We start from the raw sequence: 115343 nt of genomic DNA on the forward strand, positions 1-115343 counted from the left end.
GTTGACCGGCAAGTGCCCTTCCACTTCCAGCCGAGTGCCTTGGGGCACGATTTCCAGCAGGGTTTCGCCCTGGCGCACCACCGCACCTTCGGTGTGAACCCCTAGGTTGACCGCGATGCCGTCAGCGGTGGCGATGATCTCGCGGTGTTGCAAGTCAAACCCGGCGGACGTCAGTTGCTCCTTGAGCGTTACGCTTTTGAGCTGCGCGTCGGCCAGTTGGGTGCGGACTTCTTTCTGGTACTCCTCGATGTGCTGCTGCAGCTTGAGTTTCGCTTCGAGGATGCCCTGCTCCACTCGCCCGCTTTCACCGGTGTTCTCGGCCAGTTGTTGCTGTACTTGCGACAGCTGACGCTGATATTCCATCAACCGGTTGCGCGGAATGTAGCCGTTGTCCGCCAAGGGCTGAAGGTTGCTCAGTTGCTGTTGCAAGGAGTTGGCCTGAGCCGTCAGGTCGGTGCGCGCACGGCGCATGCCGGCCAGTTGCGCACTGGCGCCTTCGATGTTGGCGCGCAGTCCGCCCTGCTCCCGGAAATAGGCTTCGCGGCGGCTGCTGAACAATTGGCGCTGGCCTTCCAGTACCAGCATCAAGCGTGGGTCAGCATCCTTGCTCAGCTCGACAGGGAAATTCACCTGTTTGAGATTGTCCCGCTCGCTCTCCCAACGCGCCACGCTGGCCCAGGCCATGCGGTATTGCGCCTGAAGCGAATCGACGTCGGCAGCGACTTGCGTCTGGTCGAGCTGGAACAGCGGCTGACCGAGTTTCACCACCTGGCCTTCGCGCACCAGAATCCGGCTGACGACGCCGGGACTCATCGATTGCACGGCCTTGCGCTTGCCGGACACCACCACGGTGCCTTGCACCGGGATGCCTTGATCCAGTGGCGCGAGGCTCGCCCAGGTGAAGAAACTGCCAGCACCGACGATCGCCAGCACCCAGCCCATACGGGCGAAGAATTTGGCGTCACGCTCAGGGCGTTCAGCGATGTAATCGTGTTCCATCGTTGCTTCGTTTTCAGTGTTCATGCGTGCGCTGCTCATACACCCGAATTCCTTGTCGTGGGCTGATACTGCCGGCTCATGCTGAGCCCGCCGGGTGCCTGCACTGGTTTGTCTCTTTGCTGCTCCTGGTTGGCAGACGCGTTCCCGGACAGTGCCTTGAGCACGTCGTGACTTGGGCCGAACGCCTGCAAGCGACCTTCGTTGAGCACCAGCAACTTGTCGGCCTGGGCCAGCGCCGAGGAACGGTGGGTCACCAGAATCACGCTGGTACCCTGGGCCTTCATGTGCGCGATGGCGCCGGCCAGTGCCGCTTCGCCGACGGTGTCGAGGTTGGAGTTGGGTTCATCCAGCACCACCAGGCTCGGTTCACCGTACAGAGCACGGGCCAGGGCCACACGCTGCTTCTGGCCGCCGGACAAACCGCCGCCGTCTTCACCGAGCACGGTGTCGTAGCCTTGAGGCATGCGCAGGATCATTTCGTGGACACCGGCGTGTTGCGCGGCCTCAACAACTTTTTGCGGGTCCGCTTCACGGAACCGGGCAATGTTTTCCGCAATGCTGCCGCTGAACAGTTCGATGTCCTGAGGCAGATAGCCGATGTACGGCCCGAGGTCATCGCGGTTCCAGCGATGAATGTCCGCACCGTCGAGCCGCACCGTACCGCCGAGGGTCGGCCAAACACCGACCAGTACGCGGGCCAAAGTCGACTTACCGGAACCGGAGGCGCCAAGCACACCCAATACTTCCCCTGCACCCAGACTGAAATTGACCATATGCAACGTGGCAGCACGCTTGCCCGGAGGGCCGGCGCTGACTTGTTCAAAGCTGATCTGACCTTTGGGGGCTGGCAGCTCCATGGCTTCGTCACTGGGTGGATAGGCTTGCAGCAACGCATCGAGGCGGCGGTAAGCGAGTTTGGCGCCGCTCCATTGTTTCCATACGGCGATCAGTTGATCGATGGGGCTCAGGACCCGGCCCATGAGGATGGAGCCGGCAATCATCATCCCGGCAGTCATTTCGCCCTTGATCACCAGCAAGGCACCCAGGCCCAGCACCAGCGATTGCAGGCACAGACGCAAGGTCTTGCTCGCGGAGCTGATGACCGCGCCGGTGTCACTGGCCTGATTTTGCAAACCCAGGAAGCGTGAATGCACCTGGAACCAGCGCTTGCGCAAGGCACCGAGCATGCCCATGGCCTGAATGGTTTCGGCGTTATGCAAGTGGCTGGTGGCTAGTTGGCTGGACCGCTGGGAAAAACCCGCGGCTTCGCCCAACGGCTTTTTGGTCATGGCTTCGTTAAGGAATGCCAGGCCGATCAGCAGCACCGCGCCGGCAGTGGCCAGCACGCCCAGCCAGACGTTAAACAGGAAAATCACAAACAGGTACACCGGGAACCATGGCGCATCGAAGAAGGCGAACAACGCCGGGCCGGTGACGAACTGGCGAATGTGGGTCAGATCCCCGAGCGACTGCCCGGCGTTGCCCTCGCCTTTAAACAGGTTGCGCTCGAACGCCGCCTGATAGACCCGCAGGTTGAAGCGGCGCTCCAGTTGGCTGCCGATGCGGATAACGATGAAACTGCGCACGATCTCCAGCACGCCGATGAAGGCAAAAAACCCACCACCATCAATGACAACATGGCCAGGGTTGTTTCGTTTTGCGAAGACAGCACGCGGTCATAGACCTGAAGCATATAAATAGACGGAACCAGCATCAGCACGTTAATCAACGCGGTAAAACAACCGACGCTGATCAGGATGCTTTTATAGTCGCCCAGTGCCTTGAATAACGGTGCGGTGCCTGGGGCGTTCGCCATCTTCATTGAGTTTTCCTGAGATGATATGCCTCGCCATTCATTGACGAGATTTCTATTAACTGTCCGCACACGGGTCGAGACATTCTTCGCAAGTTACTGCTTACACTTTCATAACAACTCTTTTCATAAATCGAGAGTTTCGGTTATTGAAGGGCTGCTTATAACTGCAACAGCAAGCTATATATCGGCGGCTGGCGCCGGGTCAGCTATTTTTCGCTTTGCGCTGCGCGCACGAGCGTAATGATCAGACCTGACTTCAGCGTGCTTTTATAAAGCCCCTCACGCTGTCGGCTGAAGAACACAATTCTTGAACCTTCTTTGCCGGTAATCGAGATACCGTCCGGTTCCGGGAACCAGCCAATCGCCGGTTCGTCCAGCCAGGCACTGAGGCATTCGGCGCCATTACCCAGGGTTTGCTGTTGTTCAAAATCGATGGCGCAGACGTTCGACGGTTTGTCCTGCAACGCTTGGGATTCGGCGGTGTCTTGCGGGGTGTTGAGGGTGGCCTGCCAACGACCTGCCAGTTCCGAGGGGTCCGCTAATTTCAGGCTGCTTGCCATGGCTACATCTCCAAAAACATCATCAGCGTCGCCAATAGCCACGCGGTTGCTCTGTAGGTAAAGGCGTTATGGGTCATAGGACGTTTTACTCCGGCGTGTAGCCTTACTCACAGCAGGCAACGATGCAAGGACAGAGCGCGGCGCATCAAGCGCCGCGCTCCTTTTTGCCTTGAATCAGGCCACGATGTCTGTGGTAACTGCCTGACCAACGGTGCTGACCAGGAAGTCAGCCACGCCGTGCCCGGAGAAGTCCACCGACAACAGGCTGTTGCCACCGGAAGAGGTCAGCACCGCATCGCCTGCCGCACCTGTGAACGAATTCACGAAGTGCAGACCTGCGCCTTTGGTGATACCGGTCAGGTCGATCTTGTCCAGGCCACTGACAAAATCCATGATCTGATCGGCCGCACCTGGCTTGGAGTCAGTGCTGGCGGCAAACACGAAGGTGTCCGAACCCGAACCACCCCACAGTTTGTCCGCACCGCCCGCGCCGTAGAGGATGTCGTTGCCGGCACCGCCCTTCAGCTCGTTGGCCACGCTGTTACCGATCAGCAAGTCATTGCCCGAACCACCAATGGCGTTCTCGATGATCGCGCCCTTGGCGATGGACACGTTGCCCACCAGACCGCCAACGTCGGAGAACGAGGCGTCATTGAGGTTGATCTTCTGGTTTTGGGTAAAACCGGAGAAGTCCAGGGTGTCCTTGCCGCCCGCATCCCAAACCGAGAACACCAGTTTATCGGACGACGAGGTTGCGCTCAGGAAGTCACGACCGGCGTTGGAGTTGAAGCCGTAGGTGGTGTCACCGGTACGGGTCTCCATGTTGGCGCCGTAGAGCTTCTGGATGGCCGCGATATCGTCCATCAGCGGGCCGGACGAATACGCTTCGACGCCGCCCTTGCTGAAGTTCTGGTTGGTATTGCTTTCACTCCAGTAGCTCATGAGGCTGTAGCCACGGGTGTCCTGGCCGTAGGACGCGTCGTTGTAGGTCGGGTTGCCTTCGCCGGCGTTGTAGTCGCCAGGGTGAGCCAAGCCCAGGGTGTGGCCAATTTCGTGCGTCAGGGTTTGACGCCCGTAGTTGCTCAAGCCCGGGGTTTTGTTGACGTTGTAGCCACTGCCAGTCAGGTACCAGGACTGACCGTCATAACCCGGCTCGGTGCCCGGCAGGAACGCAAATGCCGCTGCACCTTCCTGGCCGCCGCTGTAGTTACCGAAAGTCATGTGGCCGTCGCCACCCTTGGACGCTTCGGCAAAAGTAACGTTGGCCACATCGCCCCAGGATTGCATGGCGAGCACGGCCTGGGATTTTTGCAGGGCGCTGAACTGACTGAAACCGGTGACGCCCAGACCGCTGAAGTTCGAGGTCTGGGACGTCAGAAAGGTGTAAGTCAGTTCGATCTTGCCGCTGCCGTTGAGATCGTGCCAGGAAGCACCATCGCGCAGCAGTTGAGTCGCGGCTTGATCCACCGAGAAGGAGGGTTTGCCATTGACCGTGAGGTTGCCGCCACGATCGTACTGATGGCTGAAGCTATCGATCTGGCTGAACGCAGAACTCGGCGCGGCCAGTGCTTGCAGTGGCTGGAAGGCCAGTTCGGCGGAATCAATAGCTTTGGCTTTTACTTTCGACATAAACACACTTCCTTGTTAATCAATGGAACAGTTTTTGTCCGACGGGACAATCTCTGGCGAGATCGTCCAATCACTCGCCCAATGAAGGCGTAAGAAACCTGACACAATTTGAAATCAGACGTCTACTACTTTTTTTGGCCAAATTGGTGCACTCAGGCAAGTGCCCGGAAACAATGGATGCGGGGTAGAAATATAGTTTTCAGAGAGGAGGTTTGAACTGATTGTCAGACAATTGGATATTTAAATATTAAATAGAGATAAGTTGTGTTTTGTCGAAAGCGTCTCACTTTGCTGGACTTATTAATATCAGTGCCAGTGCATTGCCATCAACTAATTAAACATTTAGTGAATACTTGTTGCTGCGTTGGCGCTTGATGGAATAAGTAACCTGTGGCGAGGGGCTTGGCCCCGCTGGACTGCGCAGCAGCGCCCTTCTTTTGGGACAAGCGGGGGCAAGCTCCCTCACCACAGACAAGCTCTACGCCACAGCATTCGAATAGCCTGACCTCAACTCCCCGTCCGAATCTTGTTCCACACCCGCGTCCGAATCCGGTCGATATTCAGTGGCATCGCCTCCAGCGCGAACAATTTCCCCATCATCTCCGGGCTCGGATAGACCTTGGTATCGTTCTTGATCGCCGGGTCGATCAGGCTGTCGGCCTGTTGATTGCCATTGGCGTAGTGCACGTAGTTGCTGATATCGGCCATCACGTCCGGGCGCAGCAGGTAGTTCATGAAGGCGTAGCCGGCCTTGTCGTCCGGGGCGTCGGCGGGCATGGCGACCATGTCGAACCAGATGGCGGCGCCTTCCTTGGGAATGGAGTAACCGATGTCGACGCCGTTCTTGGCTTCTTTTGCGCGGTTTTCCGCTTGCAGGATGTCGCCGGAGAAACCGACCGCCACGCAGATGTCGCCGTTGACCAGGTCGCTGGTGTATTTGGAGGAGTGGAAATAGCTGACATATGGCCGGACTTTCATTAGCAGCGCTTCGGCCTTTTTATAGTCTTCGGGGTTTTTACTGTGGTGCGGCAGACCCAGGTAGTTCAGGGCGGCGGGCAGCAATTCCGGGCCATTGTCGAGAATGGCCACGCCGCACTTTTGCAGCTTTTTCATGTTTTCGGGTTTGAAGATCAGGTCCCAGGAATCCACGGGCGCGTTGTCGCCCAACACCGCTTTGACCTTGGCGATGTTGTAGCCGATGCCGGTGCTGCCCCATAGGTACGGGAAGCCATGTTCGTTGCCCGGATCGTTGGTTTGCAGCGCAGTGAGTAGCACCGGGTTGAGGTTTTTCCAGTTCGGCAATTGGCTCTTGTCGAGTTTCTTCAACGCCCCGCCCTGAATCTGCCGGGCCATGAAGTGATTGGACGGGAACACCACGTCATAGCCGGATTTGCCGGTCATCAGCTTGCCGTCGAGGGTTTCATTGCTGTCGTAGACGTCGTAGCTGAAGCCGATGCCGGTTTCTTTCTGGAAGTTCTTGGTGGTGTCTGGGGCGATGTAGTCCGACCAATTGTAGATCTTGACCGTTTCCGCCGCGTGGCTGAGGGTCGCGACCAGTGCGAGGGGTGCCAGGGTCAGTGTCTTTCGGATCATGAGTCGATTCCTGTATGGGTTGTTGTTATTGGCAGGCAATCAAAAGATCAAAATCAAAAAATCAAAACGTAGGTCTTGCGCACGGTTTCCTGGATATCCCAGATACCGAGACTATTGGCCGGCAACATCAGTGCATCGCCAGCTTCTATGTGCAGGGTTTCCCCGCCGTCGGGGGTGAAGGTGCAGCGGCCCTGGATGAAGTGGCAGAACTCCTGGGCGACGATCTGCCGCCGCCAGCGGCCGGGGGTGCATTCCCAAACGCCGGTTTCAACGCCATCGTCCCGCTCGACGCTGGTGGTCGAGGCCACCGCCGCCGGGATTCCCAGCGGTACGGCGACGGGGTTGGACTCGTCCAGTTTCAAGGTGACGGTGTTTTTGAATTGCGTGATGCTCATGGGAGTACCTGTCGATATAGAGAACGCTTTTTTAGTGCATGAAACCTTCCATGAACCCCGCCACACCGCTGGCGAGCTTGCGCCGCCAGGGGGCAGTGGCCGGGTTGGCAAGGGTCTGGTCTTCGTGGACGAAGCTGCGGATGATCGCGTTGTAGCCGAGCCAACGGCAGGGTTCCGGCTCCCAGGCTCTTAACGCATTGAGGCCGCCTTGGGGGATGACCCAAGGCTGGCGCACCAGATCGGTATCGCGCTCCAGAATCAGATCGGCCAGGGTTCGTCCGCCCAGATTGCTGGCACCGACACCCTCCCCGCCATAACCGCCGGACAAGGCAATGCCATTGGCCCGATCGCAGAGCATGTGCGGTTTGAAGTGACGGGACATGCCCAGGTTGCCGCCCCAGGCGTGGGTGATGCGCACGTTCTTCAACTGCGGGAACAGTTCGCCGAACAGATAACGCCGCAGCTCCACTTCGCTGGTGGTCAGGTCGAAGTCATGGCGCAATTTGCCGGCAAATTGGTAGCCACCCCGCGCACCGAACACCAGACGATTGTCGACAGTGCGCTGACCATAGGTGACCTGACGGCTGGCTTCACTAAAGGCCTGGCCCTGGCTAAGACCGATTTCATCCCAGGTGGCGGCGGACAGCGGTTCGGTGGCTACCAGCAGGCTCTGTACGGGCAACTGATAGCGGCCCAAGGGCGGCATCGTCACCGAATAGCCTTCAACTGCCGGCACGATCCAACGACTGCGAACCTGGGCTTTCGCCGTACGCAGGCTGCCGGACTGCCAGTGGGTGACCGGGCTGCTCTCGTAAATCTTGACGCCCATGCGCTCCACTGTCCGCGCCAGGCCTCGGACCAACTTTGCCGGATTGATGGTCGCTACGTGCGGTGCATAGATACCGCCATAAGGCTTGGCAACCCTGATCTGTTGCGCCAATTGCTCAGGGTTGAGCCAGCGGTAATCGTTTTCGGTCAGACCCTGGCGGTAGAGTTTGTCCAGATAACTGCGCAAGCTGGCTTCCTGCTCGGGATAGCGGGCCGCGCAATACAGCACGCCGCCCTTGCGGTAATCGCAGTCGATGCCTTCGCGTTCGAGGACGATCTCTACTTCATCGGGAATGCCGTGCAACAGATCAAACGAGGCACGACGCTGTTCGGCCGGCAGACCGGCGAGCAAACGGTCCTCGCCCAGCAGGTTGCCCATCAGCCAGCCACCATTGCGGCCCGACGCACCAAACCCGGCGGTTTGCGCTTCGACGATGGCGATCTCAAGTCCTGGGGCCAGGCGCTTGAGGTAATAAGCGGTCCAGAGCCCGGTGTAGCCAGCGCCAATGATGGCCACGTCGACGTCCAGGTCCCGTTCCAGGGCCGGACGTGCCAGCAACGGCTCGTCGAGTTGATCCATCCATAAACTGATCGTGCGCCACGCCGGCATAACAAGACTCCACCACTCAAACTTCGATGGCGTCGATCCTAGAGCGTGACCTCAGCGACTGTCTTGCGCGCGTGCACGCAAAGAAATTTGTTTGACGTAGGCCTTGGGCGACTGGCCGGTGTGCTGGCGAAAACAACTGTAAAACGCCGACAGTGAGTTGAAACCGGCGGCGAATGCCAGTTCATCGACTCGCAACGGTGGTGTGGCCTTATCCAATGCAGCCAAAAGATGCTGCAAACGCGCCTGATTGACGTAGCGATAGAAGCTTTGCCCGAGCACCTGGTTCAGCAGGTAGGAAATCTGATTGCGGCTGTAACCGCACTCCTTTGCCACCCGCTGCAAATCGAGCTCGGGGTCCAGATAAGGTTGCTGGCGCTCGAAGTACTGCTGCAGGTCTTCGGCCATGAAACTCAGCTGTCGCGGCGACAAGCCGAGCCGACTGGCCGCCGGGCGTAGGTTGCTGCTGGTTTTACTGGAAGGTTGTTCGCGCACCAGAGAGGCGTACTCGTTGACGCGCCAGATCAGCCCGTCGCGCACGGTGATGGCTTCGCTGGAACGAAACGACACCAGCCCGTCGCTGCCGCGCAGGGTCATCTGGTACTGAATGAACGCCGTATTCCCGTCCAGCCGAATGCGATCCGAGTGCTCGAGCGCTTCATCGGGATTGCGCGGCATGCTGTCGCGCACGTACTCGCGCAGCTCGTCCAGCCTCATCACGCGGTTCTGGAAAAAGTCGCTGTACTGAATATCCGGGTGATGCAGGGCCATGACGCCATTCAGGTCCCGGTATTTCCAGCACAGGTGGTAGCGCATGACCGTTTCGCCCGTGGCCTGGGTTTGCAGCGGACCATCATCATCGGCGTGCATAAAGCGCTCGGCGAAAAAATCGAGCTTGCCGAACTTCGGCCTCGGCTTCAATGGCCAATCAATGATGGCCTTTTGTCGATGAATGACCGGCGCGTGACCCATATCAAAAAAACGGTACCAATCGCCAAACAGACTGAAAAAATCCACATGGTTTTCACATCTGGATGCTACTTTTAAATGCATTCACCGGTTGAGCCATTGACGGCTCTTCCCCCTAACATGAGCTAAAGGAAGCGCTCGATGACTAAGGCGGGCAACACATGAACAAAGGGTCATTCAGCAAAGTCACCTTTCCCAACGCCTGCCAGCTGATGCGCTGGCATTTTCATCCCATGGGTTTCGAGGCGAGCATGGACGCACCGGGCAGCATGATTGCCCGTCTTTTTGACCGTGCCAGTGGCGAGACCATGATCGCCATTGCCGGCATTCCTTGCGCGACTGTGATGAATGCTGCGGATGTAGAACGAATAATCGAAGCGGTGGAGGACGAGCTTGAGGCTTTTATTCCGCCGATGGCGCTCAGAAGTTATGCCTGAGCATTTAACAGCCGACAAAAAGCCCACATGATGTGGGCTTTTTTGTGGGTGCGTACATTATCCCGACACACTGAAATCCAATGTGGGTTCGGGGTTTAGGCGGACTTGGTGGTTTGTCGGTGATCCGCGAAGAACGCCTTGCCCTTGCCGATCTTGTCCGACGCCCTGGGCATATTGACTGCCTGGCCTTCCTGGCCATCGACATACCAGTAGCAATGACTCACCGCCCGGGTAATGCCGACATAGGCCAGTCGCAGGATTTCGTCTTTCTGGGCACTGTCATACGGTTCGCTGTCCCCAACCTTGCCAAGCCCGGCCATGCGATAAACCTGGTTCTTGTAAGGTGAACTGGTTAGATGCTGGCAGTCACCCAGCAAAAACACCGCGTCTGCCTGTAGCCCTTTGGCGCTGTGATAGGTCAGTTGCTTAAGGCGGCGGGATTCGTACGGCAAGCTAGAATCTACATTAACAACAGACTGAATATGTTCTTCTATCAATGACTTATCGCTGCTTTTTCGATAAAGCATCAAGATTGAATCGCCGCGTTTGTAGTGCTCCATCAACCGCTGCGCCATCGCCCTGATCGTCGCGATCCGCACGTTGACCGGCTGCAAGGCCTTGGGCTCGCCACTGGCCTTGGCCTTCTTGCCAGGGATGGCCGGTGCGGCGCGCACGATGTGTTCGGCGGCATCAATGATGTGCTGATGGCTGCGGTAGTTGTCGCTGAGCATCACCCGAGTCGTGCTCGGCGATGGGAATTCCTTGTTGAACTCCATGAAATACGTCGGCGAACTGCCGCGCCAGCCATAGATGGACTGCCAATCGTCACCCACACAAAGTAGCGACGAACGCTGCGCGCCGCGCCCCACGTGCATGGCTGGGCCGCGGCTGCGGATCTCGGCCAGGCTCGCACGAATCCACGAAACAATCTGCGGCGATACGTCTTGAAATTCGTCGATCATCAAATGCGAGAGCGGCCTGAGCAGCTCATCGCTCAACAACTTGAGGTTTTCCGGTGAGTGCTCGCTGAACAAGGCAAACATCCGGTTGTAGGTCATCACTGGCGGCTTTTGATCAAGCAAATGGTCTTCCAGTGCCCGCCAGAACAGACTCAGGGCCTCGAAGAAAAACCGGTCGGGGTCGTCCTTGCCGAAACTCATCCGGCCCACGGCGTCCGGAACGTCCAGGCCCAGGTTCTCGATAAACCCGGCGGCGGCAACAAAACAGTCCAGTAGCGGCCCGGAAGCCAGTTCACCCTTAACTTTGTAGTCGAAGCCCGGCCCGGCGCTCGCGTCACCGGCAATCGAAGCCAAAACACGTTTTGAAGAGTCATAGCTATCTATCCATATCAATGGCTTACGACAGAAAGCTTGAAACAGGGTGCGCTTGACTGCCCACTCGGCGCGGACCGTCAGCTTGGCATTCGGGCGGCTGATCTGAGGGTTTTCCCGAGGATCAAAACCGAGCACCACCCAGGCGTCCAATGTCGGAATATAGCCATGACAATGGAACGTCGAGCCGTTGATATCGAAGGCCTGACGATTGGGCTCAATGCCCTTGATCGGCCAGGCACCGGAGCGAAACCACAGGTCTTCAATCGCATCACAGAGTTCTTCATCGCGCCTGGACGCCAGTTCGGTCACCGCCATGCGCTTCTGCACATCCGGGTGATCGCGCTCCAGCTCCTTGAGTTGCAAGGCGTGGCGGGACAATGGCTGGATCAGTTCACGGAAACGCTCATTAGAAGTAAACAGGCCGTGATAGCAGGCATTGAGCTGCTGGCGTTGAGCATCGTTGATTCGCAGGTCGAACGGATTGCTGTCGACCTCCTCATCGCCATTTTGCGGGCGATTACTGAGGTTTTCGAAGGCTTGCAGGCGTTCGAACCCCGGCAAACTGCGGACCATCGGCAGAATCCGCGAGTGGAAGGTGCGCACCAGGTCTCGAGCTTCTTTAAGGCTGAGCGCCCGACCCCATAGCGCAAACAGTTCAATCAGCTTATTAATGAAGTCTTTGCGCGATTCACGGGTGAAGGTCACCACGGTCATCGAGCCGAGCTCAAACCCAAGATAGTGAGTCAGCAACAAAATGCGCAATACCAGCGTCGTCGACTTGCCCGCGCCCGCCCCGGCAATCACCGAGGTCGAGGGTGTATCGCTGAAGATCATTTTCCACTGCGCCGCGCTGGGCTGGGCATGCGCCGGCAGCAGTCGCGCGACGTCGGCCTTCATGCGCTTCTTGATCTCGGCGCTCAATGGCAGGCGCCAGTCATCGAACAAGTTGTCATCGACATTCGGCGGCCGGTGTTCGGTGGAGCGCGAATCGCGGATCAGCAACACCTGCCGGCCTTGTTCCAGCCCTTCGAGCTTGCCTTCGTTGAACCCGTAATCGACCCCGGCGCTGTGACCGCTGCGAAAACCATCAGCTTGCCCGTGCAGCCAGGACGCGCGGTGTTGCGCGCGCAATCGAGTCAAGCCATGACCGAAAAACCGGGCAGCCAGGCGCTTGAGCAAGGGCATCTCGGCCAAGGGACGAAGTTCGGGGGGAAGATCAGGGGTGTGTTGCGGCACGCGGACGGACTCCAGGGTGTGAGGCTGTTGAGGGCTATGGTGTCTGCATTTGCCGTTGAGTTCTAGTGAAATGCTTACAGCTCATTGGCTTATACGATGAAGTGAAGGCTGCATGAGAATATTTCGAGGTTGTCAAACATCAACTTATTAGATTGTTTTGAGGCACTTTTTACGCTTTTTATCGATTATCGCTTGATAGATGATGCACGCCATCAACCACCGGTTCTTGTTTCGTGGCCCAGGCGTACCGCCCCATGACGAACCTTTCCAGGAGACGATCATGCTTGAACTCAGACCTTTCAACACCTTGGGCGGCGCCCACCATGGCTGGCTGGATGCCCATCACCACTTTTCGTTCGCCGAGTACCACGACCCGAAACGCATGAACTGGGGCAACCTGCGGGTCTGGAACGATGACGTGATCGCCGCGGGCACAGGCTTTCCACAGCACCCGCACCGCGACATGGAAATCATCACCTATGTGCGTGAAGGTGCGATTACCCACCAGGACAACCTGGGCAACAAGGGCCGTACCGAAGCGGGTGACGTTCAAGTCATGAGCGCCGGTACCGGGATCGCCCATAGCGAGTACAACCTGGAATCCACCGAAACCCGGATCTTCCAGATCTGGATCATCCCCAACGAGGCCGGTTCAGCGCCGTCGTGGGGCGCCAAGCCGTTCCCGAAAGGTCAACGTGAAGGTTTCGTGACCTTGGCCAGCGGCAAGGCTGGCGACGATCAAAGCCTGCGGATTCGTGCCGATGCACGGCTGGTGGCAGCGAATCTGAAGGCCGGGGAATCGGCGGAATATCGCCTGGATAGCGGACGTCGTGCTTATCTGGTTCCAGCGACAGGCGTGATTGAAGTCAATGGCTTGCGTGCACAAGCTCGAGACGGTGTAGCGGTTGCCGATGAGCAGGTATTGCGGGTGACGGCGATTGAGGACAGTGAAATCGTGTTGGTGGATCTGGCTTGATTGGCTAAATACCAGGCAAAAAAATGGGCGACCTGATGGTCGCCCTTTTTCTATGTGTGTGTCCAATTGTGGCAAGGGGGCTTGCCCCCGTTCGGCTGCGCACCAGTCGCAAAAATGCTAAATGCGGTCAGCCTGAAACACCGCAACCACCTGATAGGGGTCGCTTCGCAACCCAACGGGGGCAAGCCCCCTCGCCACAGGGCCCTCAATCACTTCGCCGAAATAGCGCCATCCACCAGAGTCTGAGCCTCAGCCACCAACTGCTTGAGGTGTTCGTCGCTGACAAAGCTTTCCGCGTAGATCTTGTAGATGTCTTCGGTGCCCGACGGACGCGCTGCAAACCAGCCGTTCTCGGTCATGACTTTCAAGCCACCAATGGCCTGATCGTTACCCGGCGCATGGCTGAGGATGCTCTGGATCGCTTCGCCGGCCAGTTGGGTCGAGGTAACTTGATCCGGCGAGAGCTTGCTCAGCAGCGCTTTCTGCTCAGGGTTGGCCTTGGCATCGACCCGTACCGAGAACGGTTCGCCCAGTTCATCGGTCAGGGCGCGATAAGCCTGGCTTGGGTCGCGACCGGTGCGAGCGGTCATTTCTGCCGCCAACAGGGCCGGAATCAGGCCGTCCTTGTCGGTGCTCCAGACACCGCCATCCTTGCGCAGGAACGAAGCACCGGCGCTTTCTTCGCCGCCGAAGCCCAGGGAGCCGTCAAACAGACCATCAGCAAACCATTTGAAACCAACTGGCACTTCGTACAGCCGACGACCCAGACGCTTGGCCACGCGATCAATCAGACCGCTGCTGACCACGGTTTTACCCACGGCAGCATCGGCACGCCATTGCGGACGGTTCTGGAACAGGTAGTCGATGGACACGGCCAAATAGTTATTCGGCGCGAGCAGTCCGCCGGACGGGGTCACGATGCCGTGGCGGTCGTGATCCGGGTCGCAGCCAAATGCCACGTCGAAGCGATCTTTCAGACCGATCAGGCCTTGCATGGCATGAGTAGACGATGGGTCCATGCGGATCTGCCCGTCCCAATCGACGGTCATGAAGCGGAACGTTGGATCGACCTGAGTGTTGACCACTTCCAGGTCCAGACGGTAATGCTCGGCAATCGCCGACCAGTAGCGCACCCCTGCTCCGCCCAATGGATCGACACCCAGATGCAGCTTGGCGTCACGAATGGCGTCGAAATCGATCACGTTGATCAGGTCGGCGACATAGGTGTTGAGGTAGTCATGACGATGGGTGGTGCTGGCCTTCAGCGCTTGCTCGTAGCTGATGCGCTTGACGCCGGCCAGTTTGTTGCCGAGCAGCTCGTTGGCCTTGGCTTCGATCCACTTGGTGATGTGGGTGTCGGCCGGACCACCGTTGGTAGGGTTGTATTTGTAGCCGCCGCTTTGTGGCGGGTTGTGGGACGGCGTAATGACGACGCCGTCTGCCAGGCCCGAGGTACGGCCGCGGTTGTAGCAAAGAATCGCATGGGAAATGGCCGGGGTCGGTGTGTACTCGTCACCTTCGGCGATCATCACGGTGACGCCATTGGCCGCCAGCACTTCAAGCGCGCTGGCACCCGCCGGGGTCGACAGCGCATGGGTGTCGATGCCGACGAACAGCGGACCATCAATACCCTGGGCCTCACGGTACAGGCAGATGGCCTGGCTAATAGCCAGAACGTGCCATTCGTTGAAACTCAAGTCGAACGAGCTGCCTCGGTGGCCGGACGTGCCGAAAGCGACGCGCTGGGTAGAGATGGCGGCATCAGGCTGGCCGGTGTAATAGGCCGTAACCAGTCGCGGGATGTCGACCAACAATTCTGCCGGTGCCGGTTTGCCCGCAAAAGGACTGAGTGTCATGCAAAACCTCTGGAATAGAGTGGTTCAGGAATAGGGACGCAGTTTACTGGCAGTTTGACCGCAACGCGATGGTAACTATCCGAGCTGTCGACGACGTTTTTTAACCTTGCTCAATCGATCGATTCCAGACGCAAGGCATCCCCCAGCAATCCCATGGCGGCAGCCAGGTCATGGTCGCCGCTGAACGTATGGCTCAGGCGCAGGTGTTGCCCGTGCAGACCTTGCAGGCTGAACAGCTCGCCCGGTGCAATCACTACCTGCTGTTTGAGCAAGCGCTGGAACACCCGCCGCACATCGACCCGGCGCAACGACCGCACCCAAATCGTCGCACCGCCCTGCGGCTCGACGGGCAGCAAGGCGTCGCCCAGACGCTCGTGCAATAACTGGATCATCTGCACCTGGCGATCCTTGAGCAAGCGCCGCAGTACCTGAAGATGCTGGTCGATACGTCCATTACTGTACAGACGTGCGATGGCTTTCTGGCGGATCGGCGACAGACGAAAAGAGCGCAGCAAAAAATGCCGCTGCAGTTCCTCACCCAATTGCCGTGAGAGCAGATAACCGTAAGGGGCTTCCGGCCCGATGATTTTCTCGAAGGTGGAAAACACGATCAGTCGATCAGGATCCAGAAGGTCGCGAAACCTGGGGCCGTCGGGTTCGAAACCAAGGTCACCGTAACAGTCGTTTTCCAGCACCCAGCTGTCATGCCGCGCCAACAGTTGCGCGATCGACTGCCTGTTACCGTGCGGCACCTGACTGCCTCGCGGCATGCTCAGTCCTGACGAAAGCAGCACCAGCCGCACCGGCTCAGTCTCCAGCGCGCCCCTGAGTTGCTCCAGATCCAATGCGCCACTGGCTTGCAACGGCCACTCGATCACCCGCACATCCGCCGCCTCGAACAAACGCAGAATGACCCAGTCGCATGGCGACTCGACCAATACCGTGGCGCCCTTGAGGCACAGCACGGCGATTAGCACTTCCAGTACCCCGCGCAGATCGGCACCGATGTAAACCTCATCCGCATGCCAGCAACGCGCCGGCGACGAGGTATAGCGCGCCGCGAGTGCCGTGCGCAGTTCCAGTTCGCCACAGGGTTGCCCAGCCAATGGCGGCTGGCGTGGATACTGGCGCAATAGTTCTCGCTCCAGCATCAACAACGGACTGTCCAACGGCTGCAACAGGGCGGGCTCATCCGCGCTCAACACCAGCATTTCGGGACGCCTTGCGTACGCATAGACAGTTTCAAGCAAATCATTGCCGCTGGTCATCGGCCCCATCGAAGCCACCGGCAATGAGTAATAGCCTGACTTGGCTACCGAGTAGACCCGCCCTTCCTTCTCCAGCAATGAATACGCGTACTGAATGGTCGAGATCGACACGTTCAGACGCACCGCCAACTGCCGTAATGATGGCAGGCGAATTTGCGTGGCACAGTCCGGCCCGTTGATAAGGTGAGTCAGGTAGCGGTAAACCGCCTGGTAAGCAAAGTCTGTTTCTCTGGGCCCTTTCATGGGTGTTGGCCTTGCGCATTGCCAAGCAAGTGGAGAACGCAACTGGCGGTAGAAGACGGCTGCTGTTGCACCGTCAATGCCCCGCTGACCGTTCGCCAATCATTGCGGCACCATCGCTCTGCGGATCATCGACTGACATGCCTGCCTCGCCCGACAGCCTGTCAGCGTCGCCGCCATCCTCGACTGCCACCGGCCTCATGCTGTAAAGCGTGCCAATCAGGCTAACCGGCAGCCCACTGACATCGATCATCCATTGCACGACCTGTTCTGGCGCCTGATACCCCTGCATCGCCTTGTGCAAGTCCGGCATGGCCACGAGCATGCCGGGGTGGCAGTTGCGCAGAAAGCGCTCCAGCCCGGCACCTTGATCGACAAAGGGCGCAAAGAGCAGGCATATCAGCTGGGCTTCGGTCAGCCCGAGGGTTTTCTGTGCCTCGACCGCCGCCAGCATGCGCTGTTCGGCCATGGTTGCCAGATTACCGAACGACTCCAGCGCCAGTTCGCAAATACGTTCAGGTACCAGCTTGCGGCGCATCATCACCAAGGCTCGCTGCAAGTATTCGGCTAATCCGGCTTCGTAGCTGTGACCCGCCACAAAGCTTGCCTGCAATCCATGCAAGTGCGCGGCAATCAGCGGGTTGACGTATTCGTTATCGCTCAGGTGCGCCGCCATTTCGTCGGGCTGCACGCCCAGAAACTCTGTGAGCAAAGGCCAGCGTTCATCCAGTTTGCCGACGACCATGTCGTGAATGTCGAGGCTTGTCGTGCGGCGGCAGGCTTCGAATAGGCCAGCCGGGCGCCAAGTCGCGTGCCTATGGCCAGCGTAGAACTCACGGTAATAGTCGCTGCCCAAGTCATCGAGCACAGTAAACAGAATCTCAAACCCCGTGACGCTGTAGTTCGAGGTGCCGAGACTCGCCTTTTGTGCGGCACGCTTCAATCCGTCGAGAAACTGCTTCTGTTGGCGGGGGCTTTCGCTGTTGATCAACACATCGACTCCGCCGTTCCACCGTGCGATCTGCCCGTAAAACTCGGCCGTTGTCAGATACCCGTCATCCCATAGATCAAGCGGGTCGTTCCAGCTCCGGCGATGGCCGACCATCAATAAATTGAGCCGATTCGACTCTCGCCCGGCCTCGGAGATCGGTGCCAGATGGTCGAATGGCAGAACTTCGCGGTCATCCACCATCAACAGTTCGACCCGCGGATCATCGTAGAGGAACAATGCCGCGTTGCTACGATGGATGTTGTCCAGCGCTGTCGAACCGGTCCCGCTCAAGCGCAAGGTGGCGACGCGCAACTGGAAGGTTGCCGGTGCACGGCTGGCGATACTCAGTTGAGCGGCACGTAGCAGCGCCAGGGTGTAGCAACTGTCCAGCGTTCCGGTCTGAATCGACATCACTTTGAAGTCGCCGACTCGCTCCATACCGCCGGCCGCCACCACCAGACGCTGAATCATAAGCTGCAATGCAGTGCGTTCGGCCCGAGAGAAAAAACTCAGCAGCCGTTGTAGTACTTGCTGATAAACATAGTTCATTGCCTGATCATGGATTGTCGTCATCAGTGTTTTACCTGGTATTCGGAAGTTCAATGCCACGCAAGCGGTGATAGACACTGCGCGACCGATTCTCGGTGATGAAGTGCTGGATCCCGTCATGAAATGCTAGCACTTAAGTTTTGGGTAATTATTTGAAATGTTTGTACTCGGCCTATGCACAGGCGACAGCCACCTCCTCGCAAAGCCAGGCAGGGCAAGGTTCTTTAGGTTTTACGCGACTTCCTAGGAAACTTCCGACAGCGTCCCACAGACATTGAGTACAGAAAATAAAGAAAGAAGACACTGATCTATTTTTGGTAACTAGACGAAGCCTGACTAACCCACGCTCTATTGCGAATAGCTGCCGGAAATTATCAGCCGAAAGCGCACTCATGACTCTTTCCTTGAGATGAAAGCAATCATTCAATTATCAGGGCTTATATGATGATTAGAAGATACAGATCGCAAGCAAAAACCGGTTCAGTTGCTGAAACGTTCAACTGTGCGATCAGGAACGGCGATGCCGCCCGCGCAACGCGCGCGGAGGGCATGGGAGAAAACAGGAGAGAGGGCTAACGCACAAGAGTCCGTGGGTTCACGGACTCTTGTAGAGGGGTTTACACAGGCTCGACCTGAAGGGCGACCCGTTCGCGACATGGGCATTCGTCCATGTAGCGGTGCGCTTCGACAAACTCGGCAAACGGGAAGACCCGAGTCTTGAGTGGCAGCAGCACGCGGTCGGCGGTCAACTGGTTGATGTCGCGCAACGCTCGTTGCAACGCCACCTGATCCTGAATGATGCCCAGCTCCGGCTTGCCGGTGAAGTTACCGATACAGTGCACAAAGAACTGAATGTTTTTCTGGAACGCTGCACAGGCCGGGAATGGCGTTTGATTGCCACCTTGCAGACCATAGAGCACCAGGCTACCGCGAGGCGCCAGCACATCACCGAGCAACGACATCTGCGGCCCGCCGAGACCATCGAACACAACGTCGACGCCACGGTTATCGGTGATTTTGTTGATCTGCATCAGCAGATCCTGCTCTTCGGTGACGATGACTTTCTCGGCGCCGAGGGACAGCAGGTATTCGCGTTCTTCTGCAGTTTTGGTCGCCGCGATCACTCGCACACCCAGGGCTTTGCCCAGCTGTACAAAGGACGGTCCTGCGCAGTGGCTGGCGTCGGTCACCAAGACGAACTGCCCCGGTTTGACCCGCGCCAGATCGACATAGGCAAAATAGGCAATCAGCAGCGGCGTGTAATGCACGCTGGCTTCGATCGGGCTGAGCACGTCCGGGTAACGGGTCAGTGCCGAGCGCGGCAGAACGATCTGTTCGCCGTAGACTGGATAATCGTTAGGGCTCTCGGCCGGGAAGCTGGCGACCTTGTCACCCACAGCCAAATCATCGACACCGTCGCCAACCGCCGTCACTACGCCGGACATTTCATGGCCAAGGCCTGAAGGCAGACGAGCGTGGGATGAGGCCAGGTTTTGGCGCCAGAGAATGTCGTACCAGCTGATGCCGATTGCTTCGACGCGCACCTGCACTTCACCTGGTGCAGGGAGAGCGGCCGCATGCTCTTCGCATTTGAGCACCTCGGCTGGACCAAACTTGTGAAAACGGATCGTGCGGGACATCGCAAACCTCGTCAAAGTAACCTCTAATGCCATGAACTCTATCTGGGCTTTCTACCCAAGACCATCAGTGGCTATTAATAGTCGACATGCCTGTCATTGATTCCGCAGCGACGGCGACATCACCAAATGCCGTAAAAAACCGAAGCAGCCATTTAAGTAAAAAGTGAATTACACGGTGCAGAGTAGCAGCCTTTGCCCGTAAGATTCATGCCGGCCATTGTTCTCATATGGCCGCTCACGTCAAGCTTGCTGACTCTGCCAGGACTCCAGATGAATCGTAATGACCTGCGTCGTGTCGACCTGAACCTGTTGATCGTATTCGAAACATTGATGCATGAACGCAGCGTGACCCGCGCGGCGGAAAAGCTGTTCCTCGGCCAGCCCGCCATCAGTGCGGCGCTCTCGCGCCTGCGCGGGCTGTTCGATGATCCTCTGTTCGTGCGCACCGGCCGCAGCATGGAACCTTCTGCCCGAGCGGTGGAAATCTTCGCCCTGCTCTCCCCGGCGCTGGATTCGATTTCCACAGCGGTCAGTCGTGCGGCGGAATTCGATCCAGCCACCAGCACTGCGGTGTTTCGTATTGGCCTATCGGACGATGTCGAATTCGCTTTGCTGCCCATGTTGCTCAAACGCCTGCGCGCCGAATCACCGGGCATCGTGCTGGTGGTGCGTCGGGCCAACTACATCCTGATGCCGGCCCTGCTGGCCTCAGGCGAAATCTCAATCGGCGTCAGCTACACCGCCGATCTGCCGGCCAACGCCAAGCGCAAAGTACTGCGTCGCAGTATGCCGAAGTTGTTGCGCGCCGATACCGTGCCCGGGCCGCTGAGCCTGGACGACTTCTGCGCGCGACCTCATGCGCTGGTGTCATTCGCCGGTGACCTGAGCGGCTTTATAGATGAAGAACTCGAAAAGCTCGGGCGCAAACGCCATGTGGTACTCGCCGTGCCGCAGTTCAACGGGCTGAGTACACTCATCAGCGGCACTGATATTATCGCCACCGTGCCTGACTACACCGCAGAAGCATTGACCGCAGCCGGCGGTGTGCGGGCTGAAGATCCACCGTTGCCAGTGCGCACGTTTGAACTGCACATGGCGTGGCGCGGGTCGCAGGATAATGATCCGGGCGAGCGCTGGTTGCGGTCGCGGATTCAGATGTTCTTTGGCGACCCGGATAGTCTTTGATCGGTTCTATCTTAATTGTGCAGATTTGAAAGCCTGGCAAGCCAGGCTCGAAATCGCGGCGATTCAAATTCCGATTTCATGGCTTGGCGATGCAAATCTGTCTAGCCACCCATGCACCTTCTCCATTGTTTTCTTTTCCTGCTCCCCTTCCATCACGAAACCTTCCACAACGTGAGCGCCGGGCGCGTGAAGCACCAGCACGTCCAGGCTGTCACCCAGTCCGTAGCCACCATGAGTGATAAAAGGCGCGACCCTTTTTCCGGACAAGTTATGTGCCGACAAGAACGTCCTTATCACTGGAGGAGCGGTCTGCCCCCAGATCGGGAAACCGAGAAACAGTACGTCGTGGCGCTCAACATACGGGATGACTTGGTCTAAGGCCGGTTCGAATCCAGCAGCTGTTTCACGTCTTGCTTGCTCAACTGTTTCAAGATAGTCATCGGGATAGGCGGTCGCGGGGCGGATCTCGAACAGATCGCCGCTCTGCGAACGCTGGATCAGACCGGCAACAACGCTGGTGTTCCCTGACCTGGAAAAATAAGCGACCAAAACTTTAGAACTCGACAGATCCGAGGTATGCCCATTGCGGCTCGCGCCTGAGGCAATAAGCGATAGCTGCGAGCATCTGGCGACGAAGCAGGTCGTTAAAACGTCGTAACCCAATAGATCAAGCCGAAGCCCCAGGCTGAGTGAAGCGATAGATTGCCAGGCAGTAGAACAACAACGCCAACGCCGCCAGCATGCCGCCAACGACCCCGATGTAGGCAAACCCGAACTGCCCGCCCACCCAACTTCCCAGCAGTGCCCCGGCGCCAATGCCCACGTTGTAGATCCCCGAAAACAGCGCCATCGCCACATCGGTAGCGTCCGGAGCCAGCACCAGGACCTTCGACTGCAACGCCAGTCCAAAACCCATGATCGCCATTCCCCAGAACAGACTCAGCGTCCCCAGATACGAGACCTTGCCGCTCAATGGCAACAGCAACGTCAGGCACAATGTGAGCAACACCACGCTCACGATCAGAAAGCGCTGCGGGCTATAGCGGTGCAGCCAACTGAAGAACAGCGACCCGAAAATACCGGAGCCACCGAACAATAAAAGAATGAAGGTCACCACATCGCCACTCAAGCCGGCCACCACCTGAACGAAGGGCTCGATGTAGCTGTAGGCCGTGAACTGTGCGGTCACCACCAACGCCGTCAGCACATAGATTGCCACCAGTGCCGGTCGCTTGAACAACAGGGGCAGGCTTCTGAGAGAGCCCGAGTTCTGACTGGGTAACAACGGCAGGACCCTGGCCAGCCAGAACACCAGCGTTGCCGCCAACACAGCGATCACGATAAAGGTGGTGCGCCAGCCCATGGCCTCGCCCAACAACCGGCCGAGGGGAATCCCCAGCACCATCGCCAGGGAAGTACCGGTTGCCAGCAAGCCCAACGCCTGGACCTGCTTACCCGGTGGCGCAAGGCGCACGGCCAAAGACGCGGTGATGGACCAGAACAGTGCATGCGACAGCGCCACGCCGACCCGGCTCAGCAACAGGACACCGAAGCTTGTAGCCAGACTCGACAGAACGTGACTGGCAATGAACATCCCAAACAGAACGATCAACAGCTTGCGCCGCTCGATGTTACGCGTTAGCAACATGACGGGAAGCGACGTCAGGGACACCACCCACGCATAGATGGTCAACATCAGGCCGACCTGAGCCGTCGACATGTCGAAGCTGCTGCCGATCGAACTCAACAGACCGACCGGCACAAACTCGGTGGTATTGAACACAAACGCAGCCAGCGCCAGCGCAATGACCGGGTGCCAGTTGTCGTTAGTTGTAGCCGTAGAATTGCTCATTTAAAGTTCGTATTACTCTATCGATGATCAAACAGGTCCGTGACTCTATACGCACCGCGCCAAACGCTAACGTACAGCCACGGAATACATCGAGCGGGATCGGATCGCGCGTACTTATCCGCAAGCAATCTGCGCGCCAGAGTATGCCGGGCAAGGTCAACAGCGGAACATTTTATAGGTATATCGGGTTCTGGCTGCATCCCTCCCTCGCCTATAAATGCTTATTGGCCAAGGTGGCCCATTACGCGCATGCAATCATTCGTAAGGGCCAGGTTTCAATGGCACTCATCCGCCCTGGGGGAAATTATTCTAAAGTCAGCCCGGATTCGGCCGATAGCGAGGCGGGCATTCAGCACTAGACGTTAAGGAAAACGATGACAATGGTATTTTGTCGCGCATGCGCCAAGGAACTTCACGAGACAGCCCCGACTTGCCCCCAGTGCGGAGCGAGCCAACACGTTGCACTTGCTGCAACGAATGGCGTCAGTGCGCCGTGGCTGGCCATCACCTCGTTGATATTGGGCATCATCAGCATACTTTCTCTGTTTGATGACTCCGAATGGGACAGAGATACCCTCTTCGGCCTGGGCCTCTTTTCTGTCGCCGGTCTCATTTGCGGCATCATCAGCATCAATCAAAAAAACCAGGAAATAGCCTAGCGATCGCTGGGGTTGTTATGTCAGCTATTGCGACGCTTGTTTTCGTTGGACTGTCGTTAGACTAATTTTAGGGAAAAAATATGAGCATGGTTTTTTGTCGTGGTTGTGCCAAGGAAATCAGCAGCCTGGCTGTCGCCTGCCCGCAATGCGGCGCACCACAGGTGTTCCAGCCAACACGTACAACGTCAAACGCTGTACCAGAAACCGGCAACCCGTACCTTGAGGTGCTCAAGAAATATGCTGTATTCACCGGCCGCGCCAGCCGCCGCGAATACTGGATGTTTATTCTGATCAACCTCGGGGTCGCCATAGTCCTCGGCGTTATTGACGCCGTACTGGGTGCCAAAGGGATCATTTCAAATTTCTACAGCCTGGCGGTGTTCCTGCCTAGTATCGCTGCGGCCATTCGCCGGATGCACGACACTAACCGCAGCGGCTGGTGGATCTTGCTGCCTATCGTGAACATTGTCTTCCTGGCTCAAGACAGCCAGCCTGGCGACAACCGTTTCGGTCCGAACCCTAAAGGGATCAACTGAACTTAGTTTCGCAAGACGCTAATCGAGACGGCCATGATGGCCGTCTCTTTGTTTGAACCATTGACAAGACTTCCATTCAGTCCGACCTTTGCATTCCTCGCAACATAGAATTGTCATCCGCAAGATTGATAGCGCCCTAACGAAAGGTGCATGCTAGAGGGCTTGCCTCGGTCTTATATCATTCCGAATGATAGTTACCTTTGCCTCATTCGATTCGTGCGATACAGCCCCTCCGAGCATCATCCGTCCATTCTCAATACATTGGCGGATGCATCCATGGAACAGTCATTCAAACATTTGCGCTTCCCGTTGGCCTTATTGGCCGTGGTGGTGATGAGCGCTTGCGGCAAGGCTCCTCAGACTGCCGCCAGCATGCCAGCGGCGAAAGTCAGCGTGGCCAAAGTGCTGGAGCAACCCGTCAACGAGTGGGACGAATTCACCGGGCGCCTCGAAGCGCCAGAAACTGTAGAAATTCGTCCACGGGTCTCCGGTCAGATCGATGAAGTAACCTTCACTGAAGGCGCATTGGTCAAGAAAGGCGACTTGCTGTTCCAGATTGACCCGCGTCCGTTCCAGGCAGAGGTCCGCCGCCTAGAAGCACTGGTCGCCCAGTCCCGTGCCAACGCCACCCGTAGCGAAAACGAAGCCCAACGCGGTGAACGCCTGCGGACCAGCAACGCGATCTCCGCCGAACTGGCCGACTCGCGCACCAGCGCTTCCCAGGAAGCCCGCGCGGCCGTCGGTGCCCTCCAGGCACAACTGGATCTGGCCAAACTCAACCTGAGCTTCACCCGCGTGACGTCGCCGATCAGCGGTCGCGTCAGCCGTGCGGAAATCACTGCCGGCAACCTGGTGACCGCCGATACCACAGCGCTCACCAGCGTAGTGTCCACCGACAAGGTTTACGCCTACTTCGACGCCGACGAGCGTGTGTTCTTGAAATACACCCAGCTCGCTCGCCAGGGTAAACGCGGCGCAACGACCCCGGTTTATCTCGGACTGTCCAACGAAGACGGCAACCCGCACCAGGGCGTGATGAACTTCGTCGACAACCAGGTCAACCCGAAGACCGGCACCATTCGCGGTCGCGCTGTGTTCGACAACACCGATGGCACTTACACCCCAGGCCTTTATGCACGTCTGAAACTGGTCGGCAGCGGCACCTACTCTGCCGTGCTGATCAATGACGAAGCAGTCGGTACCGACTTGGGTAAAAAGTTCGTGCTGGTAATGGATGCCGACAACAAAACGGCGTACCGCGCGGTCGAGCTGGGTCCGAAAATCGAAGGCTTGCGCATCGTGCGCAGCGGCCTGAACAAAGATGACACCGTCATCGTCAAGGGCCTGCAACGGGTTCGCCCTGGTTCGCCAGTCACCCCTGAAGTGATCCCGATGGCCACCAAGGAAACCCTCGCCGCTCTGGCTCAACAACGACAAGCGCTGGAAGCCAGCAACCTGCCCCAAGTAGCACCTGCCAAGGTCGCGCCGGGTACGGTTGTGAAACTGGCTGCTGCGACTCCACGCGGTTAAGGGACGACAACTCCGATGAATTTTTCCCAATTCTTCATTTCACGGCCGATCTTTGCAGCGGTGCTTTCGCTGCTGATCCTGATCGCCGGTGCTATTTCGCTGTTCCAGTTGCCGATCAGCGAATACCCGGAAGTGGTTCCGCCGACCGTTGTGGTCCGCGCCAACTTCCCGGGTGCCAACCCTAAAGTCATCGGCGAAACCGTGGCCGCTCCTCTGGAGCAAGCCATCACGGGCGTCGAGAACATGCTGTACATGTCCTCGCAGTCCACCGCTGACGGCAAGATCACCCTGACCATCACCTTCGCGCTGGGCACTGACCTGGACAACGCGCAGGTACAGGTGCAGAACCGCGTAACCCGGACCGAGCCGAAGCTTCCCGAAGAAGTGACGCGCATTGGTATCACCGTGGACAAGGCCTCCCCGGACCTGACCATGGTGGTCCACTTGACCTCGCCGGACAAACGCTACGACATGCTCTACCTGTCCAACTACGCCTTGCTCAACATCAAGGATGAGCTGGCGCGTCTGGGTGGTGTTGGTGATGTGCAGCTGTTCGGCATGGGCGATTACTCCCTGCGGGTATGGCTCGATCCAAACAAAACCGCTTCGCGTAACCTGACCGCCACCGATGTGGTCAACGCCATTCGTGAGCAGAACCGTCAGGTCGCTGCCGGTGCTCTGGGCGCACCTCCTGCGCCAAATGCCACCAGCTTCCAGCTGTCGGTTAACACTCAGGGGCGTCTGGTCTCTGAGGAAGAGTTCGAGAACATCATCATTCGCGCAGGCGATAACGGTGAAATCACTCGCCTCAAAGACATCGCCCGCGTTGAACTTGGTTCCAGCCAATACGCCCTGCGCTCCCTGCTGAACAATCAGCCGGCAGTGGCGATCCCGATCTTCCAGCGTCCAGGCTCCAACGCAATCCAGATCTCCAACGAAGTTCGCGACAAGATGGCCGAACTGAAGAAGAGCTTCCCGGAAGGCATGGACTTCAGCATCGTCTATGACCCGACGATCTTCGTGCGCGGTTCCATCGAGGCGGTGGTTCACACCCTCTTCGAAGCACTGATCCTCGTTGTGTTGGTAGTGATCCTGTTCCTGCAAACCTGGCGCGCCTCGATCATTCCGTTGGTGGCGGTGCCGGTTTCGCTGATCGGTACGTTTGCGGTGATGCACTTGTTCGGCTTCTCGCTGAACGCCCTGTCATTGTTCGGATTGGTGTTGGCCATCGGTATCGTGGTGGACGACGCCATCGTGGTGGTGGAGAACGTCGAGCGAAACATAGAACTGGGACTGACCCCGGTCGAAGCCACAAAGCGCGCCATGCGTGAAGTGACCGGCCCGATCATCGCGACAGCGCTGGTGCTGTGTGCGGTGTTTATCCCGGCGGCATTTATCTCCGGGTTGACTGGGCAGTTCTATAAACAGTTCGCCCTGACCATCGCGATTTCGACCGTGATCTCGGCCTTCAACTCGCTGACCCTGTCGCCAGCACTGGCTGCGGTATTGCTCAAGGGCCACGACGCACCGAAAGACCGCTTCTCCAAGGTGCTCGACAAGATCTTCGGTGGCTGGTTGTTCCGCCCGTTCAACCGCTTCTTTGTGAAGGCTAGCCATGGTTACGTCGGCACTGTAGGCCGGGTTATCCGCAGCAGCGGGATCGCCCTGCTCTTGTACGCTGGCTTGATGGTGCTGACGTTCTTTGGTTTCGCCAACACCCCGACCGGTTTCGTACCTGGTCAGGACAAGCAGTACCTGGTGGCCTTCGCGCAGCTGCCGGATGCCTCGAGCCTGGACCGTACCGAAGACGTAATCAAACGCATGTCCGACCTGGCACTGAAACAGCCTGGCGTGGAAAGTGCGGTGGCCTTCCCGGGCCTGTCGATCAACGGCTTCACCAACAGCCCGAACGCCGGCATCGTGTTCGTGACCCTCAAACCGTTCGACGAGCGTAAAGACCCGAGCATGTCCGCCGGTGCGATTGCCGGTGCATTGAACGGCAAGTTCGCCGGGATCGAAGAAGCCTACATGGCGATCTTCCCGCCCCCGCCGGTACAAGGCCTGGGCACCATCGGTGGTTTCCGTCTGCAGATCGAAGACCGGGGCAACCTGGGCTACGACGAGCTGTACAAAGAAACCATGAACATCATTACCAAAAGCCACAACGTGCCGGAACTGGCCGCCCTGTTCACCAGCTACACCGTGAACGTGCCGCAGGTCGATGCCGCTATCGACCGTGAAAAAGCCAAGACCCACGGTGTTGCCGTCAGCGACATCTTCGACACCCTGCAGATCTACCTGGGTTCGCTGTATGCCAACGACTTCAACCGCTTCGGTCGTACCTACCAGGTCAACGTTCAGGCTGAGCAACAGTTCCGCCTCGAGCCAGACCAGATCGGTCAGCTGAAAGTACGCAACAACAAAGGCGAAATGATCCCGCTGGCGACTTTCATCAAGGTCAGCGACACCTCGGGCCCGGACCGCGTGATGCACTACAACGGCTTCATCACCGCTGAAATCAACGGTGCGGCAGCCCCAGGCTACAGCTCCGGCCAGGCTCAAGCGGCCATCGAGAAACTGCTCAAGGATGAACTTCCGAACGGCATGACCTACGAATGGACCGACCTGACCTACCAGCAGATTCTGTCCGGCAACACCGCGCTGTTCGTGTTCCCGCTCTGCGTACTGCTGGCGTTCCTGGTGCTCGCGGCTCAATACGAAAGCTGGAGCTTGCCACTGGCGGTGATCCTGATCGTACCGATGACCCTGCTGTCTGCCATCACGGGTGTCATTGCTTCGGGCGGCGACAACAACATCTTCACCCAGATCGGCTTGATCGTACTGGTGGGGCTTGCCTGTAAGAACGCGATTCTGATCGTCGAGTTTGCCAAGGATAAACAACAGGAAGGCCTCGGCCCTCTGGCGGCGGTGCTCGAAGCTTGCCGTCTGCGTCTGCGGCCGATCCTGATGACCTCCTTCGCGTTCATCATGGGTGTTGTGCCACTGGTTTTCTCCAGCGGTGCCGGTGCCGAGATGCGTCATGCCATGGGTGTGGCGGTGTTCTCCGGGATGCTTGGGGTGACCTTCTTCGGTCTGTTGCTGACGCCAGTGTTCTACGTGTTGATTCGTAACTTTGTGGAGCGCGGTGAAGCGCGCAAAGCGGCCAAGGCCCTGAAACTGGAGTCGCAACAATGAGCCTGAAAGCCTTCCTGCCGAGCTTGCTGGTACTGGCCCTGAGCGCCTGTGCCGTCGGCCCGGACTATAAAACCCCTGCCACGGAGGCGGCCAACATCACGACCGCCACCGATGGCGCCAGCGGTCAGAAGAACTTCGACCGCTCGCGTTTCGAAGGCATCTGGTGGCAACAGTTTGAAGACCCGACCCTCAACCAGTTGGTGACGCAATCGCTGGACGGCAACCGTGATTTGCGGGTCGCTTTCGCTCGCTGGAAAGCCGCCCGGGCGATTCGAGATGACGTCAGCAATGACGCCATGCCAACCGTCACCAGCCGCGCCAGCAGTGACTTGGCAAAGGGACAAATCCCTGGCCAGACCAACCAGCGGGTCAATAGCGAACGCTATGACCTGGGCCTGGACATGGCGTGGGAGATCGACCTGTTCGGCCGTATCCAGCGCAACCTGGAATCGGCCAACGCCGAGCAGCAAGCGGCGGAAGCCGATCTGTACCAACTGCAAGTCACCATGATTGCCGAACTGGTGGACGCCTACGGTCAACTGCGCGGTGCGCAATTGCGCGAAAAGATCGCCCTGGCCAACCTGAAGAACCAGCAGGAATCGAGCAAGATCACCGTCAGCCTGCGTGATGCCGGCGTTGGCGATCAGCTCGATGTGGTCCGCGCCGATGCGCGCCTGGCTTCCGTCGAAGCCAGCGTACCGCAACTGCAGGCCGAACAGGTTCGGCAGAAAAACCGCATCGCCACCCTGTTGGGTGAACGTCCGGACAAGCTGACCGTCGACCTGAGCCCCAAGGATTTGCCTGCCATCGCCAAGGCCCTGCCGATTGGTGATCCGGGTGAACTGCTGCAACGTCGCCCGGACATCCTCAGTGCCGAACGCAAACTGGCTTCCGCCACCGCCCGTATCGGCGTGGCCAAGGCCGATTTGTTTCCACGGGTCAGCCTCAGCGGCTTCCTCGGCTTTACCGCCGGGCGTGGTTCACAGATCGGTTCCTCGGCGGCCAACGCCTGGGCATTGGGCCCAAGCATCACCTGGGCGGCGTTTGACCTGGGCAGCGTTCGGGCCCGTTTGCGCGGTGCCAACGCCGATGCTGAAGGCGCTTTGGCGACCTACGAGCAACAAGTGCTGCTGGCCCTGGAAGAGTCGGAAAACGCATTCAGTGATTACGGTAAACGTCAGCAACGCCTGATTTCGCTGATTCGTCAGAGCGAATCCAGCCGCGCCGCTGCTGACCTGGCAGAGATTCGCTACCGCGAAGGCACCGTGGACTTCCTCGTCCTGCTCGATGCTCAGCGTGAGCGTCTGGCGGCCGAAGATACCCAGGCCCAGGCCGAAGTAGATCTGTATCGCGGCATCGTCGCGATCTACAAAGCCCTTGGCGGTGGCTGGGCACCGGAGACGGTCGCCAGCAAGTAAGTTTTTAAAGAGCTCCTTTGGTTGGCAGTAACCAACCAATTTCTTCGCCCCGCGTCTCATTCGGTCGCGGGGCTTTTTTTGCCTGCTTCAAATGCAACGCCTATTCCTTGTGGGGGGCAGGCTTGTGTGGCGAGGGGCTTGCCCCCGTTCGGCTGCGAAGCAGTCGTAAAACCCTTTCACTCGGTATGCCTGACACATCAGCGTTACGGGTTTTGGGGCCGCTCCGCGACCCAACGGGGGTAAGCCCCCTCGCCACACAAGCCCGCGCCCACAGGGAGTTAGCGGTGATCTTCAGACTTGTGGGTTTCCATGACGGTGACTGTGGCGGTTGTTCCGGCGCGCAAGCTGTTTTTAGCGGCGTAGTCGGCGTCGATCCGGATTCGGACCGGCACCCGTTGCGCCAGTTTGACCCAGGTGTAGCTGGGGTTAATGCTGGCTAGCAGGCGACTGCCGGGAGCGTTCTCGCGATCGGCAATCGCAAAGGCAATGCTTTGCACCGTGCCACCAAATGTTTCACCGCTCATCAACTCGATCCTGACCCGGTCACCCTCCTCGATACGCGGCAGTTTGGTTTCTTCGAAGTACCCGCTGACATAAAACGAGTCGCTGTCCACCAGCGCCAGCAACGCGCTACCAGCCGAGGCATAGTCGCCCTGACGGGTCAGCAGGTTGGTGACATAGCCGCTAACGGGTGCTTCGACCCGGGTGCGCTGCAAATCCAGTTCGGCCTGACTCAGCGCCGCGATTGCCAATTGCACATTGGCTTGGGCCAACCCAAGGTTGGCTTGGTTGCGCAGCAACTCAGCCTGGGCCACCGCCACTTCAGTGCTGGATTTTTCCCATTCTTCGCCTGAGATCGCGAAACGCTGTTTCAGCGTTCGGCGCCGCTGCTCCTCGCTCTGACGCTGTTTGAGCAGCGCTTCACTGGAGACAATTGATGCCTGAGACTGGCCGAGGGCCGCTTTCGCCACTTCCACCGACCGCTTGGCCCGCTCCACCGCCAGGCTATAACGCGCCGGATCGATTTCCAGCAGCAGTTGCCCTTTCTGCACATGCTGGTTGTCCTGCACGCCCAAGCTGACAATTCGCCCCGTGACATCAGCGGACAGGGTCACCACATCGGCACGCACCCGGGCATCCCGGGTCCAGGGCGCACGGGTGTAATGCTCCCAGGCAAACCAACCAAGGATGAAGGCCAGCAACACCACCGCGACGGTCGCGAGTCGGGCAAGGATCTTCTTCAAGGCATCAGGCTCCCATGACCAAAATCAGCGTGGCGCAAACGCAGGCATACAACGCCCCTTCGAACAGTGCTTCATGCCAGACAAAACGCAGCACGCCCATGCGCCTGAGGATCCAGTCCAGCAGCAGAAAAATCGGTAAGGCCAACAGCAAGGCCTGGGCGATTGGCGGCAGATAGACGCCGCCAATTTCCAAATCAATGGGCAAGGGCCGGCACTCCTTCTGCGCCTGCAGATTGAAAGTAATCCCGGTATCGCTGCACAAACGACACCACGATCAACAACGCAACACGCATGCGGAACACTGACCACAGGTGCTCATGGACGACTACATGCAGGTCATCCATTTCGTCGCCCAGGACACGCAAGTTGGCGAGTAGCCGTTCAAGGTCAACCCCGGGACGCCTGGCGATCAATCTTCCGGTCTCACGGACTGCCGCCAATAAACGGTTTTGTTGCTCGGTCGTCAGTAAGGTGTTGCTCTGTCCTTGTTGCCTGAGCTGGTTCAACGCCACGCCCAGCGCCATGCAGCCGAGGCTGACTTCGAACAAGTCGCCGGTACGCCGATCATTAATCGCCGGTAGCAGCCCGAGCATCATGGTCAGGCGATCGACCATGCGACTTTCAAAGGCGAATTGCTGTTCATCGGTGGCAGCCACCTTAAGCAAGGCATAGACCTGCTCGCAGTTCTCATTGAACAACCGGCGCATCCGAAAAACCGGTCTGAACGGGAAGATCAAGGCGTAGACACTTAATGCCAGCGCGGTGGCGCAGATGTAAGCGCCGGAAAACTCGAACCACTGGATCGCACTGTTCTGACCGACCCCGATGTTTTGCGGCCCCAACAGCAGAAAAGTGGACAGCCCAAGACCAATGGCCGTCCCGGTGGTCGCCGGAGTGGTCAGCCCTACCGCGACGGCATACAGCAACGGCACCAGCAACAAGGCCAGCAGTTCGAAGTTACTGATCATCGGCAACAGCATAAATAGATAGAGCGCCGAAGCCAGCAGCGCCAGGCCCAGGCCCCGCGCATAACTCTGGGCCGCCAGCAGTGGTCGTGGAAACGTCGCCATCAGCGAACAGAGAATGCCCACCAGCACCATCCCGCCGCGTGCGCCGTCCCACCCGGTTTCGATCCAGATCAGGCCGGCCACCAATAAGGCAGTAAATGCGCGAATGGCGTTCATTGCCGCCAATGTGAAGTCCAGATGCAACGGGTTTTCCTGCCCGCGAAAGACGCAGCTCGCTTCGCGCCCGTCCTGTATCGCATCGCTCAGCTCCAGAATCTGCTCCAGTTGTTGCAGCAGCCGCGCTTGCTCCCAACGCAACGCCCAGACCAGCGAGCGCAAGGTGGCAGTCATGGTCTCGGTCATTTGTTCGGCTTTATAAGCCTGGTTATCAAAGCGTTGTTGCAGCGCCACGAAATGCTGGCGTGCTTGAGTCGATAACGATCGCCCCTGTCGGGCCAGTTCATCGAGAAAGGCCAATTCTTCGGCGCGTAAAGCCTGTATGTCTAGCGGCAACGCGCCTTGCCAGCGCTCGCTCAACAACTCTCGTTGGTGACGCAAAGCGGTCAGCCGAGAGGTCAGTAGCACCAGTTGATTGCCCAGCAACTGCACCAGGCCATTGGCACTGCGCAGCCGCGGCGCGTCGAAGTACAAATGTCGGCGCAGCCCTTCCAGCGCACTGATCTCGCCTAGTAGCTGCATCTGCCGACGATGGAAGTCGGCCTCGCTTTCTTCGGTACGAATGACGGCGGCGGCGTGAGTTGCGAGCAGCTTGATCACCTGATCGACCTTGGCGAAATAATTGCGAGCCACTGTCTCCGGTCGCGCAGTCAGCAGGCTGACCACGCACACGCAGGCGACCGCCAGCAGCGTCTCGGTCACCCGCGTGACGGCCAGCAGGAACGTGCCGTCCTGATCCGGCACCGCCAACAACGCGACGACCACCGCCGTGTAACCGCTGAGCACAAAAGCCTGGGAACTGGTGTAACGCAGCAGAGTGCCGCCAGCGGTACACAGCGCCAGCCACAACGCCAGGGTGATGATGAAGGCCAGCGGCGCCTGGGGGAAAATCGCCATGATCAGCACCGCGACCACGGCCCCTGCGGTAGTGCCGATGACCTGGCCAAAACTGCGGGCCAGGGCCATGCCGCCCAGTGGCTGGCTGACGATGACCACCGCCATGATCGACCACTTGGGCTGATCGAGGTCAAACAGGAACGCCAGATACAAGGTCAACAATCCGGCAACGATGGTTCTCAGGGCAAACAGCAGCGCCCCAAAGCCTGGGTTGAGCAGCATCTTGAAATATTGAAGCAACGGTTGCATGGGCGTGCTCATTGAGTCATCTAAAGCAAGCGTAGTCACTGCTTCAGCGGCTCGACAGGTTTCAGAGTCGACGCGTGTTGTAGGCAATTTCAATGATGAGTCAGACGTTTCCGATAGATACGCTCGATGGCTCCGTCAGCCATAGCGATTGGACAGAAACGCGCCCGCCCCCTAGGCTTTAAGCGCTGCGAAAGCGTCTCTTAATAAAGCCTTACCCATGATCGTGCGTCCCAAGCCGAACCTGATCGGCATCCTGTTTTCCCTCAAAGGCTCGATTGCCAAGCGCATTGCCTTGCGCAGCCTTTTGGTGACGCTACTTGCGTCGGTGATTGTGCTGATCGAGACCTGGCATCCGGAATCCTTTTCCAAGGTCAACGCCACGCCGTTTACGCTGCTGGGGTTGTCGCTGTCGATCTTCATGAGTTTTCGCAACAACGCCTGCTATGACCGTTGGTGGGAAGGTCGCAAGCAACTGGGGCAAATGATCATTGAGGTGCGCTCGCTGATACGCCAGACCCAAGGGTTGATGGACGCGGACGAACGCGAGCTGCTATTGCGCGAACTCTGTGGCTTCGCCCATGGCCTGATCGCTCGCCTGCGTCTTGAAAGTGAACCCCACGCCATCGCGCCGTGGGTCCACGACCCTATTGACCAGAAGCACCCGAACATTCCCGACGCGCTGTTGCAACGCATCGGCGCCCGCTGTTCGGAACTCGCCGAGCTCGGGCGAATCAGCGAGTGGCGCTACACCCAACTGGAGACTCGGCTGGTCAGCCTGAGCCAGGTCCAGGCCAGTTGTGAGCGAATCAAAAGCACACCACTGCCCTTCCCTTACACGCTGTTGCTGCACCGCACCATTTACCTGTTTTGCATCCTGTTGCCGTTTGCCATGGCCGAACCGCTGGGCTGGCTGACGCCAGTGTTCACCGCCATTGTCAGTTACACCTTTTTTGGTCTCGACGAAATCGGCGACGATCTGGAAGACCCGTTCGGCTTCGACGAGAACGATTTGCCGTGCAATGCGATTTTGCGCACCCTGGAGCGCGAAGTGCTGGCGGCGTTGGGGCAAACCGATTTGCCGCCGGCCCTCGAACCCATCGAGTACGTTTTGAACTGAGCCAGGGTTTGACTCAAAGCCTTGCCTGACCGAAGCTGACGACTTTGCAAAAGCTCGCCAGCCCCCGGATTCCTGCATGCCTCAGTCCCGCCGCTACCTGCTTATCAGTCTCTGCATCCTGCTTGCCATAGCTCTCGCCTGGTTTTTCATGCGCAGTACCACGCCCGTGGTGCCGGAGGCGATCAAGCATGGCTACAGCGACGCACTGACCAAGACACGCGCCGGGCAACCGGGGGCGGCGCGGGTTCTTTATCAGCAATTGGGTCGCCCTGATTTGTCAGTCAAACAGCGCCTCGGGCTGCTTGCAGAATTGCCGAATTACCCAAGCCCCCAAGCCTTGAAACTGGCCGATGCCGACATGCATAACATCTCGGTGGATGTCCGCGTCGCGGCGATCAAAAGCATTGTCGGCCTGGTCCCCACCGGGCAACGCAGCCTGTTGCTGGGGCCAATGCTCGATGACAGCGATCAAAGCGTACGCTTGGCCGCCGTCAATGCGCTGCTGGGTCTGTCGCCGGATGACCTGGGACTGTATTTCGGGCCGCTGCAGCAGGCCATCGATGTTTGGGAACTGACCCTCAAGAGCGAACCTGAAAGCGCCGACACACATTACCAACTGGCACGCCTGCACCTGCACAACGCCGAATTGAAAGAGGCGCAACAGGCGCTGGAGCGCACCTTGCAACTTGAGCCCGGAAACCTGCCGGCACTGGTCATGCAAATCGAAGTGCTGGACAAACAAGGCCAGAGCGATGGCGCCCGGCAGTTGTTGGCCAAACAACTGCAGACCCAGCCGGATTCCGCTTACCTGCAACATGCCCTCGGGCTCTGGTTGCTGCACCACGGGCAAAGTGAATTCGCCCTGCTCGGCCTTTCCAAAGCGGTTGAACTGGAGCCGGACAACAAGGATTACCGCTACGACCTGGCCACCACACTGCACGGTGAGGAAGAACAGGAAGCGGCGCAGAAACAGTTACAGGAAATCGTCCAGCGCCATCCTGCGGACCGCAAGGCCCGGGTGTTGTTGATCAATTACTGGAAGGAAAGCGGGCAGTTGCAGAACGTGCAGATCCTTCTTGCTCAGCTTGAGCAAATGAATCCGGATGACCCAGTATTGCAACAGGGCCTTTGATTTTACGAAGCCTCGATAAAGTCAAAAGATCGCAGGCTCCTACATCCATCGCGTCTTATCAGGTATAGCGGTCGAATCCTGCCTCCGTAGGAGCTGCCGAAGGCTGCGATCTTTTGATTTTTTACGCAAAAACAACAGTCGAATACAAAAGGTTGAACCGTCGTCTCGGCCAAGGGTCAAGAGAATCAGGCAGTCAATTCAGGCACTTCAGGCCTGCTGCCTCGCTTCCCCTGGTCATGAGAGGGCATTTTTTGTCTACATCTAACGAGTTGTTCAGTGCAAAAGCCGCCACCGGTATAGAAGGCCTGGATGACATCCTCGCCGGTGGATTGTCCCGCGGCCACGTGTTTTTGCTTGAGGGTGAACCCGGAACGGGCAAAACCACCGTCGCGCTGCATTTTCTCCTTGCCGGTGCCCGTGCCGGCGAGCGCTCGTTGTACATCACCCTGTCAGAAACCGAACGTGAACTGCGCCAAGGCGCGCGATCCCATGCCTGGGAACTGGATGAGAACATCCATATCTTTGAGCTGACACCACCGGAAAGCCTACTCAATGCCGAGCACCAGCAGAGCTTGCTGTATTCCTCAGACCTGGAGTTGGGCGAAGCCACCAAACAAATTTTCGAAGTGGTTGAGCGGATCAAGCCGACCCGTGTGGTCCTCGACAGCCTCTCCGAAATTCGCCTACTGGCCCAGAGCTCACTGCGCTATCGCCGGCAGATCCTGGCCATCAAGCACTACTTCGTGCGCTATGACGCCACCGTGTTGCTGCTCGATGACCTGACCACCGAGTCTCTCGATAAAACCGTGCACAGCGTGGCGCACGGGGTGATTCGCCTGGAAGAACTGACGCCCAACTACGGCGCCGAACGCCGTCGTATTCGCGTGGTGAAATACCGTGGTCAGAAGTACCGTGGCGGTTTTCACGACTTCACCATCATGGGCGACGGCGTCCATGTGTTTCCACGCCTTGTGGCAGCCGAACACCGTGGTGGCTATATTCGCCAGCAATTGACCAGCGGCATCAAGGAGATGGACACACTGCTTGGCGGCGGCATCGAAACAGGCTCCAGCACGCTGATCCTCGGCCCCGCCGGCACCGGCAAATCGCTGATCTCGATGATCTTCGCCGCAGCGGCTGTCGCCCGCGGCGAAAAAGCCGCGCTGTTTATCTTCGACGAAGAGCTGGGTCTGCTGTTGGAGCGCATGAAAAACATGGGCATCGACCTCAAGGCCTTGCAAGCCACTGGCAATCTGCTGATCGAGCAAGTGGACGCCGCCGAATTGTCTCCCGGAGAGTTTTCCTATCGGGTGCGTCGTTGCGTCGATGAGCGCGAGATCAAAACCGTGGTGATCGACAGCATTAACGGCTATCAAGCCGCGATGCCAGAAGAAAACGCCCTGGTGCTGCACATGCACGAATTGCTGCTGTACCTCAATCGCCGAGGCGCCGCGACGTTCATGACTGTCGCCCAACACGGCTTGGTTGGAGACATGCAGGCGCCGGTCGATATCACCTATTTGGCCGACACGGTCATTCTGTTGCGCTACTTCGAAGCCCTGGGCAAGGTGCGCCGGGCGATCTCGATCATCAAGAAGCGTACCGGCAGCCACGAATCGACCATTCGCGAGTACCGCATCAGCGGCAACGGCATGACCATCGGCGAACCGTTGGACGCGTTCCAAGGTGTGTTGCGTGGTGTACCGACCTATTTGGGCGCAAGCAAGCCACTGCTTGAGGAAGATAACCAGTGACGGCCCTGGCGGCGACATCCGAGCGCGCGATCATTCTCGCGCCGCTGGGTCGCGACAGCCAGATTGCGCTGATGATGCTCAATGAAGCCGGCTATGCCGGTGTCATCAGCCGTGACCTGGCGCAGTTGTGCAGCGAGCTGGAATACGGCGCTGGCCTGCTGCTGATCTCTTGCGAAGCGTTACTGGGCGCTGATCTGGCCCCCTGCTGCGGTTGATCGAGCAACAACCGGCATGGTCGGATTTGCCGATCGTGTTGTTAACCCACCACGGCGGGCCCAAGCAGAACCCGCTTCGCGACTTGGACCGCAGTTGGGTAACGTGACCTTTCTCGAACGCCCTTTCCACCCAGTGACCCTGATCAGCCTGGTCACCACTGCGCTGCGCGGGCGACGACGACAGTACGAAGCCAGGGACCGGCTGATCGATTTGAGCCAAAGCGAACTGCGGCTGCAAACCACCCTTGAAACCCTCGAGCAACAAGTCGAGGAACGCACCGCACAGTTACGGCACAACGAAGAAGCCCTGCGTCAGTCGCAGAAAATGGAAGCCGTCGGCCAGTTGACCGGCGGCATTGCCCACGACTTCAACAATATGCTGACCGGCATCATCGGCAGCCTGGAGTTGCTGCGCCGACGCTTGGCCCGTGGACGCACCGAAGACCTGGACAGCCTGATCGATCTGGGTGTGACCTCAGCCAATCGCGCGGCCGGCCTGACTCACCGTTTGCTGGCGTTTTCCAGGCGCCAATCCCTGGATTCAAAACCGGTGGTGATGAACACCCTGGTGACGTCAATGGGCGAGCTGCTGCAACGCAGCATCAATGAAAGCATTCACCTGGACATGCAACTGAGCGAACAGCTGTGGGTGGCCGAAGCCGATCCCAACCAACTGGAAAGCGCCCTGCTCAACCTGGTACTCAATGCCCGCGATGCGATGCCCGGCGGCGGCCAATTGGTGGTGAAGACCTTCAATCAACATCTGGATACGGGCTTCACTGAATCCCACGGCAACCTTCAGCCCGGGGATTACGTGGTGCTGAGCGTTACCGACACAGGCTGTGGCATGCCGCAAAGCACCATCAATCGCGCGTTTGATCCGTTTTTCACGACCAAACCCATCGGCCAGGGCACCGGCCTCGGATTGTCGATGATTTATGGCTTCAGCAAACAGTCCCGTGGCCACGTCACTATCCAGAGCGAAGTCGACAACGGCACCACCGTTAACCTTTACCTGCCCCGCTACCTAGGCAACCTGGCGCAGGATCCCCTCGTCGACATCGAGCAAGCGCCTTTCGCTCAGGACGGTGAGACCGTGCTGATTGTCGAAGACGATCCGGCGGTTCGGGTATTGGTCAGCGCGGTGCTGAGCGAGTTGGGTTATGCGTTTGTCGAGGCCGGGGATGCCAACAGTGCGGTGCCGATTCTGGACTCCGCCCAGCGAATCGATCTATTGATCAGCGACGTCGGCCTGCCGGGAATGAACGGCCGACAATTGGCAGAAATCGGCCGTCAGTACCGGCCGGGTCTCAAGGTGCTGTTCATTACCGGGTACGCCGAGCATGCCGCCGTGCGCAGTGGCTTCCTCGACCCGGGCATGCAGATGATTACCAAGCCGTTCACCTTCGATTTATTAACGGCGAAGGTACGGGAAATGATCCGGATCTAAAGCACAACATTCGCGTAGGAGCTGTCGAAGGCTGCGATCTTTTGATCTTGTTTTTGAACAGCAAGATCAAAAGATCGCAGCCTTCGGCAGCTCCTACGAAGATCAAAAGCGCTTAAGAGAGCATTTCCTGCATGAGTTCCTGCAGCACATCCAGATCGAAAGGCTTGCCCAGAATTGGCGCCTTGCGGGTGATCGGGCTGTCGGTCTCACGGATTTCCTGCGGATAACCGCTGATAAAAATCACTTTGAGCTCCGGACGCAACTTCACCGCTGGCTCGGCGATCTGCACGCCGGAAATCCCGCCAGGCAGTCGGAAATCGGTAATCATCATGTCCAGGTGCGGTTTGCTCGAGAGGATTTCGAACGCTTGCTCGCCGTTTTCAGCCTGCAGTACGCGGTAACCCTCACCCGACAGGTAGGCAGACAACACCATCAAAATCGAGGGGTCATCCTCGACAATGAGTACTACATCTTGCGCATCTTCACTCATGGGAAGCCTTTGTTCGGTCAATAGCTGCTGATACGACCGTGGGGTCGTTCAGAGGTTGCGTCTATCTGGCTGTTTTCCTACAGCGGCAGACAAACGCGAAATAAGGCGCCTTCGTTGATTTTGCTCTCGACGACGATGGATCCGCCATGGGCGGCAACGATTTGCTCGGAAATAAATAGCCCAAGCCCAAGCCCTGCTACAACGGTCTTGGCTGAAACCCGTTCGAACTGTTGAAAAATACGCTTCTGGTTCTCTTCACTGATGCCGATACCTCGATCCTGGACCTCGACCCGGGCCTGACCTTCGTGACTGTACACCCGCACGCCAATCGGGCCTTTGCCACCATAACGCAAGGCGTTGGTCAGCAAGTTGGAGATCACCTGCTCGATACGGAACTCATCCCACCGACCTTCCACCGACTCATCAGCTGTAAACGTCACCGCTGACTCGGCGGCATCGAATTGCGGCGCAAAGTTTTGCAGCAGATCGCCCACCAGCTTCTTCAGGTCGAAGCGACTCGGTCGGATCGACAGCTTGCCGGTGCGAATACGTGACACGTCCAGCATGTCTTCAATCAGCCGGATCAGACTTTTGATCTGCCGCTCATCGCGATCAACCATGGCGTGCATCTTGTCCAGGGTAAACGCTGCGGCGTTGTCCCGGGCCAGGTGCATCTTGCGCAACTGGGTTTCGAGGATCAGGCCATTGAGCGGTGTGCGCACTTCGTGGGCGACGATCGACATGAAGTCATCGCGCATGCGCACCGCTTGTTCCAGTTCGTTTTGGGTGTTCTGCAATTTCTTGAGCAGCGCTTCCTGTTCGCGGCGGCTCTGCTCCAGGGCTTCGACCTGTTGCTTCATCGCTTTGCTCTGGCGATACAAGTCGACGAAGACATTGACCTTGCTCTTGACCGCGTGGATATCCAGCGGCTTGTGCAGGAAGTCCACGGCGCCGCTTTCATAGCCTTTGAACGCGTAGTTCAGCTCACGACCGGCGGCACTGACGAACACGATTGGAATGTTTTTGGTCTTTTCCGTGCCGCGCATCAGCTCGGCCAGTTCAAAGCCGTTCATACCCGGCATCTGCACGTCGAGAATGGCCATGGCGAATTCGTGCTGCAGCAACAGCGACAACGCTTCGTCCGCCGACTGCGCCTTGTAGACCGTGCGATCTTCGCGCCTGATCAACGCTTCGAGGGCCAACAGGTTCTCCGGCAGATCATCGACGATCAGCAGTTTGGCTTGAATATTACTCAGCATGCTATTCGTTCCAGCTCGACAAGCAGACGGCCGATGCCGCGGACAGTAAGAATGTGGTCGGGTTGATGCAAATCCAGCGCAGCCTTGGGCATGGTTGCAACTTGGGCTTCGTGCGGATCTTGCACCACCGTCAGGCCACCGCGGTGTTTGACCTGAGCCAGGCCGCTGGCGCCATCGCGGTTGGCACCGGTCAACAACACGGCGGCCAGCGCGGGCCCGTAGGCGTCGGCGGCAGATTCGAACAAGTAATCGATGGCCGGCCGCGAATAGTGCACGCGGTCCTCCAGGCTCAACGAGAAACTGCGGTCCTGCTCCACCGAGAGGTGATAGCCGGGCGCTGCAAAATAGAGCGTTCCGGGGTCGACCAAGGTCTTGTCACCGGCCTCCACCACTGGCATCGAAACTCGCCGGGCAAATACTTCGACCAGCTGACTGCGGCGTCCGTCAGGCAAATGCAGCACCACGACGATCGGCAGCGCAAAACCTTCGCGCAGAGGGCTGAGGATATTCAGCAACGCCTCTACTCCGCCGGCTGAGGCGCCGATCACGATAGCCTCTACGGTAGGCAAACCGGCTGCACTGTTCATGATTTACGGTAAATCCGTTCGTGTTTGACCAATGGCTCGAACTGCTTGCCGAATGCCGAAAAATCCGGAGTTTCCTTGCTGCCCAACACCAGAAAACCACGATGACACAGCGACTCGTGGAACAATCCAAAGGCACGATCCTGAAGCTTTTTATTGAAATAAATCAATACATTGCGACATGAAACTAATTGAGTTTCTGAAAAGACACTGTCCGTCGCCAGGCTGTGATCGGCAAAGGTCACGTTCTCACACAGGCTCTTGTCGAAAATCGCATAGCCGTAAGCAGCCGTGTAGTAATCGGCGAATGAGCGCTGGCCACCGGCCTGCTGGTAATTAGCAGTGTAGGCGCGGACGTTCTCCATGGAGAAAATTCCCTGTTTGGCTTTGTCCAGGGAGCGAGGGTTGATGTCGGTGGCATAGATGATCGTGCGGTCGAGCAAACCTTCTTCGCGCAGCAGGATCGCCATCGAATAAACCTCTTCACCGGTGCTGCACCCGGCAATCCAGATCTTGATCGAGGGATAGGTCTTGAGCAGCGGCACCACTTCCTTGCGGATTGCCAGAAAGTGCGAAGGATCACGGAACATCTCACTGACCGGGATCGTCAGCAATTGCAGCAACTGCATGAACGCGGTCGGATCGTGCAGGACTTTTTCCTGCAGCGCCGAGATGGTGGTGCACTCGAACTGACTCAGCGCATGTGCAACCCGGCGTTTGATCGACGCGCCGGAATAGTCGCGAAAGTCATAGCTGTACTTGAGGTAGATCGCCTCGATCAGCAGCCGCAATTCGATTTCGGTATTCTTTTCCACTAAAAGCTTTCCACTAGAGGCGTTCCTAAATGCGTTCCATCTTCGGTAACCACACGCGAATCAACGAGAACAGGCGATCCAGGTCGATAGGCTTGGCCAGGTAATCGTTGGAACCTGCCGCCAGGCAGCGCTCCTGATCGTCCTTCATGGCCTTGGCCGTCACCGCGATGATCGGCAGCTTGCGCCAGCGCGGGTCCTGGCGGATCAAGGTCGTGGCCTCGAAACCGTCCATTTCCGGCATCATCACATCCATCAGCACCAGGTCGATGTCCTCGACTTCATTCAATCTTTCAATCGCCTCACGACCATTTCGACCGATCACTACGACTGCACCCTTTTGCTCCAGCGCACTGGTCAGGGCGAAGATGTTGCGCACATCGTCGTCCACCAGCAGCACCTTGCGCCCCTCGAAGACCTTGTCGCGACTGCGGGCGGTCTTGAGCATCTTCTGCCGCTCGTGGGACAACCGGGATTCGACTTTGTGCAAAAAGAGCGTCACTTCATCCAGCAGACGCTCTGGCGATCGGGCACCCTTAATGATGATCGAACGCGAATACTTGCGCAGGTCGGCCTCTTCGTCCCGGGTCAGGTTGCGCCCGGTATAGACGATTACCGGCGGGAACGAGCAGATGTCTTCGGTAGACATACGCTTGAGCAGATCGTTGCCGAGCATGTCCGGCAGTTTCAGGTCGATGATCATGCAATCGAAAATCGTCGTGCGCAGCAGGTCCAGCGCTTCCTGGGCGAAGCCGACGGCGGTGATCTCGATGTCTTCGTCGCCGATCAGACGGGCAATGCTGTCACGCTGCAAATCATCATCTTCCACCAACAGCACCCGTTTGACCTTCTGGGTCAGCTTGGCTTCCAGGCGGGCAAACACGTCCTTGAGCTCTTCGCGAGTGGTCGGTTTGACGGCATAACCGATGGCGCCCATGTGCATCGCAGCTTCGACCCGGTCTTCGACCGAGATCACATGAACCGGAATGTGCCGGGTTTCGGCGTGCTCCTTCAGGCGCTGCAACACGGTCAGCCCGGAATGATCCGGCAGGCGCATGTCCAGCAGAATGGCGTCGGGGATGAACGCTTTGGCCAGGTCATAGCCTTCGTCAGCGCCATGGGCAACCAAGCACTGATAGCCCAGTTCGTGGGCCAGGTCATAGAGGATGTGTGCAAAATTCTCCTCATCTTCCACCACCAGAATGCAGCGCGTAGCAAACGGCGCGTTGGCGCGGTCATCATCGAAACGCGGGATGTCAACGTCGGCAATCAGCGGCACCAGCGCGGCAACCGGGGCGCTCGACGAATAAGCAACCGGAGTGACCCGCATCGGTTCGACCGGCTCATCACCCGGCTCGACGTATTGCAGCGGCAACACCAGGGTGAACGCACTGCCCTGCCCCCGCTCACTGCTGACACTGATCGAGCCGCCCAGCAAATTCGCCAGGTCCCGGGAAATCGACAGGCCCAACCCCGTGCCGCCATAACGGCGATTGGTGGTGCCATCAGCCTGGCGGAAGGCTTCGAAAATGCTTTCCTGCTGCTCCGCCGCAATACCGATCCCGGAATCGCGAACGATGAAGGCGATACCTTCGCCAGCCTGACTGGAAACAGTCAGGCTGACGTTGCCTTTTTCGGTGAACTTTACCGCGTTGGACAGCAGGTTCTTGATCACTTGTTCCAGACGCTGGCGGTCGGTGAAGATCATCATCGGCGCACCAGCCTGCAACTCAATCTGGAAATCCAGCTTCTTGTCCGTGGCCATCGGCTCGAACATTGCGCGCAAGCCATCCACCAGACGCGTGACGCTGGTGTTTTCCGGGCGTATTTCCAGCTTGCCGGCTTCAACTTTGGAAATATCGAGAATGTCGTTGATCAGGTTGAGCAGATCATTGCCGGCCGAATAGATCGACTCGGCGAACTTGACCTGTTCGGCACTGAGGTTTTCCTGAGGGTTTTCCGCCAGCAACTTGGCCAGGATCAACGAACTGTTCAACGGCGTGCGCAGTTCGTGGGACATGTTGGCGAGAAATTCGGACTTGTACTTGCTGGAGCGCTGCAATTCTTCGGCTCGATCTTCCAGTTGAGTCTGGGCTTGATTGAGCTCGGTGTTCTTCTCATCCATGGCGTCGCGTTGATCGGCCAGGATCTGCGCCTGCTCGGCGAGCTGTTCGTTGGTCTGCTCCAGTTCCACCTGCTGGGTTTCCAGGTGCGCCTGGGATTCCTTGAGAATCCTCGACTGCTCTTCCAGCTCCTCGTTGGCGGACTTGAGTTCTTCCTGCTGAACCTGGAGCTCTTCGTTGAGCTGCTGGGTTTCGGCGAGTACTTCCTGCAAACGCTGGCGATAGCGCGCGGCTTCGATCGAGGTGCCGATGTTGCCGGCAATCAGCTCGAGCAGTTCGATGTCACGGTCGTTCAACGGGCGCAGGAAGCCGAGTTCGATCGCACCATTGATCTGGTCATCGTCGCTGGTCGGCACCACCAGCACACTGTGCGGCAAACCTTGGCCCAAGCCAGAGCTGATTTTGAAGTAATCGTCAGGCACGCCATCCAGGCGAATCATACGTGCCTGTTGCACCGCTTGACCGACAATGCCTTCGCCGTCGTAGATCGACTGACCCTGCTCTTCCTGCTCGCGGGACAAGCCGTAAGACGCCACGCGTTTAAGGCCGCCATGGTCTTCACGCACGTAAATGGCCGCCACGGCGGTGCCCAGGTACTGCGCGCAGAACTTCAGGATATTGCGACCCAACAGGTTGAGGCTCAGTTGCCCCAACACCTGCTCGGCCAGTTCGGTCTGGCCATTGCGCAGCCAGGCTTGCTGCTCCAGACGCCCGGCACTGGCTTGTTGCGCTGCGAGGTTGGCACCGTAGCTCTCGGAAAGATTGAGCAAGTCACGCCGGCCGACATACGCCAGCAACCCACTGATACCGGCCACGAACAGCAGGTACAGGGTGATGCTCCAGATCGTGGTGCGGCGCACGTCTTCGTTGCGCGTGGTGCGCAACTGCTGCTCCATGTCGATCACGTCTTCAAACTGTTTGCGGATTTCATCGGTCAGGCGCTTGCCGCGCCCGGCCTTCACCGCACCGCGGTAATCGCCACTGGCTCGCTGCAGATCGATCATCGATTGCGCGTAGGTGGCCCAATCGGTTTGCAAGGCCTGGAGCCTGTGCAAACGATCGGTCTGGACCGGGTTATCAGCCGTCAGTTCGAGCAAGGTATTGAGGGCCACCGCGATTCTCGGCTTGGCCGTTTCGTAGGGGTCCAGAAAGTGCTCGTCGCCGCTGAGCAGGAAGCCGCGCATCCCGGTTTCCAGATCAACGGTCAGCTTCACCGCTTCATTGGCGTTATTGATCACCCGGTCAGTGTGCTCGACCCACTGAATGACGGATAACAGATAAGTGATCAACGCCACAAAGAAAACTGCACTGATCACGCCCACACCCAGCGGCAAGCTGACGTTGCGGCTCAAGAGTTTACGGAATCGTTGCTCATCAACCGAAGGCGCAGAGGTCATGGGGAATGCCTTGTCGAACTGTTGAAAACCAAGGAGTTTGCCCCAAAACGGCCGCGCTGATCTAATTTTCTGACAGGTTTGATGGCAAATTCCTGCAATTAACTGCTCTTGATCAATGCCGCGCGTTATCCTCGCCGGTTCTTGTACCGCTATTGTTTTTTGTATCGGGTCGGGAACTTGTCGGGGTCCGACAATTACTCAAGCAAGAGACCGGCGTTTTTGATCGGCCGCCGACCCACCACTCCACCATTGAGAGCCCTACTATGTCCTCCAACGCGTCCATCATTCTTGTCGTCGAAGACGATGCCATCGTTCGCATGCTGATCGTCGATGTGTTGGAGGAACTGGAATTCAAGGTGCTTGAAGCGGATGGCAGCGAAAAGGCCCTGGAGTTTCTCAATGACGAAGACCAGTACATTGACCTGATGATGACGGATGTCGGCTTGCCGGTGATGGATGGTCGCGAGCTGGCCACCCAAGCGCGAATGCTGCGCCCCGAGCTGCCAATCCTGTTTGCCAGCGGTTATGCCGAAAGCATCGATGTGCCAGCGGACATGTTTGTCATTGGCAAACCGTTCTCCATTGACCAGTTACGCGAAAAAGTATCTGGAATACTATCCGCCCGCTGAGTTATTGCGTGCCCCTTTCTCAATGGCTCTTGTTTGCGCACAAACAAGAGCCATCCTTATTTAACAAACCTGCCCTCCTCCCTAAATAAACATCGCTGAAATAACTGGTTCAAATAACCATCTGGCTATCCGCATCCATTCAAACTAAGTTGCGTCTCGGCACGACTCACCGCCCGTTCATTATTTTCAATAACGTGTGCACAGCCGATATAAAGCCAGACAAAACAGGCACCCTCTCTTATTTAAAAGAGCGACACTGACTGCCTGAAATCTACTAAACCTTGAATGGATTCAAGATGAACAACACCAGCAACTGCACCATCGCCGACCGATACCTTTCTCGACCAGCAGGCACTTCCTACAACATTGTCGATCCAACAAGCAGCAATGACAGTGAGCGACAGGAAGTTATCAGCAGATTGAATACCATGCTGGCTGATGACAGCACAGGATTCGCCCCCACCTGGACAATGCCGCTTATTTCCCTGGAGCGCGATTCAAGTCTTGAGCACTTGATGGTGCCCGGCATCGAACTGTTAAAGCGAATGATCAAGAAAGACGCATTTCAACAGGTCTTGAGCAGACACCGGTTATCCGAAGACGCTGTGTTTCAAGTCGAAGAGAACGGTCGCATCACCGCACTGACCGTAAACTTCACCTACGACCTGACCAACCGAACCAAACTTGACCCCGAACTGAACGACGACCTGGAAACCCTCGCAGAAATGGCGGCGGTACTGGGTGGCGCGGTGACACTCGACGACCGGGTCAGCCTGACACAATGGCTCAGGTTCCACGACCATGTCATCCCGAAAACAGCCGAAGACACCCAACATCTCATTACGTTGCTGGAACTGCGCCTGCCGAAAAGTCCGCTACTGGGCAACTACTGGGACATGCTCTCGGTAGCTAACGACAGCCCGGTCAGTCTTAGCGACACCCAGCGTCGCCAAATCAGAGCCTTGACCCACTATTACACTCGGGGTCGAGGGAAGTTACTGGATCTTCTGTCGCAAGTTGCCCTGGGGCGGCAGATCACGACCCTCAACCAATCCGACGCCGATGAACACCTGCAGACACTCGCGTCCCAAGACATCGCCGCCTCTTGGGCCGAAGGCTATATCAAGGAACTGGAGTGGTATGGCGCATCGAGCGATGAGCCGTTATCCGATGTGTATAGACAGCAAGTTATGCTGACAGCGGTGCTCTTGGACATGCACCCGTCCATTGGCGAAGAGGAACCTCGCAATCATGTCGCCGGGTTTAATCTCTATGCCACTGAGCATGTTGAACACTCTTTCGCTGCCGTTCGGACAGCGTTGGAAAGTCATCTGGTTGCCAAGGCTGGCGTTAGCGAACAGACCGCGCCTCTCGCTGCCCATTTACTGTTAGCCGGCGCCGCGCCTGAATTCCTGGTCAAAGACTTGCCCTCGACCCTGCTGCTGGGCACACCGCAATGGGTTGAATTTTGTCGGACCGTGGCGATGGTGGAATTCAACGAGCCGGGCTCTTCGCGCCTGATGACGTATGCACAAATCAGAAAACTGGCAACGATTGACTGGTTGGATGAATCGCTGACGACGCTCAACAGCTTGCTCGCCATGGACACCCTCCTCGACTGGGCCCTGCTCAACGGCATTATCACGCTGGCCGACGTGCAGAATGCCCGCACCACGGCCATCGGCACCGCGACTTCCGCTTATGAAAAGCACCTTGGGCTCTTTGCCGAGGTCCAGGCCAAATTGTCGAAACCATTCCCTACAAGGCGGGATATCGCATTAAATATCCTGAAAATCACAGCCCCTGATTGCGATTTTATTGAAGATGAAATTCTGCGCAAAAAGAGCCCACACGCCCCCCGTCCGGGATTTGTGACATCAGAGCCGATGTCATTGGTAGAGTTGCTGATGGCCAATGAACTCGGCTCCCGCCAATGGAATATCGCGAACAACAGCCTCTATGACATTTATCCGTTTATAAACAATGAAACCTACCGGTTGAAACCCGAGTTCGATTATTTGTTCAGCCGGGCTCATACCCAGTTCTCGGAAGCCATGAGCAGCAGTTTCAAACTGGCTTTTACAACACTGCCACCGCTTGATCGAAGGCGACTGTCACAAGGACAGGTTTCGTTATTTACCGTCCGACCCTCCGTAGCGATCGTCCCCACGCCAGAAAATACATTCACGCTGAACCCGTTTAAGTTACTTATTCACACCGCCACCGAACTTACCCAACTGGGTTACAAGGAAAATCAGGCCGACAAAGATGCCGCTACCGGACGTTATGGCGTGGTGATCTGTGCTTACTTCGAGAATAAGTTGTATTGCTACGAACTGTTCACACTGCACGGCGTCTGCCGTGAAAATCCCGCGCTCGCCGAACTGATCAGCCATAACGGTTTGTTGAATCAGTCCCCACGCACGGATTTCTCTGGAAGTGCAAACCGCTACGGTCCTCCCTCAGCAACCTATCGTTTGCCGACTGATATCGAGTGCTATACCCACGGCGTAAACCCCGGCATCCAACCCACCAGCATTGGTGTGATTGAAAAGCTCGCCGTTCTTCCAGTTGCCGCTACACACTCAACCCGGCAAACCCGCGGTTATTACCATAGCTTTTACAGTGGCGAGTTCAACGAACTTGCAGCGTTCATTCAGAAGCACCGTCCCCTGGCGACCTATGACGAGCTATTAAAAGAGTGCTGGGGACAGACCAAACTGGAGAGGCTGCGGGCCGAGTACGATGGTGTTGTCGACACAGTGCTCAACGTCATTGTCCCGTTCAAATCGTGCATTCAGGACATCCTTTCGGACGACCCGGATCGCCGGGCAGAGGGTTGGGCGTCGTGCACCCTTGAAGCGGCCATGACACTTCTGTTGGTGGTCGGCGCGGTTGCCAAGGTTGTCAGCATTGCCGCCAAAACCGCTTCCGTCGCGGCAAAGGCCGCCAGCATGGCGAGAGTGGGCGTCGGTTTGTTGAACAGCGTGTTCAACCCACTGGACGGCATACCCGCCTTGGTACGCAAGGGCGTGAAAGTGTTGAAGCTCAGGAAACTGGGCACCGATGTACTGGAAAACGCCACGTTTCAACTGCGCAAGCTGACCGGCAGCGCGCAATCCTATGACTTGCTCAAAGCCGCCAACCGTGCAGACACTGGCCTGAGAACCTGGCGTCCATTGGCGTCGTCGACAGACTCGCTCGTCGTCTTGGCCACACGCCACAACGACCAATGGTACGCGTTGAATCGTCAGGGCCAGGCCATTGGACCAAAGTTAAAAAACTTTGACTTCCTGAACGTGCTTCGCCTGCCGGGCTTTCACAAACGCATGCCAGTGGTCTACAGCCGCAAGTTACTTAAGGACGCGTTGCCGGCAGCCCGGAGAAAAGTGGATGAGGCCATTAAAGTAATGACCAACAGCGCATCGGAATATGATTCGGGTTTAGTGCTGAAGCTGCTCATGGGAGACAACTCCCCCGAGGCTCGAAGAAAATTTCTGGACGCCCTTCAGGATGTCAGGAATGACCTGGCGAAGATTACTCCCGACAACTTCATCCTCGATACCAAGACACAAACAGGCGCCCTGGCTTCGCTTAACCCACAGGAGTACCAAAAGTGGAGAACAGCCAGCCAGGCTGATGCCCCTCAAACAAAATTCATGCGGATTTTCCCGGACAATTTCAATCGGCAATTTCGCAAGGAGGGATTCAGTCTGAATGTGCCCGCCGATGACCTGATCCATGAAGTGTTCCACGGCGCCCCCAATACGCTTGACCACGCTTATGCCAATGTGCCGCTGTCAGGCCGCATCGGCAACCAGCAGCGCCTGGATGTTACGCCACTGATGAACCTCGCTTCGGGTCATCTTCGCGACGACAATCTTAAGTTACTCAGTAAAACGATGGCTTTTGATAATGCGGATTCATTTGCCATGACCACCGCCCTGCTGAGCCAGTCTTCACGCAACAATCTTGTATTCCTGGAAAACATTAAAACCTTGCAGAAAGCCACTGACAGAAGCCGTGGAGGCTATATCGACTGGGAGGTCTTGCTTAGTTTCAACCCGGTTTGATCGATAGCCTGGTTGCCGGGCATCTGTGCGCAGGGCTGTGGTTTAATTGCGCTCTTTTTTCCATCGCCCTGCGCCCTCATCAGGAATGCCCCATGAGCCTGCCCCCATCAAAGTCCTGGTCATTGGTTACGTCTGGCCCGAACCCCGCTCTTCGGCGGCCAGCGGGCATGTCATGCAGATTCTCGAAACGTTTTTGCAGCAAGGCTGGAGCATCACCTTCAGCAGCCCGGCGGGGGTCGGCGAACACAAGGCCGATCTCGCCGCGCTGGGTATCCGTGAATGCCCTATCGAGCTGAATAACAGCAGTTTCGACACGTTTATCAGTGAATTGGCCCCCGATATCGTGCTGTTCGATCAGTTCATGATGGAGGAACAGTTTGGCTGGCGTGTGGAGAAACACTGCCCCGACGCGCTTCGGGTGCTTGAAACGTCTGACCTGCAAAGCCTGCGGCATGCCCGGCATCAGCGGCTCAAGGACCGATTGAAGGCCTGCGTCGACGAAAACGATTTCAGCGATCTGTTTGCCCCAGCGTTGCGCGAGGAATTCGAATTGATGGCTGGCACTGACCTGGCCAAACGCGAGATTGCCGCACTGTATCGCTGCGACCTGAGCCTGATGATTTCGCCGGTGGAAATCGACTTGTTGGTCGAACAGTTCAAGCTACCGCGGGACTTGCTGCATTGGTGCCCGTTGATGCCCGACATGCCGGCGACTGTTCACACGGCCTTTGAAGATCGGGCGAATTTTCTCAGTATCGGCAACTTCCGCCATGCGCCGAACTGGGATGCGGTGCTCTGGATGAAGACCTCGGTCTGGCCGCTGATTCGTCAACAATTGCCCGGCGCGCAACTGCATCTATACGGCGCCTACACCCCGCCCAAGGCCACTGCGCTACACAATCCGGCTCAAGGTTTCCATGTGATGAACTGGGCTGAGGATGCATTGCAGGTGATGTCCGCTGCGCGGATCTGCTTGGCACCCTTGCGTTTTGGCGCGGGGATCAAGGGCAAAATCGTCGATGCAATGCTGTGCGGCACGCCGACCGTCACCACGCCAATCGGTGCCGAGGGCATGAGTGATGGGCTGCCATGGCCGGGCGCTATCGGTGAGTCCGCCGAAGCACTGGCCGCCGCTGCCGTCGCGCTTTATCAGGACCAGGCGCTCTGGACCCAGGCCCAATCCGATGGTGATCGACTACTCGTGGCTCGATACAGCCAGTCAGAGCACGGCCCGGCCCTGATCGAGCGCCTGCAAGCCTGCTCTCGCGACCTTGCCGAACGGCGGCGAGACAACTTCACCGGCGCCATGCTTCGCCATCACGCGCATAAAAGTACGCAGTACATGGCCCAATGGATCGAGGCGAAAAATCGTCACAGTGAGTCGTCCGCTTCGGATTCCCGAGGGTGATATTTCGCATTATGAAAGTGGCGTAAGGCTATGTTTATGCCGATGTTTCTGCGCGTTGAAAAATCCATTGGCAGCTTCTAGGCTTAGGCCATGAGTTGGTTTTTCCACGAAATCTCGCCCCCACGGATGGGGGCCGAGTCACAGGCAGGAGCCTTGCAACATGCGAAACAGCCCTACTTCCAATGTCGACACGCAACGCTGGATGGACAAAGTCCCCGACATCGACCAACTGAAACTCACCGATCTCGTCTGGCCCGGCGCCCACAACGCCGGGATGGACAAAAAGCCCCCAGCTACGAAGTCGTCGTCGGTCACTGGACCACCTGCCAGAACGATTCATTTGCATGGCAGCTGGACCACGGTGCACGAGCTTTCGACCTGCGCCTGGGCTACTTGCCCGGTTCGCCCAAGGGCACGTACTACTTCCATCACAACGGCTACCGGTCTCATCGGGTGCTGGATGAATTGATCGACGCGGTGCACGGTGTTCTTGATCGCAACCCGGATGAGTTCATCATTCTCGACTTCCATCAGTTGCGGGACGGAGACAATGCCTTCGACTTCAGACAATTCAGTGATTTGCTGAAGCAACGCCTTGGACAGCGGGCCATTTCCCCCGAGGACGAGGAAAAGACCATCGGCGAACTCAAAGCCGCGAGCAGCAAAAAACGTATCGTGTTGGCCGCCAGCGGCTCGGTGGAGCTGGACATGGACTTCTTCTGGAACCGCATTCCCCACCGCTGGAGCGGCAGTCGGCTGACCGACGTCGACGATCTGCGTCGGCACATTGTCCGAACCCTCGAAACGCCTCGGTTCGGGTCCTACCTCTGGTCTCTGACTGCCACCAGCTATACGTTCCTCGGCGAGCCGGTGGACATCAAGCAGCACATCAATACCTGGTTTCATCCACACGGGGATTGGGTAAGTCAATGCGGCATCATCAGCACCGACTTTTTCGATGAGTCCGAAATCGTTGGTTATTGCTGGGTCGTCAACAGCATGAAGGCGGTGCAGCACAGTCGGTCACTGGCATAAATGACCCGGAAAGAGGCATGATCACGGCGCGATAACAATAAAAGCGCGCTGCCATGACCCGGACTGCCAGAGTTACCGATCCTTCCTACGAGTTGATGGACGACCACAACGGGTTGTCCATCATTTATCGCCAGCATGGTTTTCCGTGCCCGTTGGTGCGCTGGCACTTCCATAAGGAATACGAACTGCACCTGATCGTCGCCAGTTCCGGCAAGGTGTTCATCGGCGACTACATCGGTAACTTCTACCCGGAAACGCTGTTCCTGACCGGCCCCAACCTGCCGCACAACTGGATCAGCCAAGTGGCCGAAGATGAAGTGGTGCCCAAGCGCGACATGCTGGTCAACTTCACCGACGAGTTGTTCGACAGCGGCCACTTGGTGTTTGCCGAGCTCAAGACCCTGGTGCCGCTGCTGGAGCGCGCGCAGTACGGCATCGAGTTTCGCTGCAAGCGCACCATCCGCCAGGCCATGACGCTGATGCAGCGCATTGCCGACACCAAAGGCGTAACCCGGCTCGGGCATTTCTTGATTCTGCTGGAATTGCTGGCGGCCTCCGACGATTACCAATTGCTATCGGGGGCCACGACGCCGCAACTGGCGGATGAACACAACGTTGATCGCACGAACCGGGCGGTGGATTACATCTTTGCCCACTACGGCCGGGAACTGCCGCTGGAAGAAGTCGCCGAGCACCTGGGCATGAAGCCGACATATTTCAGTCGGGTGTTCAAGCAGGCCACCGGGCGTTGTTTTATCGAATTCGTTAATCGGCTGCGGATCAGCAAGTCCTGCGAGCTGCTGGCAGATGGCGACAAACCGGTGACCGACGTGTGTTTCGAGTCGGGCTTCAACAATATTTCCAACTTCAACCGGCGCTTTCAGCAACTCAAGGGCATGACGCCTTCCCATTACCGGCGGTTGGCGGTGCAGCGTTTGACCGAACAAAACCTCGGTTAAAGATCAAAAGATCGCAGCCTTCGTCAGCTCCTACATGGATCGCATTTCCCTGTAGGAGCTGCCGCAGGCTGCGATCTTTTGCATTTGGCGATCGAAACCTATACGCATTTCATCGTCGACAAACACCAAAAAGCCCTACCCCGTACTTTCCGCTAAAAACCCCAGTGCAAAAAAGTATCGATTTAAGTGCTACGGATGATTTGTCACATACTCAATTGAAGGCTGTAATCAGTGCAGATTCTTCCCTCCGCAGGAAGACACAAAAACAATAACTGTCCTTCTGCCCTCATTGGGTGCAGAAAAGGAGTGCACGATGCAACCTTCTGTAAAAGCTCTGCTTGCCCTCACCTGCATGACCCTCAGTAGCGTCAGCCTCGGCGCTCAGACCCTGACCATCGCCACCGTCAACAACAGCGACATGATCCGCATGCAAAAGCTCTCGAAAACCTTCGAGGCCGAGCACCCGGACATCAAGCTCAATTGGGTGGTGCTCGAAGAAAACGTCCTGCGCCAACGCCTGACCACCGACATTGCGACCCAGGGCGGGCAGTTCGATGTGCTGACCATCGGCATGTACGAAGCTGCACTCTGGGGCGCCAAGGGTTGGCTGGAACCGATGAAAGACTTGCCAGCCAGCTACGCCCTCGACGACGTGTTCCCGTCGGTGCGCGAAGGCCTGTCGGTCAAGGGTTCGCTGTACGCCCTGCCGTTCTACGCTGAAAGCTCGATCACTTATTACCGTACTGACCTGTTCAAGGACGCCGGGCTGACCATGCCCGAGCACCCGACCTGGACCCAGATCGGCGAATTCGCCAGCAAACTCACCAACAAAGATAAAGAACAGTACGGCATCTGCCTGCGCGGCAAGGCTGGCTGGGGCGAGAACATGGCGCTGATCACCACCCTGGCCAATGCCTATGGCGCGCGCTGGTTCGATGAGAAGTGGCAACCGGAATTCACCACGGGCCCCGAGTGGAAAAACGCACTGAATTTCTACGTCAAGACCATGACCGATTCGGGCCCGCCCGGTGCTTCCAGCAACGGTTTCAACGAAAACCTGGCGCTGTTCAACAGCGGCAAGTGTGCGATCTGGGTCGATGCCAGCGTCGCCGGCTCGTTCGTCACCGACAAGACCCAAAGCAAGGTCAGCGACCACGTTGGCTTCACCTATGCACCGCACGAGACCACCGACAAGGGTTCGGCCTGGTTGTATTCCTGGGCGCTGGCGATTCCGACCAGTTCCAAGGCCAAGGACGCAGCGAAAACCTTCAGCGCCTGGGCCACTTCCAAGGAATACGGTGCGCTGGTTGCGGAGAAGGACGGCATTGCCAACGTGCCGCCAGGTACGCGGGTTTCGACCTATAGCGATGCTTATATGAAAGCCGCGCCGTTCGCCAAAGTGACCCTCGAGTCGCTAAAAGCCGCCGACCCGAGCAAACCGACCCTCAAGCCTGTGCCGTATATCGGCATTCAGTTGGTGACCATTCCTGAGTTCCAGGGCATCGGCACCCAGGTCGGCAAATCGTTCTCGGCAGCACTGATCGGCCAGACCACGGTCGACCAGGCCCTGGCCGCCGCCCAGCAAACCACCGAACGTGAGATGAAGCGCGCCGGTTATCCCAAGTAATCGGTGCAACCAATGTGGGGGCCGCTTTTGTGGCGAGGGAGCTTGCTCCCGCTCGACGGCGAAGCAGTCGCAAAGCTTTTGGGGCCGCTTCACGCCCCAGCGGGAGCAAGCTCCCTCGCCACAAAAGCCTTGCTCCTACAGTTGATCTTCATCTGCCTGTTCCCAATCGGTTCTGATCGCCATGAATATTTCAACTGCCAAAGCTCATATGGAAGTTCCCCAACCGGTGCGTAAAAGCCGGTTGGCCAATCCCGGCTGGTTTCTCGTCACGCCTTCAGTGGCCATGTTGCTGCTGTGGATGATCGTGCCGCTGGGCATGACCCTCTACTTCTCGGTGATCCGCTACAACCTGCTCAACCCCGGCGAGAACGAGTTTGTCGGGCTGGACAACTTCACCTACTTCCTGACCGATTCGGGCTTCCTGCCCGGCGCCACCAACACGTTGCTGCTGGTGGGCAGTGTGCTGCTGATCAGCGTGGTGTTCGGCGTGTTGATCAGTGCGTTGCTGGAGGCCAGTGAGTTTCTCGGTCGCGGCATCGTGCGGGTCATGTTGATCTCGCCGTTCTTCATCATGCCCACCGTCGGTGCGCTGATCTGGAAAAACCTGATTTTCCACCCGGTGTCGGGGATTCTCGCCTACGTCTGGAAGCTGTTCGGCGCGCAACCGGTGGACTGGCTGGCCCACTACCCGCTGCTGTCGATCATCATCATTGTCTCGTGGCAATGGCTGCCCTTCGCGATCCTGATCCTGATGACGGCCATGCAGTCCCTCGACCAGGAACAGAAAGAAGCCGCACGCCTGGACGGTGCCGGTCCGATCGCGATCTTCTGGCACCTGACCTTGCCGCACCTGGCGCGGCCGATTGCGGTGGTGGTGATGATCGAAACCATCTTCCTGCTCTCGGTGTTCGCCGAAATCTTCACCACTACCAACGGTGGCCCCGGCTATGCCTCGACCAACCTCGCCTACCTGATCTACAACCAGGCGTTGGTGCAGTTTGACGTCGGCATGGCGTCCGCCGGTGGATTGATCGCGGTGGTGATTGCCAACGTCGCGGCCATCGTGCTGGTGCGCATGATCGGCAAAAACCTGACAGACAAAGCCTGAGGCCTGCGCCATGACTCTTCAACAATCCCGCCGTCTGCAAAGCCTGCTGCTCGGCACCCTGGCCTGGGCCATCGCGATCCTGATCTTCTTCCCGATCTTCTGGATGGTACTGACCAGTTTCAAAACCGAAATCGATGCCTTCGCCACGCCGCCGCAGTTCATCTTCACGCCGACGCTGGAGAACTACCTGCACATCAATGAGCGCAGCGATTACTTCAGCTTCGCCTGGAACTCGGTGGTGATTTCGTTCAGCGCCACGGCTCTGTGCCTGCTGATCGCGGTGCCGGCGGCCTACTCCATGGCGTTCTACGAAACCAAGCGCACCAAAGGCACGTTGCTGTGGATGCTCTCCACCAAAATGTTGCCACCGGTGGGCGTGTTGATGCCGATCTACCTGCTGGCCAAGAGTTTCGGCCTGCTCGATACACGCATTGCCTTGATCGTCATTTACACGCTGATCAACCTGCCGATTGTGGTCTGGATGATTTACACCTACTTCAAGGACATCCCGAAAGACATCCTCGAAGCCGCACGCCTCGACGGTGCAACGCTGTGGCAGGAAATGGTCCGGGTGCTACTGCCAATCGCCAAGGGCGGCCTGGCCTCCACCGTATTGCTGTCACTGATCCTGTGCTGGAACGAAGCGTTCTGGTCCTTGAACCTGACCTCATCGAAAGCCGCGCCACTGACCGCGTTGATCGCCTCGTACTCAAGCCCCGAAGGTCTGTTCTGGGCCAAGTTGTCGGCCGTGTCGACGCTGGCCTGCGCACCGATCCTGATCTTCGGCTGGATCAGCCAGAAACAGCTGGTTCGCGGCCTGTCGTTTGGGGCCGTGAAATGAATCAAAAGCAAAAGATCGCAGCCTTCGGCAGCTCCTACAAAGAGCTCAGGGTTCACGCGATCTCCGTGTAGGAGCTGGCGCAGCCTGCGATCTTTTGATCTTAAAGGCGCGCCCAACTGAATAACTAAAAGCGGAGGCCCATCATCATGGCCAACCTGAAAATCAAGAATCTGCAAAAAGGCTTCGAAGGCTTCTCCATCATCAAAGGCATCGACCTTGAAGTGAATGACAAAGAATTCGTAGTGTTCGTCGGCCCGTCGGGCTGCGGTAAATCAACGCTGCTGCGGCTGATCGCCGGCCTTGAAGAAGTCAGCGGCGGCACCATCGAACTCGATGGCCGCGACATCACCGAAGTCAGTCCGGCCAAGCGTGACCTGGCAATGGTGTTCCAGACCTACGCCCTGTACCCACACATGACCGTGAAAAAGAACATGTCGTTTGCCCTCGACCTGGCCGGTGTTCCGAAGGCCGAAGTCGAGAAGAAAGTCGGCGAAGCAGCACGCATCCTCGAACTCGGGCCGATGCTTGAGCGCAAGCCGAAACAGCTGTCCGGCGGCCAGCGTCAGCGCGTGGCGATCGGCCGGGCGATTGTACGCAACCCGAAAATTTTCCTGTTCGACGAACCGCTGTCCAACCTCGACGCCGCCCTGCGTGTGCAGATGCGCCTGGAACTGTTGCGCCTGCACAAAGAACTGAAAGCCACCATGATCTACGTGACCCACGACCAGGTCGAAGCGATGACCATGGCCGACAAAGTCGTGGTACTCAATGGCGGCAAAATCGAGCAGGTCGGCTCGCCGCTGGACTTGTATCACCAGCCAGCCAACCTGTTTGTCGCCGGGTTCCTTGGCACGCCGAAAATGGGCTTCCTCAAGGGCAAAGTCACCCGCGTCGAAAGCCAGAACGTTGAAGTGCTCCTGGACGCCGGCACCCGCATCACGCTGCCGCTAAGCGGTGCCAACCTGAGTGTCGGCGGAGCGGTGACCCTGGGAATTCGCCCGGAACACCTGAACCTGGCGCAAACCGGCGACTGCACCTTGCAAGTTACCGCCGACGTCAGTGAACGACTGGGCAGCGACACCTTCTGCCACGTTGTGACCTCGTCCGGCGAAGCCCTGACCATGCGCGTTCGCGGTGACCTGGCCAGCCGTTATGGCGAGGCGCTAAGCCTGCACCTGGACGCTGAACACTGCCATTTATTCGATGCCGACGGCGTGGCGCTGACCCGCCCGTTGCGCGCTGCAGCCTGACGAGACTATGCGATGAAACTGAATAAACAGAACCTCAATCGCCTCGCCCCCGAGGTGGCCCTGCCCGCCTACGCCCTGAGCGACACGCGCCAAGGCATTGCCCACATCGGCGTCGGCGGTTTCCATCGGGCGCATCAGGCGTATTACACCGATGCGTTGATGAATACCGGCGAAGGCCTGGACTGGGCGATCTGCGGGGTCGGCCTGCGCGCCGAAGACCGCCGCGCCCGGGACGATTTGAAGGAACAGGATTACCTGTTCACCTTGTTTGAACTGGGCGACAACGACGACGCCGAAGTCCGGGTGATCGGCTCGATACGCGACATGTTGCTGGCTGAAGACGGCGCCGAAGCGTTGATCGACAAACTCGCCAACCCCGAGATCCGCATCGTCTCGCTGACCATCACCGAGGGTGGCTACTGCATCGACGACAGCAACGGCGAGTTCATGGCCCACCTGCCGCTGATCCAGCACGACCTGGCGAACCCGAATGCACCGAAAACCGTGTTCGGTTTTCTCTGTGCGGCGCTGGCCAAACGGCGCGCTGCCGGTACGCCAGCGTTCACGCTGATGTCCTGCGATAACCTGCCGCACAACGGCGCGGTCACCCGCAAGGCATTGCTGGCCTTCGCCGCCCTGCGCGATGCCGACTTGCGGGAATGGATCGACCAGAACGTGAGTTTCCCCAATGCCATGGTCGATCGCATCACGCCGATGACCAGCACTGAACACAAACTGCAATTGCACGACAAACATGCGGTCGACGATGCCTGGCCGGTGGTTTGCGAACCGTTTGTGCAGTGGGTGCTGGAAGACAAGTTCGTCAACGGTCGCCCTGCCTGGGAAAAGGTTGGCGTGCAGTTCACCAACGACGTCACGCCTTACGAAGAGATGAAGATCAAACTGCTGAACGGCAGCCACCTGGCCCTGACGTATCTGGGGTTTTTGAAGGGTTACCGCTTCGTTCACGAGACCATGAATGACCCGCTGTTCGTGCGCTACATGCGGGCTTATATGGACCTGGACGTCACGCCGCAACTGGCGCCGGTGCCGGGGATTGATCTGACCGACTACAAGAACACTCTGGTGGCGCGTTTCTCCAATCAGGCGATTGCCGATCAACTGGAGCGCGTGTGCTCGGACGGCTCGTCGAAGTTTCCGAAATTCACCGTGCCGACGCTTAACCGCTTGATTGCCGACGGTCAGGAGACCAAGCGTGCAGCGTTGGTGGTGGCGGCTTGGGCGTTGTACTTGAAGGGGGTGGATGAGAATGGCGATACCTATTCGATTCCGGATCCACGGGCGGCGTTCTGTCAGGCGCTGGTGGCCGATGACGCGTTGATCACTCAGCGGTTGCTGGAGGTTGAGGAGATCTTTGGCACCGCGATCCCGCGTTCGCCAGAGTTTGTGACAGCGTTTGAGTGGTGCTGCAACAGCTTGCGAGAGGTTGGGGTAACGCGGACGTTGGAGCGGGTGTTGGCGTAAGTGCGGCGGTGAGTCTACTGCCGTCTTCGCGAGCAAGCCCGCTCCCACAGTGATCGTCGTCGTACACAAAACTTGTGTTCACTAAAAATCCCCTGTGGGAGCGGGCTTGCCCGCGAATGGCTTCACCAAGATCGACCTGACACACCAAGGATCTACCATGGCAAACCAACAATTATTCCTGGGCATCGACTGCGGCACCCAAGGCACCAAAGCCATCATCCTCGACGCCGTCAGCGGTCAGGTGCTGGGCCAGGGCGCCGCGGCCCACACGCTCATCAGCGGTGCCAATGGTCGCCGCGAGCAAGACACCAATCAATGGCTGGAAGCCTTCACCCTAGCGACCCGCCGTGCCCTGCTCGCCGCCAACGTCGACGGCCAGGACATCCTCGGCATTGGCGTCTCGGGCCAGCAACACGGGCTGGTGCTGCTCGACGACCAAGGCCAGGTCCTGCGCCCGGCCAAGCTCTGGTGCGACACCGAATCCACCGCGGAAAACGATCGTCTACTCGCCCATCTCGGCGGCGAAAAAGGCTCGTTGGAACGCCTCGGCATTGTCATCGCGCCCGGCTACACCGTGTCAAAACTGCTGTGGACCAAAGAACAACACCCACAGATCTTTGCCCGGATCGCCCGAATCCTGCTGCCCCACGATTTCCTCAATTATTGGCTGACCGGCCGCAGTTGCAGTGAATACGGTGACGCCTCGGGCACCGGTTATTTCAACGTGCGCACCCGCCAATGGGACTTGCAGATACTGCGGGACATCGACCCGACCGGCCGGCTGCAAGCGGCACTGCCGGAGCTAATCGACGCCCATCAAGCCGTCGGCACAATCCTGCCTAGCATCGCCGAGCACTTGGGCATCAACCCGCAAGCACTGGTCTCCAGTGGCGGCGGCGACAACATGATGGGCGCCATCGGCACCGGCAACATCCAGCCCGGCGCGATCACCATGAGCCTCGGCTCCTCCGGCACGGTTTACGCCTATGCCGAACAGCCCAAGGTCAGCCCGGACGCGTCGGTCGCGACGTTCTGCTCCTCCAGTGGCGGCTGGTTGCCGTTGATCTGCACCATGAACCTGACCAATGCCTCCGGGGTTATCCGCGACCTGTTCGCGCTGGACATCGAACAGTTCAACGATCTGGTTGCCCAGGCGCCCATCGGTGCGGAAGGCGTCAGCATGCTGCCGTTCCTCAACGGCGAACGCGTCCCCGCCCTGCCCCACGCCACCGGCAGCCTGCTGGGCCTGACGATGACCAACCTGACCCAGGCCAACTTGTGCCGGGCCGTGGTCGAAGGCACGACCTTCGGTTTGCGTTATGGGCTGGACCTATTGCGTCAGAATGGCTTACAAAGCCGCAGCATTTGTTTGATCGGCGGCGGCTCGAAAAGTCCGGTGTGGCGGCAGATCGTCGCCGATATCATGAACACCCCGGTCATCTGCACCGAACAAAGCGAAGCCGCCGCCCTCGGCGCGGCGATTCAAGCGGCGTGGTGCAAGTCCTGGTCTAACGGCCACGAAAGCACGCTGGCAGATTTGTGCGAGCGCTGCGTGAAACTCGACATGGCCAGCGAAACCCTGCCGATCGCCGAGAATGTGGCGGCCGCTCAGCAGGCCTACGAACGCTATCAACAGCATGTCGCAACCCTTTAAAGAGCGAACAATTATGTATCTGGTGTGTGGTGAAGCGCTGTTCGATTTCTTCAGCGAAGACGATGCCAGTGGTCTGGCTTCAAAAGTGAATTTCAAGGCGATTGCCGGCGGCTCGCCGTTCAACGTGGCGGTGGGTTTGCGCCGATTGGGCGTGGACGCGGCGCTGTTTGCCGGGCTGTCCACCGACTACCTCGGCCGTCGCTTGCAGCAAGTATTGCAGGATGAAGGCGTACGCCCGGACTACCTGGTGGATTTCGCCGCACCGACGACGCTGGCGATGGTCGCGGTCGGCGCCAATGGCTCGCCTCACTACAGCTTCCGCGGTGAAGGCTGCGCGGATCGGCAGTTGCGCCTGGAGCATCTGCCGGAACTGGGACCTGAAGTGCGCGGTTTGCACATCGGCTCTTACTCGCTCGTGGTGCAGCCGATTGCCGAGACGCTGCTGACGTTGGTCCAGCGCGAAAGTGGTAAACGCCTGATCAGTCTTGATCCCAACGTACGCCTGAATCCCGAACCGAACATCCTCCTGTGGCGGGAACGGATCGCGGAACTGGTGGAGTTGGCCGACCTGATCAAAGTCAGCGATGAAGACTTGAGCCTGTTGTACCCCGAGCAAGATCCACAACGGGTGATCGAAGGCTGGCTCCAGCATCGTTGCCAACTGGTGTTCCTGACCCGTGGCGGCGAAGGCGCGACTGTCTTCAGCCGTGCCCATGGTTCGTGGTCGGTGCCGGCGTGTTCGGTGAAGATTGCCGACACCGTGGGCGCCGGCGATACTTTTCAGGCAGCGCTGATTACCTGGTTGACCGAGCAGCAACTGGATTCGGTGGACGGTGTGCAACGGCTGAGCCGTGAGCAGATTGATGCGATGCTCAAGTTTGCAGTGCAAGCGGCGGCGTTGACGTGCAGCAAGACCGGGCCGGATTTGCCGTATCGGCAGCAGTTGGATTTGCGCTGATCCTGAGGGCCCCATCGCGAGCAAGCTCGCTCCCACATTGGATCGTTGCCGAACACCAAACCGGTGTTCGCATAAGATCTACTGTGGGAGCGAGCTTGCTCGCGATAGCGGTCGACCCCACACCGCCAATCTCACATTCCCTCCCCGTCCGCGCATCGAGTGCGTAAACTATCGCCCTTTTTATGCGCATGACAGGAAGATGGGCTTTTGAACTCAAGGCAGACGGCTGGACTTTTGTTACTCACGACATTGCTGGCCGGTTGCAGCACCTCACCACCTCGCTCCCCCAACGATATCTGCGATATCTTCCGGGAAAAGAGCGACTGGTACGACGCCGCGCAAGTCACGCAAAAACGCTGGGGCGTGCCGATCCAGGTGCCCTTCGCGATCATGTATCAAGAGTCCGGCTATCGTCACGACGCCAAGACGCCGCGCAAATACCTGCTCTGGATAATCCCGTGGGGCCGGGTGTCGACGGCATCGGGCTATGCCCAGGCCAAGGATGAGGTTTGGTCCGACTATCAAAAAAGTACCGGCCGAGGCGGCGCCAACCGCGAGAAATTCGATGACGCCATCGACTTCGTCGGCTGGTACATGGACAAAACCACGTCAATCAACGGCGTATACAAATACGACGCCTTCGGGCAATACCTCAACTACCACGAAGGATGGGGCGGGTATCGTCAGAAAACCTTCGCCAGCAAAGCCTGGTTGGTGGCCACGGCCGGCAAGGTTCAGGGCCGATCCGATATGTATGCGCAGCAGTACGCCGGGTGCAAGAACGATCTGAATCGGGGATTCTGGAGTCGGTTTTGGCATTGGCTTTGAGTGACTGACGACAACGCTCTGCAGCAGTGATCGCAAGTTGGGTGAGCAACACAGATCAAATGTGGGAGCGAGCTTGCTCTCGATAGCGGTCTTCCTGGCACATCGATGTTGAATGTGCTGCCGCCATCGCGAGCAGGCTCGCTCCCACAGGGGATTTGTGGGCTAAGCGTTTAGCCGCCGCGAACGGGTCGAAGGCGCACGTTAGTCTGAAAATGACTGTTAGTTCTTGAGTGAAATCGTCGTCCAGCGCCCCCTGACCCTGGCAGCATGCGGCTCAACTCCCCGTCTTCATTGGCCAGAACCCTGCACTTAGGGGTTTTCCCTATGCCCTAAGCACTCCACGCCTGGGGCATTTGCGCCTTGAACGAGGCGGTTTAATCCTGCACCATCCGCCCCAGCTTATTCAAAGGACGGAATTCAAGGCATGCTGGACGCGAACGCAACCCATATCACCCTCGCGCTGGAAGGTGTTTCCGCCGACCTTCAAGTGCTCAGTTTCGTCGGTCGCGAAGCCCTCAACCAACCGTTCTGTTTCGACATCGAACTGGTCAGCGCCCGCCCCGACCTGAAACTCGAAGAGCTGCTGCACAAGCCTGGCTGCCTGACCTTCGGCGCCACCGGCAAAGGCATCATCCACGGCCTGGTCTATCGCATCGAGCAAGGCGACTCCGGCAAGAAGCTGACCCGCTACAGCGTCAGCCTGGTGCCGCAACTCGCCTACCTGCGACACAACCATGACCAGCAAATCTTCCAGCACCTGACCGTGCCGAAGATCATCGGCCAGGTCCTCGAAGCACGCGGCATTCTGGCCGACGCCTACAGCTTCCAGCTCGGCGCGATCTACCCCGAACGCGATTACTGCGTGCAGTACGACGAATCCGACCTGCATTTTATCCAGCGCCTGTGCGAAGAAGAAGGCATTCACTTCCACTTCCAGCACTCGGCCAGCGGCCACAAACTGGTGTTCGGCGATGACCAGACGGTGTTCCGCAAGCTCGCGCCCGTGAGCTACCAGCAAGACTCCGGGATGGCCGCCGAAAAAACAGTGATCAAGCGCTTCAACCTGCGCCTGGAAACCCGCACCACCCGTGTCAGCCGCCGGGACTACGACTTCGAAAAACCACGCATCCTCCCTGAAGGCGCGTCCAAAACCGAATTCGCCCCGGACCTCGAAGACTACGACTACCCCGGCCGTTTCACCGACCGCGAACGCGGCAAGCAACTGGCGACCCGCGCGCTGGAACGCCATCGCAGCGACTACAAACTCGCCGAAGGCAAAAGCGACGAACCGACTCTGGTTAGCGGCCACTTCCTGGCCCTGAGCGAACACCCGCGCGCCGAATGGAACGACCTCTGGCTGCTGCTGGAAGTCGTCCACGAAGGCAAACAACCGCAAGTGCTCGGCGAAAACACCACCAGCGACGTCACCGACAACAAAGACGATTTCCACCAGGGCTACCGCAACCGCTTCCTCGCGACCCCGTGGGACGCGCACTTCCGCCCTGCTCTCGAACACCCGAAACCCAAAGTCCTCGGCAGCCAGACCGCCATCGTCACCGGCCCCAAAGGCGAAGAAATCCACACCGACAAATATGGCCGCGTCAAAGTCCAGTTTTTCTGGGACCGCGACGGCCAAGGCGACGACAACACCACCTGCTGGCTACGCGTCGCCACCGGGTGGGCCGGCAACGCCTACGGCGGCATCGCCATCCCACGCATCGGCATGGAAGTGCTGGTGTCGTTCATGGAAGGCGACCCGGATCAACCGTTAGTCACCGGCTGCCTGTACCACAAGGAAAACGTCGTCCCCTACGACCTGCCGGCGAACAAGACCCGCAGCACGTTCAAGACGCTCAGCTCACCGGGCGGCAAGGGCTACAACGAGTTTCGGATTGAAGACAAGAAAGGTGCGGAACAGATTTATCTGCACGCCCAGCGCGACTGGGATGAAAACATTGAGCATGACCAGAAGATTCGGGTCGGCAATGAACGGCATGACACCGTTGAGGCGAATACTTACAGCGAGTTCAAGGTTGAAGAACATCGCATTACGCATCTGGATCGCAAGACAGAAGCGCGGGCGGATGATCATTTGACGGTTGCTGTTACCCAGAATGTGAAAGTGGGGACGGCGCAGTTTGTGGAGGCTGGGCAGGAGATTCACTACAACGCTGGGGAAAAGGTTGTGGTTGAGGGTGGCATGGAGCTCACGGCGAAGGCTGGTGGGAGCTTTGTGAAGGTTGATGCGGGGGGCGTGACGATCAGTGGCGCGAATGTGAAGGTGAATTCCGGGGGAGGGCCGGGTGTTGGTACCCCTGCAGCACCTTTACTTCCAGGGCTGATGAAAATTGCCGATTCCGATAAACCAGGATTACCGCTTGAGGCGCTTATAAAACAGAACATCCTCTTCCGTCGTACCCGCGCAGGTGTCTGTGAAGTCTGTGAAGCAGCCAAAGCTGCTAAAGGAATTCAGCAATGAGCAACAATCAAAATGCTCAGGGATATCTACTGATTGATGGTGCTCGTTTTGATGATGCCGTGGCATGGCTGGCGAGGAGTTATCCGGGGCACCGCTTTATGCCTCTATTACAAGCGACTGCCTATGCGCCCATTGCTGAAGCAGGCCCAATTATTCTAGACGTCCCCGCCGGAAGCGCTGCTCAACAAGCTTGGTTACAGGGAGACGAAAACCTCATCAACGGCGTATGGCTACAAACCCAAAAACCGATGATCGAAGTATTCAAAATCTTGCAGCGCCGGACAAAAATCTACTCTCCGGAGCGAAAGGAGTACTGGTTGAGATTGGGTGACGCACTTCCATTGCGTCAGGCCTGGCTATCAGGTGCTAACTGGCCACCCGGCTTTTGGTTTGGAATAGAGAGCGTCTGGTTACATCATGAAAAGGTGGTGCAACGAGCCTGGACTAACGACCTTCCCAGCATCGACGGTGCACCTGCTGACACCGGAATCGATGCACAGATTGTTCTCGACTGGCCGCTGCTGCAAGCGCTAGCACCCGATACGGAAACTCCGCAGGAGGCGGTGTAATGACTCAAGCAACAGCGGTAAAACCAGACTTCAAACCAGCGGCGTGTCCATTAATAACCGCGGTCATTCCGTTGCGCTATGCCATAGGGCCTTCACACGCTATCGATGTCAGCGCATTTACATTGCCCACACTGAGCGGAAAGTTCCCCGAACTGGGCGATGACAATAGCGCTACTCGTGACAAAGAACTCAACTATACCGCTCGATTATTGCGCGATGGTTGGCTGTATGTCTGGCAGTCATCTCCAGAAAAGCTAATTGAATTCAACGTTGAAAAAGCGTCGCTCAAGGAGACTACACGTGGTGGGAAGGTCATCGATCCATCATCAAAACCTTATTTGATGTTCCCGGCAGGAACGCCTGCGATGATTTCCTGGTCACCCTCAAAATGGAGTGATGCACAGTTTTCGGCCGCCAAAGCTAATGAAAAAGTCCGCGCACGTGTAATGCGCAGCTTCACTCCTGGCGCTGCGCCGGCGAGCGGCAAGGCAATAAGTATTCACGAAAGTATCGGCGACTATATGGAGCCGATCGGCTTTAAATGGAGTTGTGCTCCGTCAACCAAGAACAAACCAAATTGGTCGTCAATGTTGGATGATATGAAACGCTGTGAGCAGCAGTCTTATGTCATTGCGGATGATCCTTGGGGAGTTTGGCTAGATTTATCGGCAATGATTCGAACACAGCAAAGTGTTTTTGATGAGCGTAGAAAGAAACGCGCCGATGATTGGGCAATGGCGGGAGCGCTAAAATCCCTAGCCGATAACGATACAAAAGTCAAAGAGTTACTCCCATCCATTACCCGTTACAAAGAAGTAAAAACAGCTTGGGATGAATTAGACTCCGAAGAAACGCGTTACAACGAAAACTGCCGTCGCCTATCAATACTATGGAACGACTGGCTGAAAACTTTTCAGAGTAAAGGCCCATCGACTCTAGATACAGCTGCTGGGCAGTTCGACATTACTATCCCAGACTCCCGTATTGCACTTGAAGTTAACTTTGCAGCTGCATCGTTTAGGCCCATCAAGTAGCAGTCTTTGTGCAAAAGCCATAGGAGATGCTCTTGACCCTGACAAACAGGCAACTGGACAACCTTGGTTACTTTGGGCTGTACTTGGTTTAGGTAAGCGCTTAGCCATTGCAGATATTAAGTCCATCATTGATCTTTCGGACGGAATCAATGATAACGCCTCAGGCCTGGCAAAAGCATCAGCCAAAGTAGGTAGAGCAATAGCACTCGCATCCGCGATCAATAAAAGTGCTGAAAAGTTGGCGACATATAGTCCTGCCAAAGCTCAAGAAGCTCTAATGCTGGCGTTGTCACCAGTCGTGGGGGCGCACATGCAAAACTCAGCATCGGGACCAGATAACGTTGCAAAAATATTCCTTGGATCTGCCATGGGCCGCAGTCAGCAACGGTTGATTGTTGCGCAAACAAACTCGAAACAGATTGGGGAATGGATAAGTGATTTAATTGACACTAACACTCCCACCAAAACCAGCATAGCAATAAGCAGTACCATAGCAATTGAGGATGCATTGCCATTCTACACTTTGTCACCACTAAAGGCGGCGGGCGCATCCAATGCCAAACTTGGCTCGATCGCAGATCTAGTCAAAAACGAAAGCAATTTAAAGAACTTATTAAACCTTAGCAAAGGTGCCTTGGACAACGCACCGATCAAATGCGTTGTTGCCATTATAGCGGCACTAAACCTGAGATCTGCTAGTCGGGATGCATGGAACACTCCATCTGCCAAAACGATTATTAACTCATTAGGCGGAACTTTTGGCATGGCGGCTGCTTCTGCGGCAGTTTTGCAAAAAGTAGCTGAGATTAACTGGGAAACTGCGGTAGCAGCATCTGGAAAAGAATCATCTGTTGCACGTATCGCACTGGCGGATGCATTAGGTCTAAGTTGGAAAGCTGCTGGATTTCAAACACTTTCTGCTGCAGTGGACATTGTTGCATATGGCTTAGATGCATTCGAAGCATATCAGTCAGGCGATTATGACACAGCCAGTATTAACGTTGGTTTGAGTGCGGTATCAACCGCAAATATCGCCCTTTACGTTAAAACATTTCGCGCTATACGTGCAGCCAGGGCCGCTGTAATAGCCGGAGATGCCGCAGCAATTGGAAGAGGCGTAACACAAGTCCCTCATATTGGTTTTAAAGCATTAGGTTTAACCATTTTGATAGTAGGAGGAATCGTCGCTAGATTATACACTCAGGACACACCTCTAGAAAAATGGATCAAAGGCACGAAGTTTGGTATAAGCCCTGCTGACTGGGCTGGCAACTATACCAAATCCATGACTGAATTTTATAAAATTGTTTTTCCAATCAGTTTAAATGCGTATCGCCTTAACGAATTAAACCCCTACAAGGGAATGGTAGAAAGTACGTATTTGATGCTACTACTACCAGGGAAAGAAATACTTACTGACAGCATGATAAAGTTTGAGGGCGAAGAGATATGGGGTGGTATTTTCGGAATGGGTGGCAAACACGAAAAAGTGTCTTGGAGCGGAAATAGCTTTGATCTTCATGCTGGAACTAGAGTCACTACGGAAGCAGGAACTGCTACCTACAGACGCGTATACCATGTAGATCGTGAAGGTCGTGCCTTGAACAGTATAAAAGGCAATCTCACCTACTCGCCTTTAGATGGCCTGAGTTTACCGCCTATCGAAATCAAGGAAATAATATGGCTTTGAAAGACCTCATGGCGCAAGCGGTGGCAAAATATGGAAAAACCTCCAACACGATTCTGCGCCCCAATGAAAGCACAGGGCAATCACCGCTCGAACTATTTATTACAGATGAACACACCACAAACTATTTAACTCTACAAATGGCAGGGGATGCTGATCGAGGCGGTATTACCGGAATGACAGCAGGCGTTGGCTCGCTTGCCAGCTTGGTTCTCGCGTTGATGATGATTTTGAAAGGACGTTGGGACTTGGTAGGGCTGTGCCTTTTTCTAGCAACTTCGATGTTCTTTGTTCCATTTTTTTGGAAACGAGGAAGTCGCTACCATTACCGGTACTTTTTAATCGCCGAACTCAAGAAGTTTATTTCGACCATAACGGTGACCTTTACCATACGCCGTGGGACGATATTCAAGCAATCGCCTGTGAATTTCAAATGACCGGAGTTTATACCGGAAGCATAAACAACGCGTCTCTTGAAATACTTGTAAAGCGCCTGGGGGAGCCGGAAAACGTACTTATGGTAAGCTTGGGCTCCCCAATGGGCAAGACGTTAGACTTGCAAAAAGGCTTCTGGGAATACATCCGCAGTTATATGAATAATGGCCCGTGGTTTGACAAAAACGGAAAGCATAGCGACTCAGATGAATTTATCAAGAGTCAACTATCCAGCAATATTAGACACTCAGACTTCCTGGGTTACTGGAAAAAAACAATTACCGACAAAAAGCTCAAGTCGGGAGACAGCAATTTCCTCACTGCGTCAGATGCCTTCATGTTTGTCGGGCATTTAGTATTTTACCCAACTAATGCGATACAGGACTTTACATACGACTATGTCAAACGCAAAACGCGAAAGCTCTGGCCAGAAATTGTAACCGAGCGGTTGAAACCTGACGGACCTACGAGTCGCCTGATAGATCTTGAGCGTGAGCGTGGACTGCCTGTGTAAGTACAAATCGGCAGAATATAAACAACTTCCAAAGGGACCAACAATCTCCCAGTCTTAAAGTAAATCTTTTCTAGTTTTGATTGGCTCACGACCAAGCTCCGCTAGGAGCTTGGCTTTATTAGATATTTGTGTGTTAGGCAGGCGCCTTCCACCCCAACATCCGCTGCTGCGCAACCTGCAACAGATCACACCCATCCTGCGTCAACAAATACAGCGCATGGGTAATGTGCGGAATGTCCTGCACATCGCCATCCTTGAAGCAGTGGCAATGAAGTGTTTCCAGCAAATTGCTGCCTGCACGGATCCGCTGTAGAGCGGCTTCGAGAATATCGTGAGGATTGGCCTCGGTGTCGATGACCAAGGGATTTGTGTCGGTGACGCTGCTTTTGATTGAGCGATAGCGATCAGGAAAGGCATTTAGCGTTGGCATAATTAGTTACTCATCTGTTTTGAGGTAACCGCCAGCACCGTGACCAAACGGTGGGAGACGGACTGTGTACAGGTTTGGTCAACCGAGAACAGTAACTCAGCTCGCCCGAAGGCGTCCTGCACACAGCCGCCACAACAATGCGCCATAAGGACATAGATGTCCGTAAGGCGAATCATGGCACACATATATGCACTGTTCTCAGGTGACCAAACCTGCTCGCTGATTTTGCAGCGAAGCAAAACAGTAATCCCGGCCCCCCAGTCAGCGAAAGTCGACAAAGCGCCCAAGCTTGTAGGAACGGGACGAAGCTTAACCGTGATTTTTTACGACTAACACGTAATGACGTAGGACAGACAACCTCGAACGTGACGGTATCGCCAAAAATCGCCAGCAATCATTGGCTAACACTCTGTAAATAGGTGTTTACCCGACGCAGGAGTACGCCCTCACCTACGGCATTTGCGCCTTGAACGAGGCGGTTTAATCCTGCACCATCCGCCCCAGCTTATTCAAAGGACGGAATTCAAGGCATGCTGGACGCGAACGCAACCCATATCACCCTCGCGCTGGAAGGTGTTTCCGCCGACCTTCAAGTGCTCAGTTTCGTCGGTCGCGAAGCCCTCAACCAACCGTTCTGTTTCGACATCGAACTGGTCAGCGCCCGCCCCGACCTGAAACTCGAAGAGCTGCTGCACAAGCCTGGCTGCCTGACCTTCGGCGCCACCGGCAAAGGCATCATCCACGGCCTGGTCTATCGCATCGAGCAAGGCGACTCCGGCAAGAAGCTGACCCGCTACAGCGTCAGCCTGGTGCCGCAACTCGCCTACCTGCGACACAACCATGACCAGCAAATCTTCCAGCACCTGACCGTGCCGAAGATCATCGGCCAGGTCCTCGAAGCACGCGGCATTCTGGCCGACGCCTACAGCTTCCAGCTCGGCGCGATCTACCCCGAACGCGATTACTACGTGCAGTACGACGAATCCGACCTGCATTTTATCCAGCGCCTGTGCGAAGAAGAAGGCATTCACTTCCACTTCCAGCACTCGTCCAGCGGCCACAAACTGGTGTTCGGCGACGACCAGACGGTGTTCCGCAAACTCGCGCCCGTGAGCTACCAGCAAGACTCCGGGATGGCCGCCGAAAAAACAGTGATCAAGCGCTTCAACCTGCGCCTGGAAACCCGCACCACCCGCGTCAGCCGCCGGGACTACGACTTCGAGAAACCACGCATCCTCCCTGAAGGCGCGTCCAAAACCGAATTCGCCCCCGACCTCGAAGACTACGACTACCCCGGCCGCTTCACCGACCGCGAACGCGGCAAGCAACTGGCGACCCGCGCGCTGGAACGCCATCGCAGCGACTACAAACTCGCCGAAGGCAAAAGCGACGAACCGACTCTGGTTAGCGGCCACTTCCTGGCCCTGAGCGAACACCCGCGCGCCGAATGGAACGACCTCTGGCTGCTGCTGGAAGTCGTCCACGAAGGCAAACAACCGCAAGTGCTCGGCGAAAACACCACCAGTGACGTCACCGACAACAAAGACGATTTCCACCAGGGCTACCGCAACCGCTTCCTCGCGACCCCGTGGGACGCGCACTTCCGCCCTGCTCTCGAACACCCGAAACCCAAAGTCCTCGGCAGCCAGACCGCCATCGTCACCGGCCCCAAAGGCGAAGAAATCCACACCGACAAATATGGCCGCGTCAAAGTCCAGTTTTTCTGGGACCGCGACGGCCAAGGCGACGACAACACCACCTGCTGGCTACGCGTCGCCACCGGGTGGGCCGGCAACGCCTACGGCGGCATCGCCATCCCACGCATCGGCATGGAAGTGCTGGTGTCGTTCATGGAAGGCGACCCGGATCAACCGTTAGTCACCGGCTGCCTGTACCACAAGGAAAACGTCGTCCCCTACGACCTGCCGGCGAACAAGACCCGCAGCACGTTCAAGACGCTCAGCTCACCGGGCGGCAAGGGCTACAACGAGTTTCGGATTGAAGACAAGAAAGGTGCGGAACAGATTTATCTGCACGCCCAGCGCGACTGGGATGAAAACATTGAGCATGACCAGAAGATTCGGGTCGGCAATGAACGGCATGACACCGTTGAGGCGAATACTTACAGCGAGTTCAAGGTTGAAGAACATCGCATTACGCATCTGGATCGCAAGACAGAAGCGCGGGCGGATGATCATTTGACGGTTGCTGTTACCCAGAATGTGAAAGTGGGGACGGCGCAGTTTGTGGAGGCTGGGCAGGAGATTCACTACAACGCTGGGGAAAAGGTTGTGGTTGAGGGTGGCATGGAGCTCACGGCGAAGGCTGGTGGGAGCTTTGTGAAGGTTGATGCGGGGGGCGTGACGATCAGTGGCGTCAATGTGAAGGTGAATTCCGGGGGGCTCCTGGTGCAGGCACCGGAATCGGCATTCTCGACCCGGTCATCCCATGGGCCGCCGCCAAGGACAAGCCCGGCGCCCCGCTCGTCCCGGCAGCCGTACAAATGGCCATGGCCAAAGCGGCCCGCGCCGCCGGCGACATCCGCTGCCCGATTTGCGAAGCCTGCCGTGAAGGCAAGTGCGACCTGGGAGCAACAGCATGAGCGACGCCCTTAACAACTGGCTCGGCGAGCAAGCCCGGCTCAATCGCGTACTGATCCTGGCCCTCGACAGCCTCGCCGAGCCCAACCCGGTCACGTCGTTGTACAGCGCCGGCCTGATGCAGCGCTCGGTGCAACTCTATCGAGGCACCCAATACGCCGAGTTCGCCCCCATCAGCCCTTGGCTGACCGAACTGCCCAGCGCCGACGCCGAGGCCTTCCGTAAGTTGCTGGACGAGCCACAGCGCAACTGGGGCTGGATCGGCAGCATGGATAAGGCTGACCTCGACAGCCTGACCCAACACTGGCGAGCGCGGATGGTCATTGACGAAGACGGCGAGCGCTCGCTGTTCCGCTTCCAGGATAATCGCGTCATTGCCCGATGCATTGCCAACTTGAGCGAAACCGAACGGCCGGTCCTGTTAGGCCCGATCAGCAGCGTGCTGTATTGGGATGAGGAACAGTGGAAAAGTGCGGATAACGCCAAGCCTGGGATGTACCCGGTGCCGAATCCGGCGCCGTGGTTGCGCATTCCAAACTCTCCCGACCGCAGTCGCAGCATCCTGCGCGAAAACCTGAAACGCTGGCTGCTGGTGTATCACGTCGAAGCCGCCGCCAAACTTTCCGAAACCCGCAACGTTCGCGAATGGCTGGAAGAACAGATGGACCTGCTTGACGCCTGGCACTGGAACACGCCGGAACAACGTGAGTTCATGCTCAGCCTGCGACTTGACCCCAAATGCGCGGATGACGTCGCTTGGCAGCCATTGCCGGGTGAGACGCCAGAGCAGCATTTTGCGCGGACCCAGCGGGTGTTTGATGCGAGTGTGGGTAAGTCTGAGCGTTTTTGCGCGGACCCAGCGGGTGTTTGATGCGAGTGTGGGTAAGTCTGAGCGTGAGTGAAGTTGTGGGTTTTTGTGTGGCTAAGCAGCTGTTGAGTCGCTTGCCTTGGGCGTTTGCTTTGGCAGGAGCGGTTTCCGGGTGTTCGGCCATCAAGCCTGCTGACAGTTTTACGCTGCTGACGGAGTTGCCACCGGGGTTCAAATTTAAAGGTGAGGCCTCCTACGTTCCTCGCACGGGGGAAAGCTGCACAGTCCCGGCTCGCGAGGGAAGAAACTACCCAGGCAAAAAGTTTTATAAACAAGATCTTAGTAACGAAGCGCAGACAGCAAACTTTGAAGTCCCACTGACTAGTAACGAAGATGGCTGCCCGTTGGTGCTTGATAACTTTGCATATCAGGTTGACGCGAAATATGGAGCTGCCCGGCTCGATTTGGGCAGGGCATTCACGGGGGTTTCCTTTCGGGATGGATCCACAGAAGCGCCAAGCCCTCCTCCTGTACTGGTATTGCAAAAGCAGTGCGAATGGTTATTTCGCACTGAGGGGCCTGATCGTTACATTGGGAAAATTCTGAAATGCAAGTCTGTTGCCGCACCCGATCAGGCAAATGACTCTAGTGTAAAAGGTCCCATGCAACGTGCAGAGTTCGCGGGAAAGACGATAAAAGTAGTGTTCAATATTTCAAGCGTGGAAAGACCAGCTGTTGGCGACAATTGGGTGCAATTCCCCAGTGGTTGGAAACGTTGTATGGGGGATAGTCTTGAGGACGCTTACGCGTTTTGTAGAGGCAATACTACTGACTTCAAGCCCTTTAAAATGCCAGATGGACGTGATTGCACCGTCTATCCCAACTGCACCGAATAAGGACTATAAAATGTTTTATCGAGAATTTTTCACTGGACTTGTTCGAATAGCGGTCATCGGCTTAGGGACGCTGGGGGCTGCTGGTTGCTCCGTCGCGCAACAGGATAGCTTCACGCTAATCACTGAACTGCCACCTGGATTCAAATTTAAAGGTGAAGCCTCTTACGTACCTCGCACGGGGAAAACTGCACAGTCCCGGCTCGCGATGGAAGAAACTACCCAGGCAAAAAGTTTTTTGAACAAAAGCTTAGTAACGAAGCGCAAACAGCACAATTTGAAATTCCGCTAACCAGTAATGAAGGTGGTTGCCCCTTGGTACTTGATAACTTCGGATATCAGGTTGACGCTAAGTACGGAGCCGCTCGGCTCGATTTAGGCAGGGCGTTCACAGGGATTTCTTTTCAGGATGGGTCTGCAGAGGCTTCAAGTCCTCCACCTGTCTTAGTATTGCAAAAGCAGTGCGAATGGTTGTTCCGCACTGCCGGGCCGGATCGTTACATTGAAAAGATTTTGAAGTGCAAGTCCGTTGCAACGCCAGACAAGACGGGTGACACCATTATAAAAGGCCCCATGCAACGCGTTCAATTCGCGGAAAAGACTATCAAAGTCGTATTTTCAATGGCGGAGGAAGAAACTCCATATATGGGAGATACATGGGTTAAATTCCCCGAAGGCTGGAAGCGGTGTATGGGAAAAAGCCTAGATGATCCTTATGCGTTTTGTCGTGGCAATACTACTGACTTCAAGCCCTTTAAAATGCCGGATGGACGCGATTGTACCGTCTACCCACACTGTACTGAATAAGGATATTTTTTATGGAGCCAACGGTGCCTTGCGACCCACTCTTAAGTGAAAAATCAGAAGCATGCCCCTTGCGGGGAGACTGGATCAGTTTTCAATTAGTTGATGAGACTGGTGATGGCAAGCCATATGCAGGCCTTTCCTATGTTCTTCAGGACAGCTCTAATCAAAAATACCCTGGAGTGCTAGACGCCAACGGGGCTGCGAAGGTTATCAATCACTACCAAGGGCCCGTAGTTCTGCATATTGACGCTGCCTATGCAGGAACTGAGGACTTTTATAGCGCGCTCGCCCAAAGAAAAAGTTATCCGCTTCCCATAACAGAACTTCAGGTAAGAGCGGAAAAAAGCCGTTTTGTTCGCAAAGATGGCTTGCGTGTAGAAAACAATCCAGCGAAGGGAAAGACAAATCAGTTCTTTCACGTTGAAGTAAGTGATCTTGTGAAAAGCTCTGCACACCTACCGCCAATCTCTCCACGAAAACACCCTCCAAATTTCAATTTACTCAAAGCCATGGGTGACCTCGGATTTGGACAAGAGGAAGCGGAGCTCTACGGACTTTGCTTGCTGCCTAACAAAAATACCGTTCTTGAAGTTCGACCGCTACGGGCATTTCGCCCAATGCTATCGAAAGATAATAAATTCAGCGCCTTGAACTTATACCAGTTATCTTTATTTGCCAGCTTGAGCTACAGCAACTTCGGTCAAGCACCATTCGAAAAGCCATTCGACACGATATCATTCCCACTAGACCCGAGCGTCGGATACTTGTTCGGAAACGGACTTGCAAGTTTCAGAGAAACTTGGAAGGTCAACAAAGACCAAACCACTGCTTACTACCCGTTATATGAAGATGTGGCTTACTCGAAGCGATTTGAAATCCTCCCTTTCGATCCAAAACTGTATGACCAAAATAAACTTGAACTGGGCCCCGACCAAGATTACCCTTCCAAATGGCACTTCTTTGATGATGGAGAAGCTAAAGGTGGCACCAACACACAGGCTTTTATAACTCATCACGACGAAGTTGTTTTAATTTCCGTCCGAGGAACAGCGGAACCGATGGACTTCTTGCGAGACACTGACGCGGAGCAAGTGCACTTTGAAGAGGGCGTAGGCAAAGCACACAAAGGCTTCTACGAAGCTTACAAGGCAATGAGTGAATTTGTTCAGACTTATCTTCAACAGTTTCACATCAATCAAAAAGTCATTATTTGCGGCCATAGTCTTGGAGGAGCCATTGCTACTTTACTCGCAGAAGCGCTACGACGCAGTCCCAAAAAATATGACATCCTTCTTTACACCTACGGTTCCCCACGAGCCGGCGACGCCGATTTCGTAGCGGGTGCCAAAGAGCTTGCCCATCACCGCATGGTCAACAACAATGATCCAATCCCCAGTGTTCCAGCACCGTGGATGAACACTCGCAAAAGTATCTGGCTGCCCGGCGTAATCCTCAGTTTTATCACTGCTCCGGTCGGCGCACTCATCTTCGCTATTGGTCTGACGCGAACCGGTGGTGCTCCCTACAAGCATCACGGTGAACTGCATCATTTCATGCCCGTTCATTTTAAAGGACGTGATCAATCTTCAATTCTCTGGGACCCTGGCTGTGACTCCATCGAACAGGCAGCTTGCACAACAGCGTTGAAAAAAATTGAAGACCTTCCCGACAGAGACGCTTTTTGGCTGCAAGCGATACAGATGGGAAACCACTTCATGGTGCCCTCGTACATTCCAAACTCATGGGCAACACTGCGACGCTGGCAGCAAACCCAAAAGACTGGCACGACGATTGTGACGGAGACTGAATACAAACAAGTGTCCTTCGAACTACAGGAAATGCAGATTCGTTTGAAAGACAAAGAGTCCCAACTGAAGTCTGGCGACCATTCTGATCGCATGGCAAACAATCAAGACCTTGGTGCATTGAGAGCCGAAATAGGACGTTTGAATACTTCGGGAGAACGACTGAACACGCTCAAGTTCCATAACTTGACACCCGAAGAAGTTTACGGTTCCGCTACCCACGCGCCTGAACATGAGCTCAACGTAGAACGCTGGATGGCGAAAAAGAAAATAAAATCGAAGTCCAAACCGCTATGATTCCTAAAGCGGGCAGCAGTGAACTGAGAACAGCATAGCATTCAGGACCAAATGACTAAGCATGCTCCCAACGAGCCAGCGTCGATAAGATGCTGGCTCGTAAAGCGCGCCAAACCGAGATTGAAATGAATAGCCAACTTATAAATCGGGGGCCCTCAGGTACGTTGACCATTAAAAAGTTTTTCTTATCGCGTGGCTTGTATTATTTTGCGTTCAAATATTCGCTGGGCAACCCAAGTTAATCACTAAGTTCGACTGTAAATCAGGAGCTAAAAGCACGGTAAGTTTGCTACGCGGCTCACCCATTGCTGACTCTTTCATCTATAAAATCCGTCACGCGAAGGAAACCAACTATTTATATGACGATGCCGGCTCATCCCGAGGAAGCAATGTGCAATGGCAATGCATCTCAAACCAGAACAACTCCAACCTGTTAGTGCTTTCAGGGGAGTTCACTTCAAATTTCCTACAGGGCGCCCTATTCTATTTCGACTCGGCGGGCGGGCGGGCGGGCGGGCGGGCGGGCGGGCGGGCGAATTGAACGCATCAATTTCGCCGAAAGGAACCGTCCTCGCTGGATAAAACTATCCAAACAGGGCGTTCAAGTTATTTTCGAAAATACCGGCAACGAAAGCTCGCATAAATATTTGAGTTACGGAAAAAATGGGGTGTACCTAGAGCTTGACGAAATCCCAGCGGCTTCAAGTGGAGACGGTGAAAGACTGATTGAGCTGAACAGTTTTAAACCGTGAAATCGATGTGAACAGTGGTATCCCGCATGCACCTCGGCACGATCTGATTGCATATGCCAGGAGCGCCGCAAACAAGTAAACTCCCGCCTCACCAAGAAAGGACTTCGGATTCAACGTCATGGAATTGCAATTCACTATTACGCCCAAACACACACAGGTCAGGGTCAATGAACAGCTTGAGCAGGAAATGCTCAAGGATGACCAACTGCAGGCCCGCATGCTGGGCTATGTCATGCGCTTTCAGAACCTTTTGCTCGGGCCGCTACTTTTTCTTCTGGGCCTGGCTGGCGGCATGCTGGCGATCTACCTCCCCGCGCGCGAGTTCAGCCCTCAGAAGATCATCTCCATGGCGCTGTTCGGGGTGATCTTCGTAGTGATCTGGTGGTTCTGCTCCGGCCGCCTACTTAGCAAGTTACGCGAACGTATTGCCGACAACCGTGCGAAGCCGCGCGCGCCTTTTCGCCGCGCAAACCAACGTCTGATCGAAATGAAACTGCGCATTCCCCTCAAGGCTGTCGAAGGTGCTTATCGCCTGCGACTCGACGACCACGGTTTCACCCTGATTAATGCCAAGGGAGGTAAAGGAGGTTTGGCTTGGGGGAGATTGTGCGCCTGAAGGTCACGCCCGATTTCTACTCAGTTGCCTGCGTCAAACTGGATCGCAAGGGCAAATACTTTCACATTCCCAGGTACAGTAATGACATGGACGCGGACCAGTACCATCAGGGTTTGGAGCTGTTCTTGAGCCGAGTGCCCGCCTCTGCCATCTGAAGCCTGCCCCACAGGAGGCAGGCGTGTTTCAGCGGTGTCAGACCGGCGCCTTCCACCCCAACATCCGCTGCTGCGCAACCTGCAACAGATCACACCCATCCTGCGTCAACAAATACAGCGCATGGGTAATGTGTGGAATGTCCTGCACATCGCCGTCCTTGAAGCAGTGGCAATGAAGCGTTTCCAGCAAATTGCTGCCTGCACGGACTCGTTGTAGAGCGGCTTCGAGAATGTCTTGGGGATTGGCCTCGGTGTCGATGACCAAGGGGTTTGTGTCGGTGACGCTACTTTTGATAGAGCGATAGCGATCAGGAAAGGCATTTAGCGTTGGCATAGTGATTACTCGATGATTAGTAAATTACCGCCAGCACCGTGACCAAACGATGGGAGGCGGACTGTGTACAGGCTTGGTCAACCGATACCATCAACTCGGCTCGCCCGAAGGCGTCCTGCACACAGCCGCCATTGCAACGCACTACGAAGACATAGAAGTCCGCAGGGCGAATGATGGCACACATATGTGCGATGGCATCAGGTGACCAAACCCGATCGCTGATTTTGCAGCGAAGCCAAACAGTAAACGCTGCGGGCAGGCCGGCGAAAGACGACAAAGCGTCCAAGCTTGTAGGACCGGGACGAAGCTGTCTTAGGATTTGTTACGACTGACGAGTAGCGCTGTAGGACCTGACAAAAAGAAGGGATTCACCAATGAAAACACCCTGGAAATACCTCTTCGCAGCACTGCTCACCACCCCGGCCTACGCGCAACCGCTCAAGCCCATCCTCACCTGTCCTTTAGCCGATAACACCAAGGTGTCGCTGTTGGCCGAACCCGCCGAAGACGGACAGCGCTTATTCATAAAACTCGACGGCAAAACCCACATCGCCTTCACCGACATGCCTCAATCAGATTTCGTCGGCCGAATTGTCCTGGCAAAGTGCGTTTCCTCAAGTTTGATTTTCGCTCTGGAATACGGCTCGCCTTATATGAAAGGCGTGGTGCTGCGCAAAAACCCCATCACCCACACCGTCGAGCAAATCGATTTTTCCGAGAAAGCCCTGCCCCGTTGGCTCTATCTGGGCCCGCAGCAAATGCGCCTAGTGATCCCAAACGAAGGCTATGAAGTCCCGAACAAGTTCTTGCTCTACGACTACATCACCGGCCAAGGTGAGCCCGAAACCGCCATTGGAATTGACACACTCCCCAATGCGCACGGCTTCAAGGTCGTGCACCTGGGGAAGTAACCGCGCCGTTTGGCCACTTGTTCCCCCTGTCCCTCATCAAGAATGTTGCGGATATTTCTTATCCGGAGACTGCTGCGCAGTCCAACGGGAGCAAGCTCCCTCGCCACAAGTGACTAGTTGTTTGTTCTACCGTTTGATTGCCGGCATTAATCCATGTTTTTAGTTGCCCACATGAAACCTCTGTCAGAAACAGCCTAACGACCGGTGGCACTCCGCTGGCTTAACCATCGCTTAACCCCGCGGTCCAAACCTGTACTGGACCGCACGCCTTCAGACTCTTTCTGATGCCCAGTGCGGCAGGTTCGTCGTGTTTCACGTCGGGCTGACTTTCCATTTGCACTGGAGATATCCCATGAACATGCGCACTTTGCTGATTACCACCGCCCTCGCCTGCACCGCTTTTGCCAGTTTGGCTCAGGCCGCCGATACGTCCTCGACTCAAGCCGTGCCTTATCGCTACGGCATGCCGCTGCATGTGGGCAAGGTCATTGCCATGACGGAGCCCTCGACGCCGGACTGCAAAGTCATTAAGGCTGATATGAAGTACATCGATAGCGCCTCGGGCAAGCCTGAAGAAATCACCTACAAGAAATTGTCTGACGCGTGCAGTTTCCAAAACTGACAGAAGGCTCTGATTCGGCACTTTGCGGTAGGCGTGTGAGGGTTCTGGCGCTATGCTCTGGACGCCTCCCTCACTGCCGCAAGGATTCGCCATGCAGTTATCGTTTCGTACGTTGTCGACGTTTACCGCCGCGCTGTGTGTCGTGCTGGCGTTGATATGGGGTTTGCTGCCGGATCGGTTGTTGGCGATCTGGAGCATTGAGTATTCGTCGGCGGCGGGTTTTGTCGCGCGGCGCTGTGCGGTGTTATTCGCCGCGCTGGGCGTGATGTTTTATCTGGTTCGCAACGAGGCGCCGTCCGTCAGCCGCAATGCACTGAGCACGGGCTTCACGGTGGGCTGCTGGGGGTTGGCGACGCTGGGTTTCGTCGAATGGCTGAATGGCCATGCCGGGCCGGGCATTATGCTGGCTGTAGGGGTAGAACTGGCGCTGGGCCTGGGGTTTTTCCAGACCCGGCGCGTGTCGGTTGAGCTTGAAGCCGCGGGTTAAAACGCTTTTCGGTCGAGGTGCAAAGGCTGAACGGTAGCCCTGTGCTGCATGTCTGAACGAAGTTCGGCGATCAAGTCATTGATTTCTCGACAACCATTCAAGCGTTTGGCGTTTATGCCGGTCACCAATAGATCGAGCTGATCCGTTTGCGTGTCGGCATAGACCTTTACGGTCATCGACAGGTCAGGCGACAGCGTGCATTGACAGCGCTTCGGCAGGAAGCTGCTTTCAATGATATTGCGTAGTTCCAGGGCAGAAAGAAACATGGCGACCCTCTCCTTAATGTGAGACTGCCAATCAAATAATCGTCGGTCGGCGATGAAGTAACCCGTTTGTCTTCCTTGCGGGCCTGAACACTCCATTACCTGACCGTTCTCTCGTAGCTACGCTGACTCATAAGTGCGGTCGGTCAGCTTAAGACCAGCTACAGCATAAAACATGCCTAAGATTTCGCTCTGCACCTCGTCGGTAAATCAAAGATTTAACGAAAGTGCCAGCAAAGCGCCTCATGCAATCTGCAAGAAAGGCCTCCTTGAGCCCTGCAATTTGCAAATCGGGCGACAGGTTTGCATAAGCCGCGCACGGCGGTAAAAATGCGAACACTAAATTTTAGTATCCGCTGACCACACTCACACGCAAGGAGGCATCATGGGTTCATTGACCTTAATCAATACCGTCGGGCTGATAGTTGCCGGGCTGTCTTGTGCAGCGCACGCGGCGAAACTCGAAGAGGTCGCGCCGTTTCCCAAAGCCGAGAGCGGTTTTACCCGCCAGGTCATTCATCTGGCACCTCAAACTCAGGAAGATGGCTTTCAGGTCGAAATTCTGGCTGGCAAGACGTTGACAGTGGATTGCAACCATCAGCGCTTGGGCGGGATGCTTGAAGAGAAGAATCTGGAAGGCTGGGGTTATCCGTTTTATCGGCTGGAACAGGTGATTGGGCCGATGAGCACGATGATGGGCTGCCCCGATGGCAAGACGAAAAAGGACTTCGTGCCGGTGGTCGGTGACGGGTTTATGTTGCGCTATAACAGCAAGCTGCCGATTGTGCTTTATGTGCCTAAGGATGTTGAGGTTCGTTATCGGATCTGGACGGCGTCGAGCAAGGTTGAGACGGCTGTTCAGGAATAGCTGATCCCGGTCAAGTGCGGTCCTGTGGCGAGCGAGCTTGCTCGCACTGGGTGGGCTGGGCTGGGCTGCGTAGCGGCCTCAAATTCTGCAACTATGTCAATTTTGTGAGTGCTGCGCACTCAAGCGGGAGCAAGCTCCCTCGCCACAAAGGCACCAACATGGCTTGAGATGACATTCAACCTTCTGGCCTTAGCCACAGGAGCAGCCCTTTGATTACCTGCCACGTCAAATATGTAATCGATCCATACCAATTGAGCGACTTCGAAGCCTACGCCAAGGCCTGGCTCGATATCGTCGAGCGCTTGGGCGGTACTCATCACGGCTACTTCCTGCCGTCCGAAGGCGCGAGCAATATCGCTTACTGCCTGTTCAGTTTTCCTTCGCTGGCGGATTACGAAAGCTACCGCCACATCGCGATGACCGATCCGGAAAGTACGGCGTTGGTAGCCTCGCTGCTCGATAAAAAGTTTATCGTCAGCTACGAGCGCACGTTCCTGCGCCCGATGTTGGCCTGACATCCGCTCACGCCGGGGTGCCGCAGACAGCGGCGCGCTCGGCGACGTGACGCAAGCTGTCGAAGTTGATGTTGGCGCCCGAGTCGATGGCCACAAAGGTCTGCCCTCGTACGCCGGTCTGGGCCACGTACTTCTTGATCCCGGCCACGGCCAATGCGCCGGAGGGTTCGGTGATCGAGCGCGTGTCGTCGTAGATGTTCTTGATTGCCGCGCAAAGTTCGTCGTTGCTGACGGTGATGACTTCGTCGACACAAAACCGGCAAACCTCGTAACCATAAGCGCCAATCTGCGCCACCGCCACGCCGTCGGCGAAGGTGCCGACGTTGGGCAGGACCACCCGTTCACCGGCCTGCAACGCAGCCTGCAAGCACGCGGAATGTTCCGACTCTACGCCGATGATCCGCACTTCTGGCCGCAGGTATTTCACGTACGCGGCGATGCCGGCGATCAACCCACCGCCGCCCACCGGGACGAAGATCGCGCCCAGCGGACCTTGATGCTGGCGCAGGATCTCCATGGCGACGGTGCCCTGCCCGGCAATCACATCTGGATCGTCGAACGGCGAGACAAAGGTGCGACCGGTTTGCTGCGCCAGGTTCAGGGCGTATTCCAACGCGAACGGAAAGCTCTCGCCATGCAGCACCCCGTCGGCACCTCGGCTACGCACCCCGAGCACCTTTAGCTCCGGCGTCGTGCACGGCATGACGATGGTCGCGGCAATCCCCAACTGACGGGCCGCGTGCGCCACGCCTTGGGCATGGTTGCCGGCTGAAGCGGTGATTACGCCACGAGCCTTTTGCTCATCGCTGAGCTGCACCAGTTTGTTGTAGGCGCCGCGGATCTTGAAGGAAAAGGTCGGTTGCAGGTCTTCACGCTTGAGCAGGATCTGGTTGCCCAGCGCCTCGGACAGCGCTGGCGCCGGTTGCAATGGCGTGCGCACCGCCAGCTCATACACCGGCGCGGCGAGGATCTTTTTCACGTAGTGCTCAAGCAAGCTCTGCTGGGCGGTGGTGCTGCTGTTCATGCTCATCTCCTGTTGTACCCGCCCGGCGCAGGAGCTGCCGAAGGCTGCGATCTTTTGATCTTCAAAAGCAAAAGATCGCAGCCTTCGGCAGCTCCTACGCCGGACGTGTTCCGGTTCAAGACCCAGGAGACAGAAAGTAAAAACCCGCCTCTAGGGCGGGTTGGGTGCTGCAGTCGTGAGCTAGCCCGCCAAATAAGGAATGGCGGTAATAATGCTTGGCTGGCAGCGCAATACGGTGGAAGTCATGGGTTGAAATTAGCCGGGCGCTGATGGCAAGTCAATGGCCAATTTTGTTGAGCCTCTGTAGGCTGGCCATTCTGCTCATCGTCCCCAAGGAAGGAAACCATGAAGTCTGTCGCCCTGCCCCTGATCGCCCTGATTGCGTTTGCTGGCTACACCGTTTCGGTGATGCTGTCGGCGGAACAGTCGTTGATTGATTTTGGCATCAGCCTGATGTCGCGGCCGGATACGGCGCAGGTGGTGATTGATTTGTATTTGCTGGCGACGCTGGCGGGGGTTTGGATGTACCGGGATGCTCGCAAACGCGGGCAGTCGGCGTTGTCCGTGATTCCGTATCTTTTGCTCACGGCCATTTTTGTGTCGATTGGGCCGTTGTTGTATTTGGTGGTTCGGGGGCTGCAGGGTCGCAAGGACTCGGTCAGATCAGCTCAAGAGGTCTGATCAAGGATTTGCTGTGTTGTTGAAATTGCCTTCGCGAGCAAGCCCGCTCCCACAGGAGATTTGTGGCGTTCACAGGTCCCCTGTGGGAGCGGGCTTGCTCGCGAAGGCGGCCTGATAGCCAACACAATTATTTGGCCAACCGCCGGAGCCCAAGCACCATCACCCCCGCCCCCAACATCATCGCCGTCAGAAACAGTGGATACGAAACCCACCACGGCGTCCCGGACGTCATCATGCTGAACTCGGACATGCCGCCAATGCTCGCAATCAGGTTCAACGGCAAAAACACCACGTTGATCAACGTCAGTTTGCGCAGCAGGTTGTTCATGCTGTTGTTCATCAGGTTGCCCCGGGCGTCGATCAGCCCGGAGAACACCGTGGAATAGATTTCCGCCTGTTTGTAGCACTGGTTGTTTTCGATGATCAGGTCGTCGATCAGGCTGATGGACTCGGCGCTGAAGTGCTCCTTTTCCGCATGGTTGCGCAGCCGGGTCAGCACCGCGCCGTTGCTGTGGATGGCGTTGATGTAATAGATCAGGCTTTCGCTGAGATTGAACATCTGGATCAGGTGCTGGTTTTCCATCGATGCATTGAATTTCTGCTGCAACTCCCGGGCAACCAGCTTGATCACCTTGAGGTGGCCCAGGTAGTGATGGATGTTGTTGAACAGTAAATCCAGCAACACATCCAGCGGCGTATTCAGCCGTTGGCGGGTGCCGAGCCCGTGCAGCGGCGAGTCATCGGTGGCGATCACCAGCAGGCTGCGCGGCGAAAACAGCAAGCCGCAGGACGACACTTCAAAGGCCAGGCTGCCTGCACCGGAGTAGTTTTCCGGGCGCTTCCAGATCAGGAACAGGTTGTCGGGGTGAAACTCGATGCGCGACACCTCGTCGGGGTCCAGGGCCGAGGCCAGGGCGTGTTCATCGAGCTTGAAATGGCTGTGCAGCAGATCCCGCTCGGCGGCATCGGCGTTGCTGAACAACATCACTTCGGCGTCCAGCCGTTCGACTGCATGCAGGGCGCCGTGGGTCAGTTGAAAGCTTTTGATCATCGGCCTCTCACCAGGCCTGGCCGCGGCGCTTGAGCTCCAGGCGACGGACGAACTCTTCCAGCACCAGCGAGTACAAATCGTCCTGCAAGTAAGCGTCTTCGATGCCGGCGTCCATGTTCGGGTTGTCGTTGACCTCGATCACCACTACTTTGTCGCCGGACTGCTTGAGGTCGACGCCGTAGAGGCCGTCGCCGATCAGGTTGGCGGTCTTCACTGCCAGTTCCACCACCGCGCGCGGCGCTTCGTGGACCGCCAGGGTGCGGCATTCGCCGTTGATGTCCGAGCCCTTGGCCTTGTGGTTGTAGATCTGCCAATGGCCCTTGGACATGAAGTACTGGCAGGCAAAGATCGGTTTGCGATTGAGCACGCCGATGCGCCAGTCGTACTCGGTGTAGAAAAATTCCTGGGCCAGCAACAGTACCGAGTGTTCGAACAGTTCGGCGGTGGCTTCGAGCAAGGCTTGCTGGCTCTCGACCTTGATCACGCCCCGGGAGAAGCAGCCGTCAGGAATCTTCAACACCAGTGGAAAGCCCAAGCGCTCGCCGACTCGCTCGAAGTCTTCCGGTCGTTCCTTGTAGAGGATTTCGGTGGCGGGCATGCCCAATTGATGGCTTTTGAGAAGATCGGTCAAGTAGACCTTGTTGGTGCAGCGCAGGATCGATGCGGGGTCGTCCATCACCACCAGCCCTTCGCTCTCGGCTTTCTTGGCGAAGCGGTAGGTATGGTTGTCGACGCTTGTAGTCTCGCGGATCAGCAACCCGTCGTATTCAGCGATACGGGCGTAGTCCTTGCGCTCGATCAACTCGACGTCGATACCCAGGGTTTTGCCGACCCGGACGAAATTATCCAGGGCTTTGGCGTTGGACGGCGGCAATGCTTCTTGCGGATCATGCAGGATCGCCAGGTCATAACGGGCCAAGCGCCGGGAGCGCGGCACGCGCCAGATCTTGCGACTGAAACTGTCCAGAGAGTTGGCGAACTGATCTTCCTGATCTTCGCGCAACTTGTGCAAGGCACCGGACTTTATACCTTCGATGTGCCAACCGTTAGTTCTTCTAAACTCAACTAGCAATATCGGACACGGAAAGACTTCAAATAACTGCCGCGCCAGATCCTGCAATGGCTCGATATTAGTCTTGCCAAAATAAAGGGTTAGCGTAAAGCCTTCGGTGTCGCTGTAAAGATGATTGCTGAGGGCTTTTTCCAGCGGTTTATCCAGATCATCGAGAGCCAGACCGTAAAGCGATTTACGGGTCAGTTCGCTGATGGTCCGCACCGACGGAATAACCTTGTGCCCCCGGGCCTCGGCCAGCAGCGAGCAGTAATAACCGTGCCCCAGGTACTTGTAGCTGCGGCACAGGTTGATCACCTGGACCCGTTTGCCCTGCTCGTTGTCACGGGTTTGTTCCAGGTATTCCTGGGCCGTGACGATGTCTTCGCTGGGAAAGTAGGACGCCCAGTCTTCCTTGCGTTCGACGATGATAATCAACTGACTTGAAGTTCTGATCGCGTCATTTAAATAAGTTGCCGCCGGCAAAGTTTGCTCGGATACTTCGCGCCAATGACCTTGTACCGCTGACATAGTGATTGATCCGTTGGAGAACAAGACCTTTCCTATTAAGCACGAACTTTTTTGAAAGTCCCGTTTCGTTACGCAACTTTTACGGTGGTCATATGAATCCTGTCTTTCGCTTGGCGGTAGTTGAAGACTTACCGGCGTTGCTGAAACTCGAAGAGCAATGCTTCACCACGGATCGGCTCACCAGTCGCAGCTTTCAGTGGATGATCACTCGCGCTCATGGACAGCTGCTGGTCGCCCAACACGGGGAACAACTGGTCGGCTACGCGGTGGTGCTGTTCCACCGAGGCACGTCTCTGGCGCGACTCTATTCGATTGCCATTGCCTCAGATGCCCGCGGCAATGGCTTGGGTAAGCAGTTGCTGGAGCGGATCGAGGCCTGTGCCCTTGAACACGATTGCGCCTACCTACGGCTTGAAGTGCGCACCGACAACCCGGCGGCGATTGCCTTGTATGAGCGCAACGGTTACAGGCGTTTTGCGCTGATTCATGACTACTACGAGGACCACGCCGACGCATTGCGCCTGGAGAAACGCATCCTCCAGCACCGCGACTCGCGCAATATCCAGGTGCCGTGGTACCGCCAGACCACCGACTTCACATGCGGCCCGGCCTGTTTGCTGATGGCGATGGGCGCGTTGCAACAGGGTCGGTTGCTAGAGCGCCGCGAAGAACTGCAAATCTGGCGCGAGGCGACCACGGTGTTCATGACCTCGGGCCACGGCGGTTGCAGCCCGCAGGGGCTGGCGTTGGCGGCATGGCGACGCGGGTTTCGTGTGCGGCTGCAACTGAGCATGGCCGGGCCGTTGTTTCTCGACGGGGTGCGCGATGAGCATAAAAAGGACGTAATGCGGTTAGTGCATGAAGAGTTCACTGCGCAGTTGCAGGATACCGATGTGGAACGGGAGGTTGGCGGGCCGCTGGATCTGCCGCAGTTGTTGGACGCTGGCGGGCAGCCGCTGGTGTTGATCAGTAGCTATCGGCTGACGCGCTCCAAGGCGCCGCATTGGGTGATGGTCACCGATTGCGACGAGGAGTTTGTGTACCTGCATGATCCGGATGTGGACCACAGCCAGCATCGCCAGCCGATGGATTGCCAGCATTTGCCGGTGAGTCATGGGGAGTTTGAGAAGATGTGCAGTTTTGGGCGGGGCAAACTTCGGGCGGCGGTGATTCTCTATCGCCGGCAGTGATCAAGTGCAGAGTGAATTATGTGGTGAGGGGGCTTGCCCCGTTCGACTGCGCAGCAGTCGCCTGCGGTGTACCTGACTTTCACAAGTGTGATGGTTTCAGGGCTGCTTCGCAGCCCAACGGGGCAAGCCCCTCGCCACAGGGTTTTGTGTTTAACATCAGAGCGATGGTTACTTCAGTCCGACCTTGTACAACGCTCCATCCGCTTCATCCGTCAGCACATACAAATACCCATCCGGCCCCTGCCTCACGTCGCGGATCCGCGCCTTGAGCTCTCCCATCAAACGCTCTTCATGCACCACTTTGTCCCCATCGAACTGCAATCGGATGAGTTCCTGGCTCGCCAGCGCGCCGATAAACACGTTGTGCTGCCAAGGCTTGAAGCGATCAGCGTCATAGAACGCCATGCCGCTGATGGCGGGCGAAACCTCCCAAACGTGGTGCGGCGGCACGGTGCCTTCGACCGTCTTGCCCTTGGACTCCGGAATCGGCTCACCTGAATAGTTGACGCCGTTGGTTGCCAACGGCCAGCCGTAGTTCTTGCCACGCTCGATCACGTTGATCTCGTCGCCACCCTTGGGACCGTGCTCGTTTTCCCACAGCGTGCCGTTCCAGGGGTTGATCGCCGCGCCCTGCGGATTGCGATGGCCGTAGGACCAGATCTCCGGACGCACGCCGTCCTGACCGACAAAAGGATTGTCATCCGGCACCTTGCCGTCCGGGTAGATCCGCACGACTTTGCCCTGCAGCTTGTCGAGGTCCTGGGCGGTCATGCGGTCGTTGTTTTCGCCCAGGGTGATGAACAGATACCCGCCACGGTCGAACACCAGCCGCGAACCGAAGTGGTTGCCGACCGAGAGTTTCGGCTCCTGGCGGAAGATCACCTTGAAGTCCTTGAGGGTCGTCAGGTCGTCGGACAAACGTCCGCGGCCGACCGCGGTCCCGGCCTTGTCGCCCTCACCGCCACCCTCGGCGTAGGACAGATAAACCAGGCGATCCTGCTTGAAGTCCGGTGACAGCACCACATCGAGCAAACCGCCCTGCCCCTTGGCCCAGACCTTGGGCACACCACTGATCGGTGCTGAGCGTTTGCCATCAATGGTGACCACACGCAGGTTGCCGGGACGTTCGGTCACCAGCATGCCTTGCCGATCAGGGAGAAACGCCAAGGCCCACGGATGTTCCAGGCCTTTGGTAATCGGCGTGACTTCGAGGGTGCCTTGTTCGCTTTTCAGTTCCTGGGTGGGTGCCGCGAATACGGGCGCGGCGGCGGTGATCAGTACGCTGGCGCAAAAGGTGGCCAGGAGAGTTTTACGCAACATGCACGATTCCTTTTGTCGTTAACGGCATTGTCGTTTGAATGGCTGACAGAACCTCAGTCCTGTCGTTCAACGGTTGCTGCTGTCCGAGTCTCGTGGCGGTGGGTTTGGAATGAATTTCGGTGGCGCGCTTGGCGCTGTTTTGTCCTGGGGATAGCGGTTACCGATGCCGCCGTTTTCCACGGTCGGCGGACGCGGAACCGGCGCGAAAGTCGGCTGCCGAGTGGCCGGGGCATTTGGTTGCGTGCCCTGCATGCTGTTGGGGTTGGCCCGGTGAATCGGGCTGTCGTAGGGATTGCTGCTGCTGCCGGTCGGGCTCTGGGCCTGGGCCACCTGGCCGAGCAAGCCGCTCAAGGCCAACACCGTGCAACCGAGCACAAATCTGTTCATGGGAGCCTCTCAACGTACGTGTGAATAGAGCCTTCGATACCACGCTACGCCCGAGGTTCGGATTTGTTAACTGAAAGCTCCTTCACAGATGTAACACCCGTTTACCGCACCGCTGATCCCCCCGCAGGGCTGGGGCTCACGCCGCTGAAACTTTTGCGCGGGGCCACAGGTCACCTGATCATCACTTGCGAGTAGACGACGATGGCCCGGGCAATCTGGAAAGGCGCAATCAGTTTCGGCTTGGTACACATCCCCGTGGCCCTGGTGTCGGCCACCTCGTCCCAAGGCGTGGATTTCGACTGGCTCGACAGCCGCAGCATGGACCCGGTGGGCTACAAACGCGGTCAACAAGGTCACCGGCAAGGAAGTCTCCAAGGAACACATTGTCAAAGGCGTCGCCTACGAAAAGGGCCGTTACGTGGTGCTCAGCGAAGAGGAAATCCGCTCGGCGCACCCGCTGTCGACCCAGACCATCGACATCTTTGCCTTCGTCGACAGCGAACAAATCCCACTGCAAAACATCGACACGCCCTACTACCTGGCCCCGGACAAACGCGGCGGCAAGGTCTATGCGCTGTTGCGCGAAACCCTAAGCAAAACCAACAAAGTCGCCCTCGCCCACGTCGTGCTGCACACCCGCCAGCACCTGGCAGCGCTAATGCCGCTGGAGTCGGCCATGGTGCTGGTGATGCTGCGCTGGCCGGCGCAAGTGCGCAGCCTGGATGAGTTGGCGCTGGGCAGTGAAGTGACCAAACCCGAACTGGCCAAGGGCGAACTGGAGATGGCCAAGCGTCTGGTCGAGGACATGAGCGCCGACTGGAAACCCGAGGATTACCACGACAGTTTCGAAGACAAGATCATGGCACTGGTGGAGAAGAAGGCCCATGAAGGCAAGATCGAAGATGTCGAGAGCACCAGCGGTGAAGAAGAACGTAAGACCGCCGATGTTATCGACCTGACCGAACTGCTCAAACGCAGCCTCGGCGGCAAGGCGACCAGTAAACCGGCAGCCAAGCCGCGCAAAGCCGCCGCCAAACCGGCTCCGGCGAAAAAAGCCACGAAGAGCTCTCGCGGCTGACGGCCCGTGACGCTCGCAGCACAAGGTAGTCCGCCATGGCTAAATCGGTGAGTGAATACACGCGTAAACGTAACTTCGAGATCACCTCGGAGCCGCCCGAATCAGCGCCTGCCAAGCGCGGCAAAAAAGTGGCCTCGGCCCTGCGTTTCGTAATCCAGAAACACGCTGCGCGTAACCTGCATTACGATTTTCGCCTGGAGCTCGACGGTACTCTGAAGAGCTGGGCGGTACCCAAAGGCCCAAGCCTCGACCCGGCGCAAAAGCGCCTGGCGGTACACGTCGAAGACCATCCCATCAGCTACGGCACCTTCGAGGGCAGTATTCCCGAGGGGCAGTACGGCGCCGGGGATGTGATTGTCTGGGACCATGGCGTCTGGCAACCGATTGGCGACCCGCAAGAAACCTACAAGGCCGGCAAACTCAAATTTACCTTGATAGGCGAAAAACTCTCCGGTGACTGGGCGTTAGTTCGCACTCACCTGCGCGGCAGCGGCGACAAAGAGCAATGGCTGCTGATCAAGGAGCGTGACCAGCAGGCGCGCCCGGCAAGTGAGTTTGATGTGGTCGCCGAGTTGCCCAAAAGCGTGTTGAGCGATGCCACCATTGGCGACAAAAACACCAAGAAAGCCGTGAAAAAAACCAAGGCGATCAAGCCCAAACCGACCGCGCTTCCCGAACAACTCGCCCCACAACTGGCCACGCTGGTAGACAAAGTCCCGGCGGGCGACTGGCGCTATGAAATCAAGTTCGACGGCTACCGAATCCTCGCTCGCATCGACAACGGCGAGGTGCGGCTGCTGACCCGCAATGGCCACGATTGGACCGCAAAACTGCCGTTGCAAGCCAAGGCTTTGGCCGAGATGAAGCTCGACGGCAGTTGGCTCGATGGCGAAGTGGTGGTGCTGAACGACAAAGGTTTTCCGGACTTCCAGGGGCTGCAAAACGCCTTTGAGATCGGCCGCTCCGTGGACATCATTTATTTCGTGTTCGACGCGCCGTTCCTCCACGATGCCGATCAACGCGAGTTACCGGTGGAAGATCGTCGTGCCGCGCTGCAAAAAGCCCTTGGGCGCAAGTCTCGGCAGATCGTGCGCTTTTCCGAGGCCTTCACGGCGAACCATCAAGACATCGTCGAAAGCGCCTGTGCATTGTCGCTGGAAGGCGTCATCGGCAAGCGCGCCGGCAGCCCTTATGTGTCGAGGCGCAGCCCGGACTGGATCAAACTCAAATGCCGTTTGCGCCAGGAATTTGTGATCATTGGCTATACGCAACCACAGGGTTCGCGCAGTGGTTTCGGTGCTTTGCTGCTGGGCGTTTACCACGATAAAGAGCTGGTTTACGCCGGACGTGTCGGCACCGGGTTCAATCAGGCCAACCTGAAGCTGTTTCATGGGCAATTGCAGAAAATCGAACGCAAAACTTCACCGTTGGCCAAATCATTGACCGCCGCTCAGGCCAGGGGCGTTCACTGGGTCGAGCCGACGCGGGTGTGCGAAGCCGAATTTGCCGAGTGGACCCGTGAAGGTGCGGTGCGCCAAGCCACTTTCATTGCCATGCGTACCGATAAGCCGGCGACAGAGATTGTTCGTGAGCAGCCACAATCCCCAAAGGCGACCAAACCCGCGAACGAAAAGCAAACCCGTAGCGCGGACAGCAGCGTCGCCGGGGTCAAGATCACTCACCCCGACCGTGTGATCGACAAGGACAGCGGCACCCGAAAACTGGAACTGGTGCAGTTCTACGAGCGCATCAGCGACTGGATTTTGCCGTTCCTGCGCAATCGGCCGGTGTCCCTGTTGCGGGCACCGGAGGGTGTTGACGGCGAACAGTTCTTCCAGAAACACGCTGAGCGCCTGGCCATTCCCAACATCAAGCATCTCGATCCGGAACTTGACCCGGGCCACGCGCGGCTGATGGAAATTGACACCACCGCGGCACTGATCGGGGCCGCACAAATGGGTGCAATCGAGTTGCATACCTGGGGCGCCACCACTGACCGGATCGAAACCCCGGACCTGTTTATTCTCGACCTTGACCCCGACCCGGCGTTGCCGTGGAAAAGCATGGTCGAAGCGACTCAGTTGACCCTGTCGGTGCTCGATGAGCTGGGGCTGGAGGCGTTTCTGAAAACCAGTGGCGGCAAAGGCATGCACATTGTCGTGCCGCTGGCGCGCAAGGAAGATTGGGAGACGGTCAAGGCCTTCGCCAAAGCCATCGCTCAGTTCATGGCGCAACAGTTGCCGGAACGGATCACCGCGACCATGGGCCCGAAAAACCGGATCGGCAAGATCTTCGTCGATTACCTGCGCAATACCCGAGGCGCCAGCACGGTGACGGCATATTCGGTACGGGCGCGGCCAGGGTTGCCGGTGTCGGTACCGATTGCGCGGGATGAGTTAACGAGCCTGCACGGTTCGCAGGAATGGACCGTGGCAAATTTGCTGGAGCGGTTGGAGGGGTTGAAAGGTGATCCGTGGGCGGGGTATGCCAATCGGCAGAGGATTACGGCGAAGATGTGGAAGCAGTTGGGCAGCAAGAAACCTTAAGTATTGTGTTGAATGTTATGGCCCCACCGCGAGCAAGCTCGCTCCCACAGGGAATTTGTGTACGCCACCGATCCAATGTGGGAGCGAGCTTGCTCACGATGGGGCCTGCCGCCCCGCTACAAAAATCAGATCAGAACGAAAACCGCCAATAACCCACCAAAAATCGCCCACTTCTCCAGGTAGTAACGCGTGCGGTTTTGCTTTTTCAGCTCCTTGCCCCGCAAACGAACCTTGTAGATTTTGGTGAACAAGCGGTTGATTGCCCCCGTTTTGTCGCCCGCATCGTTCGGCGCGCCCGCCGCGGCCATGACATAACGACTGAACCAACCGTTGAGCACCGCCGCCCAGCGGTACTTCATCGGCCGCTCGACGTCGCAGAACAGGATGATGCGGTTCTGGTCGGTGGTGTTTTCGGCGTAGTGAATGAACGTTTCGTCGAACATCACCGCCTCCCCATCACGCCAGTGGTAGTTCTGGCCGTCAACGTTGATGTAGCAACCGGCATCGTTCGGAGTTTCCAGGCCCAGGTGATAGCGATAGGAGCCGGCATACGGGTCGCGGTGACGCACCAGTTTGGAACCCGGCGGCAGTTCGGCGAACATCGCCGCTTTGATCGAACCGATGCTTTGCACCAGCTCGGTGGTGCGCGGGCAGAGCTTTTGCGCCGAAGGATGGCTGTCGCCGTACCACTTCAAGTAGAAACGCTTCCAGCCGCTCTTGAAGAATGAGTTGAAACCGACGTCGTCATATTGGTTCGAGCGCTTGATCTCCCCGGCCTTGAGCAGGTTTTGGCCTTCGGCGCGGATGACTTCCCAGTTCGCCTGCAATGGGCTCAGGTCCGGAAAGTCCGCCGGGTTGAGGTATGGCTTGCTCGGGGTTTTGGAGAACATATAAAGGAAGCAATTGATCGGCGCCAGAAACGTCGAGTGGTCGCTTAATTGGCGGCCCAGTTTGTGGCGCACGCGACCGCGCAGGTGAACATACGCGATGGAGACAACATAAATGGCGGCAATGATGAGTTTCACGGCATTCGTCACACGTCAGAATTGAACAATCTGCCCCTTGCCGGCCAAGCGGTCTGGGCAGTGTCTGAATACGAAACAGCGGTCCCTGTGGCACGTCCTTGAGCCCTTGCCTTCATTGGCAATGGGTTGATAGATGGCATTTTAGCCACTGTCTGTAACAAATAGTTAGCATCCAACTGTGAAAATGTGTCCGCTGATACTGCCAAAGTGCCCGAGGTCGCCGACAACGTGCGCGGAGCCCTGGACACCTTCGACAAGAATGAAGGGGTCATCAAGGTGACACAGACGTGATCGCTACCGGCCATGGCGCGTCAGGCCTGTAGTGTCGGAATCAGTCCCGCTTCCCGGTAGCTGAGGATCAGATCGTCAAACAGGCCAATATCGAGCCGGGTCCGCGCAATCAATTGAGCCCCGGCAACGGCGGTGTAAATAGCGCGGGCACGTCGGCCACAGCTTTCTGCGCTGCCCGTTCCGGCGTCAGCCAGCACCTGCGCCAGCCAAGCCACATTGGCGTCTGCAAACGCCTTGACCTCGCGCTGGACCTCCTCGGGCAAGTCTTCGTATTCCGCTGCCATGAAGCTGGACAGACAAAGCCTGTTGCCGTCTTCTAACGATGTTCGAAAGATTGACGGGTAGAGTTCCAGGCAACGAATCGGATCGGCGTTCAATTCGCGTATCGCTTCCAAAACGCTAGCGGTGTCCTGCCAGTAACGTGCAGCGACTGCGGCACCAAGGTCGGCCTTGCTCGCAAAGTGGTAGTAGATGCTCGCGTTCTTGATTCCCACCGCATCACCGATGCTTCGAAAATTGATGCCGTTGTATCCGTGCCTCTGCGCTGCCGTTTTCGCAGCCGCCAAGATGGCTTCCCGCGCGTTTTCGCTCAAGTTCAATTCCCCAGCTTATCCAGTCGATGAGGCGAATTCTACTCGCAGCGCCACCAACCTGCCAACTGGAAGGTAGGGATTGACACCGTGCGGAAATGCGCCCAACGTTTACCTACCAACTGATAGGCAGGTAAAAACCATGACCTCTTCAAAATCGCAGTTCGAAACATCTACGCTTCCTATGATGAAAATCCACGACTGGTTCGATGGCCCCTACCCCGCTCGCGTGCGCATCGCATTGGCGGAAAAGGGTCTGCTTTCTCGAATCGAATTTGTATCGGTCAACCTGTGGACAGGCGAGCACAAGAAACCCGAGTTTCTGGCCATCAACTACTCCGGAACGCTACCCGTGCTGGAGTTGAATGACGGCACGCTCATAGCGGAGTGCACGGCTATTACTCAATACCTGGACGCATTGGATGGTAATCCCACCCTTAGCGGGCAAACGCCTGTAGAGAAAGGCCTCATCCACATGATGACCAAGCGTGCCGAAATCGAGTTTCTTGACTCGGTCAGCGCGTACTTTCATCACGCCACTCCGGGGCTTGGTCCGCAGGTCGAGCTCTATCAAAACCCCGAATGGGGCGGCCGCATGCGCGACAAGGCGGTCAGAGGCATGCACTATTTCGACAGCGTTCTCAAAAATCAGCCGTTCGTTGCGGGTGACAAGTTCTCCATGGCCGATATCGCGGTCCTGGGCGGCATGATTTTCGCCTCGCTGGTCAAAATCCCCGTGCCCGATGAATGTGAAGCGTTGCGGGCATGGCACGCAACGATGCAGGAAAGGCCGAGCGTCCAGGAATGGCGAGCGATGGTGCAGCGTGGCGCACCTCAGCGTTGAGGGAAACGTGCTTCTGTCATCCCGGCTCCGGGATGGCGGATGCAGTTGCGCGACGAACTTATAAGGCGCTTCGACTGCCGGCCATCAGCGCTAGCAGCCCGACCTGCTTCTGCGCCGGGTTCATGCACCCCGCGCGTCTCGGTTGCAGTTATCACTTCTCTCCAGACAAAAAAATACCCGCACTCGGCGGGACCAATGGTTAAGCTTTGAACTCCATGCATGGAGGCATTTATGAAGTACACAACGATTCTTTTGATTGCCGCTTTGATCGGCGGCTGCTCCTCATACAGCGAGCGCGGCACCGGTGAAGGCGGAAGGGAAATCAACAACAAGGGCTACACCGTCCGCTGTGATGCGACACCAGCCAATCAGCCAGGCTGCTACACGCCCCCTCCGTCGTGGTCCTGGTGGCCTTCAAACAACATCAAATTTAAATTAGGGGCAAACTGAATCAGCTCCGCACCCTGCCCGTCAGGACCTCTCGCTGAGCAAAATAAAATAGCCGCTTGAGCATTTATTTTTAGAAAAATTGCCGAATTTGGATCACTGCCTACCCACTATTACCAGTAGAGCCTGCAATGTCGCTGGTTCTATTGATCATAGGAAACCATTCAGTACATCTGCCTTTACGCAATGACCATCACCATCATGTTCCACGGCTAGCGTTAACTGGCGAGCCCATCGCGGCTCGCCTTCTCTCTCCCCTTGATCACTCATCGCCCGGGCATGACCCGGCACAGGACGGCCCATGTGATACCGAGCCATCACTGCGATGTAGCTGGCACTACGGCGGGTCGAAATAAGAAGCCCACCTATTACGAAGTTATTGGTTTACCAGAGCGACTCGGCAAGCGGTTAGATTGCTCTTTAGTGACACGATGCAATAAAGAAACGTTGTAGTCGTAGGTCGATATCAACGGCACGGGTCCCTCGTGCCGAGCCATCTCAAGCCATTGCCTTGCTCGTTCAACGTCAAAGAATTCGTTCTTGAACTTCATCTTCGCAACAAGGTTCGCAGAGACCCTAAAGTGTCCACACCCAGCCGAGCATCTGATCTCTGACCAGCTACCAGTGATGTGGGCGGTTTTAGAGGCAGCCTGGCAAATTAAGCATTGCATGTTCGATCTCCTTTTCGATGACCTAACTACTGTAGCCGATCACCGGCCAAGGCTCTTCCCATGCCCAAGGAAAACGAAATCACTGATCCGCGGAAGATTGAGCGGTAGACCATCACGAATCTAGTCATCACCGGCGCGCCACTGCTCGAGCAGATCACCGTAATCCTCGAGGACTTGGGCGGCGCGACAGCCCTACCGGGTCCAACCCGAACTACCAAACGGACCAGGTTCGGCTGGTCGGCAACAGCGCCTGCCCTGACGAAGCGCAAGCCTGGGTTCGGGTAAACGCTGCTGACATCACCGACCTTTACCAGCGTCTTGGGGAGTACGCGCAGGCGTGGTGTTGAGCGGAAGGGAGATTGAGGAAGGTACGCACTTCAATTACAAGAGCGCGCTGAACCTGTGCTGGATGCCGCACCTAGCACTGACTGCCTGAGCACGATCATCACAATGATGCTTCGCAGGATCATCGGCGAAATTGACTGGCCTTCACCAGGTGTGAGGCGCAATGCCATGGTCAGGCTTGGCACCATTGATCGATGATGCTGCGCGTGAGGAGCTCATCGTAAAGCGGGATCTACGCGGCCTTTTTGAGTTTGCGTTCTTCACCGGCATGCGCCCCCAGGAAATTATTGCGCTGCGCTGGGATACCGTGGATTTGGAGAAGCGCCAGGCGCACGTCTGCCGCGCCGTAGCCCAAGGGGTGATCAAAGAGCGCACCAAAACGAAGAAGAATCGGCATGTCCTGCTCAATGGTCGTGCATTACACGTCCTTGAATTCGCGGCTCAGTACGTGAAACGGCGCAAAGTCGGGACCGGTTCTATCAAGGAATTCCCCTACGTTTTCCCGCCCTCCAAGATGAGCTAGTACATCCGACAGACCTCAGACCTGCACAAACGCCTTAGAAAGGCTGGAGACACGTTATCGGCCGCCGTACAACTGCCGTCATACTTATGCGACAATATGCATAATGTCTGGCATGAATCCCGCCTTTATTGCCCAACAGCTTGGACACAGCGTCCAGATGCTGCTCTCGACTTATGCGCGCTGGTTGAACTCAAGCGGCGACTGGGGAGAGATGGATAAACTCCAAAATGCCCCAGGAATGGCCCAAGCGCCAAATGCGCGGCCCGCAACCCATTGATAGGTAAAGTAATTGATCTCCACAGCTAACATCACGATGCGATCTTAATGGCGTTTCGGTGTTGCTTGAAGCTTAGAAAAATCAAGGATTTAGATCGCTTCAGAGCGCATAAAAACACCCAAAAATGCTTCGATTGGTATCAGAATTGGTATCAAAATCACCCCATTTAGAGGGGCGGGCTCAGGCCTCTCAAAACTGACGAATAGATTCTCTCAATTAACATTAGAAACCTGCTCAATATAATTAACAAGATCATTGGTTATATTGAACCACTCGCCATGGATACGCGCACCTGAAAACCTGGCCTGTATTTCTGCTTCTTTTCGTTTCGCCAGAATTGAAAATTCAACTCTTCCGAGTGTATCAAGCCCGGTCAACTTCCGTAAATCTATGGCGCCGACCAGCCTCAATTTTAGGTGATTTGCAGTTTGCAATTTAAGAATACGCTTCGCTAGCGGTTCTATTTTTGAACCTATTTTTATAGCCAGATCATCTCCAGCCTGAATGAAATAGACGTACCCCGTAACGTAATACTCTTCCATAAATACACCAAACTATAACTGACACCTAACTAATAACAAAAATACTACAGTGAAGAAAATATTCTTACCACCTGCTCTCCGGCGACTTTCTGTATGGCACGACCAGTTAGTCGGGATCGGTCGATCAATCGTGACAGAAAAAAGAGGGGGACCAGTCGTTCAAACCTGTCTAGAAAAGGCGTCTCGACCCACTGTACGATTGTAGGATCGCCTTAGGCGATCCTAATAATGGGCAGTCTAAAGTATGCTGAGAGGCACCAATCGGCCATAAGCAGTCATTCGTGAGTGGTCGTTTTCGACCCAGGCTGTGTGAAAACGCACTGAACACATCGAAAGTTGAGAACTACGGGCGTTGTCTGCGAAACCAGCAGACGGAAGCGCGAATTGCCCTAGTCAGCTACATAGACGTTCGTAATGCCGTTTGGACCGCGTCAGCGGCCCAAACGGCTACTAACGGGCGAGCCAAGCGGCTGGATTCACGCCCTGATCGCCTCAAGCAGTCCTGCGATGCCGAAGATGCTCATCATTCGTTTGAGGTTGTAGGCGAGCACATGAAGGCTCATCTCAGTACTTACCCGCGGTAGTGTTTTGGTCAGGAAGTGGGTGGCTCCCATCCAATATTTGAGCGTTCCAAAAGGATGCTCAACAGTCTGGCGGCGAACCTTCATCTTCCCCGGGTCATGCTCCAATCGAACCTGCATCGCATCAACTACCGCTTCATGTTCCCAGCGCTTAACCCGACGCTCCTTACCCGTCGTGCATTGCTTTTGCATTGAGCAGGACTGGCAGCCCGAGAAGTAATAACAATGCAATAACATGCCGTCTTCCGTCGACGAATGTCGCCTGGTTAGTAACTGCCCCGCAGGGCATCGATACTCGTCCGACGCCGCAAGATAGATGAAATCCTGCTTGCCGAATCTGCCTTCCGCTTTGCTGCCAGATGTGAGGGGTTTCGGTACGAAGGTAGTGATGCCGGCTTGCTCGCAAGCAAGGATTTCCAGACCTTTGTAATAGCCTCGATCAGCCACCACCGTTAGCGATTCAGCTCCAATTTCTTCACGCGCTTGGTTCGCCATATTGCTCAGCTGCCCGCGATCATTGCCAACGTTGGTCACCTCATGGGCAATGATCAAATGGTGTTTGTCATCGACAGCGGTTTGCACGTTGTAGCCAACCGTCCCGGTGCCTCGACCGCTCGTGGCCATTGAGCGTGCATCTGGGTCTGTGAGGGAAATCTGCTGGTCTGGACTTTCGTGGAGCTGTGCCTCGACTTCCTTGAGTTTCTGCATCTGCTTTTTTAGTGTTTCTATCTTTTCTTTCAGCCGCTCTCCTTTGGCCTCGGCCACTTCGGGCGTTGCCCGATCCGCCGAATCCATCGCCGCCAGATAGCGATCAATGCTCTGCTCGATCTGCTGCATGCGTGCCTTCACCTTGCCCTGAGTGAAGTTGCGATCGCGATTATTGACGGCTTTGAATTTGCTGCCGTCGATGGCGATGATCGACTGAGAGAAGAGATTGAGGTTGCGGCAAAGAACTACAAACTGGCGGCATACGCTGCGAATGGCTTTGCCGTTGTCTTTGCGAAAGTCGGCAATGGTTTTGAAGTCCGGAGCCAAACGCCCCGTTAACCACATCAACTCGACGTTGCGCTCGGTCTCACGCTCAAGCCGGCGGCTGGACTGAATTCGATTGAGGTAGCCGTAGATATAGATCTTCAGCAACACCGCTGGGTGATAGGCCGGACGACCAGTTGCGGCAGGATCGACGCCCTCAAAACCAAGTGCGCCCAGGTCGAGTTCATCGACGAAAACATCGACCACGCGCACTGGATTTTCTTCGGCTACGTAATCGTCCAGACACGCCGGCAGCAAGGTGACTTGCGTCCGAGCCTCACCTTCAATAAATCGTTTCATGATCGCCCCCGCTACGATCTCGACGATCAGAAGATTAGACAATTGCGGGAGTTTTCACACAGCCTGGACCCATAGTGGACATCTCGTCTAGGTCACGGTATTCGACGGTGCGGATAGGCAAGGAAAATATTTTGCCAAATCGGTGTGACTCGACCCTTTAAAGCGGCCGGTTGAGCAGCAGTAAACGTGCCGCCAGAGCTGTCATTACCGCAGCGAAGCCATAAGCACCAAGGCGTTTAGATATCATGCCTTTGCTGAGGCGCCCATGCAGCCGTCCGGCGCAAAATCCGAGCAGGGAATGGAAGATCAATGCGATCAGCGCAAGCAACAAACCTAAGAACATCAATTGCGAGGTGACGCTGCTGGCACCTACGCTGACGAACTGCGGCAGGAATACCATGAAGAACAACAGCGCCTTAGGGTTTAACAGACTGTTGAGCGTGGCTCGGGCAAGGATCTTCCGAAACGAAGCCTGTGTAGCTTGAGTATCAGTGTCCGCAGGAGGAGTCTTCAATGCCTGCCAGGCCAGCCACATCAGATAACAAGCCCCAGCCCACCGTAGCAAGTCAAACGCCGGCGCCCAACTCATCACCAGCGCACCGAGACCTGCGCTAACCATGACGGTCATCAGCACATCGGCCAGGGTTATTCCTAGTGCTGCGGCGAGGCCGGCGCGCCAGCCGTGGGCAACTGCATGGCTGCTGACGATAGCCATGTTAGGGCCAGGCACGATCAGCAACATCAAGGCGGCGGCAATAAATAGGTAGAGGTTAGTGGCGTCCGGCATAGAGCAATACTTCCTTGGATGAGGAGTAATGCTAACCGGTAGTAGTTAGGCAGAAGCAGATACAGTGGGGATGGATTTGGCCGCAACAGTCTGGCGTAGAGAGGAAAAATAATCCGTTCGACAGCATGGTGAAACAAGTTCGAGCGGCTGCTATTGGCCGATTCTTGCCTGTCGTCAAGGGCTGCATTCGGCCATAAGCCGTCATTCATGAACGACCGCTGCCAACCCAAATCGGACAGTCAGTTGCGGCAGAGATCGTCCGATAGCTTCCGCCCGCATCCCGCCTAAAGCACCCGCCGAATGTTGCTTCAGGTAGCACACGCGGTACGTCAGAATATTCGCGGCGTCTATGTCAGGGGGCCTGTTCTCACCGGGCATTGCATAACCCCTGGCGCTCGCCCCTATTTTCGTGCAGTCAGTGACTGCTAATTGGCACTCACGTATGACCACTGTCTATCTGGAGCCGCTGCGTTCCGCCGCCCAGCAGCTCTGTTACTGCAAGTATCCAGGGCCTGATTGCGATCGTACGTATCCCTGGTAGGTTTCCTAGGCTCTGTATGTAAATCCATTCCTGACCGCTGGCTCGGCGCTCAAAACCGGCCAAAATCGATATCAAGTGGCACGCTGGCTGCATAAAAACATGTCACAAGTAGCGCAGCTACAACTACCCAACGAAAGCCTTTAATTGCTGCGATGGATTGCCGGTATTTTTTCCAATAAAGCCACGTCCAGTGCGCGACCACCGCAAGGTACGGTGAAAAAACTCCGAACAACATCGGCCTTTGCCAGACGTTTTCCTTCCACAACACCATGAACAAAATGGCAACGAGACTGCCGGCGATACCCAGCCAGGTATTCAGCCCAACCCGGACCTGCGCGTCCCTGAAGTGTTTGAACAGACGAACCAGCCCGAGCAAACCCCACCACTGGAACAACGGGATGAGCAACAGTATCAATAGTGACACTGAGCCTAAGGCAAATAGTGCAATTAGGGGAACGTAGCGGAAGGAAAAATAAGTATAAACGCACATCGCCGGAAAGATGACGCAGTAGAGTTCCAGCTGTACCAGCCTGGTGTGAAAGCGGAGAAATCGATCCATGTACGCCTCCCTAAAGTCGAAGTTGCCCGCCGAGAGGGCCAGCGCAGCGTAGTGGAGGTGGCTACGCGGAGCAACCAGGTGGTCTCTTGCTGGGCATGAGTTCATCATGCCATTCAGCGTCTGTTCAGTAAGATTGGTGCTTTGGAGTCGAATGTGATTTCTTACTGCCTATCGGCAGACTACGCCCACTCGTGCTGAGGGGCAGCTATGGGTCGAATACGGTCATTGGAAAACCAATTACAGGATAGGGATTCGAACCCCTTCGCGTGTCCCTGAGGACCGCTCCAGACCATCAAACTCGTCGCTTTCGTCCTCTGTCGGTGGCGTACCACGGTCTATGGCGGCCCTGAATTTGCCCTAATTTTGCCCTAAACCTTTTACCTAAGCAGAGCTTACCAGTGGCCGGAGCTTTGCCTGTCGCAGCCGATAGCCTAACAATTGTAATGAACAGCCACGAGCAGCCTTCCAAAGCTATCTAGAGAAGCGCGGGCGATTCACCTCTACAAACTCTCACTGAACAAAACCTACCAAAACGGATACTTCGAGCGGACCTCAAAGAGTCGGGTATAGACTCCTGACATCCAGACTCCCCAAACTCGACGCCAGTTGAATGCGTGCGTTCTGCCAGCCAGCCAGCGCGCTGATCTGCTGTTGCAGCGCGTTGGCCAATGCCGTCTGGGTCGTGATGACCTCAAGGATACCGGTCACACCCTTTGCATAGCGCGCTTGCGCGGCATCGAATGCCTGATGGGCACTGTCGAGAATTTGTTGGCTGGTGTGCACGTTTTCCGTGTCTACCGTCAATGTCTGGTAATCGGTCCAGACACTGGACGCTACTTGCAGTTCAGCATCGCTCAAGCTGGCTTCCTTGCCTTCGACCTGAGCCTGCGCGCCGCGCACTTGATAGGTTCGGGTAAACCCCTCAAAAAGCGGGATGTTGACTTGTAGCCCGACCGAGCGGTCCCGAACGGTCTCACCAAAATATTGCTGACCGGCGCCGGAGCTCTGGGGTTGATTATCGTAGTTGTATTTACCGACAAAGCTGATCGTCGGTCGGCCCTGCGCCCGGACGACTTCTTCGTTGGCTTGCGCTGCCGCCAGATCAGCTCGGGCAGCGATTAATGAAGGGTGTCGCTCCTGGGCGGTTTGCAGCAATTGATCGACGGACTGCACAAAGGACTGGGTGGGCAAGGTGACGCTGTCCGCGTCGACCAGATGCAGGGGTTGATTGGGACGTCGCCCCATGTCGATCGCCATCAAGCCAAGTGAAGACAGCCAATCGCCCTCGGCCTTGTGGCGATTGAAGGTTGCCTGAAAATACGACGTTTGCGCTTGCAACTGATCGCTGACGGCCGCCACGCCGTGCTGTACTCGTACCGTTGCCGCGTCCAATACACGCTTTGCATCTGCTTCAATGTCTCGCGTCGCCTGCATGTTTTTTTGCGCGACGAAGGCGGCGTAGTAGTCCTTGACCGTATTGGCAAACACCGTCTGCAATGCGCTGTCTTGTCCCGCCAGAGCGGATGCGAGCTTGCTCTTGGCGTAATGGACGCCTGCCGATCGGGCGCCGAAATCATAGAGCAGCCACGTCAGTGTCAATCCGGCGCTCTGGTAGCGGCTGCTGGATTGAACGTCGAACGGATCGGCGGCGGTTCCGCGACTGTTCGAATTATCTTTCGCTGCCTGCATCGTGCCATTCAACGTCGGCAGATAGGCGGCCTCGGATACACCGACCTGCGCAGCTTGCACTTTGACATTGGCCCAGGCGTCACGGGTTTTCGGGTTGTGGCACAACGCGCTGGAGACGATATCGAGTAACGTCAGATCGGTCTTTGCATCGCCCGCACATACGTCCCATGCAGACGACGGATCGAACATGTGATTGGCCGGCGTTGTGGATACACCACTCAACTGCCGCAACGGATCAGTTGGCCCTAATTCGAAAGCAAAACTTTGGCCCGCTCCCACAAAAAAATAATACCCACGACGCTACTACGTAGAGCCGCTCTATAAAAACTCACCATGCCTGCCCACTCACTCTTTAACTTCACACTCACAACGTGATTGATCTTTGAGATCGAGCCGACACCCTCGACTTCAATAATGGTCACGCCACGCACATTGAGTTCAGCCTTTTCCCAAACGCACGACATCCGCTGGCAATTCGCAGCGGATGTCGTGACAGCTATTACGTTTGTGAAAACTGCCTCACATCCTCAATCAGGCTGCACGCGATGAGGCAACGAGCGTGATATTGCTCGTCAACAAAGTGGCCGGCAGCAAGGCGGTATCGGCGACACCGGCATCCGCATTGAAGGTGGACATGGCCTGAATCAACTGGCTCACACCACTACTGCCAACTGGCGAGGTCGTCGCGCCAGAACCATAGAGCGAACCGATACCGACCAGGTCCGTGCTGTCCAGCGTCTGATTGCTGGAAGTGAGCTGGTAGTTCATTACCGAGTTTTGATCGGCGTTATCTCCCAGGCCCAGCGCATGACCAATCTCATGCAGCAACACTTGGGACAGCGTGGCGTCAGTACCCGCGTAGGTCTGCTGCCCATCGGCTCCTGTCGTCAGCGCATCCTGCGCCGAGTCCTCCACCCGAACGATGGCGTCGGGCGCTATCTGACTACCATTGGCTTGATAACTGGTGTAACCGATGACCGCGGTGGTCGCTGTGTTGAAATCCCCAAAACCCACCCGAATATCAGACTGCGCAGAATCGCTGACCTCCTCAAAGGTCAGCCCCGGCGTGGCGCTAGCCCAAGTGTCGAATGCCGCCTGTACGACTGATTCGTCGGCGCTCCCCATATAGCTACTGAACTGCGCGGCCTGGGTTCCCTGAGTGTTGGCAAGGCTCCAGGTAATGACCTGTTGGTCAAATTTGGCGCCGTCCAGAACAGCCGTTCCCGTACCGGCAGTGGGTGTCGAGTTCGCCACCTCGACGGCTTGCTGGAAGCCCTTTTCCGCCGCCGCGGCTGCCGCCAGATTGCCTTGACTCAGCTCGTACTCGGCGATGGAACCGATGTTGCTGCTGAGTGCAGCTGACACCGTGGATTGACTACCAGCAAAGCCGTCATCGCCGAAATCGGAGGGATCGGAGGGATCGGGGGAATCGGGGGAATCGGGAGAGCCGGGGGAATCGGGGAAATCGGGGAAATCGGGGAAATCGTCACTCGATGGGGGAATACCCAATGCGGCAGGTTCATGAGTGTCAGTGACGCCACCTTGTACCGAGTCACCTGTGTAATTGCCGCCGTAGTCATAATCGTGGTCGGATGCGTTGCCGCTAGTAGAGTCGTAAGTGCCTTCAAGGGCTGTTACGTCATTAGACGCTGCGTCAATAACATCGTGACTACCGATGACACTATCGGTGGTGTTGTTACCCAGATAGAGGGTGCCGTAGGACAGATCTGCCTGATCATTGCTGCCCGTTATGTGCAACGTACCTCCCGCTCCCAGGGAGGTGACGTCGTTACTGCCGTACTCGACGACAGAATCGTTCGAGCTACCGTTTAAAACATCGCCGGAGCCAGTCAAACCGCTGCCGGTCAGCGTTGTGTTCGCCCCCAGCCAAATGGTGCCGCTCGACAGATTGGCCTCTTCATTGGTGCCGGTCATGGCCAACGTGCTTCCCGATCCCAGGGACGTGACGTCGTTATTGCCGTTCTCGACGACGGAGTCGCTCGAGCTACCGTTCAGAACATCGTTGGAACCGCTTAAACCGGTGCCGGTCAAGGTCGTGTTCGCGCCCAGCCAAACGGTGCCGCTCGACAGATAGGCTTCTTCATTGGTCCCGGTCATGGCCAACGTACTTCCCGCCCCCAGGGACGTGATGTCGTTATTGCCGTTCTCGATGACGAAGTCGCTCGAGCTACCGTTTAGAACATCGTTGGAACCGCTTAAACCGGTGCCGGTCAACGTCGTGTTCGCACCCAGCCAAATGGTGCCGTTGGACAGGCTAGCTTCTTCGTTGGTGCCGGTCATGGCCAACGTGCTTCCCGCTCCCAGGGACGTGACGTCGTTATTGCCGTACTCGACAACGGAGTCGCTGGCACTGCCGCCCAGTGTGTCGTTGGAGCCGGTCAGCCCGGTGCCGGTCAACGTCGTGTTCGCCCCCAGCCAAACGGTGCCGTTCGACAGGTTCGCTTCTTCGTTGGTGCCGGTCATGGCCAACGTGCTTCCCGCTCCCAGGGACGTGACGTCGTTATTGCCGTACTCGACAACCGAGTCGCTGGCGCTGCCGCCGAGCGTGTCGTTGGAGCCGGTCAGCCCGGTGCCGGTCAGCGTCGTGTTCGCCCCCAGCCAAATGGTGCCGTTGGACAGGCTAGCTTCTTCGTTGGTGCCGGTCATGGCCAACGTACTTCCCGCGCCCAATGACGTGACGTCGTTATTGCCGTACTCGACAACCGAGTCGCTGGCGCTACCGCCCAGCGTGTCGTTGGAGCCGGTCAGCCCGGTGCCGGTCAGTGTCGTGTTCGCCCCCAGCCAAACGGTGCCGTTCGACAGATTGGCTTCTTCGTTGGTGCCGGTCATGGCCAACGTGCTTCCCAGCCCCAATGACGTAACGTCATTGTTGCCGTACTCGACGACCGAGTCACTGGCGCTACCGCCCAGCGTGTCGTGGGAGCCGGTCAGCCCGGTGCCGGTCAACGTCGTGTTCGCCCCCAGCCAAACGGTGCCGCTGGACAGGTTGGCTTCTTCGTTGGTGCCGGTCATGGCCAACGTGCTTCCCAGCCCCAATGACGTAACGTCATTGTTGCCGTACTCGACGACCGAGTCACTGGCACTGCCGCCCAGCGTGTCGTTGGAGCCGGTCAGCCCGGTGCCGGTCAGTGTCGTGTTGGCACCCAGCCAAACGGTACCGTTCGACAGATTGGCTTCTTCGTTGGTGCCGGTCATGGCCAACGTACTTCCCGCGCCCAATGACGTGACGTCGTTATTGCCGTACTCGACAACCGAGTCGCTGGCGCTACCGCCCAGCGTGTCGTTGGAGCCGGTCAAACCGCTGCCGGTCAGTGTCGTGTTCGCACCCAGCCAAACGGTGCCGTTCGACAGGTTCGCTTCTTCGTTGGTGCCGGTCATGGCCAGCGTGCTTCCCAGCCCCAATGACGTAACGTCATTGTTGCCGTACTCGACGACCGAGTCACTGGCGCTACCGCCCAGCGTGTCGTTGGAGCCGGTCAGCCCGGTGCCGGTCAGTGTCGTGTTGGCACCCAGCCAAACGGTGCCGTTCGACAGATTGGCTTCTTCGTTGGTGCCGGTCATGGCCAACGTGCTTCCCAGCCCCAATGACGTAACGTCATTGTTGCCGTACTCGACGACCGAGTCACTGGCGCTACCGCCCAGCGTGTCGTGGGAGCCGGTCAGCCCGGTGCCGGTCAGTGTCGTGTTCGCCCCCAGCCAAACGGTGCCGCTGGACAGGTTGGCTTCTTCGTTGGTGCCGGTCATGGCCAACGTGCTTCCCAGCCCCAATGACGTAACGTCATTGTTGCCGTACTCGACGACCGAGTCACTGGCACTGCCGCCCAGCGTGTCGTGGGAGCCGGTCAGCCCGGTGCCGGTCAACGTCGTGTTCGCCCCCAGCCAAACGGTGCCGTTGGACAGGTTGGCTTCTTCGTTGGTGCCGGTCATGGCCAACGTGCTTCCCAGCCCCAATGACGTAACGTCATTGTTGCCGTACTCGACGACCGAGTCACTGGCGCTACCGCCCAGCGTGTCGTGGGAGCCGGTCAGCCCGGTGCCGGTCAGTGTCGTGTTCGCCCCCAGCCAAACGGTGCCGCTGGACAGGTTGGCTTCTTCGTTGGTGCCGGTCATGGCCAACGTGCTTCCCAGCCCCAATGACGTAACGTCATTGTTGCCGTACTCGACGACCGAGTCACTGGCACTGCCGCCCAGCGTGTCGTTGGAGCCAGTCAAACCGGTGCCGGTCAAGGTCGTGTTCGCCCCCAGCCAAATGGTGCCGTTGGACAGATTGGCTTCTTCGTTGGTGCCGGTCATGGCCAACGTGCTTCCCAGCCCCAATGACGTAACGTCATTGTTGCCGTACTCGACGACCGAGTCACTGGCACTGCCGCCCAGCGTGTCGTTGGAGCCAGTCAAACCGGTGCCGGTCAAGGTCGTGTTCGCCCCCAGCCAAATGGTGCCGTTGGACAGATTGGCTTCTTCGTTGGTGCCGGTCATGGCCAACGTACTTCCCAATCCCAGTGACGTAACGTCATTGTTGCCGTACTCGACAACGGAGTCGCTGGCGCTGCCGCCGAGCGTGTCGTTGGAGCCGGTCAGCCCGGTGCCGGTCAGCGTCGTGTTCGCCCCCAGCCAAATGGTACCGTTCGACAGATTGGCTTCTTCGTTGGTGCCGGTCATGGCCAGCGTACTTCCTGATCCCAGCGTGACATTTTCTCCGCTGCCTTGGATGGTGACAGTGTTGTCAATGCCGCCAGCAACGTTGGTAGTACTGCCATCAATCGCAACACGATCTTCTACGCCCAGTGATACATAGCTGTTGGTAGCGTGAATGGTTATGTCGTCGTCTGCACTGGCGAGGACAACTTCGCCACTTTTCATCATCTTCACGACGTCCCAACTCGATCCGCTTGACAGATTGACTGCGGCGTTCACTTCGGCGGTGATATCATTGTTGGAGCCGCCAATTGTGGCAGTACTGCCAGCATCAACATTCACGGTTGCGTTATTAAGTGTGGCGGTCGCGCCTACACCATCCATCGTCGCGACGATGGCGCCCTGACCATTATTTTGAACTACAGTTGCGCCAGTATTACTAGCGTTCATGGTGATCGAAATACTAGGGTCGCCAGGTTGAGTGTTGTCCGTAATCGTAGTTGTCGTGTTCCCGGATGCATCCGTTGTATACATCCCTTGAAATGTGTCTTGCTCCGCCTTTAGATAGTTGGAAAGCTGATCCGGTGTTGTCGGAAGCATGCTACCGCTTGCAGGCGTCAATGTTTGGTCCGCCCCAAACAGTTCCGTATTAGTTGGTAATGACACGCCGGCAGCAGCTAACGCTGTATTGGCAACACTGTTGGAGTTTTGTGTTGCTGGAGAGTAAGTTAGATTCAATGGGACAACATTATTGTACGTGGAAACAATAGTTCCCCACTGCGCACTTAGGTCGGACCCAGTCGCTAAGACCTGCGAAGCATATACTGTTCCGGAGTTTTCATTTGCGACGCCGGTATTCGGATCAAGCTGAGGAACCACATCCACTCCTGCAGTTGTATCCTTCGGGATAAAACCTCCACTGCCTTCAACTTTTAGCGTCCCCCAAATCGATGGGGTATTCGTTCCTACAGAAGCGGCGGCCAGGACTATATTTTCTGCCTTTTGCACATCATTCAAACCTAGGCTACTGTTGGAAATAGTAGGTCCAGCAGATATGTAATACGACCCGTTCGGGGTTGTGTATACGAGCGTCTCATGGTAAGTCATTGTGCCAGTGAGTGGGAGTGCCGCGACCGGAACAAACACTGCTGATATAGACGAAGTTGAGTCAGGCAAAGTACTGTCCCTTTAGTCAAGAGTTACAGGTTGGTTGTTCTTACAAAACAAGCAATAATTTGCCCGATTTTCCGAGGAGTCACACTTGCTTCCTGAGGTCTAAAGATAACTACAAATATAGAATTCGACACCAATGATCTGTCAAGAGCAAATCCACCACCGACGTCATTTCTGTCAGGGCTATTTTCTGGAAGCCCACGATTGTAGCTTGGAACTAAAATCATGCCGTGAGGCTTTGACGGAAGAGCTCCGCCCGCAACCAACATCACTTCAACATCAGAAAATAACGTACCAACCGGAAAGTATTTTTTACACACCTCAGTCAAATCATAAACTCGTTGCGCACTCACTTTACTCATTTTCAAAAAGTGCTATCCACTTCAGCTCTGAATTGCCGGCCACTTATTTGAAGCTCGCTGCTCCCCGTGTCTACAGGAATATCATCTTTCCTAAATTTATAAAAAATCAAAACACCAAGGACAATCAGTGCAATTAGCAGCAGGCCATAACGACTACGCATAAAACTACCGCCACTCTTCATTGCCCTTTTCTCCCATCTAAGATTTCAAAAACAACTACCCGATCTCAAACGAAAAAAGGGATTTTGTTTTTTCAGTACATCGTTCTAATTGATAAAGCCGCACCCTTTCGGACGACACACTCAAAAAGCGTAGCCAACCCCAATTTTTAAAGTCGTGTATTCGGTCTGGCTTTCTGGCTCCCATGCCACCCATCCGACTGCAACTCTGTGCGTAGCACTGCCACCATATTTAAAGGAGGTGTAATCGACACCCACATTTCCATGAAATTTTTTCGTGAACGCATAATCTGTAGATAAGCCGGCTTTATACAGATTGGAATTTCCGAGCGAACCAGTAAAGCCAAGAGAGCCATTCACATCAATGTCTGCTGCGAACGTGCGTCCAGCCAAGGCATTGGCGGTAAACACCAAACGGGAAAATGGCGAGTATTGGACAAGCGTGCCAGCACCATACCAGCTGTGGGTATAGGTTTCACCTGTATTGACACCGCGTTGCCATTCATGATGGCCAAGTTCGCCGTAAGGGGTGATCATGAACTCCCCGTCAATCGCAAAACCTTTTCCTAACCGCAGACTGTAGTCGGTAATGGTTGCGCTAGAGTCTGTAGTCACAGAACCAAAAGTTCCGCCTCGGTGTGAGCCCGTATATCCGGTATGTCCGTCGTTTTTACTGTACTGATATTGAAAATATTCGTTGTCCAGCCAGTCGTCCTTCATCATGGAAAAAGATAATGCAAAGCCGGGGACATTGCCGTTTTCCGTATCAAGCTTTCCGGTACGAGTGCCGAATCTACCATCGTTGGTTTCCTTATAATCGACTCTCGTGGAAATGGCCTGGATTTCAAGCTGATTATTCGATGCTTTTATATCATCTGTTCCGGCAAGTGCCGTTGTGCACAAAGCTGCAGCGGCTGCAAAAACTGCAATTTCATTGACTTTCAATCTGTTTCCCTCAATTTAAAAATTACAACAATCAACCGATTGCCAAGCTGCGATGAAGACCGCGCCTAGCTAGAGTTTTTCATATGTTTTCAGGCTACTGGTCATCGCTCCCTCAACGCCTCACTCTGATACTTCAACAACGGCGTCAACAAATACTCAATAATCCTTCTCTGCTCAGTCTTGATCTCCACCGAACTCGACATCCCCGGTTCCAACTGAACATCCTTACCATCCGCCACAATCACATGCGCACCGAGTTGAATCCTTGCCGGATAAACCAACCCCAACTTGTCATCCTTCACCGCATCCTGCGAAATCGACATGACCTTGCCCGGGATCGTGCCGTAGTGGGTATACGGAAAGGCATCCAGCTTGATTTCAGCATCCTGCCCCGGCCGAACAAAACCGATATCCCGGTTGAGAATCTGCGCTTCAATTTCCAGGCCGGCGTCATCCGGCACAATCACCAACAAGGCCTGCGCCGGGGTGACCACACCGCCAATCGTATGCACCGCCAGTTCCTGCACGGTCCCCCCACCGGCGCGGTCAAATGGGTCTGCCATTGCCGTTGCTGGGACTTGGTTTCATCGCCCTGGACCTGGGCCAACTGATGCTGCGCCTGGTTGAGCGCATCGAGTTGTTCACGGCGAAATTGCGCAATGGCGGTATCGATATCGTCACGCTGCTCCTGAATCGTCGCCTGCAATTCCTTGGCGTAACTCTGCTGCCCAGCCAACTCCTGCTCTTGCTGAATCCGCGCCTGCTCCTTTTCCAGATAGGCATGGCGCGGTACGTAGCTTTGCTGGAGCAAGGTCTGGTAGTCCTCCTCTTCCGCGCGGGTCATCGGCAAGGTCTGCTGCAGGCTGCTGATTTTGTGCTGGGTGGTTTGCAGTTCCTGCACGCGTTTTTGCAACTCCGAGCGCAAGCTGGTGAGTTTGCTGCGGTGTTCGTAGAAGGCGCCTTCGGCGAAGCGTTGGGTATCTCGTTGTCGATCCTCGGTAGCGTCCGGCACCGGTTGGACGGTCGGTGTCCGATTGACGGTTTGCGCATCGAGCAGGGCTTGGGCGCGGTTGATCGTCAACATTGCATCGACCCGCGCCGTCCTCGATTTACCGACATCCGCCGTGGCCTCGGTCGGGTCCAGCTCGATCAGGGCCTGGCCTTGGGTCACGTGCTGGCCGTTGTCGACCAGGATCGCCTTGACGATGCCGGCTTCCAGCGGTTGGATCGTTTTGCTTTTGCCGTTGGGGACGACCTTGCCCTCCGCCACCGCAACCACGTCGAGTTTGCCGACAGTCGACCAGACCAGGGCAATGGCGAACAACAGCATCAGCGCCCACATCAAGCCGCGACCGACCGGGGACACGGGCGTTTCCAGTACCTCCAGCGCCGCCGGCAAAAACTCGACTTCGTCACGCTGGCGTTGCAGGGGATTGCCTTGGGCTTTTTCAGCATCGAGTGCCGCGCGGGCAATGTCGCGGTAATGCTGCAGCCGTGGGAACCATCGATTAAGCAGCGACATGCAGGTGCCCTGTCTGATGACGCCACAGCGAGGCGTAACGACCGTCTTGTTGCAGCAGCTCGTCGTGGCTGCCTTCTTCGACGATGAGGCCTTTCTCGACCGTGATGATCCGTTGGGCAATTCTGACCGCCGACAACCGGTGAGCGATGATGAACACCGTACGATCCTTGCAGATCTTGTGCATGTTGCCGTGAATGATCGATTCCGATTCGGCATCCAGCGCCGAAGTGGCTTCGTCGAAGATCAGGATTTTCGGATTGGTCACCAGTGCCCGCGCGATGGCGATGCGTTGCCGCTGACCACCGGACAAACCATTGCCGCGCTCCCCCAGTTCGGTGTCGTAACCTTGCGGCAGTTCCAGGATGAACTCGTGGGCACCGGCCAGTTCTGCGGCTTCGACCACCTGATCAAAGTGCATGCCCGGCGAAGCGAAGGCGATGTTGTCGCGCACCGTGCCTTTGAACAGCATGTTCTCTTGCAACACCACACCGATCTGCCGCCGCAGCGACGCGGGATCGAGCACCGACAAATCCATGCCGTCGATCAGTACCCGTCCGCGCTCGGGTGAATAGAGGCGCTGGATCAATTTGGTCAGGGTACTTTTGCCAGAACCGGAGGGGCCGACGATGCCGATGACGGCGCCGGCTGCGGCGGTCAATGAC

Annotated in this window: 88 protein-coding genes and 7 pseudogenes (2 of these 95 running past the window's edge); 50 read left to right on the forward strand and 45 right to left on the reverse strand. The window is 56.8% G+C overall.

The features are described 5' to 3' along the window. From RHM58_RS26390 to RHM58_RS26425, 8 genes and pseudogenes are all read right to left on the reverse strand, one after another. Positions 1-1038: the 5' portion of an HlyD family type I secretion periplasmic adaptor subunit gene (locus RHM58_RS26390; RefSeq protein ID WP_322268652.1), read on the reverse strand. 312 nt of this gene lie to the left of the window's left edge; 1038 of the gene's 1350 nt are visible here — the first part of the coding sequence; its start codon is at positions 1036-1038; its stop codon lies beyond the left edge, outside the window. Beyond that, positions 1035-2821 (reverse strand): annotated as a pseudogene (locus RHM58_RS26395) (type I secretion system permease/ATPase). Before RHM58_RS26395 ends, RHM58_RS26390 begins: the two are co-directional and overlap by 4 nt. A gap of 200 nt (positions 2822-3021) precedes the next feature. After that, positions 3022-3452, reverse strand: a pseudogene (locus tag RHM58_RS26400) (AprI/Inh family metalloprotease inhibitor). A gap of 97 nt (positions 3453-3549) precedes the next feature. Beyond that, positions 3550-5004 carry a serralysin family metalloprotease gene (locus RHM58_RS26405; RefSeq protein ID WP_201255194.1) on the reverse strand — a complete coding sequence of 485 codons (1455 nt, stop codon included), beginning with the start codon at positions 5002-5004 and terminating at the stop codon, positions 3550-3552. Positions 5005-5511: 507 nt separating this feature from the next. Continuing rightward, on the reverse strand, positions 5512-6597 hold the full coding sequence (locus RHM58_RS26410; RefSeq protein ID WP_322268653.1) for a polyamine ABC transporter substrate-binding protein: 1086 nt from the start codon (positions 6595-6597) through the stop codon (positions 5512-5514). A 53-nt stretch (positions 6598-6650) separates the two neighbouring features. Then, complete coding sequence (locus tag RHM58_RS26415) at positions 6651-6992, reverse strand: cupin domain-containing protein (RefSeq protein WP_322268654.1); 342 nt, start codon at positions 6990-6992, stop codon at positions 6651-6653. 31 nt (positions 6993-7023) lie between these two features. Beyond that, on the reverse strand, positions 7024-8430 hold the full coding sequence (locus tag RHM58_RS26420) for an NAD(P)/FAD-dependent oxidoreductase (RefSeq protein ID WP_322268655.1): 1407 nt from the start codon (positions 8428-8430) through the stop codon (positions 7024-7026). A gap of 51 nt (positions 8431-8481) precedes the next feature. Then, positions 8482-9297 carry a helix-turn-helix transcriptional regulator gene (locus tag RHM58_RS26425; protein WP_322270906.1) on the reverse strand — a complete coding sequence of 272 codons (816 nt, stop codon included), beginning with the start codon at positions 9295-9297 and terminating at the stop codon, positions 8482-8484. A 260-nt stretch (positions 9298-9557) separates the two neighbouring features. Between RHM58_RS26425 and RHM58_RS26430 the strand changes: the two genes are divergently transcribed. Further along, positions 9558-9833 carry a DUF1652 domain-containing protein gene (locus tag RHM58_RS26430; protein ID WP_201203500.1) on the forward strand — a complete coding sequence of 92 codons (276 nt, stop codon included), beginning with the start codon at positions 9558-9560 and terminating at the stop codon, positions 9831-9833. 95 nt (positions 9834-9928) lie between these two features. On the opposite strand, the gene RHM58_RS26435 is transcribed toward RHM58_RS26430, so the two are convergent. After that, positions 9929-12403 (reverse strand): UvrD-helicase domain-containing protein, encoded by a 2475-nt coding sequence (locus tag RHM58_RS26435; RefSeq protein ID WP_322268657.1) that lies wholly within the window; start codon positions 12401-12403, stop codon positions 9929-9931. A gap of 280 nt (positions 12404-12683) precedes the next feature. Between RHM58_RS26435 and RHM58_RS26440 the strand changes: the two genes are divergently transcribed. Continuing rightward, a complete protein-coding gene (locus tag RHM58_RS26440; RefSeq protein ID WP_201203491.1) occupies positions 12684-13379 on the forward strand; it encodes a pirin family protein in 696 nt (231 codons plus the stop codon). A gap of 209 nt (positions 13380-13588) precedes the next feature. On the opposite strand, the gene pgm is transcribed toward RHM58_RS26440, so the two are convergent. The 4 genes from pgm to RHM58_RS26460 all read right to left on the reverse strand — a co-directional run bounded on the left by pgm (position 13589) and on the right by RHM58_RS26460 (position 19923). Then, positions 13589-15235, reverse strand: a complete 1647-nt coding sequence (gene pgm / locus RHM58_RS26445) for a phosphoglucomutase (alpha-D-glucose-1,6-bisphosphate-dependent) (RefSeq protein WP_322268658.1) — start codon at positions 15233-15235, stop codon at positions 13589-13591. A gap of 110 nt (positions 15236-15345) precedes the next feature. Further along, positions 15346-16746, reverse strand: coding sequence for a PLP-dependent aminotransferase family protein (locus tag RHM58_RS26450; RefSeq protein WP_201255195.1), 1401 nt, complete (start codon positions 16744-16746; stop codon positions 15346-15348). Positions 16747-16819: 73 nt separating this feature from the next. Beyond that, positions 16820-18307 (reverse strand): hypothetical protein, encoded by a 1488-nt coding sequence (locus tag RHM58_RS26455; RefSeq protein WP_322268660.1) that lies wholly within the window; start codon positions 18305-18307, stop codon positions 16820-16822. A 593-nt stretch (positions 18308-18900) separates the two neighbouring features. Beyond that, positions 18901-19923, reverse strand: a complete 1023-nt coding sequence (locus tag RHM58_RS26460) for a zinc-dependent alcohol dehydrogenase family protein (RefSeq protein ID WP_322268661.1) — start codon at positions 19921-19923, stop codon at positions 18901-18903. A gap of 270 nt (positions 19924-20193) precedes the next feature. On the opposite strand from RHM58_RS26460, the gene RHM58_RS26465 reads away from it, so the two are divergent. Next, positions 20194-21108 carry a LysR family transcriptional regulator gene (locus RHM58_RS26465; protein WP_242486235.1) on the forward strand — a complete coding sequence of 305 codons (915 nt, stop codon included), beginning with the start codon at positions 20194-20196 and terminating at the stop codon, positions 21106-21108. Positions 21109-21171: 63 nt separating this feature from the next. Here the strand turns inward: RHM58_RS26465 and RHM58_RS26470 are convergent, their stop codons facing one another. Together RHM58_RS26470 and RHM58_RS26475 are read right to left on the reverse strand one after the other, a co-directional pair. After that, positions 21172-21714 carry a flavodoxin gene (locus RHM58_RS26470; protein ID WP_322270907.1) on the reverse strand — a complete coding sequence of 181 codons (543 nt, stop codon included), beginning with the start codon at positions 21712-21714 and terminating at the stop codon, positions 21172-21174. A 61-nt stretch (positions 21715-21775) separates the two neighbouring features. Then, positions 21776-22960 carry a sugar transporter gene (locus tag RHM58_RS26475; RefSeq protein WP_322268663.1) on the reverse strand — a complete coding sequence of 395 codons (1185 nt, stop codon included), beginning with the start codon at positions 22958-22960 and terminating at the stop codon, positions 21776-21778. 374 nt (positions 22961-23334) lie between these two features. On the opposite strand from RHM58_RS26475, the pseudogene RHM58_RS26480 reads away from it, so the two are divergent. From RHM58_RS26480 to RHM58_RS26500, 5 genes and pseudogenes are all read left to right on the forward strand, one after another. Beyond that, positions 23335-23684 (forward strand): annotated as a pseudogene (locus tag RHM58_RS26480) (DUF4190 domain-containing protein). Between the two features lie 15 nt (positions 23685-23699). Then, entirely contained in the window at positions 23700-24155 is a 456-nt protein-coding gene (locus RHM58_RS26485; RefSeq protein ID WP_201255200.1) for a DUF805 domain-containing protein, read from the forward strand. 276 nt (positions 24156-24431) lie between these two features. Next, the gene (gene mexE, locus RHM58_RS26490; RefSeq protein ID WP_201203435.1) at positions 24432-25685 is read left to right on the forward strand and encodes a multidrug efflux RND transporter periplasmic adaptor subunit MexE; all 1254 of its coding nucleotides are present in this window, start codon (positions 24432-24434) and stop codon (positions 25683-25685) included. Between the two features lie 15 nt (positions 25686-25700). Further along, positions 25701-28880: an efflux RND transporter permease subunit gene (locus RHM58_RS26495; protein WP_201203433.1), complete on the forward strand. Its 3180-nt coding sequence runs from the start codon at positions 25701-25703 to the stop codon at positions 28878-28880. Further along, positions 28877-30298: an efflux transporter outer membrane subunit gene (locus RHM58_RS26500; protein WP_201203431.1), complete on the forward strand. Its 1422-nt coding sequence runs from the start codon at positions 28877-28879 to the stop codon at positions 30296-30298. The genes RHM58_RS26495 and RHM58_RS26500 overlap by 4 nt, the downstream gene beginning before the upstream one ends. A 278-nt stretch (positions 30299-30576) precedes the next feature. Here the strand turns inward: RHM58_RS26500 and RHM58_RS26505 are convergent, their stop codons facing one another. Genes RHM58_RS26505 through RHM58_RS26515 form a run of 3 tightly spaced genes read right to left on the reverse strand, consistent with a single transcriptional unit; the run spans position 30577 to position 33884 of the window. Then, complete coding sequence (locus tag RHM58_RS26505) at positions 30577-31542, reverse strand: HlyD family secretion protein (RefSeq protein ID WP_201255201.1); 966 nt, start codon at positions 31540-31542, stop codon at positions 30577-30579. A gap of 4 nt (positions 31543-31546) precedes the next feature. Continuing rightward, positions 31547-31747, reverse strand: coding sequence for a DUF1656 domain-containing protein (locus RHM58_RS26510; protein ID WP_109631054.1), 201 nt, complete (start codon positions 31745-31747; stop codon positions 31547-31549). Then, positions 31737-33884 (reverse strand): FUSC family protein, encoded by a 2148-nt coding sequence (locus tag RHM58_RS26515; protein ID WP_322268665.1) that lies wholly within the window; start codon positions 33882-33884, stop codon positions 31737-31739. Before RHM58_RS26515 ends, RHM58_RS26510 begins: the two co-directional genes overlap by 11 nt. Positions 33885-34089: 205 nt before the next feature. Between RHM58_RS26515 and RHM58_RS26520 the strand changes: the two genes are divergently transcribed. From RHM58_RS26520 to RHM58_RS26535, 4 genes and pseudogenes are all read left to right on the forward strand, one after another. Further along, positions 34090-34989 carry a bestrophin family protein gene (locus RHM58_RS26520; RefSeq protein WP_201255203.1) on the forward strand — a complete coding sequence of 300 codons (900 nt, stop codon included), beginning with the start codon at positions 34090-34092 and terminating at the stop codon, positions 34987-34989. Between the two features lie 76 nt (positions 34990-35065). Then, positions 35066-36121 (forward strand): tetratricopeptide repeat protein, encoded by a 1056-nt coding sequence (locus RHM58_RS26525; RefSeq protein ID WP_201255204.1) that lies wholly within the window; start codon positions 35066-35068, stop codon positions 36119-36121. Between the two features lie 251 nt (positions 36122-36372). Further along, a complete protein-coding gene (locus RHM58_RS26530) occupies positions 36373-37875 on the forward strand; it encodes an ATPase domain-containing protein (protein ID WP_201203409.1) in 1503 nt (500 codons plus the stop codon). Further along, positions 37872-39540: pseudogene (locus RHM58_RS26535) on the forward strand (response regulator). Before RHM58_RS26530 ends, RHM58_RS26535 begins: the two are co-directional and overlap by 4 nt. A 112-nt stretch (positions 39541-39652) precedes the next feature. Here RHM58_RS26535 and RHM58_RS26540 read toward each other — a convergent pair. The 5 genes from RHM58_RS26540 to RHM58_RS26560 form a co-directional block, all read right to left on the reverse strand. Then, a complete protein-coding gene (locus tag RHM58_RS26540) occupies positions 39653-40030 on the reverse strand; it encodes a response regulator (protein ID WP_201203405.1) in 378 nt (125 codons plus the stop codon). 77 nt (positions 40031-40107) lie between these two features. Then, positions 40108-41289, reverse strand: a complete 1182-nt coding sequence (locus RHM58_RS26545; protein WP_201203404.1) for a hybrid sensor histidine kinase/response regulator — start codon at positions 41287-41289, stop codon at positions 40108-40110. After that, entirely contained in the window at positions 41283-41876 is a 594-nt protein-coding gene (locus RHM58_RS26550; protein ID WP_201203402.1) for a chemotaxis protein CheB, read from the reverse strand. Before RHM58_RS26550 ends, RHM58_RS26545 begins: the two co-directional genes overlap by 7 nt. Next, complete coding sequence (locus RHM58_RS26555) at positions 41873-42688, reverse strand: CheR family methyltransferase (protein ID WP_201197594.1); 816 nt, start codon at positions 42686-42688, stop codon at positions 41873-41875. Before RHM58_RS26555 ends, RHM58_RS26550 begins: the two co-directional genes overlap by 4 nt. Positions 42689-42713: 25 nt before the next feature. Continuing rightward, on the reverse strand, positions 42714-46205 hold the full coding sequence (locus RHM58_RS26560; protein ID WP_322268666.1) for a response regulator: 3492 nt from the start codon (positions 46203-46205) through the stop codon (positions 42714-42716). A gap of 263 nt (positions 46206-46468) precedes the next feature. Here RHM58_RS26560 and RHM58_RS26565 point away from each other — a divergent pair, with 263 nt between their 5' ends. The 19 genes and pseudogenes from RHM58_RS26565 to RHM58_RS26655 all read left to right on the forward strand — a co-directional run bounded on the left by RHM58_RS26565 (position 46469) and on the right by RHM58_RS26655 (position 70778). Next, entirely contained in the window at positions 46469-46834 is a 366-nt protein-coding gene (locus RHM58_RS26565; RefSeq protein WP_201256989.1) for a response regulator, read from the forward strand. A 296-nt stretch (positions 46835-47130) separates the two neighbouring features. Continuing rightward, on the forward strand, positions 47131-50907 hold the full coding sequence (locus tag RHM58_RS26570; RefSeq protein WP_322268667.1) for a hypothetical protein: 3777 nt from the start codon (positions 47131-47133) through the stop codon (positions 50905-50907). Positions 50908-50992: 85 nt separating this feature from the next. Next, on the forward strand, positions 50993-52315 hold the full coding sequence (locus tag RHM58_RS26575; protein ID WP_322268668.1) for a glycosyltransferase: 1323 nt from the start codon (positions 50993-50995) through the stop codon (positions 52313-52315). Positions 52316-52475: 160 nt separating this feature from the next. Further along, positions 52476-53350, forward strand: a pseudogene (locus RHM58_RS26580) (phospholipase). Between the two features lie 53 nt (positions 53351-53403). Then, complete coding sequence (locus RHM58_RS26585; RefSeq protein ID WP_201203390.1) at positions 53404-54309, forward strand: AraC family transcriptional regulator; 906 nt, start codon at positions 53404-53406, stop codon at positions 54307-54309. Between the two features lie 313 nt (positions 54310-54622). Then, complete coding sequence (locus RHM58_RS26590) at positions 54623-55936, forward strand: ABC transporter substrate-binding protein (RefSeq protein WP_201256985.1); 1314 nt, start codon at positions 54623-54625, stop codon at positions 55934-55936. Between the two features lie 208 nt (positions 55937-56144). After that, positions 56145-57044, forward strand: a complete 900-nt coding sequence (locus RHM58_RS26595) for a carbohydrate ABC transporter permease (protein WP_242486393.1) — start codon at positions 56145-56147, stop codon at positions 57042-57044. Positions 57045-57054: 10 nt separating this feature from the next. Next, on the forward strand, positions 57055-57885 hold the full coding sequence (locus RHM58_RS26600) for a carbohydrate ABC transporter permease (RefSeq protein ID WP_054046221.1): 831 nt from the start codon (positions 57055-57057) through the stop codon (positions 57883-57885). Positions 57886-58031: 146 nt separating this feature from the next. After that, a complete protein-coding gene (locus tag RHM58_RS26605; protein ID WP_201203387.1) occupies positions 58032-59135 on the forward strand; it encodes an ABC transporter ATP-binding protein in 1104 nt (367 codons plus the stop codon). Positions 59136-59147: 12 nt separating this feature from the next. Beyond that, positions 59148-60620 carry a mannitol dehydrogenase family protein gene (locus RHM58_RS26610; protein ID WP_322268669.1) on the forward strand — a complete coding sequence of 491 codons (1473 nt, stop codon included), beginning with the start codon at positions 59148-59150 and terminating at the stop codon, positions 60618-60620. A gap of 157 nt (positions 60621-60777) precedes the next feature. Next, the gene (xylB, locus tag RHM58_RS26615) at positions 60778-62274 is read left to right on the forward strand and encodes a xylulokinase (RefSeq protein WP_322268670.1); all 1497 of its coding nucleotides are present in this window, start codon (positions 60778-60780) and stop codon (positions 62272-62274) included. 13 nt (positions 62275-62287) lie between these two features. After that, positions 62288-63232: a carbohydrate kinase family protein gene (locus RHM58_RS26620; RefSeq protein ID WP_201203382.1), complete on the forward strand. Its 945-nt coding sequence runs from the start codon at positions 62288-62290 to the stop codon at positions 63230-63232. Positions 63233-63439: 207 nt separating this feature from the next. After that, on the forward strand, positions 63440-64060 hold the full coding sequence (locus RHM58_RS26625; protein WP_201203380.1) for a hypothetical protein: 621 nt from the start codon (positions 63440-63442) through the stop codon (positions 64058-64060). Between the two features lie 424 nt (positions 64061-64484). Then, complete coding sequence (locus RHM58_RS26630) at positions 64485-66539, forward strand: type VI secretion system tip protein VgrG (protein ID WP_322268671.1); 2055 nt, start codon at positions 64485-64487, stop codon at positions 66537-66539. Next, positions 66536-67108 (forward strand): DUF4123 domain-containing protein, encoded by a 573-nt coding sequence (locus RHM58_RS26635; RefSeq protein ID WP_322268672.1) that lies wholly within the window; start codon positions 66536-66538, stop codon positions 67106-67108. The genes RHM58_RS26630 and RHM58_RS26635 overlap by 4 nt, the downstream gene beginning before the upstream one ends. Further along, positions 67108-68142: a toxin VasX gene (locus RHM58_RS26640; protein ID WP_322268673.1), complete on the forward strand. Its 1035-nt coding sequence runs from the start codon at positions 67108-67110 to the stop codon at positions 68140-68142. Before RHM58_RS26635 ends, RHM58_RS26640 begins: the two co-directional genes overlap by 1 nt. Then, positions 68111-69832, forward strand: coding sequence for a hypothetical protein (locus RHM58_RS26645; protein ID WP_322268674.1), 1722 nt, complete (start codon positions 68111-68113; stop codon positions 69830-69832). The genes RHM58_RS26640 and RHM58_RS26645 overlap by 32 nt, the downstream gene beginning before the upstream one ends. Then, complete coding sequence (locus RHM58_RS26650) at positions 69823-70266, forward strand: hypothetical protein (RefSeq protein WP_322268675.1); 444 nt, start codon at positions 69823-69825, stop codon at positions 70264-70266. Before RHM58_RS26645 ends, RHM58_RS26650 begins: the two co-directional genes overlap by 10 nt. Next, positions 70263-70778, forward strand: coding sequence for a hypothetical protein (locus RHM58_RS26655; protein ID WP_322268676.1), 516 nt, complete (start codon positions 70263-70265; stop codon positions 70776-70778). Before RHM58_RS26650 ends, RHM58_RS26655 begins: the two co-directional genes overlap by 4 nt. Before the next feature lie 133 nt (positions 70779-70911). Here RHM58_RS26655 and RHM58_RS26660 read toward each other — a convergent pair whose 3' ends face one another. Further along, positions 70912-71208 carry a hypothetical protein gene (locus RHM58_RS26660; protein ID WP_322268677.1) on the reverse strand — a complete coding sequence of 99 codons (297 nt, stop codon included), beginning with the start codon at positions 71206-71208 and terminating at the stop codon, positions 70912-70914. A 530-nt stretch (positions 71209-71738) separates the two neighbouring features. On the opposite strand from RHM58_RS26660, the pseudogene RHM58_RS26665 reads away from it, so the two are divergent. The 7 genes and pseudogenes from RHM58_RS26665 to RHM58_RS26695 all read left to right on the forward strand — a co-directional run bounded on the left by RHM58_RS26665 (position 71739) and on the right by RHM58_RS26695 (position 79786). Next, positions 71739-73810: pseudogene (locus RHM58_RS26665) on the forward strand (type VI secretion system tip protein VgrG). Then, positions 73807-74679: a DUF4123 domain-containing protein gene (locus RHM58_RS26670; protein WP_322268678.1), complete on the forward strand. Its 873-nt coding sequence runs from the start codon at positions 73807-73809 to the stop codon at positions 74677-74679. Before RHM58_RS26665 ends, RHM58_RS26670 begins: the two are co-directional and overlap by 4 nt. A 23-nt stretch (positions 74680-74702) precedes the next feature. Further along, positions 74703-75512, forward strand: a complete 810-nt coding sequence (locus RHM58_RS26675) for a hypothetical protein (RefSeq protein WP_322268679.1) — start codon at positions 74703-74705, stop codon at positions 75510-75512. Between the two features lie 10 nt (positions 75513-75522). After that, entirely contained in the window at positions 75523-75801 is a 279-nt protein-coding gene (locus RHM58_RS26680) for a hypothetical protein (RefSeq protein WP_322268680.1), read from the forward strand. Positions 75802-75824: 23 nt separating this feature from the next. Then, positions 75825-76316: a hypothetical protein gene (locus RHM58_RS26685; protein WP_322268681.1), complete on the forward strand. Its 492-nt coding sequence runs from the start codon at positions 75825-75827 to the stop codon at positions 76314-76316. A gap of 11 nt (positions 76317-76327) precedes the next feature. Beyond that, positions 76328-78418, forward strand: coding sequence for a lipase family protein (locus tag RHM58_RS26690; protein WP_322268682.1), 2091 nt, complete (start codon positions 76328-76330; stop codon positions 78416-78418). Positions 78419-79288: 870 nt separating this feature from the next. After that, complete coding sequence (locus tag RHM58_RS26695) at positions 79289-79786, forward strand: hypothetical protein (RefSeq protein ID WP_322268683.1); 498 nt, start codon at positions 79289-79291, stop codon at positions 79784-79786. 192 nt (positions 79787-79978) lie between these two features. Here the strand turns inward: RHM58_RS26695 and RHM58_RS26700 are convergent, their stop codons facing one another. Continuing rightward, the gene (locus tag RHM58_RS26700; protein WP_201256569.1) at positions 79979-80275 is read right to left on the reverse strand and encodes a hypothetical protein; all 297 of its coding nucleotides are present in this window, start codon (positions 80273-80275) and stop codon (positions 79979-79981) included. Between the two features lie 374 nt (positions 80276-80649). Between RHM58_RS26700 and RHM58_RS26705 the strand changes: the two genes are divergently transcribed. From RHM58_RS26705 to RHM58_RS26715, 3 genes are all read left to right on the forward strand, one after another. Then, complete coding sequence (locus RHM58_RS26705) at positions 80650-81186, forward strand: hypothetical protein (protein WP_322268684.1); 537 nt, start codon at positions 80650-80652, stop codon at positions 81184-81186. A gap of 352 nt (positions 81187-81538) precedes the next feature. Further along, positions 81539-81808, forward strand: coding sequence for a DUF2790 domain-containing protein (locus RHM58_RS26710; RefSeq protein ID WP_201256567.1), 270 nt, complete (start codon positions 81539-81541; stop codon positions 81806-81808). A gap of 91 nt (positions 81809-81899) precedes the next feature. Beyond that, positions 81900-82295, forward strand: a complete 396-nt coding sequence (locus tag RHM58_RS26715; RefSeq protein WP_201256566.1) for a hypothetical protein — start codon at positions 81900-81902, stop codon at positions 82293-82295. On the opposite strand, the gene RHM58_RS26720 is transcribed toward RHM58_RS26715, so the two are convergent. Further along, entirely contained in the window at positions 82292-82561 is a 270-nt protein-coding gene (locus tag RHM58_RS26720) for a DUF1652 domain-containing protein (protein ID WP_201256565.1), read from the reverse strand. The two genes, RHM58_RS26715 and RHM58_RS26720, sit on opposite strands and share 4 nt — an antisense overlap. Positions 82562-82943: 382 nt before the next feature. Between RHM58_RS26720 and eco the strand changes: the two genes are divergently transcribed. Next, positions 82944-83426 carry a serine protease inhibitor ecotin gene (eco, locus tag RHM58_RS26725; RefSeq protein ID WP_322268685.1) on the forward strand — a complete coding sequence of 161 codons (483 nt, stop codon included), beginning with the start codon at positions 82944-82946 and terminating at the stop codon, positions 83424-83426. A gap of 209 nt (positions 83427-83635) precedes the next feature. Further along, positions 83636-83941 carry an NIPSNAP family protein gene (locus tag RHM58_RS26730; protein ID WP_322268686.1) on the forward strand — a complete coding sequence of 102 codons (306 nt, stop codon included), beginning with the start codon at positions 83636-83638 and terminating at the stop codon, positions 83939-83941. 7 nt (positions 83942-83948) lie between these two features. On the opposite strand, the gene ilvA is transcribed toward RHM58_RS26730, so the two are convergent. Next, positions 83949-84965, reverse strand: coding sequence for a threonine ammonia-lyase, biosynthetic (gene ilvA, locus RHM58_RS26735; RefSeq protein WP_322268687.1), 1017 nt, complete (start codon positions 84963-84965; stop codon positions 83949-83951). Positions 84966-85310: 345 nt separating this feature from the next. On the opposite strand from ilvA, the gene RHM58_RS26740 reads away from it, so the two are divergent. Further along, positions 85311-85646: a DUF2834 domain-containing protein gene (locus tag RHM58_RS26740; RefSeq protein ID WP_201256563.1), complete on the forward strand. Its 336-nt coding sequence runs from the start codon at positions 85311-85313 to the stop codon at positions 85644-85646. A 127-nt stretch (positions 85647-85773) separates the two neighbouring features. Here the strand turns inward: RHM58_RS26740 and RHM58_RS26745 are convergent, their stop codons facing one another. Both RHM58_RS26745 and RHM58_RS26750 read right to left on the reverse strand, forming a co-directional pair. Beyond that, positions 85774-86697 carry a magnesium transporter CorA family protein gene (locus RHM58_RS26745; protein WP_322268688.1) on the reverse strand — a complete coding sequence of 308 codons (924 nt, stop codon included), beginning with the start codon at positions 86695-86697 and terminating at the stop codon, positions 85774-85776. A gap of 7 nt (positions 86698-86704) precedes the next feature. Continuing rightward, positions 86705-88279, reverse strand: a complete 1575-nt coding sequence (locus RHM58_RS26750) for a RimK family protein (RefSeq protein WP_242486347.1) — start codon at positions 88277-88279, stop codon at positions 86705-86707. Between the two features lie 92 nt (positions 88280-88371). On the opposite strand from RHM58_RS26750, the gene rimI reads away from it, so the two are divergent. Then, the gene (rimI, locus tag RHM58_RS26755; RefSeq protein WP_322268689.1) at positions 88372-89469 is read left to right on the forward strand and encodes a ribosomal protein S18-alanine N-acetyltransferase; all 1098 of its coding nucleotides are present in this window, start codon (positions 88372-88374) and stop codon (positions 89467-89469) included. Between the two features lie 168 nt (positions 89470-89637). On the opposite strand, the gene RHM58_RS26760 is transcribed toward rimI, so the two are convergent. Beyond that, positions 89638-90789 carry a PQQ-dependent sugar dehydrogenase gene (locus RHM58_RS26760; protein ID WP_322268690.1) on the reverse strand — a complete coding sequence of 384 codons (1152 nt, stop codon included), beginning with the start codon at positions 90787-90789 and terminating at the stop codon, positions 89638-89640. A 66-nt stretch (positions 90790-90855) separates the two neighbouring features. Then, complete coding sequence (locus RHM58_RS26765; protein ID WP_322268691.1) at positions 90856-91176, reverse strand: hypothetical protein; 321 nt, start codon at positions 91174-91176, stop codon at positions 90856-90858. Between the two features lie 201 nt (positions 91177-91377). Here RHM58_RS26765 and RHM58_RS26770 point away from each other — a divergent pair. Together RHM58_RS26770 and ligD are read left to right on the forward strand one after the other, a co-directional pair. After that, positions 91378-92254, forward strand: a pseudogene (locus RHM58_RS26770) (Ku protein). A 35-nt stretch (positions 92255-92289) separates the two neighbouring features. Continuing rightward, positions 92290-94800 (forward strand): DNA ligase D, encoded by a 2511-nt coding sequence (gene ligD / locus RHM58_RS26775; RefSeq protein WP_322268692.1) that lies wholly within the window; start codon positions 92290-92292, stop codon positions 94798-94800. 125 nt (positions 94801-94925) lie between these two features. On the opposite strand, the gene lpxO is transcribed toward ligD, so the two are convergent. Both lpxO and RHM58_RS26785 read right to left on the reverse strand, forming a co-directional pair. After that, positions 94926-95825 (reverse strand): lipid A hydroxylase LpxO, encoded by a 900-nt coding sequence (gene lpxO / locus RHM58_RS26780; protein ID WP_322268693.1) that lies wholly within the window; start codon positions 95823-95825, stop codon positions 94926-94928. Positions 95826-96136: 311 nt separating this feature from the next. After that, entirely contained in the window at positions 96137-96709 is a 573-nt protein-coding gene (locus RHM58_RS26785) for a TetR/AcrR family transcriptional regulator (protein ID WP_201256556.1), read from the reverse strand. A gap of 139 nt (positions 96710-96848) precedes the next feature. On the opposite strand from RHM58_RS26785, the gene RHM58_RS26790 reads away from it, so the two are divergent. The 3 genes from RHM58_RS26790 to RHM58_RS34150 all read left to right on the forward strand — a co-directional run bounded on the left by RHM58_RS26790 (position 96849) and on the right by RHM58_RS34150 (position 99536). Beyond that, positions 96849-97550: a glutathione S-transferase gene (locus RHM58_RS26790; RefSeq protein ID WP_322268694.1), complete on the forward strand. Its 702-nt coding sequence runs from the start codon at positions 96849-96851 to the stop codon at positions 97548-97550. Positions 97551-97781: 231 nt separating this feature from the next. Beyond that, entirely contained in the window at positions 97782-98000 is a 219-nt protein-coding gene (locus RHM58_RS26795; protein WP_201256554.1) for a hypothetical protein, read from the forward strand. Positions 98001-99200: 1200 nt separating this feature from the next. Beyond that, complete coding sequence (locus RHM58_RS34150) at positions 99201-99536, forward strand: tyrosine-type recombinase/integrase (RefSeq protein WP_416195275.1); 336 nt, start codon at positions 99201-99203, stop codon at positions 99534-99536. Positions 99537-100025: 489 nt separating this feature from the next. On the opposite strand, the gene RHM58_RS26805 is transcribed toward RHM58_RS34150, so the two are convergent. The 12 genes from RHM58_RS26805 to RHM58_RS26860 all read right to left on the reverse strand — a co-directional run. Then, positions 100026-100355 carry a GIY-YIG nuclease family protein gene (locus RHM58_RS26805; protein WP_322268695.1) on the reverse strand — a complete coding sequence of 110 codons (330 nt, stop codon included), beginning with the start codon at positions 100353-100355 and terminating at the stop codon, positions 100026-100028. Between the two features lie 476 nt (positions 100356-100831). Then, entirely contained in the window at positions 100832-102268 is a 1437-nt protein-coding gene (locus RHM58_RS26810; RefSeq protein ID WP_322268696.1) for an IS1182 family transposase, read from the reverse strand. Between the two features lie 157 nt (positions 102269-102425). Further along, positions 102426-103055 (reverse strand): LysE family translocator, encoded by a 630-nt coding sequence (locus tag RHM58_RS26815; protein ID WP_322268697.1) that lies wholly within the window; start codon positions 103053-103055, stop codon positions 102426-102428. Between the two features lie 590 nt (positions 103056-103645). Then, positions 103646-104155, reverse strand: a complete 510-nt coding sequence (locus tag RHM58_RS26820; RefSeq protein ID WP_322268698.1) for a hypothetical protein — start codon at positions 104153-104155, stop codon at positions 103646-103648. A gap of 552 nt (positions 104156-104707) precedes the next feature. Then, complete coding sequence (locus RHM58_RS26825) at positions 104708-106033, reverse strand: TolC family protein (RefSeq protein WP_322268699.1); 1326 nt, start codon at positions 106031-106033, stop codon at positions 104708-104710. Between the two features lie 342 nt (positions 106034-106375). After that, positions 106376-110728 carry a beta strand repeat-containing protein gene (locus tag RHM58_RS26830; RefSeq protein ID WP_322270908.1) on the reverse strand — a complete coding sequence of 1451 codons (4353 nt, stop codon included), beginning with the start codon at positions 110726-110728 and terminating at the stop codon, positions 106376-106378. 971 nt (positions 110729-111699) lie between these two features. Continuing rightward, positions 111700-112041 (reverse strand): hypothetical protein, encoded by a 342-nt coding sequence (locus RHM58_RS26835; RefSeq protein ID WP_322268700.1) that lies wholly within the window; start codon positions 112039-112041, stop codon positions 111700-111702. Beyond that, entirely contained in the window at positions 112038-112217 is a 180-nt protein-coding gene (locus tag RHM58_RS26840; protein ID WP_322268701.1) for a hypothetical protein, read from the reverse strand. The genes RHM58_RS26835 and RHM58_RS26840 overlap by 4 nt, the downstream gene beginning before the upstream one ends. A 120-nt stretch (positions 112218-112337) precedes the next feature. After that, positions 112338-113159, reverse strand: a complete 822-nt coding sequence (locus RHM58_RS26845) for a hypothetical protein (RefSeq protein ID WP_322268702.1) — start codon at positions 113157-113159, stop codon at positions 112338-112340. A 101-nt stretch (positions 113160-113260) separates the two neighbouring features. Then, entirely contained in the window at positions 113261-113686 is a 426-nt protein-coding gene (locus RHM58_RS26850; protein ID WP_322268703.1) for an HlyD family efflux transporter periplasmic adaptor subunit, read from the reverse strand. Continuing rightward, complete coding sequence (locus RHM58_RS26855; RefSeq protein WP_322268704.1) at positions 113623-114681, reverse strand: biotin/lipoyl-binding protein; 1059 nt, start codon at positions 114679-114681, stop codon at positions 113623-113625. The genes RHM58_RS26850 and RHM58_RS26855 overlap by 64 nt, the downstream gene beginning before the upstream one ends. After that, on the reverse strand, positions 114668-115343 hold the 3' end of the coding sequence (locus RHM58_RS26860) for a type I secretion system permease/ATPase (protein WP_322268705.1). 1502 nt of this gene lie beyond the right edge of the window; only the last 676 of its 2178 coding nucleotides appear in the window; its start codon lies beyond the right edge, outside the window — the gene reads right to left on this strand; the stop codon is at positions 114668-114670. Before RHM58_RS26860 ends, RHM58_RS26855 begins: the two co-directional genes overlap by 14 nt.

Origin of the sequence: Pseudomonas sp. 10S4 (assembly GCF_034344865.1) — a bacterium.
GTDB lineage: Bacteria > Pseudomonadota > Gammaproteobacteria > Pseudomonadales > Pseudomonadaceae > Aquipseudomonas.

Excerpts from the sequence above, each read along its gene's own strand:
- RHM58_RS26465 (WP_242486235.1), top strand. The coding sequence starts at position 20,194 with ATGAATCGTAATGACCTGCGTCGTGTCGACCTGAACCTGTTGATCGTA.
- RHM58_RS26715 (WP_201256566.1), top strand. The coding sequence starts at position 81,900 with ATGCAGTTATCGTTTCGTACGTTGTCGACGTTTACCGCCGCGCTGTGT.
- RHM58_RS26635 (WP_322268672.1), top strand. The coding sequence starts at position 66,536 with ATGAGCAACAATCAAAATGCTCAGGGATATCTACTGATTGATGGTGCT.
- ligD (WP_322268692.1), top strand. The coding sequence starts at position 92,290 with ATGGCTAAATCGGTGAGTGAATACACGCGTAAACGTAACTTCGAGATC.
- RHM58_RS26820 (WP_322268698.1), bottom strand. The coding sequence starts at position 104,155 with ATGGATCGATTTCTCCGCTTTCACACCAGGCTGGTACAGCTGGAACTC.
- RHM58_RS26680 (WP_322268680.1), top strand. The coding sequence starts at position 75,523 with ATGTTTTATCGAGAATTTTTCACTGGACTTGTTCGAATAGCGGTCATC.
- RHM58_RS26690 (WP_322268682.1), top strand. The coding sequence starts at position 76,328 with ATGGAGCCAACGGTGCCTTGCGACCCACTCTTAAGTGAAAAATCAGAA.
- RHM58_RS26610 (WP_322268669.1), top strand. The coding sequence starts at position 59,148 with ATGAAACTGAATAAACAGAACCTCAATCGCCTCGCCCCCGAGGTGGCC.
- RHM58_RS26495 (WP_201203433.1), top strand. The coding sequence starts at position 25,701 with ATGAATTTTTCCCAATTCTTCATTTCACGGCCGATCTTTGCAGCGGTG.
- RHM58_RS26630 (WP_322268671.1), top strand. The coding sequence starts at position 64,485 with ATGCTGGACGCGAACGCAACCCATATCACCCTCGCGCTGGAAGGTGTT.
- RHM58_RS26475 (WP_322268663.1), bottom strand. The coding sequence starts at position 22,960 with ATGAGCAATTCTACGGCTACAACTAACGACAACTGGCACCCGGTCATT.
- RHM58_RS26670 (WP_322268678.1), top strand. The coding sequence starts at position 73,807 with ATGAGCGACGCCCTTAACAACTGGCTCGGCGAGCAAGCCCGGCTCAAT.
- RHM58_RS26525 (WP_201255204.1), top strand. The coding sequence starts at position 35,066 with ATGCCTCAGTCCCGCCGCTACCTGCTTATCAGTCTCTGCATCCTGCTT.
- mexE (WP_201203435.1), top strand. The coding sequence starts at position 24,432 with ATGGAACAGTCATTCAAACATTTGCGCTTCCCGTTGGCCTTATTGGCC.
- ilvA (WP_322268687.1), bottom strand. The coding sequence starts at position 84,965 with ATGAACAGCAGCACCACCGCCCAGCAGAGCTTGCTTGAGCACTACGTG.
- RHM58_RS26415 (WP_322268654.1), bottom strand. The coding sequence starts at position 6,992 with ATGAGCATCACGCAATTCAAAAACACCGTCACCTTGAAACTGGACGAG.
- RHM58_RS26455 (WP_322268660.1), bottom strand. The coding sequence starts at position 18,307 with ATGACGACAATCCATGATCAGGCAATGAACTATGTTTATCAGCAAGTA.
- RHM58_RS26795 (WP_201256554.1), top strand. The coding sequence starts at position 97,782 with ATGAAGTACACAACGATTCTTTTGATTGCCGCTTTGATCGGCGGCTGC.
- RHM58_RS26720 (WP_201256565.1), bottom strand. The coding sequence starts at position 82,561 with ATGTTTCTTTCTGCCCTGGAACTACGCAATATCATTGAAAGCAGCTTC.
- RHM58_RS26600 (WP_054046221.1), top strand. The coding sequence starts at position 57,055 with ATGACTCTTCAACAATCCCGCCGTCTGCAAAGCCTGCTGCTCGGCACC.
- RHM58_RS26590 (WP_201256985.1), top strand. The coding sequence starts at position 54,623 with ATGCAACCTTCTGTAAAAGCTCTGCTTGCCCTCACCTGCATGACCCTC.
- RHM58_RS26825 (WP_322268699.1), bottom strand. The coding sequence starts at position 106,033 with ATGTTCGATCCGTCGTCTGCATGGGACGTATGTGCGGGCGATGCAAAG.
- RHM58_RS26660 (WP_322268677.1), bottom strand. The coding sequence starts at position 71,208 with ATGCCAACGCTAAATGCCTTTCCTGATCGCTATCGCTCAATCAAAAGC.
- RHM58_RS26450 (WP_201255195.1), bottom strand. The coding sequence starts at position 16,746 with ATGAAAGGGCCCAGAGAAACAGACTTTGCTTACCAGGCGGTTTACCGC.
- RHM58_RS26760 (WP_322268690.1), bottom strand. The coding sequence starts at position 90,789 with ATGTTGCGTAAAACTCTCCTGGCCACCTTTTGCGCCAGCGTACTGATC.
- RHM58_RS26740 (WP_201256563.1), top strand. The coding sequence starts at position 85,311 with ATGAAGTCTGTCGCCCTGCCCCTGATCGCCCTGATTGCGTTTGCTGGC.
- RHM58_RS26460 (WP_322268661.1), bottom strand. The coding sequence starts at position 19,923 with ATGTCCCGCACGATCCGTTTTCACAAGTTTGGTCCAGCCGAGGTGCTC.
- pgm (WP_322268658.1), bottom strand. The coding sequence starts at position 15,235 with ATGACACTCAGTCCTTTTGCGGGCAAACCGGCACCGGCAGAATTGTTG.
- RHM58_RS26810 (WP_322268696.1), bottom strand. The coding sequence starts at position 102,268 with ATGAAACGATTTATTGAAGGTGAGGCTCGGACGCAAGTCACCTTGCTG.
- RHM58_RS26420 (WP_322268655.1), bottom strand. The coding sequence starts at position 8,430 with ATGCCGGCGTGGCGCACGATCAGTTTATGGATGGATCAACTCGACGAG.
- RHM58_RS26705 (WP_322268684.1), top strand. The coding sequence starts at position 80,650 with ATGAAAACACCCTGGAAATACCTCTTCGCAGCACTGCTCACCACCCCG.
- RHM58_RS26440 (WP_201203491.1), top strand. The coding sequence starts at position 12,684 with ATGCTTGAACTCAGACCTTTCAACACCTTGGGCGGCGCCCACCATGGC.
- RHM58_RS26565 (WP_201256989.1), top strand. The coding sequence starts at position 46,469 with ATGTCCTCCAACGCGTCCATCATTCTTGTCGTCGAAGACGATGCCATC.
- RHM58_RS26405 (WP_201255194.1), bottom strand. The coding sequence starts at position 5,004 with ATGTCGAAAGTAAAAGCCAAAGCTATTGATTCCGCCGAACTGGCCTTC.
- RHM58_RS26840 (WP_322268701.1), bottom strand. The coding sequence starts at position 112,217 with ATGAAGAGTGGCGGTAGTTTTATGCGTAGTCGTTATGGCCTGCTGCTA.
- xylB (WP_322268670.1), top strand. The coding sequence starts at position 60,778 with ATGGCAAACCAACAATTATTCCTGGGCATCGACTGCGGCACCCAAGGC.
- RHM58_RS26570 (WP_322268667.1), top strand. The coding sequence starts at position 47,131 with ATGAACAACACCAGCAACTGCACCATCGCCGACCGATACCTTTCTCGA.
- RHM58_RS26745 (WP_322268688.1), bottom strand. The coding sequence starts at position 86,697 with ATGATCAAAAGCTTTCAACTGACCCACGGCGCCCTGCATGCAGTCGAA.
- RHM58_RS26605 (WP_201203387.1), top strand. The coding sequence starts at position 58,032 with ATGGCCAACCTGAAAATCAAGAATCTGCAAAAAGGCTTCGAAGGCTTC.
- eco (WP_322268685.1), top strand. The coding sequence starts at position 82,944 with ATGGGTTCATTGACCTTAATCAATACCGTCGGGCTGATAGTTGCCGGG.
- RHM58_RS26410 (WP_322268653.1), bottom strand. The coding sequence starts at position 6,597 with ATGATCCGAAAGACACTGACCCTGGCACCCCTCGCACTGGTCGCGACC.
- RHM58_RS26790 (WP_322268694.1), top strand. The coding sequence starts at position 96,849 with ATGACCTCTTCAAAATCGCAGTTCGAAACATCTACGCTTCCTATGATG.
- RHM58_RS26425 (WP_322270906.1), bottom strand. The coding sequence starts at position 9,297 with ATGCACGCCGATGATGATGGTCCGCTGCAAACCCAGGCCACGGGCGAA.
- RHM58_RS26430 (WP_201203500.1), top strand. The coding sequence starts at position 9,558 with ATGAACAAAGGGTCATTCAGCAAAGTCACCTTTCCCAACGCCTGCCAG.
- RHM58_RS26750 (WP_242486347.1), bottom strand. The coding sequence starts at position 88,279 with ATGTCAGCGGTACAAGGTCATTGGCGCGAAGTATCCGAGCAAACTTTG.
- RHM58_RS26545 (WP_201203404.1), bottom strand. The coding sequence starts at position 41,289 with ATGCTGAGTAATATTCAAGCCAAACTGCTGATCGTCGATGATCTGCCG.
- RHM58_RS26560 (WP_322268666.1), bottom strand. The coding sequence starts at position 46,205 with ATGACCTCTGCGCCTTCGGTTGATGAGCAACGATTCCGTAAACTCTTG.
- RHM58_RS26640 (WP_322268673.1), top strand. The coding sequence starts at position 67,108 with ATGACTCAAGCAACAGCGGTAAAACCAGACTTCAAACCAGCGGCGTGT.
- RHM58_RS26520 (WP_201255203.1), top strand. The coding sequence starts at position 34,090 with ATGATCGTGCGTCCCAAGCCGAACCTGATCGGCATCCTGTTTTCCCTC.
- RHM58_RS26830 (WP_322270908.1), bottom strand. The coding sequence starts at position 110,728 with ATGATGAAAAGTGGCGAAGTTGTCCTCGCCAGTGCAGACGACGACATA.
- RHM58_RS26575 (WP_322268668.1), top strand. The coding sequence starts at position 50,993 with ATGCCCCATGAGCCTGCCCCCATCAAAGTCCTGGTCATTGGTTACGTC.
- RHM58_RS26700 (WP_201256569.1), bottom strand. The coding sequence starts at position 80,275 with ATGCCAACGCTAAATGCCTTTCCTGATCGCTATCGCTCTATCAAAAGT.
- RHM58_RS26655 (WP_322268676.1), top strand. The coding sequence starts at position 70,263 with ATGACCGGAGTTTATACCGGAAGCATAAACAACGCGTCTCTTGAAATA.
- RHM58_RS26585 (WP_201203390.1), top strand. The coding sequence starts at position 53,404 with ATGACCCGGACTGCCAGAGTTACCGATCCTTCCTACGAGTTGATGGAC.
- RHM58_RS26815 (WP_322268697.1), bottom strand. The coding sequence starts at position 103,055 with ATGCCGGACGCCACTAACCTCTACCTATTTATTGCCGCCGCCTTGATG.
- RHM58_RS26855 (WP_322268704.1), bottom strand. The coding sequence starts at position 114,681 with ATGTCGCTGCTTAATCGATGGTTCCCACGGCTGCAGCATTACCGCGAC.
- RHM58_RS26805 (WP_322268695.1), bottom strand. The coding sequence starts at position 100,355 with ATGGAAGAGTATTACGTTACGGGGTACGTCTATTTCATTCAGGCTGGA.
- RHM58_RS26550 (WP_201203402.1), bottom strand. The coding sequence starts at position 41,876 with ATGAACAGTGCAGCCGGTTTGCCTACCGTAGAGGCTATCGTGATCGGC.
- RHM58_RS26540 (WP_201203405.1), bottom strand. The coding sequence starts at position 40,030 with ATGAGTGAAGATGCGCAAGATGTAGTACTCATTGTCGAGGATGACCCC.
- RHM58_RS26710 (WP_201256567.1), top strand. The coding sequence starts at position 81,539 with ATGAACATGCGCACTTTGCTGATTACCACCGCCCTCGCCTGCACCGCT.
- RHM58_RS26595 (WP_242486393.1), top strand. The coding sequence starts at position 56,145 with ATGGAAGTTCCCCAACCGGTGCGTAAAAGCCGGTTGGCCAATCCCGGC.
- RHM58_RS26620 (WP_201203382.1), top strand. The coding sequence starts at position 62,288 with ATGTATCTGGTGTGTGGTGAAGCGCTGTTCGATTTCTTCAGCGAAGAC.
- RHM58_RS26500 (WP_201203431.1), top strand. The coding sequence starts at position 28,877 with ATGAGCCTGAAAGCCTTCCTGCCGAGCTTGCTGGTACTGGCCCTGAGC.
- RHM58_RS26515 (WP_322268665.1), bottom strand. The coding sequence starts at position 33,884 with ATGAGCACGCCCATGCAACCGTTGCTTCAATATTTCAAGATGCTGCTC.
- rimI (WP_322268689.1), top strand. The coding sequence starts at position 88,372 with ATGAATCCTGTCTTTCGCTTGGCGGTAGTTGAAGACTTACCGGCGTTG.
- RHM58_RS26765 (WP_322268691.1), bottom strand. The coding sequence starts at position 91,176 with ATGAACAGATTTGTGCTCGGTTGCACGGTGTTGGCCTTGAGCGGCTTG.
- RHM58_RS26650 (WP_322268675.1), top strand. The coding sequence starts at position 69,823 with ATGGCTTTGAAAGACCTCATGGCGCAAGCGGTGGCAAAATATGGAAAA.
- RHM58_RS26485 (WP_201255200.1), top strand. The coding sequence starts at position 23,700 with ATGAGCATGGTTTTTTGTCGTGGTTGTGCCAAGGAAATCAGCAGCCTG.
- RHM58_RS26695 (WP_322268683.1), top strand. The coding sequence starts at position 79,289 with ATGGAATTGCAATTCACTATTACGCCCAAACACACACAGGTCAGGGTC.